Here is a 107,043-nt window from a genome sequence, read left to right as displayed (position 1 = left end):
GGCATCTGGAACGATGGTTTCATCCATGCCGGCAACATCGCCTATCTGACGCTGCTGACGCTGTTTCCCTTTTTCATCATGCTGGCCGCCATCGGCGAGGCGCTGGGCCGCGACGCCGCCACCCGGGCGGCGGTCGTCCAGTTTCTGGGCCAGGTGCCGCCGGCGGTCGCCGCGACGCTGCGCCAGCCGATCGCCGAAGTGCTGGGCGCGCGCAGCGGCGGGCTGCTGTGGATCGGCGCGCTCGCCGGGCTGTGGAGCGTCGGCGGCTTCATCGCGACGCTCAAGGACATTCTCTACCGTGCTTACGGCGTGCGTTCGGCCGCGACCTTCTGGATGGCGCGGCTGCGATATACGGCGATCACGCTCGCCTCGGTGCTGCTGGTTCTGGTCTCGTTCCTGCTGCAGGCGGCGCTGACTGCGGCTGAACAGCTGATCATGCGCTGGCTGCCCTTTGCCGATCAGGGGCTGGTCTGGCTGCTCAGCGCGTCGCGCGCGGTGCCGGGGCTGGTGATCTTTGCCGCTTTCTATCTGCTTTTCTACGTGATGACGCCCGGTGCCTTCCGCACCGGTTCCCCCAAATGGCCGGGACCGGCCTTCATCGCCATCTGGTGGCTGGCGGTCACCGCGCTGCTGCCGCGCGTGCTCGGTCTGCTCGGCGGCTATGACCTGACCTATGGCAGCCTGGCCGGGGTGATCATCGCGCTGATCTATTTCTTCACCCTCGGCCTTGGCGTGGTGTTCGCCGCCCATCTGAACGCCGCACTGGCGGAAGTTCCGCAAGACGCGCTAAGGGGAGCCGCTTTGACGCAGCCAAAGGACGATATGTGACTGGTCTGATGCATGGCAAACGCGGGCTCATCATGGGCCTGGCCAATGACCGTTCGCTGGCATGGGGCATTGCCCGCAAGCTGAGCGAAGCCGGCGCCGAGCTGGCCTTTTCCTATCAGGGCGAGGCGCTGGAGAAGCGCGTCCGCCCGCTGGCCGAGCAGCTGGGCTCCGATTTCCTGATCGACTGCGACGTGTCGGACATGGCCGCGCTCGACCAGGCGTTCGACACGCTGGCCGCGCGCTGGCCGACGATCGATTTCGTCGTCCATGCGATCGGCTTTTCCGACAAGAACGAGCTGCGCGGCAAGTTCGTCGACACCAGCCTCGACAACTTCCTGCTGACGATGAACATCAGCGCCTACAGCTTCGTCGCGGTGGCGCGGCGCGCGCGCGCGATGATGCCCGAAGGCGGGTCGCTGCTGACGCTCAGCTATTATGGCGCGGAAAAGGTCATCCCGCATTACAATGTCATGGGCGTGGCCAAGGCGGCGCTCGAGACCAGCGTCAAATATCTGGCGATGGACCTGGGACCGGAGAATATCCGCGTCAACGCCATCTCGGCCGGGCCGATCAAGACGCTCGCCGCGTCGGGCATCGGCGATTTCCGCTACATCATGAAGTGGAACGAGCTGAACGCGCCGCTGCGCCGCAACGTGACCATCGAGGATGTCGGCGGCGCGGGGCTGTATCTGCTCAGCGACCTGGCCTCGGGCGTCACCGGCGAGACGCATCATGTCGATGCCGGCTATAACGTCATCGGCATGAAGGCCGAGGACGCGCCCGACATCGCGCTGGCCTGAGCGGCGGCGGGCCGGGGGGATGAGCGTCAACAGCTTCGGGCGGATGTTCCGCTTCACCAGCTGGGGTGAATCGCACGGCCCGGCGCTGGGCGCGGTGGTCGATGGCTGCCCGCCGGGGCTGGCGCTGGCCGAGGCCGACATCCAGCCCTGGCTCGACCGGCGGCGGCCCGGCCAGTCGCGCTTCACCACCCAGCGGCAGGAGCCGGATGCGGTGCGCATCCTGTCGGGCGTCTATGAAGGGCGGACGACCGGCACCCCGATCAGCCTGATGATCGACAATGTCGACCAGCGCTCGCGCGATTATGCCGAGGTCGCCCGCGCCTATCGCCCCGGCCATGCCGATTACGCCTATGACGCCAAATATGGCCTGCGCGATCCGCGCGGCGGCGGCCGGTCCTCGGCGCGCGAGACGGCGGCGCGGGTGGCGGCGGGCGCGGTGGCGCGGCTCGTCATTCCCGAAGTCCGCATCCGCGCTTGGGTGAGTGAGCTGGGCGGCGATGCGGCGACGGCGTTCGACGATGCCGAGATCGACGCCAATCCGTTTTTCTGCCCCGACGCCGCGGCGGCGGCGCGCTGGGAAGCGATGGTCGATGCCGCGCGCAAGGCGGGATCGTCGCTGGGCGCGGTCGTGACGTGCGAGGCGGTGGGCGTGCCCGCCGGCTGGGGCGCGCCGCTTTATGCCAAGCTGGATGCCGAGCTCGCCGGGGCGATGATGTCGATCAATGCGGTCAAGGGCGTCGAGATCGGCGACGGCTTTGCCGCCGCGCGGCTGAGCGGCGAGAGCAATGCCGATGCGATGCGCCCCGGGCCGGACGGGCAGCCCGTCTTTGCCAGCAACCATGCCGGCGGGATTGCCGGCGGCATAGCCACCGGCCAGCCGGTCAGGCTGCGCGTCGCGTTCAAGCCCACCAGTTCGATCCTGACGCCGGTCGATACGGTGACCCCGGCGGGCGACGCCACGCAGATCGCGACGCGCGGCCGCCATGATCCGTGCGTCGGCATCCGCGGCGTGCCGGTCGTCGAAGCGATGATGGCACTGGTGCTTGCCGACCAGAAGCTGCTGCACCGCGCCCAGACGGGACGCTGATATCAGGGTTCGCTGATGCGAACCCATGCACCTCCCGCCCGGCTTCACCGGCGATCAGCAGTCGCCGCGCCACCAGTTGCAGACAAACTCCCAGCCTTCCTCGGCGGTTTCCACATAGTGGAACAGCTTCAGGTCCTTGTGGGCAATCACGCCTTCATCGGCGAGCGCTTCGAAGTTAATCACCTTGTCCCAGAATTCGCGGCCATAGAGCAGCACCGGAATCGGCTGCACCTTGCCCGTCTGCATCAGCGTCAGCAGCTCGAAGAATTCGTCGAACGTGCCGAAGCCGCCGGGGAACACCGCGACCGCGCGGGCGCGCAGCAGGAAATGCATCTTGCGCAGCGCGAAATAGTGGAACTGGAAGCTCAGCCCCGGCGTCACATAGGGGTTGGGCGTCTGTTCGTGCGGCAGCACGATGTTGAGGCCGACCGATTCCCGCCCGACATCCTGCGCGCCGCGATTGGCCGCTTCCATGATCGACGGGCCGCCGCCCGAACACACGACGAACTGGTGCCGCCCGGCCGTGTCGGCGGGGGTGCCGCTGGCCAGCTGCGCCAGCTGGCGCGCGACATCGTAATAGCGCGACTTGGCGGCCAGCCGTTCGGCAATGGCGCGGCTGCGCGCATCGGTGGCCTTGTCGACCATGGCCTGGGCCTTGTCCGGCTCGGGGATGCGGGCCGAGCCGTAGAACACGAAGGTCGAGCCGATGCCGGCCTCGTCGAGCAGCAGCTCGGGCTTCAGCAGTTCGAGCTGGAACCGCACCGGACGCAGATCCTCGCGCAGCAGGAACTCATGGTCCTGGAACGCCAGCCGATAGGCCGGGTGCGCGGTCTGCGGGGTCTGGGTGAAGTGGCGGGCGGCTTCTGCCTCTTCGGAGGCCGGCGGGAAGACGCGGGATGGAACGCGAGTGTCTGTCATCCGGGGCATGTAGCGACCCTGGGGGACAAAGGCAAAGGCGGGCATGCGCAGCGCCCGGCGCGGTCAGCGGCAGAACGGACCCCGGCCCATGTCGAGATGCAGATGATCGGCGTGAAGCGCGTTATATTCGGGGCTGAGGACGGTCGCGAAACGCTTGCAGGCCGAGGCATGGATCGCGGCCAGAAAGGCGCGCACCTGCGGGTCGCGCGACCGCCAGTCGGCCTTGATGCTGATCCGGCGGCCATCGGCGAGCACAAAGGCGGCGATGTCGACCGCATTGGCCTGGGCATGTTCGGAGCGCCGCCCGGCCTGTGCGCCGTTGATGTTGCGGCAGGCATAGCTGCCATAGCTTTCGACCCGTGCCAGTTCGGTGCCGAAATAGACGCGCGCCGCCGCGCCGACGCCGTGGCGCAGCCAGCCGGCAAAGGCGCGGGCGAGCGGGCAGCGCATCGGGCCGAGATTGGACACCGGCACGCTCGCTTGGTCGAGCCGGACGCTGCCATAGGCCGAACAGCCCTGGCCATGATCGCGGTCGGGCAGTGGCGTCACCCGCGCGCCGATGGTCGCCAGATCGGCCAGGCATTGGCGGATCTCGGGCGAATCGATGCCCGACGGGCGCGCGGGTGCCGCCGGTTCCCGGCGGGGCGTGCGGTCACCGCCCGCGCAGCCGACGACCGCCGCGCAGAGCAATGCCACGCCCAGCCGTTTCGATACCCCGCGCATTGGCCCGCCCATGGCGCTGATTATCGGCCCGAAAGCCGCCCGCGCCAAGCGCCGTCGCCGCGCCCGGCCGCAGATCTGCGCCGGCACGGCCCGGCCGCGCGCGGGGCATCGCCGGATTGACTTCCCCCGTTTCGTCCCTAAACCCAGCGGCGGGCCACGCCGTCCCAACGCGGCGCGTGCTCTCTGCGAGGAGAGTTTATGACTGTGACCGATACTGCCCCGACACCCGGAATCCGTCCCGCCGCTGCCGACAAGCCCGCGGAACGCCCGGCCCGCCCGTTTTTCTCGTCCGGACCCTGCGCAAAGCCCCCCGGCTGGTCGACTGATCGGCTGGCGACCGAGGTGCTCGGCCGTTCGCACCGCTCGAAGCTGGGCAAGGCGCGGCTGGCGCATGCGATCGACCTGACCCGCCACATCCTGCGCGTTCCCGACACCCACCGCATCGGCATCGTTCCGGCTTCGGATACCGGCGCGGTCGAAATGGCGATGTGGTCGCTGCTCGGCGCGCGGCCGGTGACGCTGCTGGCCTGGGAAAGCTTTGGCGAGGGCTGGGTGACCGATGCGGTCAAGCAGCTGCGCCTCGACCCGACCGTCCACAAGGCACCGTATGGTGCGCTGCCCGATCTGGGCGCGGTCGATTTCAGCCATGACGTCATCTTCACCTGGAACGGCACGACCTCGGGCGTGCGGGTTCCGGACGGCGACTGGATTCCGGCCGACCGCCAGGGCCTGACCATCGCCGATTCGACCAGCGCGGTGTTCGCCATGGACCTGCCCTGGGACAAGATCGACGTCTGCACCTATAGCTGGCAGAAGGTGCTGGGCGGCGAGGGCGGGCACGGCGTGCTGATCCTCGGCCCGCGCGCGGTCGAACGGCTGGAAAGCCATGTCCCGGCCTGGCCGCTGCCCAAGATCTTCCGCATGACCAAGGGCGGCAAGCTGATCGAGGGCATCTTCACCGGCGAGACGATCAACACCCCGTCGATGCTGGCGGTCGAGGATTATATCTTCGCGCTCGAATGGGCCGATGGTCTGGGCGGGCTGGATGCGCTGATCGCGCGCACCAACGCCAATGCCGCCGCGCTCGACGCCATCGTCGCCGCGCGGCCATGGCTCGATCATCTGGCGGTCGATCCGGCCACCCGCTCGACCACCTCGGTGTGCCTGAAGTTCGCCGATTCAGCGGTCGCCGGGTTGGACGAGGCCGGGCAGGCGGCTCTGGTCAAGAAACTGGCCGGGCTGCTCGAGGCCGAAGGTGCGGCCTATGACATTGCCGGCTATCGCGACGCGCCGCCGGGCCTGCGCATCTGGTGCGGGGCGACCGTCGACACCGCCGACATCGTCGCGCTCGGCCCCTGGCTCGACTGGGCCTGGGCGCAGCTTCGCCCCTGACCGGCAGGCGCGGCGACGGGCCGCGCCTCCCCCTCCTGTTCGCCGCGTTTCCCCTTGGCATCCCCTGCAAAGGCCATGACCCATGCCCAAAGTCCTGATTTCCGACAAAATGGATCCCCGCGCCGCCGCGATCTTCCGTGAACGCGGCATCACCGTCGATGAACGCCCCGGCCTCAGCCGCGACGAACTGATCGCGATCATCGGCGATTATGACGGCCTTGCCATCCGCTCGGCCACCAAGGTGACCAAGGACGTGCTCGCCGCCGCCACCCAGATGAAGGTGGTCGGCCGCGCCGGCATCGGCGTCGACAATGTCGACATCCCCGCCGCCTCGGCGCGCGGCGTCGTCGTCATGAACACGCCGTTCGGCAACTCGATCACCACGGCGGAACATGCGATCGCGCTGATGTTCGCGCTCGCCCGCCAGCTGCCCGAGGCCGATGCCTCCACCCAGGCCGGCAAATGGGAAAAGAACCGGTTCATGGGGGTCGAGCTGACCGCCAAGACCCTTGGCCTGATCGGCTGCGGCAATATCGGCTCGATCGTCGCGGATCGCGCCATCGGCCTCAAGATGAAGGTCATCGCCTTCGATCCGTTCCTGTCGGTCGAGCGCGCGCGCGAGCTGGGCGTGGAAAAGGTGACGCTCGACGAGCTGCTGGCGCGCGCCGATTTCATCACCCTGCACACCCCGCTGACCGACCAGACGCGCAACATCCTGTCGCGCGACAATCTGGCGCGCACCAAGAAGGGCGTGCGCATCGTCAACTGCGCGCGGGGCGGGCTGATCGACGAGGCCGCGCTCAAGGACGCGCTCGATTCGGGCCATGTCGCGGGGGCCGCGCTCGACGTGTTCGTCGAGGAACCGGCCACCGCCTCGCCGCTGTTCGGCACGCCGGGCTTTGTCTCGACGCCGCATCTGGGCGCGTCGACCAGCGAGGCGCAGATCAATGTCGCGATCCAGGTCGCCGAGCAGATGGCGGACTATCTGCTGACCGGCGCGGTCACCAACGCGCTCAACATGCCCTCCGTCTCGGCCGAGGATGCGCCCCGGCTGCGGCCCTATATGGCGCTGGCTGAAAAGCTGGGCAGCCTGGTCGGCCAGCTGGCGCATGATGCGCTGTCGGGCATTTCGATCGAGGTCGAGGGCGCGGCTGCCGACCTCAATCAGAAGCCGATCACCGGGGCGGTGCTGGCCGGGCTGATGCGCGTCTATTCGGACACGGTGAACATGGTGAACGCGCCGTTCCTGGCCAAGGAACGCGGCCTCGACGTGCGCGAGATCCGCCATGACCGGGAGGGCGATTATCACACGCTGCTGCGCGTGTCGGTGCGCACCAGCGAGGGAGAAAAATCGGTCGCCGGCACGCTGTTTGGCGACAGCAACCCCCGGCTGGTCGAGCTGTTCGGCATCAAGGTCGAGGCCGATCTGGCCGGCCATATGCTCTATGTCGTCAACGAGGACGCGCCGGGGTTCATCGGCCGCATCGGCACCGCGCTTGGCGATGCCGGGGTCAACATCGGCACCTTCCATCTCGGCCGCCGCGCGGCGGGGGGCGAGGCGGTGCTGCTGCTGTCGCTCGACAGCGGCGTTGACGAGACGCTGCTCGCGGCGCTGCGCGGCCTGCCCGGCGTGCGCAAGGTGATGGCGCTGCATTTCGGCTGATCCCGGCTGACGGGCGGCATGCGGGCGGGGGCGGCGGCTTGTCGAACCCCGCCCGCCACACTAGAGCGGCGGGCATTCCGGCCGCCGGGCCTGACCGCATCCGGCGCGCCCGCCCTGCCGAGACCGACCGACATGACCCACGCTCTTCTTCCCGAAGGTCTGCGCGACCGCCTGCCGCCCGAAGCCGAAGCTGCCGCCGCGATCCTGCGCGCCGCGCTCGATGCAGTGGCCGGCCATGGCTATGAACGGGTCGCGCCGCCGCTGGCCGAGTTCGAGGAATCGCTGGTCGGCCGGCTGAAATCGGCATCTGCCCGCGATCTGCTGCGCGTCGTCGACCCCGTGTCGCAGCGCACGCTGGCGCTGCGCCCCGACATCACCACCCAGGTCGGCCGCATCGCCACCACGCGCATGGCGCACCGCGCCCGGCCGCTGCGGCTGAGCTATGGCGGGCCGGTGATGAAGCTGCGCGCGACCCAGCTGCGCCCCGAACGCGAAATGACCCAGCTGGGTGCCGAGCTGATCGGCCGCGATTCGGCGGCGGCGGCGGCGGAAATCGCGGTGGTCGCCATCGAGGCGCTGGCCGCCGCGGGCGCGCCGCGCATCACCATCGATCTGACCTTGCCCGATCTGGTCGATGTGCTGGCCGCCGGGCCGCTGCCGCTTGCCCCGGTCGATATCGCGCGGGTGCGCTGCCTGCTCGATGCCAAGGATGCCGGCGGGCTGGTGGCGGCCGGTGCCCATGCCTATCTGCCGCTGATCGAGGCGGCCGGGCCTTTTGCCGAGGCGGTGACGCGGCTGCGCGCGATCGATGCCGACGGCGCGCTGGCCACGCGGCTGGCCGCGCTCGAACAGATTGCCGCGCGCATCGGCGATGCCGCGCAGATCACCCTCGACCCGACCGAGCGGCACGGCTTTGAATATCAGAGCTGGCTGGGCTTTTCGCTGTTCGTCGACGGGCTGGCCGGCGAAATCGGGCGCGGCGGCACCTATACGATCCTGAGCGATACCGGGTGCGAGGAGCCGGCGGTCGGCTTTTCCATCTATCCCGATCCGCTGATCGAGCGGGTGGCGCGCACTGCGGCCGATCACCGGCTGTTCCTGCCGCTCGGCCATGATCAGGCGGCGGCGGAGGCGATGCGCGCCCAGGGCTGGTCGACGGTCGCCGCGCTCGATGCACGCTGCGACGCGCGGGCGCTTGGCTGTTCGCACGTGCTGGACGGCGCGGCGGCGGTGCCGCTCGGCTGACCCGCCGGGTCGTTCAGCCGCTGAGCAGCTGATCCAGAAACGCATCGATCTGCGCGGTCGCGGGATCGAGCGGCTTGCCGATGTCGTCGTTCAGCCGGACATGGCTGGTCCCGGCCACCGGCTGGACATAGACCGGGCCTGCCCCGGCGCGCACCAGATCGCGCGCCAGCGCGCGACATTGCCAGCCGCTGCCCGGATTGGCGACATCGTGCAGCATCAGCCACCCCGCCGCATTGGGCGCGCCGGCATGGGCAAGCGGCGACAGCGCCCATTGCCGGGCCGGATCGTCGCCGAATGCCGGGCGGAAAAACGCGTCGATCGCGCCGCCGCGCGCGCCGGTCCCCAGCACTGCGGTGACGTCGAGCGCCGCCGGATCGAGGAGGATGACGCCGCGCACCGCGCCGAGCGGAACGCCCGCCCCTTCGAGCCATGCGGGGTCGGCACCCAGCATCGCCGCCAGATGGCCGCCCGAACTGTGGCCGATCAGCACGATGCGGTTGCCATCGATGCCCGGCATCCGCGCCAGCCGCGCGACCGCGCCCGCAATCTCGGCCAGCTGGTCCTCGACCCGCACCGTGCCGACAAAGCGGTAGCCGATGGTCGCATAGGCATGGCCGGTGCGGGTGAAATGTTCGGCCTGGCTGCCTTCGCCCGCCGCCGGGGTGCCGGCGCTCCACCCGCCGCCATGCAGATAGACGATCAGCGGCCGTTTCGCAGCGCCGCGCCGGAACAGGCCGATGGTCTGGCGCGGATCGGGGCCATAGGAGATGCGCGTGAGCGTCAGCGGGGCTGCGACCAGCCGGGGCGCGCCCGTCCGGTCAGCGATGTTGGGCGTCGCCCCCAGCAGCAGCCCCGCCGCCACGATCAGGCCGATCCAGTCCATCCGCCGTGCCATCGCCCCCGTGCCATCGTCCCCGTGCTACTGGCGGTCGTCATGCGCCCCGGGCCGCCGCGCCGCCATTTGCCCAGGATAGCGCGGGGCGGGGCGCTGTCGCCCATCGTGCTGCCGGGCCCAAAGAGGCTGGACCCGGCGGGCCGGCTTCTCTACGCGACGCCGGGTCTGCTGGAGGATGAGACGTGGCGAATGTGGCGGTGATCGGCGCTCAATGGGGCGACGAGGGCAAGGGCAAGATCGTCGACTGGCTTGCCGAGCGCGCCGATCTGGTCGTGCGGTTCCAGGGCGGCCACAATGCCGGCCACACGCTCGTCATCGGCGAGAATGTCTACAAGCTGTCGCTGCTCCCCTCGGGCATCGTGCGCGGCACGCCGTCGGTGATCGGCAATGGCGTCGTGCTCGATCCCTGGGCGCTGCGGGCCGAGGTCGACAAGCTGCGCGGCCAGGGTGTCGCGGTCACGCCCGACACGCTGATGATCGCCGATAACTGCGCGCTGATCCTGCCCTTTCACCGCGATCTCGATGCGCTGCGCGAGGATGCGAGCGGGGCGGGCAAGATCGGCACGACGCGGCGCGGCATCGGCCCGGCCTATGAGGACAAGGTCGGCCGGCGCGCGATCCGGGTGTGCGATCTGGCGCATCTCGACGATCTCGGCCCGCAGCTCGACCGGCTGACCGCGCATCATGATGCGCTGCGCGCCGGGTTCGGCGAACCGCCGATCGACCGCGCGGCGCTGCTCGATGAGCTGCGCGGCATTGCCGATTTCGTGCTCGCCTTTGCCCGCCCGGTCTGGCTGACGCTCAACGAGGCGCGGCGGCGCGGGCGGCGGATCCTGTTCGAAGGCGCGCAGGGCGTGCTGCTCGACGTCGATCACGGCACCTATCCGTTCGTCACCAGCTCCAACACCATTGCCGGCACCGCTGCCGGCGGATCGGGGCTGGGGCCGTCTGCGGTCGGCTTCGTGCTCGGCATCGCCAAGGCCTATACGACGCGGGTCGGCTCCGGCCCGTTCCCGACCGAGCTGCAGGACGAAATCGGCCAGCGGCTGGGCGAGCGCGGGCATGAGTTCGGCACCGTCACCGGCCGCAAGCGCCGCTGCGGCTGGTTCGACTCGGTGCTCGTCCGCCAGTCGGTCGCGGTGTCGGGCGTCACCGGCATCGCGCTCACCAAGCTTGACGTGCTCGACGGGCTGGAGACGATCCGCATCTGCACCGGCTACCGGCTGGGCGGGCGCGTGCTCGACCATTTCCCCGCCCATGCCGCCGATCAGGCGGCGGTCGAGCCGATCTATGAAGACATTCCCGGCTGGTCCGAATCGACGGCGGGGGCGCGCAGCTGGGCGCAGCTGCCGGCGCAGGCGATCAAATATATCCGCCGGATCGAGGAGCTGATCCAGTGCCCGGTCGCGCTGGTGTCGACCAGCCCGGAGCGCGAGGACACGATCCTCGTCCGCGATCCGTTCGCCGACTGATCGTCACGAGACTGGTCGCCGGCGCCGGGCAAAGAAAAGGGCGGCACCCGGATCAGCCCGGGTGCCGCCCTTTTTCGTGCCATCAGATGGTGGCGGGCTTATTCGCCTGCCGCCGGAGCCTCGGCCGCATTGAGTTCGGCAGGCGCTTCGGCTGCCGCCTCCTCGCTTGCCGCATCGGGCGCGGCTTCCGCCGGGGCGGCGGGCAGCGGCTTGGGTGCATCGCTCTGCGTGTTCAGATAGGCGATCAGATTGGCGCGATCCTGCGCATCGCTCAGCCCGGCAAAGGTCATCTTGGTGCCTTCGGCATATTTGCGCGGGCTCTTCAGCCAGGCGTCAAGGCTCGCCCAGTCCCACGGCCCGGACTTGCCCTTCAGCGCGTCCGAATAGGCAAAGCCCGCGACATGGGCGTGGTTGCTGCCGACCGTACCCCACAGATTGGGGCCGACACCGTTCGCGCCGCCCTTGTTGATCGAATGGCAGGCGGCGCATTTGGCAAAGGTCTTTTCGCCCGCCGCCGGGTCGGCCGCGGCGAGCCGCGCCTCGATCGGCTCCTCGGCAGCCGCCGCGCCGCCGCCCGTCTCGACAACGCCGGCGATCGGATAGCCCATCTTCTCGGGCCGTTCGGCCTTGAACAGCTCGCTCGAGACAATGCCGGCGCCCAGCGCCACGATACCGGCACCCAGCACCCAGCCGGCGATCGTGTTGTTGCGGTCGTCCATGTTGCTCCTGATCCTCTAAAAAGCCGCGGTTCCTTTAAGAATAGACGCGCCGGCCCGCAAGCGGGCGTCTGGGTTCACAAAAGCGGCAAAACTGCCTAACCCCCGGCCCGTGCAGAGCTATCCCGAACCCGCCCGCCGCCTTGTCGCCGAAATGGCCGCCGCCGCCGCTGCCGATCCCGCGCGCGCGGTCGCGTTTCAGGGCGCGCCGGGCGCCAACTCGCACCTGGCCGCGCTCGGCCATTTTCCCGACGGGCTGCCCTTGCCCTGTTTCAGCTTTGAAGACGCGCTGGAGGCGGTGCGCGAGGGGCGGGCCGGCCATGCGATCATCCCGATCGAGAATTCGCTGCACGGCCGGGTGGCGGACATTCATTTCCTGCTGCCCGAATCCGGGCTGGCGATCGTTGACGAGCATTTCCTGCCGATCGAGCCATGTCTGCTCGGCCGTGCCGGGGTGCCGGTGACGCAGGCGATCAGCCATCCCCAGGCGCTGGGGCAGAGCCGGCAATGGCTGCGCGCGCGCGGCATCCGCCCGGTGCCCTATGCCGACACCGCCGCCGCCGCCGCGTTGATCGCGGAGCAGGGCGAGGCGGGAGCCGCCGCCATCGCCCCGCGCTTTGCCGCCGGACTTTACGGGCTCGACGTGCTGGCCGAATCGATCGCCGATGCGCCCCACAACATGACCCGCTTCACCATCTTGGCGCGCGAGGCGCGGGTGCCGGCGGCGGGCGTGCCGGTGATGACCAGCCTGACCTTTGAGGTGAAGAACATCCCCGCCGCGCTCTACAAGGCGCTGGGCGGCTTTGCGACCAACGGCGTCAACATGACGAAGCTGGAAAGCTATCAGCGCGGCGGCAGCTTTGCCGCGACCGAGTTCTACGCCGATATCGAGGGCATGCCCGGCGATCCGGCGGTCGACCGCGCGATCGACGAGCTGCGCTTCCACACCAAATGGGTGCGGCTGCTCGGCAGCTACCCACAGGCGCGCAAGCGCGGGCTCTGATCCGGCCCGGCGCTGGCATTTCGGCCGTGGCGGGCGTAGAGCCCGCGGTTATGGCCAGCCCGTTTGAAACCCTTACCGATCCCTTCGCCCTGTTCGACATCTGGTATCAGGAAGCGCGGGCGAGCGAGATCAACGATTCCAACGCCATGGCGCTTGCCACCGCCGATGCGGCGGGCCGCCCCGCCGTGCGCATGGTGCTCTTGAAAGGGCATGGGCCGGACGGGTTCGTGTTCTACACCAACCGCGAGGGGCGCAAGGCCGGTGATCTGGCCGTCAATGCGCAGGCGGCGTTGCTGTTCCACTGGAAGTCGCTGCGCCGTCAGATCCGCATCGAAGGGCCGGTGTCGATGGTGGATGACGCGCAGTCCGACGCCTATTTCGCCTCGCGCTCGCGCGATTCGCAGCTGGGGGCATGGGCGTCCGACCAGTCGCGCCCGCTGCCCGACCGGGCGACGTTCGAGGCGCGCTATGAAGACGCGCGGGCGCGGTTCGACGGGCAGGATGTTCCCCGGCCGCCGCATTGGGGCGGCTATCTTGTCACCCCGCTCAGGATCGAGTTCTGGCTCGACCGCGCCCACCGGCTGCACGAGCGCCGCCTGTTCGAGCGCGACGGCGATGGCTGGCGGACCTCGCTGCTCTATCCATGACCGAATCCGACCGGCATGCCGCTCCCTATGCGCGGCTGACCCGCCTTGCGGCGCTGGCCAGCGTGTCGGCGGCGCTGCTGCTGCTCGCGCTCAAGGGCTTTGCCGCGTGGCGCACTGGGTCGGTCGCCATGCTTGGGTCGCTCGCCGATACCGGGTTCGATCTTGCGGCCTCGCTGATCACGCTCTGGGCGGTGCAGCTGGCGGCGCTGCCGGCCGATCATGACCACCGGTTCGGCCATGGCAAGGCGGAGGCGCTCGCCGCGCTCGCCCAGGTCGGGCTGATCGCGGTGTCCGCCGCCGGCATCGGCTGGCGCGCGGTCGACCGGCTGGTCGCGGGCGCCGCGCCCGCCAATCCCGAATGGGGCATCGGCGTGTCGCTGGCCGCCATTGCCGTCACGGCGGTGCTGCTGACCGTACAGCGGCGGGTGATCCGGCGCACCGGATCGGTCGCGATCGCCGCCGACAATCTGCATTACCAGTCGGACCTGATGCTCAATCTGGGCGTCATCGCCGCACTCGCGCTTGAGGCATGGGCCGGGCTGGGCGGTGCCGATGCGCTGGGCGGGATCGCGATCGCGCTGTGGCTGCTGCGCGGCGCGTGGCAGGCGGCGCGGGCGGCGGTCGATCAGCTGATGGACCGCGAATGGCCCGAGCCGAAACGGCGCGCCTTCATCGCCATCGCCAACGATCATCCGGCGTTCCGGGGCATTCACGATCTGCGCACCCGCACCAGCGGCATCCATGATTTCGCCCAGTTCCATGTCTGGGTCGATCCGGCCATGACCATTGCCGAGGCGCATGATGTGGTCGAAGAGATGGAGGCGCGGCTCGCCCGGGCCTTTCCCGATACCGAGGTGCTGATCCATCTCGATCCCGAAGGAAAGATCGACCGCGCCGGGCGGGCCGACGAACATTTGCGGGAGATGCCGGAGCGATGACGCGAACGAAGCTGGCTTTCACCCAGGTCGATGCCTTTGCCGACCGGCCCTTTGCCGGCAATCAGGCGGCGGTGATGCCGCTCGACACCTGGCTGCCCGACGCCGTGCTGGCGGCGATCGCCAATGAAAACAATCTGGCCGAAACCGCCTTCACCATCCCCGCCACCGGCGATGCCGATTTTGAGCTGCGCTGGTTCACCCCGGCGGTCGAGGTGGCGATGTGCGGCCATGCGACGCTGGCGGCGGGCCATGTGCTGATGGCCGGGCGCGATGCCGTCCGTTTCCGCACGCGCAAGGCCGGGGTGCTGACCGTGGCGCGCGACGGTGACCGTTACCGGCTCGACCTGCCGGCGGTGCCGGTCGTCGCGCAAGACCGCGCCGATGTCGCCGCGGCACTTGGAGTCCCAGGTGCGGCGACCTTCCAGTCCGCAAGTGCGGCGGCCGAACCGGCGGTGATCGTGCTGCTGCCCGATGAAGCGGCGGTGCGCGCGCTCCGCCCCGATTTCCGCGCGCTTGCCGCGACCGGGGTGATGGCGATCGCGACCGCGCCCGGCGATGCGACCGACATCGTCAGCCGGGTGTTCGTGCCGGTGTGCGGGATCGACGAGGATCCTGTCACCGGGGCCGCCCATGCCGCACTCACCCCCTTCTGGGCCGCACGGCTGGGCCGGGATGCGTTCAGCGCCTTTCAGGCCAGCGCGCGGGGCGGCCATGTCGACTGCCGGCTGGCGGGCGACCGGGTGCTGCTGGGCGGCGGCTGCGTGACGGTGATCGAGGGGCTGTTCGCGCTTTGAGTGCTGCCGGCCCGGCCGCCGACGGCGCGCTGCGGCGCGACATCGGCCTTGTCGGCTCGGCCTTTCTGGCGTTCAACGGGCTGGTCGGGGCGGGGATTTTCGTCCTGCCGGGGACGCTTGCCGAACGGTTCGGCGCGTTCAGCCCGCTTGCCTTTCCGCTGTTCGGGCTGCTCGCGCTGCTGATCGCGCTGCCCTTTGCGCGGATCGCCAGCCATCATCCGCTGTCGGGCGGGCCGGTCGTCTATGCCGCGTCATTCGGGCCGTTTGTCGCCTTTCAGGCCGGCTGGCTCTATTATGTCGCGCGGGCAACCGCGCTCGCCGCCAATCTCAACGTGCTCGTCGCCTATGCTGCCGGGCTGTGGCCGCTGCTCGGCACCGGCCCGGCGCGGGCGGCGCTGATCCTGATGGTCATCGCGCTGGTCTGTGCGGTCAATGTCGCCGGGGTGCGGCGGGCGGTGCGGCTGGTCGATGCGATGACGCTGCTCAAGGCCGCGCCGCTCGTCATGCTCGCGGTCGCCGCATTGGTGATGGCCGCCCCGGCGCTCGGCCCGTCGGGCCTTGCGCTCCCGGCGTTCGCGCTGCCGCCGGTGCCGCCGCTCACTGAGCTGAACGCGGCGGCGCTGCTGACGCTTTATGCCTTTGTCGGGTTCGAAAACAGCGTGGTCGCCGCCGGGGAAACGCGCCGCCCCGCCGATACGCTGCCGCGCGCGCTGATCGGCACGGTGGTGCTGACCGCTTTGGTCTATACGCTCATTCAGGCCGCCTATCTGGCGGTGATGGGCGCGGCTCCCGCCGGCGCGGCCGGGGGCGATGCGCCGATGATCGCGTTTGGCCGCGCGGTATGGGGCGATGCCGGCGCGCTGCTGCTGACCATCGCCGCCATCGCCTCGGTCACCGGCAATGTCGCCGCGGGCGTCACCGGCAGCGCGCGCACCACCTATGCGATGGGCCGGGACGGGCTGCTGCCGCGCTGGTTCGCCGCCACCGATGCGCGCTTCGCCACCCCCGCCCGGTCGATCTGGTTCATGGGCGCGTTCATCGCCGCGCTGGCGCTGACCGGCGGTTTTGCCTGGCTGGCGGTGGCGAGCGTGCTCGCCCGGATGATCATCTATGCGCTGAGCATCGCCGCTCTGCCCCGGGCGGAGCCGGGCCGCGCCGGCATCTGGGCGATGACCCTGGCCGGCCTCGCCACCTGTGTCTGGGTCGCCGCCCAGTCGGGCGCAGGCAGCTGGCAGGTGCTGGCGGTGCTCGGCGGGGCGGGGGTGGTGCTCTATCTCGCCGCGCGCCGCGAACGGCGCTGATGCATTTTCAGGCCGGCGGGGCGCACCCCCTCGAAAATGCGTTCCGCTCGCCGCTCAGGCGGCAGCGGCAAAGGCGCTTTCGGTCTCCGCGATCCAGCCGCCGCCCAGCACGCGCTCGCCGGCGTAAAGCACCGCTGCCTGGCCGGGCGACACGCCATATTCGGGCGCGTCGAACACCAGCCGGTCGCCGTCGAGCCGCGCCGGGGCGGGCTTGGCCATCGAACGGACCTTGGCATGGACCGGCCCCCCATAGCCGCCGCCCAGCCAGTTGATCTCGCTCAGCCGCGCAGCCGCCACCGCCAGCGCGCGGCGCGGCCCGACGATCACCCGCCGCGCGGCGGCATCGAGCCGGACGACGTAGAGCGGCTCCGCCTGCCCGCCAATCTCCAGCCCGCGCCGCTGCCCGACCGTGTAATGGATAAGGCCGGGGTGGCGGCCGAGCACCCGGCCTTCCAGATCGACAATCTCGCCCGCCGTATCGGCATCGGGCCGCAGCTTGCGCACCAGCCCGGCATAATCGCCATCGGGGACGAAGCAGATGTCCTGGCTGTCGGGCTTCATCGCGACGCCAAGGCCAAGTTCGGCGGCGATCGCGCGCACCTCCGGCTTGGGCAGGCCGCCCAGCGGAAAGCGCAGATAATCGAGCTGCTCGGCCGTTGTCGCAAACAGGAAATAGCTCTGGTCGCGCGCCGGATCGAGCGCGCGGTGCAGCTCTGCACCCTCCGGCCCGACGACGCGGCGGACATAATGGCCGGTCGCCAGACAGTCTGCGCCCAGCTGCCGCGCCAGGCCGAACAGATCGGTGAACTTCACCCCCATGTTGCAGCGCACGCACGGAATCGGCGTGCGCCCGGCCAGATATTCGTCGGCGAACTGGTCGATCACGCTGTCGCGGAACCGGCTTTCGTGATCGAACACATAATGGGCGATGCCCAGCCGGTCGCAGACGGCGCGGGCGTCGCGAATGTCCTGCCCGGCGCAGCAGCTGCCGGTGCGGCCGACCGCCGCGCCATGATCGTAAAGCTGCAGTGTGACGCCGATCGTCTCGGCCCCCGACCGCGCGGCCAGCGCGGCCACGACCGAACTGTCGACGCCGCCCGACATGGCGACGACGATGCGCTTGCCGCGCAAATCCGGCCCGAGCTGGAAATCTGCACCCTCAGTCATCGCCGGGGCATATAGGCGCTCAGGGCGCGTTTGAGAATGCGGGGGTGTTGTTTGCTTGGGAAGACCGGCACCGGGTGTTTGTTGATCTGGAAGAACGGCACCGGCCCGCTCCCCCACCCGGCCTCCCATAGCGTAACCTGCCGTTGGGAGGCCGGGTGGGGGAGCGGGCCGGTGCCGCCCCAGCGCCGTGAGGCGCGCAGCAAACACCCGCCGGTGCCGCCCCCGCGCCGCGAGGCGCGCAACAAGCAACCGCCAGCGGGCCGATTCAGCGACAACCCAGCCACTCCCGGCGCCAGGCGGCAAAGCCTTGCCATATTGTGGTTTTACGGACGCACCGGGCTTTACCTCCCTTTAGCCCTGACCGGTTTATGCAGCTGCCTGTCGAACAGAAAAACAGGACGGGCGCAGTGGAAATCGATCTTGGGCTTGCACGGCGGGCACGGCGGGCGACGCAGCCGGACTATGCGACTTTGGTCGCGGTCGCGGTCGCGCGTCAGTCAGCCAGCCGCACGGCCCAGATCGTCGCCGCCGCCCAGGGCGACGGCGATGCCGGCGCGCGTCTTGTTCATCTGTTTGGCACTGGCCGGTCGAATGGCGCAGGCGCGACCGGTTGTTTCAACAGCGATGTGGCTGCTCTGCTCCGCGTGGAGGCCCGATCATGACCAGGCGGTTTACCTTTCGGTTTCAGCGTTCCTGAACCCTGTTGGACCTATGTCCGGCAAGCGTTGCGTATCGAGGCGAGAACCGCCCTGTTTGAGGTAGAAATGATCGAGAACCAGAGAATCCGCCCCGCCCAGGTGATCGGCCCGCTCGGGGAGTCGCTCACCCTCGACAGCCTGCCGCCGCCCAACACCAGCCGTTGGGTGGTGCGTCGCAAGGCCGAGGTCGTGGCTGCCGTCAATGGCGGCCTGCTGACCGTCGACGAGGCCTGCGAGCGCTATGGTCTCACCGTCGAGGAATTCGCTGCCTGGCAGCGTGCCGTCGACCGGTCGGGGATGCCCGGACTGCGCGTCACCCGTATCCAGCATTATAAGTCCCTTTACGAACGGCAGCAGAAATACTGAGATTTTTTTGCCCGTCGGGACAAAAGGCCCCGCCGCCCCAACCGGGCGTGCGGGGCCTTTCGATTCTGCGGCCCCCGCCCGGGTGATGACCGGCCGCGCGCAAATGCTTGTCGAATCGCGATCCGGCTGCTAGGGCGGCGCGAACGGCGCAAACCCGGTTTGCGACGAACCTTCTATTATGCTTTGCGGGTGAGAGGCCGGCTGTCGGCCTTGCATCCGTTTTCGGGAAACGGAGTCTGACGGCGTTATGCAAATCCTCGTCCGCGACAACAATGTTGACCAGGCGCTGCGCGCGCTCAAGAAGAAGCTGCAGCGCGAGGGCGTCTATCGCGAGATGAAGCTGCGCCGCCATTACGAAAAGCCGTCGGAAAAGCGCGCCCGTGAGCGTGCCGCCGCGATTCGTCGCGCCCGCAAGCTCGAGCGCAAGCGCGCCGAGCGCGACGGCGTCAAGTAAGACGCTATCGGGGGCGGTTCGTCCGCCCCCTGCGCCCCCTCGACGGGGGCGTTCCGGCATGGTGGCCGCGCCTTGTGCGGGGCGTCATCATCGCCGGGTGCCTTTCGCCTTTTGCGCCAATACCCTGGCTTTCCGGCTTTCCCCGGACGGCCGGCTGTGGTTTAGCTGCCGGCCGTTATCGCCCGACTGACCGGGCCTGACCACCGGAGTTGACCCATGTCCGTGACCGCCGTTCCGCTTCGTCCCGTTTCCCGGCGGGTGCTGTCGATGTTGTGGGGCGGCCTTGGCGTCGCGGCGGTGGCCGCGTTCGGGCTTGCCTGGGTCGGCACCGGCCCAGTGATCGCGCAGACCGGCTCTGCCGCGCAGTTCCTGTCCTGGAATGCCGGCCAGCCGGGCGTGACCCAGACCGCATCGGGCCTGCAATATCAGATGCTCAAGGCCGGTGAGGGCGACAGCCCCGCCGATACTGACGTCGTGCTCGTCAAGTACAAGGGCATGCTGCGCGACGGCACGGTGTTCGACCAGAATGAACGCGCCCCGATGGAAGTCGCGCAGGTCATTCCCGGCTTTTCGGAAGGCCTGAAGCTGCTGAAGCGCGGCGGCCAGGCGCGGTTCTGGATCAAGCCGGAACTGGGCTATGGCGAGCGCGAAGTCGGCGGCGGCAAGATCCCGGCCAACTCGCTGCTGATCTTCGAGGTCGAGCTGATCGACTTCATCCCGGCGGCCGTGCTGCAGCAGATGCAGCAGCAGCAGCAGGGTGCCGGCGTTCCCGGTGGCATGCCCGGCGGCATTCCCGGCGCGCGCTGAGCGGCGCCGCTTTCCCGACAGAATCAGACAGTCATGATCCGGGCGCTGCGGCAGAGGGCCGCGCGGCCGGACGTGCGTTTGCAGAAGGGGGCGTCCGGCCCCGGATTACCGGCGTAACGGGCTTAAAGGCCGGGCACGATTGGCATGCGCGCGCCAGTGCCATTTAAACCACCATGCCTTTCAACCTGCGCGATAAGGGGACGCCATGGCGCGTTCGCTGCTGACGGACCGGCCCGGCCTTTGCGGGCCGGGCGCATCGTTCAGCGTTCGGCGCGCGCCGGGTGGAGCGAGCTGCCCGCCCGCCCGCCGCGCAGCGCCTGCACCCAGCTGATCGGGTTGTACCATTCCGCCGTGCCGTCGAGCGAGAAGGTGATGAACTCCGCCCGGCCGCCCAGATTTTCCCACGGCACCGGACCGCCCAGCCCGCCCTGGTCAAGCGGAACGCGGCTGTCCGCCGAACGGTCGCGATTGTCGCCGACCAGGAAGACATGCCCCTCGGGCACCGTCAGTGGCGGGAAATCGTCGGTCGAGCTGGCCCCCAGATCGATGGTGTCGAAGCTGCGCCCATTGGGCAGCGTTTCGCGCACAATCGGCAGCGCGCAATAGGGCTTGCCGTCCGGCCCGGTGACGAGCCGGCCCGGAAACTGGTCGTCCCGGCACGGCGCATTGGCATCGACCGGGATCAGCCGCGGTGCCGGCAGCGACCGGCTGACCGGCACGCCGTTCAGCACCAGCGTGCCGCCGCGCATCTCGATCCGGTCGCCGGGCAGGCCGATCACCCGCTTGATATAGTCCTGCCGCACCCCCGGCGGCGATGCGATCACCACATCGCCGCGCTCGGGCAGCCGCCCGAACAGCCGGCCCGGCATGAACGGCAGGATGTGGAAGGTCGGCGAGACATAGGACCAGCCATAGGGATATTTGGACACCACCAGCCGGTCGCCGACCAGCAGGCCCGGCATCATCGATTCGGACGGGATATAGAATGGCTTGGCGATGAAGCTGTGAAAGCCGAGCACGGCGAGCAGCAGCCAGAAAATGCCGCGCGCTTCGGCCAGCCAGTCGGTCTTGTCTTTCGGCCCTGCCATCGTCGCGCCCTGCTCCATTCCGCTCGTCCCGTTCACCCGATCATGCTCCCGGCCTTCTGCCGATCATCTATCCGTGCTGCGCCTGTGCCTGTGCTGAACGGCCCAGGGCGATGACATCGCGGCCGTGCCGTCATTCCGGCACCGCCTCGATGATGACGAAGGCCTGCGCCCAGGGATGGTCGTCGGTCAACGTCAAATGTATCCGCGCGACATGGCCGGCGGGAATGAGCGCGTCGAGCGCCGCACGCGCACCGCCGTCCAGCGCCAGCGTCGGCGCGCCCGAGGGCAGGTTGACGACACCGATGTCCCGCATGAACACGCCGCGGCGAAAGCCGGTGCCGACCGCCTTGGAAAACGCCTCTTTGGCGGCGAAGCGCTTGGCGAGCGTGCCCGCCTTGGTCAGCGGCCGCCGCGCGGCGCGGGCGCGCTCGGCATCGGTGAACACGCGCTGTTCGAACCGGTCGCCGAACCGGGCGAGCGAGGCCGCGATCCGCTCGATGTTGCACAGATCGGAGCCGAGGCCGACGATCATGGCGTGCGGCGCGCACCCGTGACGCCGCGCGCCTCGTCCATCAGCGCGCGCATCTGCCTGATGCTTTGGTCGAGGCCGATGAAGATCGCCTCGCCGATCAGATAATGGCCGATGTTCAGCTCCGCGATCTGCGGGATGGCGGCGATCGGCACGACATTGGCAAAGGTCAGGCCGTGGCCGGCATGCGATTCGATGCCGTTCTTGGCCGCGAGCGCGGCAGCGTCGGCGATCCGGGCCAGCTCCGCGGTTGCCGCCGGCTGATCGCCCGCCAGCAGCAGATGCGCATAGCGCCCGGTGTGAAACTCGACCACCGGCGCGCCCAGCCGCATCGCCGCCTCGATCTGGCGGGGATCGGGCTCGATGAACAGGCTGACACGGATGCCCGCATCGCCCAGCCGGGCAACCAGAGGGGCCAGCTGGTTGTGCAGCCCGGCGGCGTCGAGCCCGCCCTCGGTCGTCCGCTCCTCACGCTTTTCGGGGACGATGCAGGCGGCATGCGGCCGGTGGCGCAGCGCGATCGCCAGCATTTCCTCGGTCGCCGCCATCTCCAGATTGAGCGGCAGATCGGTCGCCGCCATGATCCGTTCCAGATCGGCGTCGCGGATATGCCGCCGGTCCTCGCGCAGATGGGCGGTAATGCCGTCCGCGCCGCACGCCGCGACGATTTCCGCCGCGCGCACCGGATCGGGATGATCGCCGCCGCGCGCGTTGCGGATCGTGGCGACATGATCGATATTGACCCCCAGGCGCAGGGTCATGCCGCGCGGCTTCCGGGCTTGATCGCCGGGATCGCCGCCAGTTCGGGCGGCAGCGCATCGGGCGCATAGCTCGGCACGTCGAGCCGGATCAGCGGGAAGAACGGCACCCCCAGATCGACACTGCCGTTCGACCGGTCGACGAGCGCGGCGGCGGCGATAACCTCTCCGCCCGCCGCGCGGATCGCGGCGATCGCCTCGCGCGAGGACAGGCCGGTCGTCACCACATCCTCCATCATCAGCACCTTCTGTCCCGGCGCGAGCGCAAAGCCGCGGCGCAGATGGAACACCCCGTCGGGCCGCTCGAGGAACATCGCATCGACGCCGAGCGCGCGGCCCATTTCATGACCCGCGATCACGCCGCCCATGGCCGGGGACACGACCGCGCTGATCGCCGCGCGCACATCATCGGGCAGCCGCGCGGCCAGCGTCGTGGCGAGTCGGGCCCCGCGTGCCGGGTTCATCAGCACGCGCGCGCATTGCAGATAGCGCGGGCTGCGCAGCCCCGATGACAGGATGAAATGCCCGTCGAGCAGCGCGCCGGCGGACCGGAATTCGTCCAGAATCTGGGCATCGGACAGGGTGGGGGAAGCAGCGCCGGTCATGGCCGGTGCGATACGCGCTTGCCACCGGGCGTGCAATGCCGCGCCCGTCTTCTATAATATATGTTAGCGGACATAACCGATCTTGAGGCAGCCCCGAACCATGCCTATAAGCCGCCCGATTTCGTTGTCAGGACCGCCTGTTGCCGGCGTCCGCCAGCAACAACAGATGGAAGAAAACGGGACGCCTATGAAGCTCGCCAAAACCCTCTTGCTCGCAATCGGCCTTGCATGTGCGCCGGCCATTGCCCAGGCGCAGGACGCGCCCCAACAAGCAGCGACGGTTGCGGCTGAGGCTAAACCCGTGGCCGCGGCTCCGGCCGCGGCCGACGAGGTGCTTGCCCCCAAGGCCGGCATCGGCATGCCCACCGACCGGGTGATCGGCCTGCAGGCGCAGTTCTCGCCCAATGGCCGCCGCGCGCTGTGGATGCATGACGCCGTGCTGATGCCGATCATGGTCGCGATCTGCGTGCTCGTGCTCGGCCTGCTGCTGTGGTGCATCGTGCGCTTCCGCCGCTCGGCCAATCCGGTGCCGTCCAAGACGTCGCACAACACCGCGATCGAGGTGATCTGGACGCTGGTGCCGGTGCTGATCCTTGTCGGCATCGCCATCCCCTCGATCAGCCTGCTCGCCGCCCAGTTCAAGCCGGCCGGCAAGGACGCGGTCACCGTCAAGGCGATCGGCAACCAGTGGTACTGGACCTATCAATATCCGGACCATGGCGGGTTCGAGGTCGTGTCGAACATGCTTGAGGACCAGCCCAAGGCGGGTGCCAAGCAGCGTACCGACGCCGATGGCCCGCGCCTGCTCGCCGTTGACAACCGCATGGTCATTCCGGTTGGCCAGGAAATCCGGCTGCTCACCACGTCCAATGACGTGATCCACAGCTTCGCGATGCCGTCCTTCTGGGTGAAGCTCGACGCCATTCCCGGCCGCGTGAACGAGCTTGCGTTCAAGGCGGAAAAGGAAGGCGTCTATTTCGGCCAGTGTTCCGAACTGTGCGGCGCGCGCCACGCCTATATGCCGATCGCGATCGAAGTCGTGTCGGCTGAAAAGTTCAAGGCCTGGGTCGCGGCCAAGGGCGGCAAGATGCCGGGGCGGCAGACGCCGCACCGGCCGCGGCCGCCGCTCCCGCTCCCGCCGCCGAGACTGCCAGCGTTTCTGCCGCCGCCGGCGGCGAACCCAGCCAGGGTACCAACTGATGACTGAGATTGCTGCAACCCCGTCCGCCTTTGTTGCGGACCATGGGCACCACGCGCACGACGCCGACCACAAGCCCGGCTTTTTCGCGCGCTGGTTCCTGTCGACCAACCACAAGGATATCGGCACGCTCTATCTGATCTTCGCGATCATCGCGGGGATCGTCGGCGGCGCCATTTCCGGCCTGATGCGCATGGAACTGGCCGCCCCCGGCGTCCAGTATCTGCAGGGCTGGGCCAGCATCGTCGAAGGCTCGGCCGCGTCGATGGACCAGGCCTATCACCTGTGGAACGCGCTCATCACCGCGCACGGCCTGATCATGGTGTTCTTCATGGTCATGCCGGCGATGATCGGCGGCTTTGGCAACTGGTTCGTGCCGATCATGATCGGCGCGCCCGACATGGCCTTTCCGCGCATGAACAACATCAGCTTCTGGCTGACGGTTCCCGCCTTCCTGCTGCTGCTCGGCTCGGCCTTTGTGCCCGGCGGCACCGGCAATGGCGCGGGCACGGGCTGGACCGTCTATCCGCCGCTGTCGACCAGCGGCTCGGCGGGGCCGGCGGTCGACATGGCGATCCTGTCGCTGCATCTTGCCGGCGCGGCGTCGATCCTGGGCGCGATCAACTTCATCACCACCATCTTCAACATGCGCGCGCCGGGCATGACCCTGCACAAGATGCCGCTGTTCGTGTGGTCGGTGCTGGTCACCGCCTTCCTGCTGCTGCTTGCGCTGCCGGTGCTCGCGGCGGCGATCACGATGCTGCTCACCGACCGCAACTTCGGCACCGCATTCTATGATGCGGCCGGCGGCGGCGATCCGGTGCTCTACCAGCATCTGTTCTGGTTCTTCGGCCACCCCGAAGTGTACATCATGATCCTGCCGGGCTTCGGCATCGTCAGCCAGATCATCGCGACGTTCAGCCGCAAGCCGGTGTTCGGCTATCTCGGCATGGCCTATGCGATGGTGGCGATCGGCGTGATCGGTTTCGTCGTGTGGGCGCACCACATGTTCACGACCGGCATGAGCGTCAATGTGAAGATGTACTTCACCGCGGCGACGATGGTGATCGCGGTGCCGACCGGCATCAAGATCTTCTCGTGGATCGCGACCATGTGGGGCGGCTCGATCACCTTCAAGACGCCGATGCTGTGGGCGCTCGGGTTCATCTTCATGTTCACCGTCGGTGGCGTGACCGGCGTCGTGCTCGCCAATGGCGGCGTCGACGACAATCTGCACGACACCTATTATGTCGTCGCCCACTTCCACTATGTGCTGTCGCTGGGTGCGGTGTTCGCGCTGTTCGCCGGCTTCTATTACTGGTTCGCGAAGATGAGCGGCCGCCAGTATAACGAGCTGCTCGGCCAGCTGCATTTCTGGGTGTTCTTCGTCGGCGTGAACGTGCTGTTCTTCCCGATGCACTTCCTGGGCACCCAGGGCATGCCGCGCCGCTATCCGGATTATCCGGACGCCTATGCCGCCTATAACCACCTGGCGAGCGTCGGTTATGGCATCATGGCGCTCGGCATGGCGATCTTCTTCGTCAACGTGATCGTCTCGCTGCTCGCCGGCCGCAAGGCTGCCGACAATCCCTGGGGCGAAGGTGCGACGACGCTGGAATGGACCCTGTCCAGCCCGCCGCCGTTCCACCAGTTCGAAACCCTGCCGAAGATCGACTGATCCCGGCATCTGGCCCGCTGCCGGTTCCGGCGGCGGGCCAACGGCCCCGCCCTGTCGGCGGGACGTGCGGCACCAGGCGCGGGGGCACGGCCTTCCGCGCCGGCTGCACAACAAGAGTGCCACGCGATGAACAGCACCACGCTCGACGCGTCCGTCCCGATGCCCGCCGACTGGCGGGATTTCCTCGCGCTGACCAAGCCGCGGGTGATGACGCTTGTCGTGTTCACCGCCCTGTGCGGGCTGCTGGCGGCACCGGGCGGGATCGATCCGGTGATCGGCTTTACCGCCATTCTGTGCATCGCGGTCGCCGCCGGGGCCGCCGGGGCGCTCAACCAATGGTATGAAGCCGATATCGACGCCAAGATGAAGCGCACCGCGCGCCGGCCGCTGCCGGCCGGGCGGATGGCGCCCGAATCGGCGCTGCATTTCGGCATGGCGCTGTCGGGTTTTTCGGTGGTGATCATGGGGCTGGCGACCAACTGGCTCGCCGCCGCGATCCTGGCCTTCTCGATCTTTTTCTATGCCGTCATCTACACGATGTGGCTGAAGCCGCGCACGCCGCAGAACATCGTCATCGGCGGTGCCGCCGGCGCGTTCCCCCCGCTGATCGGCTGGGCCGCCGTCACCGGCGACGTCACGCTGATGCCGGTGCTGCTGTTCATGATCATCTTCCTGTGGACGCCGCCGCATTTCTGGGCGCTCGCGCTGTTCGTGCGCATGGATTACGCCAATGCCGGCGTGCCGATGCTGCCGGTGGTCGCCGGGGAACAGGCGACGCGGCGGCAGATCTTCCTCTACACGTTGCCGATGGTGGCGGCGGCGGTGGCGCCCTGGCCGCTGGGGCTTGCCGGCCCGGTCTATGGCGTGGCGGCGGCGGTGCTCAGCGCCGTGTTCCTTGTGCTGGCCGTCCGTGTCGGCTTCCCCCCGCCCAGCCGGCTGAAGGGATGAAGGCGGAGAAAAAGCTGTTCGCATTCTCGATCCTTTATCTGTTCATCCTGTTCGGTGCGCTGGTTGCCGACATTGTCGCGATGAGGCTGGCATGACCGATCCGACCGAACAGATCCGCGCCCGTCAGCGCGCCCGGTCGCGCGTGATGGCGCTGGTGCTGGCCGGCATGGCGATCCTGTTCTTCTTCCTGACCTTTGCGAAGATCGGGCAGCCGGGCGTATGACCGACCTCGCGCTCCGCAACCGCCGCAGCGCCGCGCTCGCCGCGCTGATGGCGCTCGCGATGGTCGGCCTGGGCTTTGCCGCCGTGCCGCTTTACCGGCTGTTCTGCCAGGTCACCGGCTTTGGCGGCACGACGATGCGCGCCACCGAGGCCGATCTGCCGACCCGCGCCAGCAGCGTGCAGGTGGCGGTGCGCTTCGACGCCAACACCGCATCGGGGCTGCCCTGGCGCTTCGGGCCCGAGCGGCCGGTGCAGCGCGTCGCGGTGGGCGCGCGCGACATGGCGTTTTATTACGCCCAGAACCTGACCGACCGGTCGGTGACCGGCCGTGCGGTGTTCAATGTCTCGCCCGATCAGGCGGGCAAATATTTCAACAAGATCGAGTGTTTCTGCTTCACCGAGCAGACCCTCAAGCCCGGCGAGCGCGTGCGCATGCCGGTCACCTTCTTCGTCGATCCGGCGATCCTTGATGATCCCGACACGAAGGATATCCAGCAAATCACCCTCAGCTACACCTTCTACCCGGTGGATTCCGCCGGGCAGGGCAGCTAGGGCTTTTCGACCAACGGAGCAGGGACGCATCATGGCCGGCGCCAAGAACCACGATTATCATATTCTGCCCCCAGCCCCTGGCCTCTCCTGGGCTCGTTCTCGGCGCTGACCATGGCGGTCGGCGGCGTGATGTGGATGCACCAGGCGGCCTATGGCGGCTATGTGTTCCTGCTCGGCCTCGCCGGCGTGCTCTACACCATGTATGGCTGGTGGTCGGACGTGGTCCGCGAAGCGAATGGCGGCGATCACACCCCGGTGGTGCAGCTGCACCTGCGCTACGGCATGATCCTGTTCATCGCCTCCGAAGTGATGTTCTTCGTCGGCTGGTTCTGGGCGTGGTTCGACTTCTCGCTCTTCCCGGTGCCGCTCGAAATCACCGACGGTTCGGTGCAGATCGCCGAAATCGCCGCCCAGTGGCCGCCCAAGGGGCTGGAAGTGATCGATCCGTTCGCCTTCCCGCTGCTCAACACGCTGATCCTGCTCTGCTCGGGCACCACCGTCACCTGGGCGCATCATTCGCTGATCAACGGCGATCGTGAGGGGTTCAAGAAGGGCCTGTGGCTGACGATCGGCCTTGGCCTGCTGTTCTCGGCCATCCAGGCTTATGAATATCTGCACTCGCCGATCCCGTTCAAAGGCCTGAACTACGGCGCCGCCTTCTACATGGCGACCGGCTTTCACGGCTTCCACGTGCTCGTCGGCACGATCTTCCTGATCGTCTGCCTGGTGCGCGGCTATCGCGGTGATTTCACCCCGCGCCAGCATTTCGGCTTCGAAGCGGCGGCCTGGTACTGGCATTTCGTCGACGTCGTGTGGCTGTTCCTGTTCGTCGCCATCTATGTGTGGGGCAGCTGGGGCGCGCCGGTGCACGGCTGATCGCCGGATGGGCCGCGCCCATCATCGCACAGCGGCGCCGGGGCGGATCGTCCCGGCGCCGTTTTGCTGTCCGGCACCATGCCGCCGCAACCCGGGAGGGCCGGTCGCATGACGCCGCCCGATCTCGTCGCGGCCAGCCTGCGCGGCCTGTGCCCGGCCTGCGGCGCGCGGACGCTGTTCGACGGCCCGGTCCGCTTCGCGCCGCAATGCCGGGCCTGCGGGCTTGATTTCGGGCGGTTCAATGTCGGCGACGGTCCCGCCGCCTTTCTGACGCTCGGCATCGGCGCGGTGGTGACCATTGCCGCCGTGCTGGTCGAGCTGCGCTTTTCTCCGCCGGCCCTGGTCCATCTGCTGCTGTGGGTGCCGTTGACGCTGGGGCTGACGCTCATCAGCCTGCGCGCGGCCAAGGCGGCGCTGATCTTCCTCGAACATCGCAACCAGGCCCGCGAAGGCCGGATCGAGCCCTGATGACAACGTCCCGCACCCCGCTGCGCCTGCCGCTTTTTCCCACCATCATCGTTGCCGGTGCGGTCATGGTGATGATCGCGCTCGGCGTCTGGCAGCTGGCGCGCTCGGCCGAGAAAAAGGCGCTGATCGCCCGCTATGCCGCCGCGCGCGGTCTGCCCGAAATCGCGCTGCCGGCGGTGCCCGATCCGCGCGATCCGCCGCTGTTCCGCCGCGCCGCCGCCTATTGCCTGAGCGTCACCGGATGGAGCGCCCAGGCCGGGCGCAACCTGAAGGGCGATACCGGCTGGGTGCATGTCGCCGCCTGCGCGCGCGGGGCCGAGGGTCCGGGCTTTCAGGCGGTGCTGGGCTGGTCGCCGACGCCCGCGCCGCCGCGCTGGGCGGGCGGGCAGGTCAGCGGCGTCATCGCGCCCGACAAGGCGCATGTGTGGCGGCTGGTCGCGACCAGCCCGGCGCCCGGCCTGCTGCCCGCCCGGCCGCCCAGCCTTGCCGATGTGCCCGACAATCACATCGCCTATGCGCTGCAATGGTTCTTCTTCGCCGGGGCAGCGGCGGTGATCTACCTGCTCGCGCTGCGCCGCCGCGCGCGCGGCTGATCGCTTTCTTGCCCCGGCCCGCCCTGACGGTTAAGCCGGCCCGTCATGGACTATATCAGCACGCGCGGCGCGTCGCCGACGCTCGATTTCGAGGCCGTGACACTGGCCGGCCTCGCCGGTGACGGGGGGCTTTATGTGCCCAGCGTCTGGCCGCGGCTCGACCGGGCGGAGATCGCCGCGCTTGCCGGGCTCGATTATGTCGATACCGCCGTCGCGGTCATGCGCCCCTTTGTCGGCGGCGCGATCGGCGATGACGAGCTGAAGGCGCTGTGCGCCCAGGCCTATGGCCGCTTTGCCCATGCCGGCGTCACGCCGCTCGTCCAGCTCGACCGCCGGCATTGGCTGCTCGAGTTGTTCCACGGCCCGACGCTTGCCTTCAAGGATGTGGCGCTGCAGCTGCTCGGCCTGCTGTTCGAACGCTTCCTGTCGCGCCGCGACACGCATCTGACGGTGATCGGCGCGACCTCGGGCGACACCGGTTCGGCGGCGATCGACGCGCTGGCCGGGCGGGCCAAGGTCGACATCTTCATGCTGCATCCGCATGGCCGCGTGTCCGATGTCCAGCGGCGGCAGATGACGACCGTGCTCGCGCCCAATGTCCACAACATCGCCATCGAGGGCAGTTTCGACGACGCCCAGGCGATGGTGAAGGCGATGTTCGCCCGCCCCGATTTCGCCGGGCGCTTCGCCCTGTCGGCGGTGAACTCGATCAACTGGGCGCGGCTGATGGCCCAGATCGTCTATTATTTCTATGCCGCCGTCAGGCTGGGCGCGCCCGACCGGCCGGTCGCCTTTGCCGTGCCGACGGGCAATTTCGGTGACGTGTTCGCCGGCTATGTCGCCGCGCGCATGGGGCTGCCGGTCGCGCGGCTGATCGTCGCCACCAATGTGAACGACATTCTGCACCGTGCGCTGTCGACCGGCGATTATGCGGCGGGGCCGGTCACGCCCACCGCCACGCCGTCGATGGACATCCAGGTCAGCTCGAACTTTGAACGGCTGCTCCATGATCTCGATGCCGCGGCCGTGCCCGGCCAGATGGCGGCCTTTGCCGCCAACCGGGCGATGCGGCTGACCGATGCGCAGCTGACGGGCGCGCGGCCGCTGTTTTCGAGCGCGCGGATCGATGCCGATGAAATGTCGCTGGCCATGCGCTGGGCGTCCGAGCGGGCGGGGCAGGTGATCGATCCGCACAGCGCGATCGCGCTGGCCGCCGCGCGCGCGGCGGACCTGCCGGGCGATGTGCCGGTGGTGACGCTGGCGACCGCGCATCCGGCCAAGTTCCGCGACGCCGTCGAACGCGCCACCGGCATCCGCCCGTCGCTTCCCGCGCGGGTCGGCAAGCTGTTCGAGCGCGAGGAACGGTTCAGCCTGCTGCCCAATGATCTGGATGCGGTCATCGCCCATATCGCCGCGCGCGCGACGCCCGCTCACGGGACCAGCGCCTGAATGGACGCGCCCCGGCTGCTCATCGGTGATGGCTGGGCCGATTACGGCCTGATCGACAGCGGCCATGGCCGCAAGCTCGAACGCTATGGCCGTTACCGGTTCATCCGCCCGGAACCTCAGGCGATGTGGGCACCCGCCAGCGCCGACTGGCAGGCGGATGGCGAGTTCGTGCCCGGATCGGACGAGGATGGCGGCGGGCGCTGGCGGTTCGACCGGCCAGTCCCCCGCGAAGGCTGGCCGCTCGCCTGGAACGAGGCGCGCTTCACCGCCGCCTGCACGCCGTTCCGGCATCTGGGCTTTTTCCCCGACATGGCACCGGTGTGGGACTGGATGCGGGGGCTGAAGCCCAGCACCGCGCTCAACCTGTTCGGCTATACCGGCGTCGGCACGCTGGCGCTCGCGGCGACAGGGGCTGAGATGGTGCATGTCGACGCCTCCAAGAAATCGGTCGAGGCGGCGCGCGCCAATGCCCGGCTGTCGGGAATGGACGACCGGCCGGTGCGCTGGATTGTCGACGATGCCGCCAAGTTCGTCGCGCGCGAGGTGCGGCGCGGCCGGCGCTATGACGGGATCATCCTCGATCCGCCCAAATATGGCCGCGGCCCCGATGGTGAGGTGTGGAAGCTCGAAGAGCATCTGGCCCCGCTGGTCGCCGATTGCCGCCGGCTGCTCGATGCCGAGTCGCGGTTCCTGTTCCTGACCGTCTATGCGGTGCGGCTGTCGGCACTGGCGATCGGCGAGTTGGTTGCCCAGGCCTTTGCCGAGCTGCCCGGCCGCGTCGAATGCGGCGAGCTGGGCGTGCGCGAGGAAGCGCGCGGCCTGATCCTGCCGACCGCGATCTGGGCGCGCTGGCAGCGGGATTGAGTTTGTCGCTCAGGTTATTCCCGCGCCGCGCGCAGCGCCGCGCCGGCGGCAAAGGGCGCGCCTGCCGTCAGCAGCAGTGACACCGCGCCGAGCAGCCTGAGCGCCGAGCCAGAGCCGTCGGCCACCGCTCCGGCGCCGAAGATCAGCACCGGCACGGCCAGCGGCAGCATCAGCAGCCCGCCCAGCGCCCCGGTGCCGCGCAGCCCGGCGGTCAGCGCCGCGACCGTCAGGCCGAGTGCCGCCAGCGCAGGCGTGCCGAGCGCCAGTGCCAGTTCGAGCCGCAGCAGCGCCGCTGCGTCGATCGACAGCAACGCCGCCGCCGGCAGCAGGGCGAGCATCAGCGGCGGGCCGAAGCTCAGCCAATGGGCAATCAGCTTGGCCGCCGCCACCGCTTCGTCGGCATGGCCGCGCAGCGCCAGCTGGTCGAGCACGCCGCCCAGCCGGTCGGGCTCGATCAGCCGGTCGAGCGGCAGCAGCGCGGCAAGCAATGCCGCCAGCCAGGCCAGCCCCGGACCGGTACGCGCCAGCAGCGCCGCATCGGGCCCGATGGCAAAGGCGAACAGCGTCGCGCTCAGCAGAAAAAATGCCAGGGGCAGCCCGGCCCCGCCGCTGCGCCATGCCAGGCCGAGATCGCGGCGGATGATCTCAATCATCGTCATCCTCCGCCATCGTCCGCGCGCGCGCCGCATCGGCGAACGGGGTGAGGTCGAGCGTCGCCGCCCCCGGCAGCGCCAGCGGCTGGTGCGTGGCGGCGACGATCAGCCCGCCCGCCTCCAGATGCGACGCACACGCCCGTTCGAGCAGCGCGATCGCGTCCGCGTCCAGCCCGTTGGTCGGCTCGTCGAGCAGCCAGATGGGCGCGGCGCTCAGCACCGCACGCGCGAGCACGGCGCGCTTGCGCTGCCCGGTCGACAGCATCCGGACCGGGACCGGGGCCAGCGCCTCCAGCCCCAGCGCCGCGAGCGCAGGGGCAAGCCGCGACGCCCGCCCGTCGAGCCGCGCCCAGAAGCCGAGCGCGTCGGCCAGCGGCAGATCGCGGTCGAGCGCCAGCCCTTCATCGGCAAGCGCCGTGCGGCCTTCGCGCACCACCGTCCCGCCAAAGGGCGCGAGCAGGCCGGCGGCCACCCGCAACAGGCTGGATTTGCCGGTGCCGTTCGCGCCGGTGATGCGGATCGCCTGCCCCGCGCGCAGATCGAGCGACAGGCCGGTGAACAGCAGCCGTCCGCCCCGGCGGCAGGCCAGCCGGTCAAGGGTGAGCGCGGTCAGGCTCCATCCTCCGGTTCGGCGTCTTCGAGCGCGGCCATGTCGGCATCCGACAGGCCGAAATGATGGCCGATCTCGTGGATCGTCACATGGGCGACGAGATGTTCGAGCGCGACGCCAGTTTCCGCCCATTCGAACAGGATCGGCATCCGGAACAGCTGGATCATGTCGGGCAGGGCGGCAATCGCGCCATTATGCTTGTCGCCGACCGGCTGGCCCAGATAGACGCCGGTCAGGTCGAGCGGATCGTCAATCTCCATCTCGGCAAGCAGCGCCTCGTCTGCCCAGTCATGCACCTGCACGACCACCGCGCCCAGATGCGCGCGGAAGGTGGCGGGCAGATCGGCCAACGTTGCGCGCGCCAGCGCCTCGATCGTCGCAGCGTCGGGCGCATGTGTTTGTGGCCGTTGACGTGGCGATCCCATGAAGGCGACATAGGGGAAACAGGCATGAAGGGACAAGCAATGGTCGAACAGCTCGATGAAGCGCAGCGCGCCGCCGCGCTCGACCGGCTGGGCGAGTGGGATTATGACGAAGCCCGCGATGCGCTGACGCGGCGGTTCCTGTTCGCCGATTTCTCCGAAGCCTTTGCCTTCATGACCCGCGTGGCGCTGGCCGCAGAAAAGGCCGACCATCATCCCGAATGGTCGAATGTGTGGAACCGGGTCGATATCCTGCTGACCACCCATGATGCCGGCGGCCTGTCGCAGCGCGATGTGGATCTGGCGCGGACGATCGACGCACTGGCTTGATCGCAGGCAGGCCCAACATCCGGCGGGAAATCCTGCCGATTTGGCGGTTTTTGCGAGATGATTGACGCAGGCTGAAGAAAAAAGCGCTGTTTGCCGGGCTTTTTTCGACTTGGCACGGCCCATGCATACTCTCTGGTGTCGCCGGCGGGATGGTCCCGCCGGCATCGCCAGGGAGAATGATCATGTCGGGTTTTTCGTCTGTCCGTGAATCGCTGCTGTCGGTCGTCGGTGCGCTGGCGGTTGCCGCTTTCTTCGTCGTCGCCGCGGTCGGCCCGGCCAATGTCGCGTTCGTCGCCTGATCGCCGGCCCGTCAGTCTTAAGGAACCGACCATGTCCGCTTTCCGTCTCGACCGCGTCAATGCCAAGATGATGGGCGTGTGCGGCGGCCTGGCCCGCGCGACCGGCATCGATCCGGTCTTCGTGCGCATCGCCGCGGTGATCATGCTGCTGACGCTGGGTGTCGAAATCGCCGTGCTTTACCTCATCATCGGCTGGGTGGCGCGCTGATGCTGGCGTCGGGCTGACGGGGCGCTTAAGGAAAGGGCGCCCCGCAATCCCGAGGAGACGCCCGATGTTCCGTCCCAGTGCCGTCAAACTGCGCGCTGCCCGCCTGCTGACCGGCCGTTTCGCCGCTCCGTTGCTTGGCGCCGCCCTGATCCTGTCTGCCGCCCCCGCGAGTGCGGCACTTGCCCCGGGCGCCCGCGCGCCGGATTTCTCCGCCCAGGGCGCGCTTGCCGGCAAGGCCTTTTCGTTCGCGCTCGGCAATGCGCTGAAGAAGGGCCCGGTGGTGCTTTATTTCTATCCCAAGGCGTTCACCTCGGGCTGCACGATCGAGGCGCATGAGTTTGCCGAGGCGACGCCCGAGTTTGCCAAGCTCGGCGCGACGGTGATCGGCATGTCGGCCGATGATATCGACACGCTCAAGCGCTTCTCGGTCGAGGAATGCCGCAACAAATTCGCCGTCGCCAGCGCGAGCCCGGCGGTCATCAAAAGCTATGACGTGGCGCTCGCGCCCGGCGTGGCGATGAGCAACCGCACCTCCTATGTGATCGCGCCCGATGGCCGCATCCTGTTCGCCTATACGGCGGCGGAACCGCTCGGCCATATCAAGGGTGCGCTGCAGGCCGTGCGCGCGTGGAAGGCCGGCCGGAAATAAGCCTGCCTATCGGCGGCGAGACGGCGCGCCGCGCCTGAAGTCGCGGCGGTCCTCCCGCCTGTCCTGCCGATATTCGGCGCGGTCGCGCCAGCGTTCCGCGCGGTATTCGCGCCGGTCCTGCCGGCGGTCGGCGCGATAGTCCGCGCGTGGAACCGTGCCGTCGCGATAGGCGCGGCGGTCGGCGCGCCGCTCCGCGCGATAATCGCGCCGGTCATTGTTGCGGTCGGCGCGGAACTCCCGCCGGTCGAGCCGCCGCTCCTGCAGATAGGCGCGCTCGCGCGGCGTCCGGTAACGGCGGCGGATATCATTGTCGAACAGCCAGGGGGCTGCACCGGGAGCGCCCCAGCCGCCCCATCCGCCACTGTTCCAGCCCGGCCCGCCACCCCAGGCCCCATTTCCCCAGGCGCCGTTCCTCCAGGCCCCGCCCCATCGACCATCCCAGCCGCCGCCCCAGTTGCCGCCGGGTGCGCCGAACCATGGCGCCCCCCAGGCGACCGGGCCGGGGGCATAGCCGGCCGGGCCCCATTCGGTGCCGATATAGCCGCCCCCGCCCAGCGTGGTGCAGCCGCCCAGCCCGATCAGCGCGGCGAGGGCAAGGCTCAGTCCGGAAAAACGCATCATGCTGTGGCTCCTGCCGGTTCAGATGCCCGTTGTGCGGCCGAATCGATGATCCCCGGCTGAACGGCGTTGAGCGCCGGTCGGTGCCCCGCCAAAGTGGCGGCCGTGACCGACCGGCGCACAGCACAGGACGGGCAGCTGCCCGGCGTCGCGGATCCCGTCCGGGTCCGCGCGCTGCTGGTCGCGGCGGCGCGGGCACGGTCTGCGGTCAGCTATGCGGGGCTGCTCGGCCAGCTCGGCCACCGCTTCACCCGCCCGCTGATGCGCAGCCTCTGCCGCACGCTCGACGCGATCGATGCCGAGGCGGCGGGGCGCGGCGAGCCCGAACTGGCCGTGCTCGTGGTGCGCGAATCGGATGGCCTGCCCGGCCAGGGCTGGTGGGCAGGGGGACGCGCGCTGATGATGGGGCATGACGGGCCATGGACAGGACCGGCGGCGCGGGCGCTGGTCGCCCGGCTGCAGGCCGAGGCCTTTGATTATTGGGCGGCGCACCTCGAGAGCTGACGCGCCAGGCGGGGGTGGAATTTATCTGCTAATGCGACTTGATCGCAATAAAACGGCATGACATGTTCCCGCCATGCTCGACCAACGCCTCCAGCTCGCCCTTCCCCGCCTCGATCAGCTGACGCCCGCCCAGGCCGCAATTGCCGGCGCGGTGCGCCGCTGGGTGCTGGCGCGCCATATGCGGCGATGTCCGCTGCAGGTCGCGCATGAACGGCTTGGCTGCGTCCAGGCCGCGCGGGCGCTGCACCTGTTGCTGGAAACGGTGCGCGGCTGCTGGCCGGAGCCGTTCGCGATCTCGCCGCCCTGCTGTTCGGTGCTGTCGCATGACGAGGCGACGCTGCTGGTGATGATCGACACGGCGGGCGAGCGGCGGCGGCTCGCCTTTGACGGGCTGCTCTGCGAAATGCTCGGGCCGGATGTGCGCGACCGGCTGTTCGCGGCCTGCGCGACGCTGGCGCGGACGCTGGAGGGCTGATGATCGCCCCGGTCGATGACTGTGACGCGCGATCCTGATTGGAGATTATTGCGAATCGATCTTAACTGGACGTCCTGGACAAGGACCGCTGCCATGTCGCTCGATCTGATCAAGACCCTGACCTATCTCGCGCTCCATCTCTCGATCGGCTTTACGGTCGCCTATCTGCTGACCGGGTCGGTCGAGATCGCCGGCGGCATCGCGCTGATCGAACCATGCGTGAACGCGGTCGCCTTCTTCTTCCACGAACAGATGTGGAAGGCGCGCACCCGGCAGGGCGAGCCCCGGCTGATCGTCGCCGGGTGATCCCGCCCGGCTCGAAAACGCTCTAATCCTCGGCAAGAAAGTCGAGCAGCGCCTGTTCGAGCGGGTCGAGGCGGCCGTCCGCCTCCATGCGCGTGCGCAGCCACTGCGCCTCGGCCGCGGTCACGACAGCGGCGGCAGCAGCCTCGACGGCGCGATCATCGGCTGACATCGCGGCGGGTGCCGCTCCAGGGCGTTCGACCAGCGCGCGGGCCATGCGGCCCAGAAAGCCGCCAATGCCCGGCCGGTTGTCGGCCATGAAGGCGTCGAGCCGCGCGGCATCGGCGCGGGTGACGTTGCCGCGCCCGCCATGGCCGGTCAGGTGACGCGCCACCGCCTGCACGAACAGCGTCCGCCAGCCCGGCGCATTGGCCGCGTCCAGCGTCGCGTCCTTGAGCGCCCACAGCATCTCGGCCTCGTCGCGGCTGATCATCGTGGCTTCGGCGCTGCCCCCGGCATAGAGCAGACGGCGCAGCAGCGCGACCTCGGTGTCGGTGATCAGGCCCGGCCTGAGGGTGCCGCCGCGCCGGGTCGGGCCTTCGCCGGTCAGCACTTCGCGCTCGATCTGGGCGAGGGCGAATGTCCTGAGCGCATCGGGCGCGGTTTCGGCCTTTTCGAGCACGCGGACCAGCAGTTCCATCTCGGCATGGCTCTCGACCCGGCCGTCGCGGCTGACATGGTCGATCAGCCAGCGGGCGTTTTCGTCGCTGACATGGCCGCGCGGCGCGACGCCATTGACCAGATATTCGGTCAGCGCCTCGACGAAGAAATCGGTCCAGTCTGCGGTCGGCCGCGCGACCAGATGGTTGAGCTCGAAAATCGTGTCCGCTTCGTCGGGGGTGATCACCCCGTCAGCCCAGGCCCAGCGGCGTGCCGCCAGCACCTGTTCGACGCTGACTTCGCCCTCCGCCCTGACGGCACTGGCGAAATCGGAAAAGCTGAACGTCATGCGGCGCCCCTTGGCCGATGAAGGGAACGCCAGCCTAGCGCGAAAGGCTTAAGCGGACATTGCCGCAGGGCCAGGGCGCAACCGGAGGGCAGGCGGCGGGGGGGGGCAGGCGGCTGTCCGGGCCGCCCGCCCCCTCAGGCCGTCATTCCGCAGGAACGTAAAGGTCGCCGCCCTCGCGGTAGCGGGCGCTCATTTCCTGCATGCCCGCCTCGGCTGCCGCCGGGTCGGCGGCGGCTTCGGTCGCGGCCAGAAAGGCATCGGCCTGCTGGTTCTGCCGCCCGGCAAACTCGCGCACTTCCTGGGTGATCTTCATCGAACAGAATTTGGGCCCGCACATCGAACAGAAATGCGCGGTCTTGGCCCCTTCGGCGGGCAGGGTCTGGTCGTGATATTGTTCGGCCGTGTCGGGATCGAGCGACAGGTTGAACTGGTCGCGCCAGCGGAACTCGAACCGCGCCCGGCTGAGCGCATCGTCACGCAGCTTGGCGGCGGGATGGCCCTTGGCCAGATCGGCGGCATGGGCGGCGAGCTTGTAGGTCACCACGCCCACCTTCACATCGTCGCGGTCGGGCAGGCCCAGATGCTCCTTGGGCGTGACGTAGCAGAGCATTGCCGTGCCGAACCAGCCGATCATCGCCGCGCCGATCGCGCTGGTGATATGGTCATAGCCGGGCGCAATGTCGGTGGTGAGCGGCCCGAGCGTGTAGAAGGGGGCTTCGCCGCACGCTTCGAGCTGCTTGTCCATGTTCGCCTTGACCTTGTGCATCGGCACATGGCCCGGCCCCTCGATCATCACCTGGCAGTCATGCGCCCAGGCGCGCTTGGTCAGCTCGCCCAGCGTATAGAGTTCGGCGAACTGCGCCTCGTCATTGGCATCGGCGATCGACCCCGGCCGCAGCCCGTCGCCCAGCGAGAAGCTGACGTCATAGGCCTTCATGATCTCGCAAATCTCGTCGAACCGTTCGTAGAGGAAGGATTCGCGGTGATGGGCGAGGCACCATTTGGCCATGATCGAGCCGCCGCGCGACACGATGCCGGTCACGCGCTTCGCGGTCATCGGGATATAGGGCAGGCGCACCCCGGCATGGATGGTGAAATAGTCGACGCCCTGTTCGGCCTGTTCGATCAGCGTGTCGCGGAAAATCTCCCAGGTCAGGTCCTCGGCGATGCCGCCCACTTTTTCCAGCGCCTGATAGATGGGCACGGTGCCGATCGGCACCGGCGCGTTGCGCAGGATCCATTCGCGCGTGTCGTGGATGTTGCGCCCGGTCGACAGGTCCATCACCGTGTCCGCGCCCCAGCGGATCGCCCACACCATCTTGTCGACCTCGCTCGCCACGTCCGACGCGACGGCGGAGTTGCCGATATTGGCGTTGATCTTGACCAGGAAATTGCGGCCGATCGCCATCGGCTCGATTTCGGGATGGTTGATGTTGGCCGGGATGATCGCCCGCCCGCGTGCCACTTCGTCGCGGACGAACTCGGGCGTCACGAAATCGGGAATGGCGGCACCGAAATCCTCGCCGTCGCGCGCCAGCTGCTCCTTCAGCCGCGCGCGGCCGAGATTTTCGCGCTCGGCGACATATTCCATTTCGGGCGTGATGATGCCCTTTCGGGCATAATGCATCTGGGTGACATTGTGGCCGGGCCGCGCGCGCAGCACGTGCTTGCGGACATGGGGGAAGGGGGCGACGCCGCCCGACCGGTCGGGGCCGAGCTGGCCATTGTCTTCCGGCCGCACCTCGCGCTGCGGCACCTCCTCGACGTCGCCGCGCCCGCGGATCCAGTCGCGCCGCAGTTCGGGCAGGCCGGCCATGATGTCGATGCGCGCATCGGGATCGGTGTATGGGCCCGACGTGTCATAGACGCGCAGCGGCGGCTCGCCCGACGACGGTTCGAGCGTGATTTCGCGCATCGCGACCTTGAGCGGGCCGACATGGATCTTGCGGCTGCCCCGGATGGGGCCGGTCGTGACCTTCAGTTCGGTGCGGGCGGGAATGTCAGCCATGATGCGCTCTTTCGTCCTCGAAAAACGGGGAAGGCGGAGCGGCTGGCGCCCGTGCCGGCGCCCGGTCACTCCCTCCCTCCGCCGGTGTCAGCCGGATCAGGTTCAGCGGGTCGCGGGCTCGTGCCCGCCTCTCAAACGCCGGTGCAGCGTTCCCCCGGGGATGCCCCAAGCTTAGGGGCTTTGCCGGCAATATGCCAGTGGGGTCCGGCCCCGCGCAGCGCGGGGCCGAAACCGGTCAGAAGCTGTAGGCGACGCCAAGTGCCGCCGCAAAGGTGTTGGGATTGCCCGCCACCCGGACGACCGGGCTGTCGGCGAAATCGCCGAGCACGCGGGCATAGCTTGCCTGGCCGAACACCGACCAGCCCTTGAGCAGCGTGCCGGTCAGCGCATGGCTGATCCCGACGCCGATGTTGACATCCTTGAGCCCGCCATCGAGCCGGTAGGCGGCAAGGCCGCTCGCCGCCGCGCCGGCTGCGTCGATGCCGAAATAGGTGCGCGCATAGCCGCTGCCGACAATCTCGCCGCCCGCGGTCACGCGCAGCGCGGTCTTGAGGTTGAGCGGCCGGATATAGGCGATCTGCGGCCGGATCACATGGCTGTCATGGGTGTCGGAAATGTCCTTCTGATAGGACAGTGTCAGGCTGAGCGAATCAAACGGCGTCGCCAACCCCGTCTTGGTCACGCCGATATAGCCGCCGGCCTCGATCGCGAGATCGAGTTCGCCCAGCGCCTCGACCCGGCGGTCGCCGATCTGGCCGGTGCGGTTGGGATTGACGCCGATCACCGGCCCGATCTGGAAATCGACCTTGCCCTGCCCGTCGCGCCAGGCATCGACATAAAGATGCGTGCGCACGGTGTTGAAGCCGAAGCCGGCCACGCGGCCGCGCAGCACCGGGGCCGGAATCAGCCGGTAATCATTCGACCCTTCATAAGACGGGATCGCGCCCGCGCCGATGCCGATCGTCAGCGCATTGCGGTCATTGCCGAGCTGTGCGGCAGCCGGGCTGGCCGCCGCAAATATTACACAAGTAAATAGCGACCATTTATACATCATGTGCTCCGCGCATGTCTTGACGCGCGGATGTAGAGCGTTCGTTTCGCCGCAACAAGCATCGTCCTGCCGGAAAGCGCAGGATCAGAAACTATAGGCAAGGCCCATGGCGCTGAAGAACTGGTTGGGACTGCCGGCGTCGCGCACGACCGGCGAGCGCGCGAAATCGCCGAGGATGCGGGAAAAGCCGGCAATTCCGAACAGCGCCCAGCCCCGCCGCACGTCGCGCCCCAGGCTGCGCACGCCGATCAGGTTGAGCCCGACATCCTGCACGCCGCCGCCCAAATCATAGGCGGCAAGGCCGCTTGCCGCCGCACCCTGCGGCGTGACGCCGAAATAGGTGCGGGCAAAGCCGTTGCCCACGATCGCCGCATCGACCGACAGCGCCACCAGCGTGCGCCGGTCGAGCGGGGTGGCATAGGTGATCCGGGGTTCGATGACATGACTGTCATGCGTGCCGGTCACGTCGCGCCGCATGGCGACCGTCATCGTCAGGCTGTCATAGGCGCTGGTGATGATGCCGGTCTTGGACAGGCCCAGAAAGCCGCCGACCTCGACCGCCAGATCCAGTTCGCCAAGGGCGGCCACGCGGCGGTCCTGGATGCGGTTCACGCGGTTGGGGTTGAGCGCCACCACCGGCCCCGCCTGCACGTCGAGCGTGCCCGATCCGTCGCGGATCAGGTCGACCAGCAGGCCCAGCCCCTGGGTCTGGAACGCAAAGCCCGCGACGCGGCCGCGGATGATGCCGCCGGGATTGACCTGATAATTGTTCGATCCGGCATAGCTTGGGTTGACCGCCGCGCCGAGGCCGAAGGTCAGCGCATAATCGTCGCGCGGCGGGGCGGCGCTGGCGGGCGGTCCGCTGTCCTGCGCGGCAACAGCGGGGGAGGTGGCGGCGAGCACGGCCGCGAGCAGCGCGGATCCGGCGCGCATGGCGATGCGGGGCGAGGCAGGGTTCGGTTTAGCCGGGAAGGGGGCTGGCATGGATCATCCCTGAACATTGGTCTGCCGGCAACGCCGCGCCCCCATCGCGGGTTGCCAGGGCTGGCGGGATCGTATCCCGCTGTCCGTCATTTTGGCGCTGCGGCCCCGCGATACAAGGTTCGGCATGCGGGCCCGGTATGCAGGCCCGCCTCCTGCCCCTTATCGGCCGCCTTCGATCCGCTGCGTCAGAGCAGATAGCGCATCCGGAGCGTCTGTTGGGCCTCCCCGCTCACCGGAAAGCGCGCGGCGTCGAAGCGCGGCGCGCCGAAGCCGAGCGGCGGGTTGCGCGAAAAGGCAAAGCCCTCGCGCGGGATCCCGGCAAAGGTGTCGAGCTTGCGATTGTCGTTTTCGTCATGGATCAGCGCGACCGCCCAGTCCCCGGTCGCCATCCCGGTCAGCGTCAGGTGCGGCGCATTTGCCGGCACGTTGCGGGTGATCGCGCGCTGATCGTCGACGCAGCGCGGAAAGTTCGCCGGATCGCGGGTGATGCACAGGCGCAGCGTTCCCTTGGCCGAACGCACGCCGCTGACCGTCAGGTCAAGCGTGCCCGGGCTTGCCGCCCCGACCAGCAGCCCGGCGCTCAGCCCGAGCGCGAGCCGACGCGTCCAGATCCCCAAGCCCCTGGTCGGTTCCGCACAGCCGGTCCCAGACGCGAAAATAAAGCCCATAATTGCACCTGTACTGCTCGTGATGCCGCTGATGATGGCTGGCCGTGATCAGCCAGCGCCCGGCCGGCCCATGCACAAGGGCGCGGGGAAAAATCTCCCACCCCATGTGATTGGTCACGCCCATCAGCGTCATGATGCCGAGCACCACGCCCAGCATCGACACATGGATGGGGATAATGAACACCAGTGAAGGAATGACGACCGCGCCGGTCAGCGCCTCCACGGGGTGAAAGCTCATCGCCGCCCAGGCGGTGGGCGGGCGGCTGTCATGATGCACGGCATGGGCGATGCGGAACCAGCGCGGCCGGTGCATCAGCCGGTGGGTCCAGTAGAACCAGCTGTCATGGGCGAACAGATAGGCGAGCACCGACAGCGGCAGCCACCACAGCGGATAGGCGTCGATGTCGGTATAGATGCGCGTCCAGCCAAGCGTCTGCCACGACCAGGCCATCAGCCCGGCGGGCACGCCATAGATTGCCGCCGACAGCAGCGACCAGGTGATTTCGCGGCGGATCTGCGGATCGAGCCCGGCATAAAGGCCGGGGCGGACGCGGCGGGTGATGAGCGCGAACGCCCCGCTCACGGCCAGATAGCGCAGGCCGACGATCAGCGTCATCATCAGGGCGGCAAGCAGAAGGGCGGTCATCGCGGGCGGCCTATAGCGCAGCCTGTGCCGGCGGTCATGCAGATTGATGCAGGTTGGATTAGTGCGTGCCCGGCCATTTCATTCGTCCCCCGATCCGCGCTAAGGGGGGCTGTGCCGCATGCCCAGCCCATGATCAAAGCGTCCCGCGCAGGGGGTGGCCGTGCCTGCCGGGTCAGGTCGCACCATGACGCAGCCGATCACCATTCTGGGCGGCGGGCTGGCCGGCGGGCTGATCGCCTATGCGCTCAGCCAGAAGCGGCCCGAGGTGCCGTTCCTGCTGCACGAACGCGCCGAGGTGCTGGGCGGCAACCATGTCTGGTCGTTTTTCGACGGCGATGTCGCGGCCGAGGATCGCTGGCTGGTCGAACCTTTCATTTCGCACAGCTGGCAGGGCTATGACGTCCGCTTCCCCGAGCTCAGCCGGACGCTCGCCAGCCGCTACAACTCGATCGAATCCGAACAATTCGACGCCGTGCTGCGCCGCGCGCTGCCGGCGGAGCGGCTGCGCCTCGGCTCGGCGGTGGCGGCGGCCGCGGAGGCAAGCGGGGGCGGGGCGGTCATCGACACGCGCGGCCCCGGCGATCTCGCCACGCTCGATGCCGGGTGGCAGAAATTCGTCGGCCTCGAACTCCACACGGCCGAGCCGCACGGGCTGACGCGGCCGATCGTCATGGATGCGACGGTCGAGCAGATCGACGGCTACCGCTTCGTCTATGTGCTGCCCTTCGGCCCGCAGACGCTGTTCATCGAGGACACTTATTATTCCGACGGTCCCGAACTGGACGTCGAGGCGGTGAAGGCGCGGATCCTTGATTATGCGCGGGCCAAGGGCTGGGCGGTCACCCCCGCCAACCGGCAGGAGGCCGGCGTGCTGCCGGTCGTGGTGCGCGGCGATTTCGACGCCTATTGGGCGTCGACCGGCACCGGCATCGCCAAGGCCGGGATGCGCGCCGGGCTATTCCATGCAACGACCGGCTATTCGCTGCCCGATGCGGTGCGGCTGGCGGCGCGGATTGCGCGCGCGCCCGATCTGTCGGCGGCGGCGCTTGAACGGCTGACGCACGGCCATGCCGCGCGGGCATGGCGGCGGCGCGGCTTTTACCGGCTGCTCGACACGATGCTGTTCCGCGCCGCGCGCCCCGACGAGCGCTACCGGGTGATGCAGCGTTTCTACGGCCTGCCCGAACCGCTGATCCAGCGATTCTACGCTGCCGAGACATCCGTTTTCGACAAGCTGCGTATCTTGACGGGGAATCCCCCCATTCCCATTCCCCGCGCGATCGGGGCCATCATAAGGAACAGGGCGTGAAAAAGGCGGTGGTGATCGGATCGGGCTTTGGCGGTCTTGCGCTGGCCATCCGGCTGCAATCGGCGGGCATCGATACGGTGATCGTCGAGGCGCGCGACAAGCCGGGCGGGCGCGGCTATTTCTGGGACCGGCAGGGCTTCATCTTCGATGGCGGGCCGACCGTCATCACCGATCCCGACTCGCTTGCCGAGCTGTGGCAGCTGAGCGGCAATGAAATGGCCCAGGACGTGACGCTGGTGCCAGTGTTTCCATTCTACCGGCTCAACTGGCCCGACGGGACCAACTTTGATTATTCGAACGACGAGCCGAAGCTGAGCGCGGAGATCGCCAAGCTCGATCCCGCCGATGTCGCCGGCTATCAGCGGTTCCTCGACTATTCGGCCGGCGTCTACCGCGAGGGCTATCTGAAGCTGGGCGCGGTGCCGTTCCTCGACTTCCGCTCGATGCTCAAGGCCGCGCCGGCGCTCGCCCGCTATCAGGCGTGGCGCTCGGTCTATTCGATCGTGTCGAGCTATGTCCGCAATGAAAAGCTGCGCGAGGCGCTGTCGTTCCACACCCTGCTGGTCGGCGGCAATCCGATGGCGACGAGCGGCGTCTATGCGCTGATCCACAAGCTGGAAAAGGATGGCGGCGTCTGGTTCGCGATGGGCGGCACCAACCGGCTGGTCGCGGGCATGGTGCGGCTGTTCGAACGGCTGGGCGGCGAGGTGCGGCTGGGCGATCCTGTGGTCGAGATCGAAACCAAGGGCAGCCGCGCGACCGGCGTGCGCACCAGGAGCGGCTGGCGCACCGATGCCGATGCGGTCGCGTCCAACGCCGATCTCGTCCACAGCTATGGCGACCTGCTCAAGAACAGCCCGCGCGGCCCGCAGGCGGCGCGGCGGCTGCGCCGCAAGCGTTTCTCGCCCTCGCTGTTCGTCGTCCATTTCGGGCTGCGCGGCCGCTTTCCGCAGGTGCCGCACCATTCGATCCTGTTCGGGCCGCGCTACAAGGGGCTGCTCGACGACATTTATTCGAACGGCCGGCTGGCGCCTGATTTCTCGCTCTATCTGCACCATCCGACCGCGACCGATCCGTCGATGGCCCCGGATGGCTGCTCGACCTTCTATGTGCTGGCGCCCGTGCCGCACATGGGCAAGCTCGACATTGACTGGGACGTCGAAGGCCCGCGTTTTGCCGACCGCATCCTCGACGAGGTCGCGCGCCGGCTCGACATTCCCGATCTGAAGGACCGGATCGTCGAGCGCTTCCATTATGCGCCGACCGATTTCCAGGCCGATCTCGCCGCCCATCTGGGCAGCGCCTTCAGCCTGGAGCCGATCCTGATGCAGTCGGCCTATTTCCGCGCCCACAACCGCGACGATCAGATCCCCAACCTGTATTTCGTCGGCGCGGGCACCCATCCGGGTGCGGGCATTCCGGGCGTCGTTGGCAGCGCCAAGGCGACCGCCGGGCTGATGCTCGACGATCTGGGCGCGTAACCACCCGCTGGTGAAAGGACCCGTGTTGAAGCGTCTTGCCGTTTATTGCGGGTCGGCTACCCCGGCCGACCCATTCTATCTCGAACTTGCCCGCCAGGTCGGCCGGGCGCTTGCCGCGCGGGGCATCGGCCTTGTCTATGGCGGCGGGCGGCTGGGGCTGATGGGGCGGTCGCCGATGCGGCGCTGGGCGAGGGCGGCGAGGTGATCGGCGTGATCCCCGAGGCGCTGACCCGCGCCGAAGTCGCGCATCGCAGCCTGACCGAGCTGCATGTCGTGAAGACGATGCACGAGCGCAAGGCGCTGTTCACCGATCTGGCCGACGGGTTCGTGACGCTGCCCGGCGGCGTCGGCACGCAGGACGAGCTGTGGGAAGCGGTCAGCTGGGCGCAGCTCGGCTATCATGAAAAGCCGGTCGGGCTGCTCAACGCGCGCGGCTTTTACGATCATCTGATCGCGTTCAACGCCCATATGGCGGAGGTCGGCTTTGTCCGTCCGCAGCATCGCGGCATCCTGATCGTCGAGGCCGAACTCGATTCGCTGCTCGACCGGATGGCGGCCTATCAGCCGCACCAGACCATTTTCCGCATGACCCGGGATGAGCTCTGAAGCGCCCGCCCGCGATGCACTGGTCGCGCTCGCGGGCGCGAGCATCGCGCGCGGCTCGCGCTCCTTCGCGCTCGCCAGCCGGCTGTTCGACCGGCCGACGCGCGACCGGGCCTGGCTGCTCTATGCCTGGTGCCGGGCGTGCGACGATCTGGCCGATGGTCAGGACCACGGCTTTGAACTGCGCGCGGTCGATGATCCCGCCGCGCGGCTGGCGCGGCTGACGGCGCTGACCGAGGATGCGCTTGCCGGCCGCACGACCGGCGAGCCGGCCTTTGACGGGCTGGCCGCGCTGATGGCCGAAGTCGCGATTCCGCGCGCCTATATCGACGAACATGTCGCCGGCTTTGCCCTCGATGCCGAGGGATGGCGTCCGCGCACCGAGGCCGATCTCATCCGTTATTGCGATCATGTCGCGGGTGCTGTCGGCTGCATGATGGCGGTGGTGATGGGCGTCCACCCCGACGACGCGCCGACGCTGGCGCGCGCCCGCGACCTTGGCCGCGCCTTCCAGCTTGCCAACATCGCCCGCGACGTGCGCGAGGACATGGCGGGCGGGCGCTGCTATCTGCCGCAGGACTGGCTGGACGAGGTGGGGCTGGCCGCCGACCAGCTGCTCGACCGCCCCGACGAGACCGCGCGGCTGACGCTGCGGCTGACCGCGCTCGCCGAACGCTATGAGGCGAGCGCCCGGGTCGGCGCGCGGCGGCTGGCGTTTCGCAGCCGCTGGGCGGTGCTGGCGGCGGCGGGCATTTACGGCGACATTGCCCGCAAGGTGCGCGCGCGCGGGGCCGATGCGCTCGACCGCCGGGTCGTGACGCGCAAGCGCGCCAAGCTTGCCTGGGTGGCGCGGGCGCTGTGGCAGGCGCGCGAGGCCGAACGGTGAACGACCGGCGGCTGCGCGCCTGGCTGCGCTGGAGCCATTTGACGCTGGGGCTGTCGCTGCTCGTCTATCTGTTCACCGATCTGCGGCTCGACGAGACGGTGACCAACCTGTTCCGGCTGCTGGTGGTGCCGGTGCTCGGTGTGACCGGGCTGTGGATGTGGTCGCAGCTGTCAACCGCCCGGTTCAGCGACCGCGACGATTAGCTTTTCGGGGGCGTCAGCCTCTCGGCAGGGCGTCGCGCCCGGATAGTGGTCAGCCGCGCGCTTCGCCCAGTGCCGGGGCGCGCACGCCGGCGCGGCCGCGCCGGGCCAGTTCGGCCTTCAGATCCTCAGGCTTGGGCGCGACCAGAAAGCCGAAGCTGACCGTGCCCTCCTTGGTCTCGACCGCATGGTGCAGCCGGTGGGCCTGGATGATCCGCTTCATGTAATCGGATTTGGGGATGTAGCGGTGATTGAGCCGGCGATGCACGATGATGTCGTGAAAGCCGAGATAGATGGCACCATAGCCGGCGATCCCCGCGCCGACCCACCCGGCCCATGCGCCCCAGCCGATCGACGCGCCGACCAGCAGGGTGATCGACGGCGCGGCGAAGATCACGAAATACAGATCGTTCAGTTCCCAGAAGCCGGTGCGCGGCCGGTGATGGCTTTTGTGCAGGAACCAGCCGGGGCCATGCATGATCCAGCGATGGGCGACATAGGCGACGCCCTCCATCGCGGCGACGGTCAGGATGAACAGCAAAGGGCCGACCAGGAACGACATAGCGCCCATATAGGCGCGGGGACGGGCGATGCCAATCTATGTGAGTTTCCGGGTTGCGGGCGCTGCGTCGCGCCGGATGCGGGCCGGTGACGGCGGCCCCGCTGCCGCGCTATAATCACGGTCATGATCGTGTCTGCTGTCTGTCCCCGGCTGTCCGCCCCGCTGCGGCGCGCGGCCACAATGCTCGCGCTTGGCGCGGCGTTGCTCGCCTCCGGCTGTGCCGGCCCCGAATCGCAGCTGTCATCGGCGCTCGCCTCGGCGGGGCTGCCGCCCTCGGTTTCGACCTGCATGGCCAGGCGGATGGTCGATCAGCTGTCGATCGGCCAGCTGCTCAAGCTCAGGTCGCTTGGCGGGCTGGCGGACCGGCCGGTCGCCGATCTTTCCGCTAGGGAATTCCTGCGCCGGGTGCGCGCGCTCAAGGACCCCGAAATCCTTGCCGTGACCGGATCGGCGCTCGCCCGCTGCGGCCTTGGTGTCTGACGGGGTTGGCAAAGCCCCTTCGGTCATGCTTTAGCGCCGGGCGAACCAAGAGGGTGCGCAGATGAACATCCACGAATACCAAGCCAAGGAACTGCTCGCAAAGTTCGGTGTGCCGGTGCCCGCCGGTCACGCGGCCATGTCGGTCGACGAGGCGGTGGCCGCCGCCGGTCGCCTTCCCGGCCCGCTTTACGTCGTCAAGGCGCAGATCCATGCCGGCGGCCGCGGCAAGGGCAAGTTCAAGGAACTCGGCCCGGACGCCAAGGGCGGCGTGCGGCTGGCAAAGACGCTCGATGAAGTGCGCGCCCATGCGGCCGAGATGCTCGGCAACACGCTCGTCACCGTGCAGACCGGCGAAGCCGGCAAGCAGGTCAACCGCCTGTACGTGACCGACGGCGTTGATATCGCGAAGGAATTCTATCTCGCGCTGCTCGTCGACCGGGGCACTGGCCGGGTGGCCATCGTCGCGTCGACCGAAGGCGGGATGGACATCGAAACCGTCGCCCATGACACGCCGGAAAAGATCACCACCATCGCGATCGACCCCGCGACCGGGCTGATGCCGCACCATGGCCGTGCGGTCGCCAAGGCGCTGGGCCTGACCGGCGATCTCGCCAAGCAGGCGCAGAACGTCACCGCGCGGATCTATGACGCGTTCCTCGGCACCGATGCCTCGCAGATCGAGATCAACCCGCTTGCGGTGACCGAACAGGGCCAGCTGATGGTCCTCGATGCCAAGGTCGGCTTCGATTCGAACGCCATGTTCCGCCACAAGGACCTGGCCGAGCTGCGCGACCTGACCGAGGAAGATCCGATGGAGATCGAGGCGTCGAAATACGACCTCGCCTACATCAAGCTCGACGGCAATATCGGCTGCATGGTCAATGGCGCGGGCCTCGCCATGGCGACGATGGACATCATCAAGCTGAACGGTGCCTTCCCGGCCAACTTCCTCGACGTCGGCGGCGGTGCCAGCAAGGAAAAGGTCACCGCGGCGTTCAAGATCATCCTGAGCGACCCGGCGGTGAAGGGCATCCTCGTCAACATCTTCGGCGGGATCATGCGCTGCGACATCATCGCCGAGGGCATCATCGCCGCGGCGAAGGAAGTCGATCTGAAGGTGCCGCTGGTCGTGCGCCTCGAAGGCACCAATGTTGCCGAGGGCAAGCGCATCCTGGCCGAAAGCGGCCTGGCCATCGTCCCGGCCAATGATCTGGGCGATGCGGCGCGCAAGATCGTCGCCGAGGTCGAAAAGGCGGCCTGACCGGAATGAGGCCGCCCCGGCCCGGCGGGCACGGGGCGGCCAATGGAGAGAGGGTAGAACCATGAAGATCCTCGTCCCCGTCAAGCGGGTGATCGATTACAATGTGAAGCCGCGGGTGAAGCCCGACGGCTCGGGCGTCGACCTTGCCAATGTGAAGATGTCGATGAACCCGTTCGACGAAATCGCCGTCGAGGAAGCGATCCGCCTGAAGGAAAAGGGCGCCGCGACCGAGATCGTCGTGGTGTCGATCGGCCCGGCCAAGGCGCAGGAAACGCTGCGCACCGCGCTTGCCATGGGTGCCGACCGCGCGATCCTGATCCAGACCGATGACGAGGTCGAGCCGCTGGCCGTCGCCAAGCTGCTCGCCAAGGTCGCCGCCGAAGAGACGCCGGGCCTGATCATCCTCGGCAAGCAGGCGATCGACGACGATTCCAACCAGACCGGCCAGATGCTGGCCGCGCTGCTCGGCCGGCCGCAGGGCACGTTCGCCTCGAAGGTCGAGATTGCCGGCGACCGCGTGCATGTCACCCGCGAAGTCGATGGCGGTCTGGAAACGGTGTCGCTCGCGACCCCGGCGATCATCACCACCGACCTGCGGCTGAACGAGCCGCGCTATGCCTCGCTGCCCAACATCATGAAGGCCAAGGCCAAGCCGCTCGCCACCAAGGCGCCCGGCGATTACGGCATCGACGTCGCCCAGCGTCTCAAGACGCTGAGCGTCGCTGAACCGGCGAAGCGCCAGGCGGGTGCCAAGGTCGCCGATGTCGATGAACTGGTCGGCAAGCTGAAGAACCTGGGAGTTGTCGCATGAAGACGCTTGTTCTTGCAGATCACGACAATCAGTCGCTGAAGGACGCGACCCTCGCCGTCGTCACCGCCGCCGCCAAGCTTGGCGAGGTGCATGTGCTCGTCGCCGGTCAGGGTTGCGAAGCGGTCGCCAACCAGGCCGCGCAGGTGGCCGGCGTCGCCCAGGTGCTGCTGGCCGATGATGCCGCCTATGCGCATCAGCTGGCCGAAAACATCGCGCCGCTGGTCGTCGAGCTGATGGCCGATCGTGACGCGTTTCTCGCCCCCGCCACGTCGGTGGGCAAGAACATCGCGCCGCGCGTTGCTGCCCTGCTCGACGTGATGCAGATCTCCGACATCCTGTCGGTCGAAAGCGCCGACACCTTCACCCGGCCGATCTATGCCGGCAACGCCATCGCGACCGTCCAGTCGGCGGATGCCAAGAAGGTGATCACCGTGCGCGGCACCGCCTTTGCCAAGGCGGAGCGCAGCGGCGGCAGCGCGTCGGTCGAACGCGTCGGCGGCCCCGGCGATGCCGGCCTGTCGCAGTTCGTCTCGGCCGAGCTGTCCAAGTCGGAGCGGCCGGAGCTGACCAGCGCCAAGATCATCGTGTCGGGCGGCCGCGCGCTGCAGAATGGCGAGAACTTCAAGACCGTGATCGAGCCGCTGGCCGACAAGCTCGGCGCCGCCGTCGGTGCGAGCCGCGCCGCCGTCGATGCCGGCTATGTCCCCAACGACTATCAGGTCGGCCAGACCGGCAAGATCGTCGCCCCTGAGGTCTATATCGCGGTCGGCATTTCGGGCGCGATCCAGCATCTGGCGGGGATGAAGGATTCCAAGACCATCATCGCCATCAACAAGGACGAGGACGCGCCGATCTTCCAAGTCGCGGACATCGGCCTGGTCGGCGATCTGTTCAAGGTCGTGCCGGAACTGACCGAAAAGCTGCCGGGCTGAACCCGGGCTTTCCGGCAATCCGAAAGGGGGCGGTCCGGCCGGGCCGCCCCTTTTTTCATGGCTGGCCGCTGTCGGCGATGCGGTTCGTGGCCGCCGTGCAGCTGGCGAGGATCTGCGGAAAGTCGATGTCGCTGTGCGCGATCAGCTGCGCCTCGGCGGCCGCATGGCACGCCGCCATCGACACATAGCGGGCCTCGACCAGCCGGACCTGGCGGCAATCCAGCCCGTCATCGGTGCAGCCGATGATCGCCATCACATAGAGGAACGGACCCATCGTCGCTCTCCTTCATGTGTCAAACGAAGTCCGCCGCGGCGCAGTTGCATTGGTTTCAGCGCGGCCTCGCCCTACATGGGCGGGATGACGCCGAACCCTGCCGGTCGCACTCCGGATTCTCCCTTAGGCTGGGGCGCCTTCCGCCGTTTCCTGCCCTATCTGTGGCCCGCCGATCAGCCGGCGCTGCGCCGCCGTGTCGTCATCGCGCTCGTGCTCGTCCTGGTGTCCAAGGGCGTGCAGATCTCGATGGGCTTTCTCTATGGCGGGGCGATCGACCGGATGCAGCCCGGTGCGGGCACGGACGCAGCCGGGGCCGCCGCGACGCTCGCGATGGCACTGGTCATCGCCTATGCGGGCGCGCGGCTGGGCGGCGTGGTGTTCGACAATGTCCGCAACACGGTGTTCGAGCGGGTCGGCCAGGATGCGACCCGGCATCTGGCCGAACATGTGTTTTCCCATCTCCACCGCCTGTCGCTGCGCTTCCATCTGAGCCGGCGGACAGGGGCGGTCACCAAGGTCATCGAGCGCGGGACCAAGAGCATCGACACGATGCTCTATTTCCTGCTGTTCAACATCGCGCCGACGATCGTCGAGCTGCTGGCGGTCACGATCATCTTCTGGACGCGCTTCGGCCCCGGGCTGGTGGCGGCGACGCTGACGATGGTCGTCGCCTATATCCTGTTCACCCGCAAGGTGACCGACTGGCGCAACAAGCTGCGCGAGGAGATGAACGAGCTCGATACCGCGACGGTCGCCCGTTCGGTCGATTCGCTCCTCAACTATGAAACGGTCAAATATTTCGGGGCCGAGGGGCGCGAGGCGGCTTATTATGCGCGGGTCGCGCGCCGCTATGCCGATGCCGCGGTCAAGAGCGAGAATTCGCTGGCGCTGCTCAACATCGGCCAGTCGCTGATCACCAATGCGATGCTGGGCGGGGCGATGGCCTGGTCGGTCTATGGCTGGTCGCGCGGCTGGTTCTCGGTCGGCGATGTGGTGCTGGTCAACACGCTGCTCGCCCAGCTGTTCCGCCCGCTCGACCTGCTCGGCATGGTCTATCGCACGATCCGCCAGGGGCTGATCGACATGGAAGCGATGTTCGCGCTGATCGACACCCCGCCCGAGGTTGTCGATGCGCCCCAGGCCCCGCCGCTCGCCATTGCCGAGGCGCGGGTGAAGTTCGATTCGGTGCGCTTTGCCTATGATCCCGACCGCCCGATCCTGAAGGGCGTCAGCTTCCTGATCCCGCCGGGCAAGACGCTGGCCATTGTCGGGCCGTCCGGGGCCGGCAAGTCGACGATCGCGCGGCTGCTGTTCCGCTTCTACGATGTGAGCGGCGGCAGCATCCAGATTGATGGGCAGGACATTGCCCGCGTCACCCAGGCGTCGCTGCGCGCCGCGATCGGCATCGTCCCGCAGGATACGGTGCTGTTCAACGACACGATCGGCTACAATATCGGCTATGGCCGCGAGGGCGCGACCCAGGCCGAGATCGAGGCGGCGGCGCGCGCGGCGCGCATCCATGATTTCATCATGGCGCTGCCCGATGGCTATCAGTCTATGGTCGGCGAGCGCGGGCTGAAGCTGTCGGGCGGCGAAAAGCAGCGCGTGGCCATCGCGCGCACGCTGCTCAAGGACCCGCCGATCCTGATCCTCGACGAAGCGACGAGCGCGCTCGACAGCCGCACCGAGGCCGAGATCCAGCGCACGCTGCGCGAGGTATCGGCGCGGCGCACCACCGTCATCATCGCCCACCGTCTGTCGACCATCGTCGATGCCGACGAGATCATCGTGCTCGATCAGGGCCGGGTGGCGGAACGCGGCACCCATGGCCAGCTGCTGGCGATGGGCGGCCTTTATGCCGAAATGTGGGCGCGCCAGGCGAGCGAGCGGGAGATGGAGGAGGCCTGAGGGGGCGGCTCCCGGCAAGGCCTCAGGGCTGGTCGAACAGCCCGGCAAGCTGTTCGACCATCGTGCCGCCCAGCTGTTCGGCATCCATGATCGTCACCGCCCGGCTGTAATAGCGGGTGACGTCATGGCCGATGCCGATCGCCACCAGCTCGACCGGCGAGCGGCCCTCGATCCAGCCGATCACCTGACGCAGATGGCGCTCCAGATAGGCGCCATTGTTGACCGACAGCGTGGAGTCGTCGACCGGCGCGCCGTCGGAAATCACCATCAGGATCTTGCGTTCCTCGGGCCGGGCGATGATCCGGCTGTGCGCCCACATCAGCGCCTCGCCGTCGATATTCTCCTTGAGCAGCCCCTCGCGCATCATCAGGCCAAGGTTCCGCCGCGCCCGCCGCCACGGCATGTCGGCGGGCTTGTAGACGATGTGGCGCAGATCGTTGAGCCGGCCGGGCAAGGCCGGGCGGCCCGCGGCCAGCCAGTCCTCGCGCGACTGGCCGCCCTTCCAGGCGCGGGTGGTGAAGCCCAGAATCTCGGTCTTCACGCCCACACGTTCGAGCGTGCGGGCCAGAATGTCGGCGCTGATCGCGGCGATCGAGATCGGCCGGCCGCGCATCGAGCCCGAATTGTCGATCAGCAGCGTGACGACGGTGTCGCGGAAATCGGTGTCGCGCTCGATCTTGTAGCTGAGGCTGTGGGCGGGATTGACCACGACCCGCGCCAGCCGCGCGGCATCGAGCATCCCCTCTTCCTGGTCGAAATCCCAGCTGCGGTTCTGCTGCGCCATCAGCCGCCGCTGCAGCCGGTTGGCAAGCTTTGCCACCGCGCCCTGCAGATGGACGAGCTGCTGATCGAGATAGGCGCGCAGCCGCCCCAGCTCATCCTCGTCGCACAGCTCGCCGGCCTCGATCACCTCGTCGAACCGGCTGGTCCACACCTTGTAATCGAACTGGGGCGGCAGATCGGCGGGCGGCCGGTTGGGGCGCACGGGCATCATCCCGTCCTCGCCATCCTCGGCGGTCTCGGCCTCGCCATCGGCGTCATAGTCGGGCTCGCCCTCATCGGGTTCGCTCTCGCCGTCATCGCCCTCGGCGGGTTCGGTGCGCGCCTCCATCTGGCCTTCATTGCCGGCCTCGCCCTCATCGGCCTCGTCGGTGGTCTCGGCCTCGTCGGGTTCGTCGCGTCCTTCGCTGTCGCTGTCGTCGGCGCTTTCGTTCGCCTCCGCCTCGGCGTCGACCAGCTCGAGATCGCGCAGCAGCTTGGTGGTCAGCTTCTGGAACTGCGCCTGATCGTCGAGCGCGAGCGCCAGCGCGTCGAGATCGTCCCCGGCGCGGTTTTCGATCCAGTCGCGCACCAGCGCCAGCCCCGGTTCCGCCGCCGCCGGGCTGGGGCGGCCGGTCAGCCGTTCGCGCACCATCAGCTGCACGGCGCTCGACAGCGGCACCTCGTCGCGCGTCCGCGCGCGGCTGATCGGATCGGAGCGCAGCCGCATGGTGAGCGCCGCATCGAGATTGTCGGCGACCCCCGCCAGCCCGCGCGCGCCCAGCGCCTCGACCCGCGCGGTTTCCGCCGCGTCGAACACCGCGCGCGCGACCGCATCCACCGGCGCGCCGCGCGCATGCAGCGCAGTGTCGTGATGGCGCAGCCTGAGCGCGAACGAATCGGCAAAGCCGCGCGCCTCGGCCACCTGTTCGGGCGGCAGGCTGCGCGACGGCATCGGCACGCGCAGGTTGCGCCCGGCCTGGCCGGGGGCATCGGCGGTGAACGCCAGCTCCACGTCCGGTTCGCGCGCAAGCGCCCGCGCGGTGCCGGTCAGCACCTGGCGGAACAGATCAAGGGGGGTCTGACTGGCCACGGATCGGATCTAGAGCGCATGCTGGCTGTTCACAACCATCGTCCGGCACCGTGGAGCACCGCCCGGCCAACCCGGCCGGAACGATCGGCGCGGTGTGCGCCGACCGGACCCGGTTATTTCGCTCAGGCCTTGCGCGCCACGCTTTCGGGCAGGTCCTTGCCGAACACGCGCTGATAATATTCGGCAACCAGCGCGCGTTCCGCCTCGTCGCACTTGTTGAGGAACGACAGGCGGAAGGCGAAGCCGACATCCTTGAAGATCAGCGTGTTCTGCGCCCAGCTGATCACCGTGCGGGGGCTCATCACCGTCGAGATGTCGCCGGCGATGAAGCCCTGGCGGGTGAGTTCGGCCACCCGCACCATCTGTTCGACCTGTTTCTTGCCGTCCGCGCTGTCATATTCGCCGGACTTGGCCATCACGATCTGCGCCTCGACGGCGGCGGGCAGATAATTGAGCGTGACGACCAGATTCCACCGGTCCATCTGGCCCTGGTTGATCTGCTGCGTGCCGTGATACAGCCCGGTCGTGTCGCCCAGCCCGACGGTGTTCGCGGTTGCAAACAGGCGGAACCAGGGGTTGGGGCGGATCACCCGGTTCTGGTCGAGCAGCGTCAGCTTGCCCTCGGTCTCCAGCACGCGCTGGATCACGAACATCACGTCCGGGCGGCCGGCATCATATTCGTCGAACACCAGGGCGGTCGGCGTCTGCAGCGCCCAGGGCAGCAGCCCTTCGCGAAACTCGGTCACCTGCCGTCCGTCGCGCAGCACGATCGCGTCGCGGCCGATCAGATCGATGCGGCTGATATGCGCATCAAGGTTGATGCGGATGCACGGCCAGTTCAGCCGCGCCGCGACCTGTTCGATATGGGTCGATTTGCCGGTGCCGTGATAGCCCTGGACCATCACGCGCCGGTTGTGGGCAAAGCCGGCCAGGATCGCGAGCGTCGTGTCGGGATCGAACACATAGGCCGGATCAAGATCGGGCACCCGCTCATCGGCCGCGCTGAAGGCCGGGCATTCCATGTCGATGTCGATGCCGAACAGCTCGCGCACGCTCACCTTTTTGTCGGGCGCGGCGAGCAGCGTGGTCGAACGGGAATCGGGCACGGTGTTGGGCAGGTCGGTCATCGCAGATCCTGAAAAGGGCAAAGGCGTGCGGCACAGGCGGTAATCGCGATGGCCGGGCTTGCCAAGCGGGGAACGGTCCGCGCCCCGCCGCCGCCATGGTTGCACGTCTGCTGCGGAGCGGCAATGAACGCGCGATGCAGACACCGGTGTTCATCAACTTTCCCGTCGCCGATCTGGGTCGCGCGACGCATTTTTATGCGGCAATCGGCTTTGGCGCGGTGCCGGCGCTCACCACGCGCAGCATGGCGTGCCTGATCGGGCCGGCGGGGCTGGGGCTGATGCTGCTGACGCCCAAGGCCTGGGCGCGCTTCACCCCGCGACCGCCAAGCCCCGCCGGCACGTCGGAGACGATGATCGCCCTGCCCTGTGCCAGCCGGGCCGAGGTCGACCGGCTGACCGGACTGGCGGTGGCGGCGGGCGGTGTCGCCGATCCCAACCCGGTCCAGGATCTGCCGGTCATGTATTCGCGCAGCTTTGCCGATCCCGACGGGCATATCTGGGAGACGATGTGGCTCGATCCGGCGGTGCTTGCCGGCTGAGGCCGTCCGATCGGGCTGGCGGTCAGGCGAAGGCGGGGGCGGATTTCAGCCTGGTATAGGCCCCGATCACGCCCTGCAGCTTCGCCTCATGGCTGCGGTCGCCGCCATTGCGGTCGGGGTGATAGAGCCTGACCAGTTCCGAATAACGCTGGCGCAGCGCCTTGCGGTCGGCGTCGATGTCGAGGCCGAGCGTGGCAAGGTCGCGGCGATTCTCGCCCGACAGGGGCCGCCCGTCCTGCCGCCCGCGCGCGGTCGCCATGCCCTGCCGGAACCGCGCGCCGATCGCGTCCAGCGGGTCGCCGAAATCGGCCCAGCGCGGCGGCCGGTCGGCCCCTGTATGGGCAAAGGCGCGGGTTTCGCGTTCCCAGCCGGCATATGGGCGCTGCGCCGCCTCGATCTCGTCCGCGCTCATGCCGGAGAAATAGTTGTAACCGGCGTTGAACGCGCGGACATGGTCCAGGCACAGCCAGCGCCATTCGGGCGGCTGGTCGGCCCGCTGCCCGCCGGGGTGGCGCGGGGCGCGGAACTCGCCCGCTTCCGTGCAGCCGGGATGTTCGCATGCGCGGTCGCCATCGCCGACCCGGCCGTGAAACCGGCTGCGGGGGCTGGTCCGCTGCGGGCCGTCTTCCGGCCGGGGGCTGTCGTTCCGCGTCGCCATTCTGTCCGTCACAAAAACGCGTATATAGGGGCGATGGATCATCCTGCCACGCCCAACACCACCGCCGCCCCCATCCCGGCGCCCGGTCCGGTCGCCGCCGAAATCATCCGCCGGCTGACCGATGCGCTCGCCCCGGTCGCGCTCGAGGTCGTCGACGACAGCGACCGGCACCGCGGCCATGCCGGGCATGACGGGCGCGGCGAAAGCCATTTTTCGGTCCGCATCGTCAGCGCCGCATTCACGGGGCAGAACCGGGTCGCGCGCCAGCGCATGGTCAACCATGCGCTCGCCGAATTGCTCGTCGAGCGGGTCCATGCGCTCGCGATCCGCGCCGAGGCGCCGTCGGAGGCGGCGTGACCGTCCGGCTCAAGCGCCCGGCGGCGCGCATCCTGCTGCTCGATTCCGCCGGGCGCGTGCTGCTGTTCCGCTTCGTCGCTGACGACCGGCCGCCTTTCTGGGCGACGCCGGGCGGCGCGCTGGAGCCGGGCGAGGCCTATGCCGCCGCCGCGCGGCGCGAGCTGTTCGAGGAAACGGGCATCGTCGCCGATCCCGGCCCGGAGCGGTTCCGGCGCGAGGTGGTGTTCCGGACGCTGGAGGGGGCCGATGTCGCCGCCGACGAACGGTTTTTCGTCATCCGCTGTGCAAACCCCGAAATCCGCGCCGACGGCCATACCGATCTGGAACGGCGGGTGATGCAGGACTGGCGCTGGTTCACGCGCGGTGAACTGGCCGGCTGGCCCGAGACGATCTGGCCGGCGGACCTGGCCGAGATGCTCGACGAGATTGCGGAGGCCGCCTGATGTCCGATCCGTTCATGCTGACGATCACGCCCAGCACCCATGATCTGGGCGGTTTTTCGGTGCGCCGCACCTTGCCGTCGCGGCCGCGCACGATGGTCGGCCCGTTCATCTTCGTCGACCAGTTCGGCCCGGCCCAGCTCGCCCCCGGCGCGGGGATGGATGTGCGCCCGCATCCGCACATCAACCTGTCGACCGTCACCTATCTGTTCGGCGGGGCGATCGACCACCGCGATTCGCTCGGCACCTTTGCCCGGATCGAGCCGGGGGCGGTCAATCTGATGACGGCGGGGTCGGGCATCGTCCATTCCGAACGCTCCCCGGCCGATGAGCGCGCGGCCGGGGCGTTGATGTCGGGGATGCAGACCTGGCTCGCTTTGCCCGAGGCGCTTGAGGAAATGGACCCGGCGTTCGAGCATGTGGCGGCGGCCGATCTGCCGCTGATCGACGGCGAGGGCGTGACCGCGCGGATCATCATGGGCGCGCTGTGGGGCAGGCGCGCGCCCACCACCTGCCATGCCGACACCATCTATGCCGACATCCAGCTCGCGCCCGGCGCGGCGGTGCCGATCGATGCGGCAGCCGATGAGCGCGCGGTGGTGGTGGCGCTTGGCGATGCCAGCCTCGATGGTCAGCCGCTTGAGCCGCACAGCCTTTACCTGCTCAAGCCGGGCGTGCCGATGACGCTGCGCAGCACCGGCGGCGGGCGGATCATGCTGCTGGGCGGGGAGGCCTTTGCCAGCCCCCGCCATGTCTGGTGGAACTTCGTCTCGTCGCGGCGCGACCGGATCAACCAGGCCAAGCATGACTGGAAAGAGGGGCGGTTCCCGATCGTCCCGGCCGATGCCGATGAACATATTCCGCTGCCCGAAGTGCCACTGACCGTCTCTCACCCTTAGAGCGGTTTCCGATCTGGCTGCGCCAGATCAACCGCTCTAATGTGTTGGTTTGCCGCGTTTTCCGAACCGTCAGGTGAGTCCACCTGACTGGAAACCGCTCTGAGGGCTCGATGCTCGACACCGGCGCGGCGCGGCGGATAGGCTCGCCCCGAACCCGCAGACGGGAACAGGGGATGACGGCATGACGATCGAACAGCAGCGTTTCCATCTGCCGACCGGGGTCGATCTCGACGTGACCCTGGCCGGCCCGCGCGACGCGCCGGCGATCATCTTCCTGCACGGCTTTCCCGAATCGCACCGCACCTGGCGGCACCAGATCGCCGCCCTGTCCGACCGTTATTTCGTCATCGCCCCCGATCAGCGCGGCTATGCCGGATCGTCCAAGCCCGACCGGGTCGAGGATTATGCCCCCGACCGCCCGGTCGCCGATCTGATCGCGCTGGCCGATGCGCTCGGCCTGCCCGGCTTCACGCTGGTCGGGCATGACTGGGGCGGGGCGATCGCCTGGACGGCGGCGCTCAATCATCCGGACCGCATCACCCGGCTGGTGATCTGCAACGCGCCGCATCCCTTCATCTTCCAGAAAAGCCTGTTCGACGATCCCGCACAGCGCGCCGCCAGCCAGTATATCCGCGACTTCCGCGATCCGGGCTTCGAGGCGCGGCTGGGCGCGCTGGGGCTGGAGCGGTTTTTCGACACCAGCTTCCTGAAGGAAGCCGATCCGGTGCGGCTGGGGGCAGAGGAACGCGCCATCTATCTCGAGCAGTGGCGGACGCCCGGCGCGTTCACCGCGATGCTCAACTGGTACCGGGCGACGACGCTGATCGTGCCGGCGGTGGACGAAGCGCCGCAGCGCCCGGCGTTTCTGGACGGGCCGTTCCCGGCGATCCCGATGCCGACTTTGGTCATCTGGGGGATGAAGGATACGGCGTTGCTGCCCGTCCAGCTCGACGGGCTGGCGGCCTATGTCGATCATCTGCGCGTCGTCGAGGTGCCGGACGCCGGCCATTTCATCCCCTGGGAAGCGCCAGAGGCGGTGACGGCGGCGATTGCGGGGTTTGTCGGCGCGGGGTGAGTGTCGTTGTCGCGGCACCGGGAGTTGTTTGTGGTGCGGCTCTCGCCGCACGGGCGGCACCGGCCCGCTCCCCCACCCGGCCTCCCAAATGATGCTGGCGCTGGGCGACCGGGTGGGGGAGCGGGCCGATGCCGCGACAGGCAACAGTCAACCACAGCCCGCACCGCCCCCCATGTTGCCCTTGCCCCCGCCTGCGCGTAAAGCCGCGCGGCCATGGCCGATCCCATCATCATCGCCGTGCCCAAGGGCCGGATTCTGGACGAGGCGCTGCCGCTGCTCGCGCGCGCCGGCATCGTTCCCGAACCGGCATTTGGCGACAAGAACAGCCGCGCGCTGCGCTTTGCGACCAACCTGCCCGACGTCTCGCTGATCCGCGTGCGCGCGTTCGACGTCGCGACCTTTGTCGCGCATGGCGCGGCGCAGCTGGGGATTGTCGGGTCCGACGTGCTGATGGAGTTCGACTATTCCGAACTCTACGCGCCCGTCGATCTGGGCATCGGCCATTGCCGGGTGTCGGTCGCCGAACCCGCCGAAATGGCCGCGGGCGATGATCCGCGCGCCTGGAGCCATGTCCGCGTCGCGACCAAATATCCGGCACTGACCCGCCGCCATTTCGAGGCGCGCGGCGTGCAGGCCGAATGCGTGAAGCTCAGCGGCGCGATGGAGCTGGCCCCGCTGCTCGGCCTGTCGAGCCGCATCGTCGACCTCGTGTCCTCCGGGCGCACGCTCAAGGAAAACGGGCTGGTCGAGGTTGAGGTGATTGCCGAGGTCAGCGCCCGCCTGATCGTTAACCGGGCGGCGTTCAAGATGCGTGCCGCCGCGATCGCCCCGATCGTGGATGCGGTGCGCCGCGCCGCCAGCCTGTCGGAAGCCGCTGCATGATCCGCCTGTCCCTTGCCGACCCCGCTTTCGCCGCCCGTTTCGACGCGCTGGTCGGCGCGCGCCGCGAAAGCGCCGACGATGTGTCGCGCGACGTGGCGGCGATCCTTGCCCGTGTGCGCGACGAGGGCGATGCCGCGCTCATCGACCTGACCGGCCGGTTCGACCGGCATGATCTGGACGCCGGCGGCTGGCGGATCGATCCCGCCGATTGCCGGGCGGCGCTTGACGGGCTGGACCGCGAGCTGCGCCGCGCGCTCGAACTCGCGCATGCCCGCATCACCGCCTATCATGAAAAACAGCGCCCCGCCGACCGGGACGAGGTCGATGCGATGGGCGTGCGCATCGGCGCGCGCTGGCGGCCGGTCGATGCCGCCGGGCTTTACGTGCCGGGCGGGCGCGCCGCCTATCCCAGTTCGCTGCTGATGAACGCGGTGCCGGCGCGCGTCGCCGGCGTCGGCCGGCTGGCGATGGTGACCCCGACGCCGGACGGCGTCGTCAACCCGCTGGTGCTCGCCGCCGCCGCGCTGGTCGGCATCGAGGAGATCTGGCGCGTCGGCGGCGCGCAGGGCGTGGCCGCCCTTGCCTATGGCACCGGCCGGATCGCGCCCGTCGATGTCATCGTCGGCCCCGGCAATGCCTGGGTCGCCGAGGCCAAGCGCCAGCTTTACGGCGTCGTCGGCATCGACATGGTCGCCGGTCCGTCCGAAATCCTGGTCGTCGCCGACAGCGGCAACGACCCTGACTGGATCGCCGCCGACCTGCTCAGCCAGGCCGAACATGATCCGACCAGCCAGTCGATCCTGATCACCGACGATGCCGGCTTTGCCGACCGGGTGGCGGCTGCGGTCGACGCGCAGATCCCCCTGCTCGCCACCGCCGCCACCGCGCGCGAAAGCTGGGACCGCAACGGTGCGATCATTGTCGTCCCCGATCTGATGGCGGCGGTGCCGCTGATCGACCGGCTGGCAGCCGAGCATCTCGAACTTGCCGTCGCGGATCCCGAGCCGCTGTTCGCGGCCGTGCGCCATGCCGGCTCGATCTTTCTTGGCCGCCACACGCCCGAGGCGATCGGCGATTATCTGGGCGGCCCCAACCATGTGCTGCCGACCGGCCGCCGGGCGCGTTTCGCCTCGGGCCTGTCGGTGCTCGATTTCATGAAGCGGACGAGCTTTCTCGGCTGCTCCCCCGGCGCGCTGGCGGCGCTCGGCCCCGCGGCCGTGGCGCTTGCCGATGCCGAGGGGCTGCCCGCCCATGGCCGCTCGGTCGCGTTGAGACTGGACAGATGACCAAGAACGAAAGAGCCCGTTCCCGTTCCGCCGCCCGGCTTGCCGCCGTGCAGGCGCTTTACCAGCTGGAGATGGAGCAGACCCCGCTGCCGCAGCTGATCGCCGAGTTTCACCAGCACCGGCTGGGCGCGACGATCGAGGGCGACGAATATGCCGATGCCGAAACCGGCTTTTTCGACGATGTCGTCAAGGGCGTCGCGGCGCGGCGGGCCGAAATCGACACGCTGATCGCCGCCCGGTTGGCCCAGGGCTGGAACCTCGACCGGCTCGACCGGCCCATGCGCCAGATCCTGCGCGCCGGCACCTATGAGCTGATCGCGCGCGCCGATGTGCCGGTCGGCTCGGTGATCAGCGAATATGTCGACGTCGCCCATGCCTTTTACGACCGCAAGGAAACCGCGTTCGTGAACGGCCTGCTCGATGCGGTCGCCAAGGATGTGCGCCGCTGAGCGGGGCAGGGCCGGTTCTGGACGAAGCCGGCTTCATCGCCGCGCTGCGCGGCCTCGCGACCGATCCCGCCGCGCGCGGCCTTGCCGATGATGCGGCCGTGCTCGGCGATCTGGTGTTCACCCATGACATGATCGTCGAGGGCGTGCATTTCCTGCCCGGCGATCCGCCCGGCGATGTCGCGTGGAAGCTGCTGGCGGTCAATCTGTCGGATCTTGCCGCCAAGGGCGCGACGCCGATCGGCTGCCTGATCGGCTATCCGCTCGGCGACGGCGCGTGGGACCATGGCTTTGTCGCCGGGCTGGGGGAGGCGCTGGCCGCGTTCGGCGTGGCGCTGCTGGGCGGCGACACGGTCCGCCATCAAGGGCCGCGCAGCCTGGGGCTGACGGCGATCGGTCGCGCGCCCATCGCCCCGTCGCGCAGCGGCGCGCAGCCGGGGGACCGGCTGTGGGTGACCGGGCGGATCGGTGCCGCCGGGATCGGGCTGGAGCTTGCGCGCACGGGCCGGGACGGGCCGGAACTTGCCGCCTATCGCCGGCCGCAGCCGCGGCTGGCCGAGGGGCGGCTGCTCGCGCCCATTGTCCATGCGATGATGGACGTGTCGGACGGGCTGCTGATCGATGCCGCGCGCATGGCGGCTGCAAGCGGGCTGGGCGTGGCCATCGCGCTCGACCTCGTGCCGGTGTGCGGCGATCCGCTCGGCGCGGTGACGGCGGGCGATGATTATGAACTGCTGTTCGCGCTGCCCGACGGCATCGACCCGCCGGTCGCGGCGACGGCGATCGGCCGGTTCGCGGCGGGCGCGGGGCTGACGCTCAGCGATCATGGCCGCGCCGTGCCGCTGCCCGACCGGCTCGGCTGGAGCCACTGAACGGGCTGTTGGCTGGGAAGAACGGCACTGGGTGTTTTCGTTTGAGAAGAACGGCACCGGCCCGCTCCCCCACCCGGCCTCCCATAGCGTAATCTGCCGTTGGGAGGCCGGGTGGGGGAGCGGGCCGGTGCCGCCCACGCGCCGTAAGGCGCGCAACAAACAACAAGGAGCGGGCCGGTGCCGCCCGTGCGGCGTGAGCCGCACCACAAACAACTTCCGGTGCCGCCCCCGCGGCGTCAGCCGCACCATAAACAACCCCGCTCCCCACCCCCCGCCATTCGCGGCTTGCCGCCTGCGGTTTCGCCTCTCATACCTTTGTCCAGAACAAGCGGCCGCCAAAGAGCCGCCAACAGGGAAGGGATGGCATGAACGTGATTTTGATCGCGATAGGCTGCGGCGTCCTTGCAGTCTTGTATGGCTTGATCACCAGTCGCCAGATTCTGGCACAGCCTGCGGGCAATGCCCGGATGCAGGAGATTGCGGGCGCGATCCAGGAAGGCGCAAAGGCCTATCTGGGGCGGCAATACCGGACCATTGCCATTGTCGGTATTGTCGTGGCGGTGCTCGTGGCGGTGTTTCTGGGGCGGATCTCGGCGCTCGGCTTCGTCGTCGGGGCGCTGCTGTCGGGGGTGGCCGGCTATATCGGCATGAACATTTCGGTGCGCGCCAATGTCCGCACGGCCGAAGCGGCGCGGACCAGTCTGCAGGCTGGGCTGACCGTCGCCTTTCGTTCGGGCGCGGTCACCGGCATGCTGGTCGCCGGGCTGGGGCTGCTGGCGATTGCCGGGTTTTTCTATGGGCTGACCGACATTCAGGGGCTGGCCCCCGGTGACCGGCAGGTCATCGACGCGCTGGTCGCGCTGTCGTTCGGCGCGTCGCTGATCTCGATCTTCGCGCGTCTGGGCGGCGGCATCTTCACCAAAGCGGCCGATGTCGGCGCCGATCTGGTCGGCAAGGTCGAGGCGGGCATTCCCGAGGACGATCCCCGCAACCCGGCGGTGATCGCCGACAATGTCGGCGACAATGTCGGCGACTGTGCCGGCATGGCTGCCGACCTGTTTGAAACCTATGTCGTGACGCTGGGCGTGACGATGGTGTCGGTCGCGCTGCTGGTGCGGGCCGAGGCGCCCGATCTGATGAAGCTGATGGCGCTGCCGCTGGTTGCCGGCGGCGTGTGCATCATCGCGTCGATCATCGGCACCTATCTGGTCCGCCTGGGCGGCAGCCAGTCGATCATGGGGGCGCTCTACAAGGGCTTCTGGGGCACCGCCCTGCTGTCGATCCCGCTGCTCTATGGCGCGACCCAGCTAACGCTTGGCGATATGAACACGGTGATCGGCGGCGCGGGCTTTGCCGGTGACGAGCCGTTCATCGCCGGGGCCGACGCCGCCGGGCCGAGCTTTACCGGCTGGCAGCTGTTCTGGTGCATGCTGATCGGGCTGGCCGTGACCGGGCTGATCGTGTGGATCACCGAGTATTACACCGGCACCGGCTATCGCCCGGTCAAGTCGATCGCCAAGGCGTCGGAAACCGGCCATGGCACCAATGTGATCCAGGGGCTGGCGATCAGCCTTGAATCGACCGCGCTGCCGACCCTGGTCATCGTCGTCGCGGTCGTCGCCACCTATCAGATCGCGGGCATCATCGGCATCGCCTTTGCCGCGACCGCGATGCTGGCGCTCGCGGGCATGGTCGTGGCACTCGACGCCTATGGGCCGGTGACCGACAATGCCGGCGGCATCGCCGAAATGGCGGGGCTGGAGGGCGAGGTGCGCAACCGCACCGATGCGCTCGACGCGGTCGGTAACACGACCAAGGCGGTCACCAAGGGCTATGCGATCGGCTCGGCCGGGCTGGCGGCCCTGGTGCTGTTCGGCGCCTACACGACCGATCTCAGCGCGTTCTTTCCCGGGCTGACCGTCGATTTCTCGCTCAGCAACCCCTATGTCATCGTCGGGCTGCTGCTCGGCGCGCTGCTGCCCTATCTGTTCGGGGCGATGGGGATGACCGCTGTCGGCCGCGCCGCCGGGGCGGTGGTCGAGGAGGTCCGCGCCCAGTTCCGCGACAACAAGGGGATCATGGCGGGCACGTCCAAGCCCGATTATGCGCGCACCGTCGATCTGGTGACCAAGGCGGCGATCAAGGAAATGATCGTGCCCAGCCTGTTGCCGGTGCTCGCCCCGATCGCCGTCTATTTCATCATCACTCAGGTGGCGGGCCAGGCCAATGGCTTTGCCGCTCTGGGTGCGCTGCTGCTGGGCGTGATCGTGTCCGGCCTGTTCGTCGCGATCTCGATGACATCGGGCGGCGGCGCGTGGGACAATGCCAAGAAATATATCGAGGACGGCCATCATGGCGGCAAGGGATCCGAGGCGCACAAGGCCGCGGTGACCGGCGACACGGTCGGCGATCCCTACAAGGACACCGCCGGCCCGGCGGTCAATCCGATGATCAAGATCACCAACATCGTCGCGCTGCTGCTGCTGGCGGCGCTGGCGGGCGGGGTCCATTGATCCGGCGCGCAGCCTGACGGGCTGAACCTTCGCCCGCCCGGTCCTGCCGCCCCGTGCGGCCGGACCGGGCGGGTTTTTCATGCCCCAAAAATGTCACACCGGCGCGGCATCTGCGCCGGATGACCGACCCGTTTTCGTCTCGTGCTCTCGCCCGCCGGTTCCGCCGGCTGGCGGCCCTGTTCGCGCTGCCGCTCTCGCTTGCCTGCGCCCAGCCGGCTTTTGCCTGGGGGCAGACCGGCCACCGCGTCACCGGCGCGATCGCCGAACGTCATCTGGGCGGGCTGGCGCGGGCGCAGATCCGGCTGATCCTGGGCGATGAAAGCCTGGCCGAAGCCGCGACCTGGGCCGATGAGATGCGGTCGGACCCGTCGGAGTTCTGGCAGAAGACCGCCAATCCCTGGCATTATGTGACGGTGCCGCCCGGCAAGGCGCACGGCCCCGACACCACCCCGCCCGAAGGCGATGCGGCAAGCGCGCTGGCGCGTTTTTCAGCGACGCTGCGCAACCCCGCCGCCAGCCGCGCCGACCGGCAGCTGGCGCTGCGCTTCATCGTCCATATCGTCGGCGATCTTCACCAGCCCTTTCATGTCGGCAATGGCCGCGACAAGGGCGGCAATGATGTCGCGATCAGCTTTTTCGGCGAGCCGACCAACCTGCATGCGCTGTGGGACAGCGGCCTGATCGCGCGCAACGGCCTGAGTTTTTCCGAATATGCCGACTGGCTCGACCGCCGCATCGCCCCGGCCGATATGGTCGCGTGGTGGTCAGCCGATCCGGCGGTGTGGATCGCCGAGAGCGCCGCGCTGCGCGACGGCCTGTATCCGGCCCGGCCCGATCTGTCCTTTGCCTATGCCTTTGCCCAGCAGCCGGTCGTCGACCGGCGTCTGCAACAGGCCGGCATCCGCATCGCCGCCTATCTCGACCGGCTGTTCGCCAGATAGCGGTGTTCGCTGTTTAGCGAAGACCGGCACCGGGAGTCTTTGCTGTCGCGGCACCGGCCCGCTCCGCCACCCGGCCTCCCACATGATACTGCCGTTGGGAGGCCGGGTGGGGGAGCGGGCCGGTGCCGCGACCGCGCCGTGAGGCGCGCAACAATCATCACCCCGTTCAGGTGAACAGCGCGACCATCTGCCGGGCAACGGCAAGCGGGCGGCGGTCCGCGTCCCACAGCGTCATCGCCTGCGCCGAATAGCCATGGCCTGCCTGTTCGCTCACCGAATGCAGCAGCCGCCACACCCCCGGATCATCGCCCGGATCGCCGAGCAGATCGAGCGTCCAGGTCATGGTGCTGATCGGCGCGGGGGCGGGAAAGCCGACCATGGCGGCGGGCGGCGGCGAATCGGCGAGCGCGACAAGGGCGGTCAGCGGATCGGCCCCGTCCGGCGCGCGGTGGCGCACCCACAGCCAGAAGGCGGGATCGCCGCCCGCCAGCGGCCGGTTGCCGGCGGCAAGGCGCATCTCCATGTTCGCGGCAAAGCGCGGGCCGCCGCCTGAGGGGAAAAAGGCCGGGCAGTCATCCGGCCCGGCCACGTCCGGTGCGGCCAGGCTGTCATGACCGACCCGGCTGTCGCGCGCGGCGCCATAGGTCAGCAGCGCGCGCACCGCCGGTCCCTGATCGCCGTCGAGCGCCACGGCCATGGTGGCGGCCGAGCGGCCGCGCCGCACCAGCTCCGGCCGGATGTCCAGCCGCCCGGCGGCTGGCCCTGCAAAGGCGAACTGGCCGGAGCGCAGCGGCGGCAGATCCGCGGCCATGCGCCGCGCGGCTTCCACGCACAAGGCGGCCGACAGCCCGCCATAAGCGGTGCGCCCCTGCGTCCAGTTTTCGGGCAATTCGGTCGTCAGTCCGGCTGTGCTGCCGTCGGCCCGGTCAAGCGGGGTCAGCGCCGCGATCAGCGCGCCGAATCCGGTCGGCTGGCTGGTCCCGTCCGCGCCCTGCGCTGCGCCGATGGCCGGTGCGGTGCTCATTTGAACGCCTCGGCCAGAAATGCCTGCGCGCGCGCCCAGCTGTCGGTGCGGGCGGCATGATTGCCCTCGGCGGTGCCGCCAAGGCTGGCAAGCTGGCCAAAGCCTGGCGATTTGGGATCGATCGGCAGGCCGAACGCCAGATGCCCGGCATCGGCATAGGCGCGGACTTCGGCCCGCTTGCCCGCCCGCGCCGCCGCTTCCCGCGCCATCGGGCAGCCGGGCCACAGGCTGTCGGCCTCGCCGCACACCAGCAGGATGCGGGCGCGCGCGCGCTCCAGCGGGATGACCGCCCCGGATGGTCAGCCAGCGCTTTCAGCCCATTTTCATAGACCGACCGGATGCCGCCCGCCCCGTCAAACGCGCCATAGGGCACGACCGGCACCGGCTGTCCGCCTACCGACCAGGATGGCTTGGGCGGTGTGCCCCATGCGCCGTCCCAGACCACGCCCGGCCAGGCGACATGGGACGGCACCGCCGCGATGACCGCGCGCAGCCTTGTGTTGCGGCTGGCGATGAGCAGCGCCGCTTCGCCGCCCTTGGAGATACCGATCACGCCCAGGCGGCGGCGGTCGATGCCGGGCTGCTGACCGATCCAGCCAAGCGCGCGGTCGAACATCTCAAGCGGCACCAGCTCCAGCGAGGCCGACTGGCCGGGCGCGCGGAAATAGGACAGCTGCAGCACGCCGTAACCGAGCGCACTTAGCGCCCGCGCCATGCGCACGCCCGATGCCGAAAGCGCGCCTTCCGACCCGCCGAGCAGCAGGATCGCCGGCCGGCGCGCGGCGGGCGTTGCGACTGCCGGCCCGGCGGGCGGAAACCAGTTGCCGATCAGCCCGTCGGCTTCGATTCGCCGGCCGGCATCGCCGGGCTCGGCCATCTGCACGGGCGGCACGGCAAAACCCTGCGCCGTCGCCGCACCCGGCAGGGCCGCACCGCCCGCCATGATCAGCGCCAGCGCGCCTGCAGCAAAGCTGCGCATCCACCCCTTCCTTTCCCGGCTTGTGTCGCCGCGCATCATCCCCGCGCCGGGCGCGGCGTCAACCGGCTTGGGGACGGACGGATCGGGGAACGGATGCCTTCCCCCCGGCGGCCTTTGCCTTTTCGGCCCCGCTCCGCTATGGCGGCGCGATTTTCAAACACCCTCAAAACCCAGGAAAGCTGCTCATTGGCTAAGGAAGAACTTCTCGAGATGCGCGGGCAGGTTGTCGAACTGCTGCCCAATGCGATGTTCCGCGTGCGCCTGGAAAATGATCATGAGATCCTCGGCCATACCGCCGGCAAGATGCGCAAGAACCGCATCCGCGTGCTGGTCGGCGACGAGGTGCTCGTCGAACTGACGCCTTATGATCTGACCAAGGGCCGGATCACCTACCGGTTCAAGTGAGCGCCGCGCCCGCTGCGCGCGCGCCGCTGATCCTCGCTTCGGCCAGCCCGCGCCGTCTCGACCTGCTGGCGCGCATCGGGGTCGTTCCCGATGCGGTCGATCCCGCCGATCTCGACGAAACGCCGCTCGCTGGCGAGCTGCCGGCGCGCTATGCCGCGCGCCTTGCGGCGGCCAAGGCGGCGCTGGTCGCCGCCCGTCATCCAGGCGCGCTCGTGCTCGGGGCCGATACGGTGGTGGCGGTCGGCCGGCGCATCCTGCCCAAGGCCGAGACCGAGGCCGAGGCGCGCCACTGTCTCGAACTGCTGTCCGGCCGCCGCCACCGCGTGCTGAGCGCGGTGACGCTGATCGACGGGGCCGGCACCGCCCGGCACCGGCTGTCGACCAGCATCCTCAGTTTCAAGCGGCTGACCGGCAGCGAGATCGCCGCCTATCTCGCCGGCGGCGAGTGGCGGGGCAAGGCCGGCGGCTATGCGGTGCAGGGCGCCGCCGAAGCCTTTGTCCGCCATCTGGCCGGCAGCCATTCGGGCGTCGTCGGCCTGCCGCTGTTTGAAACCCGCGCGCTGCTGGTCGCGGCCGGGCGGCTGGATGGGTGAATGGGTCTTTGAACAGGGGATTGGCGAGGCGCGCGCCGCGCTGATCCAGGGCGACGCGATCGTCGAGGCGCGGATCGAGCGGCCGGGCCTGAGGCTGGGCACCATCGCGCCTGCACGGCTGATCGAACGGCGCGGCACCCGCGCGCTGGTGCGGCTGACCGGTGCCGCTGACGGCGGCGAGGCGCTGCTCCAGCCGGTGCCCGCCGGGCTGAGCGAGGGGGCGGCCCTGGTCGTCGAGATCGTGCGCGAGGCGATCCCCGAGCGCGGCAATCCCAAGCTGCCGCTGGCGGTTGCATGTGCGGCCGATCCTGCGCCCGATCCCGCCCCGGCCCGTCGCTCTGCGCGGCGATCGGCCCGGCGCATCTGCTGCGCGCGCATGAACCCGATCGGCTCGAACAGGCCGGCTGGTCCGAACTGGTCGAACAGGCGGCGACCGGGCTGGTGCCCTTTGTCGGCGGCCTGCTGCGCATCTCGGTCACCCCGGCGATGACGCTGATCGACATTGACGGCGATCTGCCGCCCGCCGACCTCGCCCGGCGCGGGGCGGCGGCGGCGGGGGCGGCGATCCGCCGCTTCGACATTGGCGGATCGATCGGCCTTGATCTGCCGACCCTGCCCGACAAGGCGGCGCGCCAGGCGGCTGCGCAGGCGCTTGATTCGGCACTGCCCGCGCCGTTTGAACGCACCGCGGTCAACGGGTTCGGCTTTCTGCAGATCATCCGCCGCCGCCTGCGCCCGTCGCTCCCCGAACTGGTGCAGGCCGATCCGGTGCGGACGGCGTCGCTCGCCCTGCTGCGCCGCGTCGAACATGGCCGTCCGCCGCCCGGGCCGCTCACGCTCGTCGCCGCGCCGCCGGTGATCGACCTGATCGGCGCCGAGCCGGGCTGGACCGACGAACTCAGCCGGCGGCTGGGCGCGCGCATCGGCTTGCGCGCCGATGCGTCGCAGACCATCTGGGGCGGACATGCCGAACCCGACCGCTGACCGCTGCCCGCTTTGCGCCCGTCCGACCGCGCCGGACCATGCCCCGTTCTGCTCGCGCGGGTGCCGCGACCGCGACCTGCTCAACTGGCTGGGCGACGGCTATCGCCTGCCCGGCCCGCCGGCTGAAAATCCTCTGGACAGAGGCGAGGAGCCGCCGCTATAGCGCCGCCTCCACAGCGTTCGCCGCTGTGCGCCCAGGTAGCTCAGTTGGTAGAGCATGCGACTGAAAATCGCAGTGTCGGCGGTTCGATCCCGTCCCTGGGCACCATAATCCCCCGCTGAACAGCTTCGTTTCAAGGCGTCTTGCGCGGCGCATCTTGGCCGGCGTCGGGAGACGCATTTTCCTCCGCTTTGGCCGTGAAAGGCGGCAATCCTCTGTCAGAGCGGACCGGGATCGGCTGGCCGCATGGGCGCGCTTCGCCCAGTCTGCTCCCGCTTGCCCGGCCGGCCCGCCCCGCGTTCCCCGCGTCGCCGGCCGGGCGGCGCGACCAGAGCCTGACAGGGGGGAGAATGACCGCACCGCCCATCGCCGCTGTCCGCGCGGCCAGTCCCGCTGGCCCTGCTCGCGCTCCGGACCCCGCCCGCCCGGACCCTGCCCGCGACGCGGTGTTCGACATGGTGGCGATTCCGGGCGGCGATGCGCCGATCGGATCGACCATGGCGGAAATGGCCGCCTGCATCGCCGACTGGCGCGACCGGCTGGTCGATCCGCGCTACCGCGCCGCCTTTGGCGACTGGATTGCCAAGGAATATCCGCGCCACAGCGTGCGTATCGCGCCCTTTGCCATCGGCCGTTTCCCGGTCACCAACGACCAGTATCTGCCCTTCCTTGCCGCGACCGGCCGGCCGGCCCCCGAATCGATCCGCATCGGCGCGCCGGGCGATCACCCGGTCTGGGGGGTCGAGGCGATAGATGCCGATGATTTCGCAGCCTGGGCATCGGCCATGACCGGCCGGCGCTTTGCCGTGCCGAGCGAGGCGCAATGGGAATGGGCGGCGCGCGGGCCGGACGCGCTGATCTATCCCTATGGCGACCGGTTCGATGCCACGCGCTGCAACACGCGCGAGGCGGGGATCGGCACCACCACCCCGGTCACTGCCTATCCGGGCGGTGTCTCGCCGTTCGGCGTGTGGGACATGGCGGGCAATGTCGAGGAATGGGTTGCCGATCTTTATGCCCCTATCCCGGCGGGCGCTGGATCGACGATGATCTGACCGCCCTGTCGGGCGGGCATTACCGGGTGCTGCGCGGCGGCTGTTTCGCGCTGGGCGGCGATCTGGCGCGCGGCGCGCGCCGCCACGGGCCGCATCCGGCGGCGCCCTTTCGCCATCGCGGGTTCCGGCTGGCATGCCTGTGATTGATCTCGCCCAGCCGGTCAGCGCGGCCGCTGCCATCGCCCACCGGTCGCCGATCAGCGGCATCGACTGGGACGGCGGCGGCCATGTCGCGACCGCCGGCTATGACAGCCGGCTGATCCTGTGGGATGCTGAACGCCGCGCCCCGCTGCACGTTGCCCGGCACGACCATCTGGTCAACCAGTGCCGGTTCAGCCCCGACCAAAGGCTGATCGTGAGCGCGAGCAGCGACCATCTGGCGCGCATCTGGTCGGCGGGCGACCTTGCCCCGGTCGCGGTGCTCGCCGGCCACCGCGACGATGTCGAAATGGCCAGCTGGAGCCGGTGCGGGCGGTTTGTCGCCACCGCTTCGCGCGACCGGATGATCCGGCTGTTCGACCGCACGGGCGCGCTGCTCCGCACGCTTCAGGGGCATGAGGTCGATGTGCTGTCGGTCGAATGGCTGGCCGGCGGCACCGAGCTGGCCTCGTCGAGCGACGATGGCACGATCCGCCGCTGGCGGGCGGACAGCGGCGCGGAAATCGCCTGCCACCGGCCGGGGGTCGAGACCGACACCATCGCCATCGCCCCCGATGGCCGGATCTTTGCCGGCAATGACGCGGGCGAGATCCTGGTGATCGGCCCCGGCGGCGCGGAGCGGGTGCCCGCCCATGCGGCGGGGATCAAGCGGCTGGCGCTCGACCCGACCGGCCGGCGGCTGGCGAGCGCCAGCTATGACCGCACGGTCAGGCTGTGGACGGTCGGCGGCGATGGCCGGCTCTGTCCTGAACAGACGACGGAGGCACCGCCGGTCGTCTGGCTGCGCGCGGCCTGTTTCGCCGGGCCCGACCGGCTGGTGTTCGGATCGTTCGGCAGCGCCTATGCCGAATATGACGCGGCGGCGCGGCGCTGGCGCACCGATCATATCGGCGACACGCCGGGCCTCAATGCCTGTTGCCTGATGGACGGCGCGGTGTTCGCGATCGGCGATGCCGGCGTCGTGCGCCGCGACGGCGTGCCGGTGCGCGCGCTCGGCAGCCTGTGCAACTTCCTGCACCCCTGGGGCGCGATGCTGGTGACCGGCGGCCAGCTGGGGCTGGTGTTCGACGCGCTGACCGGCCGGATTCTCCACCGCCATCACGCGCCTCTCAACTGCGCGGCCAGCTGGGGAACGGGTGAAGATGCGCGGCTGGTGATCGGCACCTATACGGGCGAGGGGCTGGTCTTCGCCCCCGGGCCGGACGGGCCGGTTCTGCTGGGCACGGCCCGGCTGCACGACAATGCGGTCAAGGGGCTTGCAGCCGGGGGCGGGCAGCTGTTCAGCGTCTGCGCGACCGGCGCGGCCGCGGTGCATGCGACCGCCGATCTCGCCCCGCTGGCCCTGATCGCCGGCGCGCATGACAAAATCGCCAATGGCGTCGCCGCGCTGCCCGACGGGCGCTTCGCCAGCGTCAGCCGCGACCTGACCCTCAGGCTGTGGCGGGACGGCGTGGCCGAGATCGTCGCGACCCCGCACGATCATTCGATCAAGTGCCTGGCGGTGCTGCCGGGCGCGCGCGCCATCGCCACGGGATCCTATGACGGCCGCATCGCCATTTATGACTGGGGGAGCGGGCGCTGGCCGGTCATCCGCCAGATCAGCCGCTTCGGCGTGTCGTCGCTGGTCGCCGATCACGACGCCGGGGTGTTCATCGCCAGCTGCTATGGCGGGCGCACCTATCGCGTTCCGCCGAGGATATGATCGGGCCGCCAAGGATATGACCGGGCCGCCGCAGGCGCTGCCCGGCTACATGCCGTAAGGCAGGATGTCGAACCGCCTGACCCCGCTCGCCCGGACGGCGCGCAGTGCCAGCGCATATTCGCCGAGCACCGCCAGCGCGTAATCGATGCGGAAGCGGATATAGGCATCGTCCTCCGACGCCGGCTCCGCGCCGTTCAGCACCTCGGTCACGCGGCGGACGATCACCTGTTCGGGGGTGTAGCAGATCTGGGTGTCGCGCGTGCTGCTCATCCGCAGCTCGGCCGCAGGCGCGGAGCCGCCATTGCCCGACGACACGGCAACGATCATCGCCGGCCGGTCGGCCAGTTCATGGCCGGTGCAATAGAGGAAAAAGTTCTTGAGCGCGGGCGGCACCATGCCGTTCCATTCGGGCGTCACCAGCACCAGCGCATCGGCGGCCTCGATCGTCGCGCGCAGCGGTGCCCAGGCCGCATCCTGCGCGGGCAGGGCGACGGGATCGTCGGTCCACAGCGGCAGCGGCTGGTGTTCAAGGCTGATCGTCTCGGCCGCCATGCCGCGCGCGGCGGCTGCCTGCGCGATGAACGCCGCGACCTTGCCCGACTGGGCGTTGGGCCGCTGGCTGCCGGCGATGATGGCGGTGCGGATCATGGCATGTCCCTCAGCAATGCGGGCGCGACCGGGCCAAGCGCCAGCAGCCGTTCATTGTGGATGCGGAAACGGTGGGCGGTGCCGCTGCGCCCATAGGTGATGAACTCGAGCGGATAGGCGGCGGGATCGCCGGGCCGGTCGAGCCAGGCCAGCCCCTTCGAAAAATCCGCCTGATCGGGGACGACCGACAGCTTGGCCCCGGTTGCAAAATCGCACAGCACCAGCTCGGTCCGGTAATTGACCAGCACCAGATAGCGCTGGGCGGCGTCCCAGATGAAATCCTCGATCGTATTGCCGCATTCGCCGACATAGGGATCGGACCGGCCGGTGCGCGGATCGAACCGCAACAGCTCGCCGGTCTGGACATGGATCAGCCGGTCGCCGCACCATTTCATCCGTTTCGGGCGCGACGTCCGGCCCCAGCGCATCACCGGGCTGAGCGTGTCGGCCTCGGCGATCACCAGCTCGCCGCGCCGCTCGGCAAAGGCGACCAGGCCCAGCCCCGGATGATGCGCGAGCGACCAGATCGGCTCGCGCAGCGCATTGGCATAGGCGGCCTCGATCGTCCCCTGATGCGTGTCGATCCGGTAGACCCGGCCCGCCTCGGTGCAGACCAGCGCCTGATCGCCGCCGGGCATCACCGCCAGGTCGCGCAGCTCCTCGTCCAGCGTCATCACCGTCCGCGCCCGCGCATTCGGCGTCCCCGGGGCCGGCAGGGCGAGCAGCGCGCCGTTTTTCTGGGCGAGCAGCAGCTCGGGCTGCCCGTCCGGGCCGGTGGCCATGGCGATGCGCTTGGCAAAGCTCGCCCCGTGCCCGGGCGGCTTGGCGCATAGCCGGTCGGGGACGAGCGGCACCGCGCCGGTCACCGGATCCGCCGGGCCGAGCGTCATCCGCCGCACGCCCGACCCTTCGCCGGCGAACCACAACGAATCGCCGTGCCGCACGCTCGACCACACCGTGTCGGGCGTGTCCTTCAGCACCGCAGCCGTTGCGCCGGTCGCAAGATCGACCTTGTAGAGCCCGCCGTTGAAACAGTGCGCGATCAGCGTGTCGGGCGCGCGTTCGAGCGTCCTGATCCAGCGCATCTTGTAGGGCGCGCGCCATGCATGGCCGCGCCAGTCGCCGGTCGCCGGATCGATTTCATAGACCTGCCCGTCAAAGCCCGCGGCAAAGGCGCGCCCGGACACCGGGTTGAACGTCACATGTTCCAGATCGTCGCGCGTCAGCCGGTGGCCGCGCAGCGGCGGCCGCCGCCCTTTCAGATCGAGACGGATCACATACAGCTCGTCGCAGGCGACCAGATATTCCTCGTCGCCCAGCGGCTCGAACCAGTGCAGGTTGAAATCGCCGAGCGTCCAGGATTTGAGCTCGACCCCGTCGCGCGACAGCACCGCATGGCCGCCCGCCGCGCTCAGCAGCGCCGCCCCGTCCTCGACATAGCGCAGCGTGACCAGATCGATATCGCCGTGAAAGCGGGTGCAGTGGCGCACGCCCAGCCGGCCGGCGGCGAAATCCATCTCCAGCACGCCCGACGCGCCCGAGCGGACGGCGAGCCTTGGTTCATAAGGGTGGAAGGTGAGCGCCTGGCTGAGCGACTGGGTGGGCGGCACCGGCACCGGATCGTTGCGGCACGGCGTGTCGCGGAACGAGAAACGGTCGACCAGCCGCAACCGCCCGTCGGTGCCGCGTTCGATCAGGCTGACCTGGCGGTCCATGCCCATCGCGGCCCAGAAGGGCAGCCGGGGATGGGCCGCGACCGCCTCGATCGCGCCCAGATGCGGGCGCAGCCGGTCCGATATGGTGAAATCGTCGATCGCGACCGACAGGATTTCCCCGCCCATCGTCCCCGCCAGCAGATGAACCTCGCCGGGGGCGACGGCGAAACAGCCGATCTTTGCGGACGTCTGCATCAGGAAGGATCCGTGTCCAGAAAGGGGCTGTTTCGCCGCCGCTGCGGCTGGCCGTCAGATGACCTGGCGGATGGTGAAGCCATGGCCGAGCAGAGTGGGCGGGGGGCCTTGCGCGCTTCCTCGGCGGGGACGGTGACGACCTGTTCGTTGAACAGCGTCTGCATCACATAGCGGAACTCGGCATCGTTGAGTTCGGTGCCCAGCCCGGCCCGGAATGTCTTGAGCGCCGCGTGCAGGCCGTCAAGATTCTTTTCGCCGGCACTGGTTTTCAGGCTGTTGAGCGCCTTGGATGATTTGTCGAGATCGAGAATCATGTCCGTTCTCCTCCCTTGAAGCGGCGGGTTTCGTCACTGTGCCGCGCCGTGATTGCTAGTTTTCCGGTGTCCGGCCGGTCAACGGGATGGCCGCCAAAACGGAGTCAGTTGCCGTTCAACCGGTTGGCCGGAGCGCGATAGGATTGGCGCATGGCCCGAACCGCCGGATATTTACTTGCGCAGCAGCCCGAACGTCTGCCGGCCATGCCGGATGGCCCGGCGGCGGCAGCCGCGCCGGCGGGGGTGGCGGCGCGGGCTGTTGCGGGGTCTGTTCCGGGGGCGGTGCTTGCCGATCTGGCCGGGCGGCACGCTTTATCGGGGCTGGTGTTCGCGATGGTCGATGCCGGGCTGGATGCGGCGCTGGCCGCTGGGCCGCGGTCGCTCGCGGTGCTCGTCCACGCGACCGGGATCGGGCCGGAGGCGCTGCGCCTGTTGCTGCGGGCGCTGGCGGGGCAGGGGCTGGTCGAGCCGGTGGACGGCCGGTGGCGGCTGGCCCGTCACCTGGCCGGGGCCGTGCCGGCCGCGCATTGGGCCGAACTGGCTGCCCACCGCGCGGAGAACCGGGTCTGGCTCGATATCGCGGCAATCCTGACCGCGCGGATACCGGCCCCCGACAGCTATCGCCGCGAATTGCTCGACGGCCGCATTGCCGGCCGTCCGGGGCTGCGGGCGATGAACCGTGCGTTTGCCGGCCAGCTGGTCGACCGGCTCTGCGGCTGCGCCGCGCCGGCGCGGGTCCTCGATCTGGGCGGCGGCGATGGTGACATGGCCGCCGCGCTGCTCGCCCGCGATCCGGGGCTGCGCGTCGATATTCTCGATCTTGCATCGGGCTTTGCGCCCTCGGCCGCGCTCGCCCGGCGGGTCGGGGCGCGGCTTGGCCGCATCACCGGCGATGCGCGCACCACCCGCCTGCCCGCACGCTATGACCTGGTGATCGTCAATGAGCTGCTGGAGCTGTTCGGGGCCGCCGACAAGCGGGCGATCCTGGGCTGTGGGGTGGCGGCGCTGGCCCCAGGTGGGCGGATCGCGGTCGTCAAATTCACGCTTGATCGCATGCGCACCGATCCGCCGTCGGGGGCGCTGTTTTCCCTGCGCATGCGGCTGAAGACCGGCGATGGCTATCTGGAGAGCGACGATGAGGTTGAAGACATGCTGCGCGCGCTGGGCTGCGCGCGGATCGGCCGGATCGATCTTGACGGGATCAAGACGGTGATCGTCGCCGATGCCCCGGCGCCCGCCGCGTCCCCCGCGCCGCGCGCCGCATCCGGCCCATCGCCCGCGCCCGCAGCTGTAACGGCTGTATCGGGCGATCCGGCGGCGCTGCCATGGGGCGAGCTGGTCTCGCTTGCCACCGCGTTTCGCCTGTCATGCGTGATGCAGGCCGCGCTCGATCTCGACCTGTTCGCCCTGATCGGCCCCGCCGGCGCGCGGGCCGATACGGTCGCAGCGGCGGCGGGGATGGACCCGGTGGCTGCGCGCGTGCTGCTCGACGGGTTGGTCGCGATCGGCCTGCTGGCGCGCGACGGCGCGGATTATCTCGTTCCCGCCGGGCTGGAGCGGCTGGCCGGCGACTCGCCCGGATCGATCCGTGGTGCGCTGCGCGCGTTCCGCACCGAAAACCGCGTCTGGCTGGAGCTGGCCGACATGCTGCGCGCGCCGGGCGAACGGCCGCGCGCCGCCCGGATCATGGAGGCGGCGGGCCTGCCCGATTATCTGGCGGCGGTCGGCCAGGCCAATCAGGCCGAGGCGGCGGCGCTGGTCGCGGCGCTGGCCGACGCTCTGCCTCCGGGCGTGCCAGGGCCGCGCCGCGCGCTCGATCTGGGCGGCGGCACGGGCCTGTTCGCCGAGGCGCTGTGCGCCCGCTGGCCCGATCTGCGCGTCACGCTGCTCGACCGGGACGAGGTGATCGCGCGCCACCGTGCCGCGCCGCCGCCCGGGCCGCTCTGGACGCGGATCGATCCGGTCGTCGGCGATGCCCGCGATCCCGCCGCCGCGCCGGGGCTGGTGCCGGGGTTCGACCTCGTGCTGCTGAGCGACCTGCTCCACTATTTCGCGCGCGACGAAAAGGCGCAGATCCTGGCGCGTGCAGCCGCGCTGCTGGCCCCTGGCGGGCGCATCGCGATCGGCAAATTCGCGCTTGATGCGGATGGCGTGACGCCCGGCTCTGCGGCCTTGCTGTCGTTGCGCCTGCATGTGCAGCGGCCAGGGGCCTATCTGGAAACCGATGCCGAGGCCGAGGCGCTGCTCACCGCGGCCGGATTGGCGGGCGCGCGGACGATCAGGCTCGGCGCGCACAAAAGCCTTGTGACCGGACAGCGGCCATGACCGCCTATCTGGAACATGTGCAATATGTCGCGCCCGATCTGGATGCGCTGATCGGCTTCTACACGCGGCTGTTCGACTGGCGGCTGCGCGGGCGCGGGCATGAACGCGCCGCCGACCGCAGCTATGACTGGGTCCATATCGGCGACGATCAGAGCTATCTCGCCTTTCGTTCGCCCTATGACGGGGCCGACTATGGCCCGGACCTGGCGCTGCGCCAGACGCATATCGGCGTCGTCGTCCTCGATCTGGCGGCGGTGATCGACCGGGCGCGGGCCGAGGGGGCGCAGGTGACGCTGAAGCCGCCGCATCCGTCGCGGCTGCGCGCCTATCTGCGCGATCCGGCGGGCCATGAGATCGAACTGGTCCAGTATCTGACCGCCGATCCGCGCGCGCGCCACGCCTATGACGACTGAGGCGGCACCGGCCCCGCCGGACGATCCCGACGATCTGGGGGCGGCGCTCGACCGGCTGCTCGCCGATGCCGATATCTGGCGGTCGCGCGCGCTGATCAGCGCGGCGGAGCTTGACCTGTTCACCGCGCTCGGCCGCCACGGCCCGGCACCGGCGGCAACGCTTGCCCAGGCAATCGGCTGCGATGCCCCGGCGCTTGCCCGGCTGCTCGCCGCGCTTGACGAGATGGGCTATGTCGCCCGGCACGGTGACGCCTATGTCAACCGGCCGGTCGCTGCCGCCTTTCTCGACCGCGCCGGGCCTTATCATATCGGCTCATGGCTGCGCCTGCACGGAGCGGACTGGGCAGCCTGGGGCGAGCTGACGACGATCCTGCGCACCGGCCAGCCGCCCCGCACCGGCAGCCTGTTCGACGATCCCGGCCGGCTGGCGGTGCTGCTCCACGCCGCGCATGAACGGGCGATGCTGTTCCACGTCCCCGGCGCGGTGGCGGCGATCGATCCGGCGCGGTCGCGGCGGCTGATCGATGTCGGCGGCGGTGCGGGCAGCTATGCGCTGGGCCTGTGCGCGGCCAATCCGGCGCTTGATGCCGTGCTGTTCGATCTGCCCGCCGCCATCGCCGTCGCGCGCGACACGCTTGCCGGCGATCCCGCCGCCGCGCGCATCGCCTTTCTGCCTGGCGATTTCCACCACGACCCGCTGGGCGGGCCTTATGATCTGGCGCTCATCAGCAACGTCCTGCACGGCGAGCCGCCCGAGGCGGCGGCGGCGCTGATCGGCCGGGTGGCGGCTGCGCTGGAGCCGGGCGGGCGGATCGCGATCCGCGACAATTTCCTCGACGATGACGGGACGAGTTCTGCCGGCGGGGCGCTGTTCGCGCTGGTGCTGATGGTCGAAACCCGTGCCGGGCGCCCTTACCGCGCGGGCGAGGTGGCGGCGATGCTCTGCGCCGCCGGGTGCGCGACCATCGACCGTCCCGCGCCTGCCGTCATGATCGGCACGCTGCCCGCCTGACCGGGGGCGGGCCGGGCCGGGTCAGACCCCGCCCCCGCCCGACAGCGCCGCCCAGTGCGGATCGACATGGCCGGTATCGACGCCGATATGCGAATAGACCTCGATGATATGGCCGGTCGGATCGGCGAAATAGAGCACGGTGCGGAGGCCGTCGGGCGTCACATAGGTTTCGGGCAGGCCCGTGGGCTGCGGCCCCACCACCTGGGGAATGCCGGCGCTGGCGAGCCGCGCTTCCCAGTCGCGCACCCCGTCCGTCGTTGTTTCAATCCCGAAATGGAAGCGCGGATGCGCCGCCATGTCGGGCGCCGCTTCGATGAAAAAGGCAAAGCCCGCCCAGTCGAGGATCACCTTGCCCGGCCGCAGATGGCGGACATAGCCAAGCCCCAGCCGCCGGACATAGAAATCGAGCGATTCGTCGAAATCGCGCACCGGCAGGTTGAGATGGCTGATCCGCCCCATGGCGAGCATCGCATGTCCTCCCCGGCAACCGGCTGTCGTCGTGGGGGCAAGATTAGGGGGCAGCTAGCCCGATGCGAAGCCGGGCTTGCGCCGATTCGGTGCGATCTCCGGTGGCAGTGCAGCTTTACCGGGCGGGCGTCAGCCCTCGCGGACGCGCCCGCTCAGCCGGGCGACCAGCCCCTGCCACTTCACGCGGCGCGAGCGGCGCTGGCGGACGGCGATGCCGATCGCCCCGAAGCCGGCGATCAGCTGCGCCCACATCGCCAGTTCGGGCACGGCGGCGAGGTTGGTGACGCTCAGATTGCCCATCTCGATCTCGCTGGTGATCGCGGTTGCCGGATCGAACGTCCCGCGAAAGCCGGGGCCTTCGTAAAGATCATAGCCGAAATGGCTGATGGTGAAGCTGTTGCGCCGGATGCGCAGGTCGCCCCCGGCATTTTCCATCGTCGAGAAATAGTCGCTGAGCGGATCCGCGCCGGTCGTCAGCCGGGGCGGGGCGAGCGCGCCCAGCTGATCGGCGTCCGAGGTCCAGCTGATGCCGGCGAGCCGGAAGGTCGCCTGATTGCCATTGAACATGGCAACCGTCTGCCCCGCGCTCGAACCCGTCGGCAGCGTGTAGCGGAACGTCGCCACGATCTCGTCGCCGACGCGGATCGGGCTGGTCGCGCCCGGCCGGGTCAGCGGCGTGACGAACTCTTCCGTCACGATGCCGCGCACGGTGGTGATGAACGTCGCGGCCTGTGCGGCCGCACCGATCAGCATCGCGGCCGCGAGGCCCAACCCCTTTGCTGCGATCCCCGTCACGATCCGCATCTTCGCACCCCTGTTCAACATTGCCCGGCGGCCGGACACGTCGGTCCGGCCCGGGCCTGAAGGCCTGTCTGCCGTGCAAACTAGCGCGTTCCAAGCAAATGCGGGGTTAACACGGGCGTGCCGCCGCTTTGCGCCGAAACGAGACAGGGTTGCGGGGAACCGGGCAGCGGGGACGGGTGTTGCGGGCAGAACCGGTCATCCCTGTCAGGTCCGTTGCCGCGCGTTCAGCCATGGGCTGCGATGATCGCCCCATGCCCGGTTACAGGGCGATATGATCTTTGAGTGCAACATCAGGAGTTGAACATGCGTGTCCTGACCCTTTCCCTCGGTGCCGCGATGCTGGCCGTGCCGGCGGCGGTCCTGCCCCTCGACAGCGCCGAGGCGCAGGCTCGCGAATGGCGGGGCCGCGACGGGCGGATTTATTGCCGCCGCCCCAACGGCACCACCGGGCTGATCATCGGCGGCGCGGCGGGCGCGCTTATCGGCCGTGCGGTCGATGGCGGGCGCGACCGGACGCTGGGCACCGTGGTGGGTGCGGCGGGCGGTGCGCTGCTCGGGCGCGAGATCGACCGCGGCGGCAAGCGCCGCTGCGCGCCGCTCAGGCGCTGATCCGTCTGTCAGGTCAGGGGCGCGGCCGCGTCCCCGGTCAGGCGGGATGGAACAGCCGGCCGCGCTCGACCATGGCGATGATGGCGAGCGCGGCCACACCCGCGATCACCGCGCCAGCAAAAAGCGGCCGGGTCGTGCCGTCAAATGCCTGGCCGATCATGATGCCGATGCCCGCCCCGGCGAGGATCTGGATCAGCCCCTGAACGCTGGAGGCCATGCCGGCGATCCGCCCCATCGGCTCCATCGCGATCGCGGTCATGTTGGCCGTGGCCAGCCCGAAACAGGCAAGCGCCGCCGCCTGCAGCACGGCAAAGCTCAGCAGCGTTTCCCAGCCCGCCAGGCTGATCCCAAGGTGGACGAGCGCGAGCACGACATAGGCGGCAAGCGCCCGGTGCGACACATGGCGCGGGCCAAGCCGGGTCACGATCCGCGAATTCAGATAGGCGGCGACCCCCATTGCCGCGGCGCTCGCGGCAAACACCGCCGGGAACAGCGCGGGGGCGTGGAAAATCGTCTCGAAAATCTGCTGGACCGACAGGATATAGCCGTAAAGCGCACCGAGCAGCAGCGTGCCGGCGAGTGTGTAGCCGATGGCGATCCGGTTGCCGATCACCGCCGCAAATCCCCGGCCGAGCGCGGCGAGGCTGAACGGCACCCGGCGGTCGCGCGGCAGGGTTTCGGGCAGGCGGATCGCCGCCCACACCATCACCGCCAGCCCGGCGGCCGCCAGCACGGCGAAGATCGCGCGCCAGGGGGCGACCAGCAGGATCAGCTGGCCGATGCTGGGCGCGAGGATCGGCGCGGCGAGGAAGACGATCGTCGCCAGGCTCATCACCCGCGCCATTTCCGCCCCCGCAAACCGGTCGCGCACGATCGACACCGCAAGCACGCGCGACGAGGCGGTCACCAGCCCGCTGGCCGCGCGCGCGGCGACGAGCAGCGCAAAGCCGCCCGCGCTCGCCGCCACCAGATTGCAGATCAGGCCGAGCGCAAGGCTGCCCAGCAGCACCGGCCGGCGGCCGAACCGGTCGGACAGCGGGCCATGGACGATCTGGCCCAGCCCCATGCCGAGCACGAAGGCCGAGACCACCCATTGCCGGTCATTGGCCGCACCGACGCCCAGATCGGTGCCGATCGCGGGCAGGGCCGGCAGCATCGAATCGATCGCCAGCGCCGTCATCGCCATCAGCGCGGCGATCAGCGTGACGAACTCGCCAAAGCCCGGCTGGCGCAGGCGGGATGGAGATTGCGGCCGGGCAGGCGGAGCGGGGGGATTCGGGCGGGGCACGGCGTCCGCCATGGCCCGGCAGGGGCGGGCGCGAAAGGGGGCGCGCTGAAAAAGCCGGGGCGGCAAAAACGCGGGTCGGGGCAAAAACGGATATTCAAAGCCCGGCTTTGCCGCTTAGGAAGGTCGCATGATCGATACAGACACAAGCACGATCCCGCCGCTGTCGCTGGCCGAACAGGACCAGGACCCGGCGGGCTTTGCCGCCCGGCTGGGCGGTTCCTTCGAACGTTTCGGCTTCGCGGTCGTGTGCGACCATGGCATCGACGCGGCGCTGATCGACCGGGCCTGGGCGCTGACCCGGGAGTTTTTCGCGCTGCCGGCGGCGGTCAAGGACCGCTACCACATTGCCGGCATGGCCGGTCAGCGCGGCTACACGCCGTTCGGCATCGAAACCGCCAAGGGCGCGACCGAAACCGACCTGAAGGAGTTCTGGCATGTCGGGCGCGACCTGCCGGCCGGTCACCGCTTTGCCGCCGATATGCCCGCCAACCTCTGGCCCGAAGAGCTGCCCGCGTTCCGGGATGTGTTCCAGGCGCTGTTCGCCCAGTTCGACCGGGCGGGGGCGCGGCTGCTGGCGGCGATCGCCCGCCATCTGGGGCTTGCCGATGACTGGTTCGTGCCCGCGGTCGCCGACGGCAACAGCGTGATGAGGCTGCTGCATTACCCGCCGGTGTCGCCCGAGGCGCCGGGCGTCCGCGCCGGCGCGCATGAGGATATCAACCTGATCACGCTGCTGCTTGGCGCCGAGGAAGCCGGGCTGCAGCTGCTCGACCGCGACGGCCAGTGGCTGGCCATCGACCCGCCCGAAGGGGCGCTGGTCGTCAATGTCGGCGACATGCTGCAGCGGCTGACCAACCATGTGCTGCCCTCGACCACCCACCGGGTCGTCAATCCGCCGCCCGAACGGCGGGGCGTGCCGCGTTATTCGATGCCCTTCTTCCTGCACCCGGCCCCGGATTTCGTCATCGAGACGCTGCCCGGCTGCATCACGCCGGACCGGCCGAATCGCTATCCCGAGCCGATTTCGGCGCAGGGCTATCTCAATCAGCGGCTGCGCACGCTCGGCTTGCTGAAGGATGACGGGGTCGCGGGCTGAGGCCCGGCCCCGAACCCCACCCCGGGCAAATGCGGAGGTGGCGCGCCGGGCGTTGACAGACCGGCGCGGCCCTCCTATTTCGCCGCCTCGCCATTGCCCCGTCGTCTAATGGTAAGACTACGGACTCTGACTCCGTCTATCGAGGTTCGAATCCTCGCGGGGCATCCAGGCATTCTGATCGGGCGCGCGTCGCCCCGACCGCCGGGGCAGGAGCCAGCCGGTCATGCATAAGAAACCCCATCTGCCCGAAAAAATGTGCCCGGTGTGCCAGCGCCCGTTCGCGTGGCGCAAGAAATGGGCGCGCGACTGGGATCAGGTCAAATATTGTTCGGAGCGCTGCCGGCGCACTGGGAGTGGTTAGCTGGGAAGAACGGCACCGGGCGCTTGTTGAGTGGGAAGAACGGCACCGGCCCTCACCCCCACCCGGCCTCCCATAGCATATCCTGTCGATGGGAGGCCGGGTGGGGTGAGGGCCGGTGCCGCCCGTGCGGCGTAAGCCGCACCGCAAACAACTCCGCCCCCCGCGCCGTGAGGCGCGCGACAAAAAACCGGAAGCCCCCGGCCGCTCAGCCGGAAAAACGCCCGGCGACGATCAGATGGCCGGGGCCGAGCCGCGCCATCACTTCCGCCAGATCGGCGCTGCTGAACGCGAGACACCCCTCGCTGCGGCCAAGCTTGCCATGCTGGGCGACCATGTCCGGCCCGACATACCAGGCCGAATGGATGACGATCGCCCGCGCCTCGGCCATGTCGTTGGTGGGGTCGAGCCCGGTCAGCCGGCGGGAGCGGCCATGCTGGCCCTGATATTCGGCACCGGTCAGATAGACGCCCTCAGATGTCGCGGCGGAGCCGGGGCGGTTGGAAAACACCTCCAGCCAGCCGCGATGCGCGGGGTCCGATCCCCGGCCATGGGCGACCAGATGGCTGGACGCGCGCCCGGCGGCGAAATCGATCAGGAAGAAGCGCGGCGTGCGCGACGGCAGCGCGAAATCGACGACGCCGATCCGGTTGCGGTCAGCAGCCAGATGGCCGTGCCGGGCGAGCGCCGCCCGCGCGGCGGCGAGCAGCGGATCGCTGCCCCCGCGCAGCACGCCGCTGCCGGGGGGAGCCAACGCTGAGGTGGCCAGCGCGGAGGTGGCAAGCGCAGGGGTGGCCAGCGTGCCGCCGCCGATCAGGGCAGCCTTGAGCAGGTCGCGGCGGGCAATCGTCATGCCCGCCTAGCTAGGAACGCGCCGCCCCCGGCGCAATGACCTGGGTCAATCTGCCCACCCCCGCCCCCGCCCCCGCTCTCCCTGGCGATTGCGCAGGCCGCTCCGCCGTTCTAGCCGGGGGAAAAAGGGAGGGACGCGGAATGGATTATGACGCAGTGGTGCTCGGCCGGCGCAGCATCCGGGGCTATCGCCCCGATCCGGTGCCGCGCGCGCTGATCGAGGAAATCCTGACGCTGGCGATGCGCGCGCCCTCGTCGATGAACAGCCAGCCCTGGAACTTCCACGTGATCGGCGGCGAGGTGCTCGACCGCATCCGCGCCGGCAACACCGAACGCATGCTGGCGGGCGTGCCCGAAAGCCGCGAGTTTCGCACCGGTCGGCCCTTTGCCGGCAAGCACCGCGACCGGCAGGTCGGCGTCGCCAAGCAATTGTTCGCCGCCATGGGCATTGCCCGCGAGGATCAGGCGCGGCGGCAGGACTGGGTGCTGCGCGGCTTTCGCCAGTTCGATGCGCCGGTGTGCATCATCATCACCTATGATCGCGACCTTGACGGCAGCGACGACACGCCGTTCGATTGCGGGGCGGTGGCGAACGGCATCGTCAACGCCGCCTGGTCGCGCGGGCTGGGCGCGGTCATCAACAGCCAGGGCATCATGCAGTCGCCTGTGGTGCGCGCCCATGCCGGCATCCCCGAGGATCAGGTGATCATGAAGAGCATCGCGCTCGGCTGGCCCGACCATGATTTTCCGGCCAACGCCGTGGTGTCGGAGCGCAAGTCGGTCGCCGAGGCGGCGGTGTTTGTCGGCTTTCCCGAGTCGTGAGCAGGGGACTGGCGGGGTTCCCGCCAGTCATTCTTTGCCGGTCAAGCGCCGCCGGTCACGCGCTGCCGGTCAGTCAGCGGTCGGGTCGCCGCGATATTTGAGTTCCAGATATTTTCCCTGGGTGGCGAGCTTGTCCAGATCGCCGCTCGCCAGCTGTTCGGTCATCCGGCCGATCTCGGTCTCGACAAGGCGCAGCCCCTCGACCAGCTGGGCGTCCGGTCCCTGGCGGCGCAGCGGGGCGGGGACGCGCTGATAGCCCTTGACCAGTTCGGGCAGCTCCTCGCCGATCAGGCGGCGGACCTCGGCGGCGGCAGGCTCGCGCTCGTCCAGCCCGGCAAGGCTGGGGGCCAGCCCTTCGAGGCGCACGCCGATCTGGTCGATCAGCCGGTGGGCGGGCGCGGGCAGCGCCGGGCGCTGCGCGTCCAGCCAGGCTTCGGTGCGCTGGGGCAGCGCGGCGAGCGCGACCTGGGGCAGTTCCTCGGCCCGGGCGGCGGGTTCGGCGGAAAACAGGATCACCCCGACCCAGGCGAGGATCAGGCCGAGCGCGACCGCCATCACCCCGCCAAAGCCGAGCGGTGCGATCAGGCTGCCCCAGGCGATCGCGCCGATCAGGATCGCGAGCGTCGCCAGGAACATGCGCCGCGCCATCGCCACGAAGCGCTGCTTGCGCCGTTCCCAGCGCCGGCGCGCGCGCGCGCGGCCTTCGGGCGAGGTGCGGGCAAGCAGCGCCTGGGCGGCGGACAGGATCTCGTCGCTGCCCGCCATCAGCCCTCCAGCGCCTGGAACGGCGAGGCCTGGGCCTGTTCGGCCCCCTCGGCGCGGGCGATATAGCCGCGCGACTTCTCGACCTCGTTCGACAGCGCATTGACCGTCGTCTTCATCGAATCGAGCGCCTTCAGCTTGAAGGTGTCGATCGAATCCATCGTGTCATAGATGTTCTGGAACGCGCGGCTGAGCACTTCGAGCGGGATGGTCGACGATGCCGCCTGTTCATGGATCTGCGCGGTCTGCGTCTTCAGGAGCTTGCCCGTCGAATCGATGATGTTGGCGGTCGTCGTGTTGAGCGCGGTGATCTGTTCAAGGACCAGCTTCTGGTTGGTCAGCGCCTGCGCGACCGTGACCGCCGTGCGCAGCGCCGACACCGTCGTCGTCGATGCGCGGTCGACGCCCTTGATCAGCTCGACATTGTTCTTCTTGACCAGATCGAGCGCCAGATAGCCCTGCACGGTCACCGCCATCTGGGTCAGCAGGTCCTGCGTGCGCTGGCGGACATAGAACAGCGCGGTCTCGCGGATCGCCTTGGCCTTGGTCGGATCGGTCGCGTCCAGCTCGGCGGCCTTGTCCTCCAGCTTCTGGTCGAGCGTCTTCGACATGTGGATCATCTGCTCGAGCCGGCCCATCGCCGCCCACAGCTTCTGCCGCTCGACCGCGATGGCGGCATTGTCCATCAGCAGCTCGTCCTTGCCCTTGGCCAGCCGGGCGAGGATCGCGGCGATATGGCTCTGCGCCGAGGTGTAGCTGTCGAAATAGTCGCGCAGCTTGTTGCCGAACGGGATGATGCCGAACAGCTTCTTCTTCGTGAACAGATCGCCGCGCGTTGACGGATCGAGATCCTCGATCGTGCGCCGCAGCTGGGCCAGATCCGCGCCCACGCCCGATTCCTGGTCCATCGCGCGCACCGGCCGGTCGAGGAAGCGGTTGCTCTCCCCGGCGGCGGCGCGGATTTCCTTCTGGCCGAGCGCGGTGATCGAATCGACGCGCTTGCCGAATTCGGGCGAATTGACGTCCTGCGCGATCAGCTCGGCAACGAACTGGTCGACCCGGGCATCAAGCTCGGTCTTCTGCTTGTCCTCGATCGGCACCAGCCCGGCGGCCTTTTCCGGCGCGACGACGGGCACCGGGTCCGGCGGGGTCAGGACAAGGCCCGTATCCTCGATCGTGGTGGTGCTCGTTGCCATAACCTGTCGTCTCCCGCCCTTGAGGCCGGGAAAGATTAGGCCCTGCCGGTCGCCGTTCAAGCGACTTTCGCCGAACGCCGTCGTGCGTTGATCGGTGCCGGGGCTGTCCCGGCCCGGTTCAGGGGGTGGCGAGAGCGGTGAGCATCCAGCCCGCAATCAGCCCGGCGAGCGCGGCCGAAAAGCCGAACAGCGCCCAGCCGGTCATCACCGCGACCGCGCCGGAGGGGCGCGCCGCCCGCCGGTCGCGGCCGAGACGCGACAGGACGATGCTGGCGACAAGACCGTAAGTGAAGGCGGCGAATTCGACCATCGGAGTCCCCCAGGCAATCGGTCTGCCCGTGGCTCCGCTCTGGCCCCCGGCGGCTTTCCGGTGCATCTCCGCGCGCATCCGGGCTGTTGCGTAAGGGAGGGCGGGGATGAAGGCGGAGGTGCTGGCGGTCGTGCTCGGCCTCGTCTCCGCGGTCACCCTCGCACTCGTCAACACGGCGGTGAAGATCGCCGGCGACATTCTGGTCGCCCGGTCGGTGCTGTCGGTGACGGCGGCACTGGTCACGCTGCCGGGGCTGCTGCTGGTCGGCGCGCCCGATCCCGGCACCGTCGCCGCTCTGGTCTGGGCGATCCCGGCGCATCTTTTCTATCAGTTCTGCCTCGTGCGCGCGATGACGCACGGCGATCTGTCGCTGGTGTTTCCGGTGATGCGCGGCCTTGCCCCGCTGTTGACCGCGATCAGCGCCTGGGGGCTGCTCGGCGAACGGCTGAACCCGGCGGGCTGGGCGGCGCTGCTGGTCGCGACCGCCGCGATCATCGTCTTTGCGCTGCCGCCGCGCGGGGTTTCGCTGCGCCGTCACCCGGATGCGCGGGCGCTGCTCTGGGCCGGGGGGACGGCCATCGGCGTCGCGCTCTACAGCGCCACCGACGCACGCGGCGTCCGCGCCGGGTCCGATCCGCTCGATTACATCGTCTGGCTGTTCCTGCTCGACTGGGTGGGCATCACGCTGGTGGCGCTGACGCTCAGGCGGCGCGCCTATCTGGCGGCGGCGGTCATGCAGTGGCGGACGGCGGTGACCGCCGGGCTGTTGTCGGTCGCCTCGTTCGGGGCCGCGCTCTTTGCGATGACGCTGGTTGAGGTGGCGAAAGTCTCGGCGCTGCGCGAAACGGCGGTGGTGTTTGCCGCGCTGATGGGGGCGCTGTTGCTGAAGGAAGGCTTTGGCGGGCGGCGCATCGCGGCAGCGGCGGTGCTCGCAGCAGCCCTTATCGCGCTGCAATTCGCGGGCTAAGGATCAGCCATGCGCCCCGTCCGCCTGATCGGCCTGCCGACCGACATCAACTCCAGCTTCCTGCGCGGCGCGGCTGCTGCGCCGCCGCTGATCCGCGCCGCGCTCCTGTCCGACATGGGCAATCCGGCTGCCGAATGCGGGCTGGAACTGGGCCGCGACATCCCGTTTGAGGATCTGGGCGACCTGCCGCTGACCGAGGATTGCGCGGCCGATGACGCGCGGATCGTGGCGGCGGTGCGCGACGCCTGTGCAGGCGGCGGCGTGCCGATCTGCCTGGGCGGCGACCATGCCGTCACCTATCCGGTGCTGCGCGGGATCGCCGCCGTGCACGGGCTGGTCGCGATCCTGCATATCGACGCGCATTCGGACTGTTATGACGAACTGGGCGGCAATCGCCGCTCGCACGCCTCGCCGTTCGCGCGGATCATGGAGGACGGGCTGGCGACCCGGCTGGTCCAGGTCGGCATCCGCACGCTCAATGCCCATCAGGCGGCGCAGGTCGCGCGGTTCGGGATCGAGGTGGTGCCGATGCGCGATTTCACGCCCGCCGGCGTGCCGGTGCCCGCCGGGCCGCTTTACCTGTCGGTCGATCTGGACGGGCTGGACCCCGCCTTTGCCCCCGGGGTCGCGCATCATGAACCGGGCGGCCTGTCGACGCGCCAGCTGCTCGACCTCATCGCCCGCATCCCCGGACCGCTGGTCGGCGCGGACATTGTCGAGCTCAATCCGGCGCGCGACCTCAATGGCATGACCGCGACGGTTGCGGCCAAGCTGGTCAAGGAAATCGCCGCGCTGGCGCAGCGGACGGGCTGAAGCCGGGGTGCGCTGCGCGGCCGGGCTTTGCGCGCCGCAGCATTTGCGCTAAGGGCGCGGCCAATCTCCGCTCGAACCAGGATTTCCCATGAGCCTCCGCAACGTGGCCATCATCGCGCATGTCGATCATGGCAAGACCACGCTCGTCGACCAGTTGTTCCGCCAGTCGGGGACGTTCCGCGACAATCAGCGCGTCGAGGAACGCGCGATGGATTCGAACGATCTGGAAAAGGAACGCGGGATCACCATCCTGGCCAAGTGCACCTCGGTGGACTGGAAGGGCACGCGCATCAACATCGTCGACACGCCCGGCCACGCCGATTTCGGCGGCGAGGTGGAGCGCATCCTGTCGATGGTCGACGGCGTCATCCTGCTCGTCGATTCGTCCGAAGGCGCGATGCCGCAGACCAAGTTCGTGACCGGCAAGGCGCTGGCGCTCGGCCTCCGGCCGATCGTGGTCGTCAACAAGATCGACCGGCCGGATTCGCGCGTCGAGGAGGTGCTGAACGAGGTGTTCGACCTGTTCGTGACGCTTGAGGCGACCGACGAACAGCTTGATTTCCCGGTGCTCTATGCCTCGGGCCGCAACGGCTATGCGTCCGAGGATGCCGAGGCGCGCGAAGGCACGCTCGCCCCGCTGTTCGACAAGATCATCGATCATGTGCCTGAGCCGCAGGTCGATGCCGAGGCGCCGTTCAGCTTCCTCGTCACGCTGCTCGACCGCGATAACTTCCTTGGCCGCATCCTGACCGGCCGGGTCGAAACCGGCACCGTGCGGCTCAACCAGCCGATCCATGCGCTCGATTCCGACGGGCAGGTGATCGAAACCGGCCGTGCGACCAAGATCATGGCGTTTCGCGGGCTGGAGCGCGTGCCGGTCGAGGAGGCGCGCGCCGGGGACATCATCAGCCTGGCCGGGCTGACGGTCGCGACCGTCGCCAACACCATCGCCGACACCTCGGTCAGCGTGCCGCTCAAGGCGCAGCCGATCGATCCGCCGACGCTGTCGATGCGCTTTGCCGTCAACGACTCGCCGATGGCGGGCCGTGAGGGCAGCAAGGTCACCAGCCGCATGATCCGCGACCGGCTGATGCGCGAGGCCGAATCGAACGTCGCCATCCGCGTGACCGAGAGCGAGGACAAGGACAGTTTCGAAGTCGCCGGGCGCGGCGAACTCCAGCTCGGCGTGCTGATCGAGACGATGCGCCGCGAAGGCTTTGAACTGGGGATCAGCCGCCCGCGCGTGCTGTTCCGCGACGGGCCGGGTGGGCGCGAAGAGCCTTATGAAACCGTCGTCATCGACGTGGACGAGGAATATTCGGGCACGGTCGTCGACAAGATGAACCAGCGCAAGGCCGAGATGACCGACATGCGCCCCTCGGGCGGCGGCAAGACGCGCATCACCTTCTCCGCGCCGTCGCGCGGCCTGATCGGCTATCATGGCGAGTTCCTGTCCGACACGCGCGGCACCGGGATCATGAACCGCATCTTCGAACGCTATGGCCCGCACAAGGGCGCGATCGAGGGCCGCAAGAACGGCGTGCTGATCTCCAACGGATCGGGCGAGGCCAATGCCTATGCGCTCAACGCGCTCGAGGACCGCGGCGTGCTGATGGTCGGCCCGGGCGAGCCGCTTTATGAAGGCATGATCATCGGCGAAAACGCCAAGCCGGATGACCTTGAAGTCAACCCGATGAAGGCGAAGCAGCTGACCAACTTCCGTGCGTCGGGCGGCAAGGACGACGCCATCCGGCTGACCCCGCCCCGGCGGCTGACGCTCGAACAGGCGATCGCCTATATCGACGATGACGAGATGGTCGAGGTGACGCCCAAGAGCATCCGGCTGCGCAAGCGCCATCTCGACCCGCATGAGCGCAAGCGCGCGTCGCGCGCCAAGGCGGCCTGATCGGGGAACGCCCGCGCGTTTTTTAATTGGTCGCGGCACCGGCCCGCTCCCCCACCCGGCCACCCATATGATACTGCCGTTGGGTGGCCGGGTGGGGGAGCGGGCCGGTGCCGCCCCCGCGCCGCGAGGCGCGCAACAAAAACCCCGGTGCCGCCCCTGCGACGCACGCCGCACCGCAGACAACGGCCCCCTGTTTCCGCCTTACCCCCGCAGCTTTTCGGCCGCGATCCAGGCGTCGATCTGCGTCTCCAGCAGGTCGAGCGGCACCGGCCCTTCGACCAGCACGGCATCGTGGAACCGCTTGACGTCGAAGCGCGGGCCGAGCGCGGCTTCGGCGCGGGCGCGTAGTTCCCGGATGCGGATCTCGCCCATCTTGTAGCCGAGCGCCTGGCCCGGCCAGCTGATATAGCGGTTGACCTCGGCATCGATATTGGCGTCGGTTAGCGCGCTGTTGTCCTTCATGAACGCGACGGCCTGCGCCTTGGTCCAGCCTTTGGCATGGATGCCGGTGTCGACGACCAGCCGGCACGCCCGCCACATTTCATAGGACAGGCGCCCCATCTGCTTTTCGGGCGTGTCATACAGCCCCATCTCGATGCCCAGCCGCTCGGTATAGAGCGCCCAGCCCTCGACAAAGGCGGTGAAGCCGGCCTGGTGGCGGCGAAACTCGGGCAGCTCCAGTTCCTGTTGCAGCGCGACCTGGAAGTGATGGCCCGGCACCGACTCATGCGCGGTCAGCGCTGGCAGTTCCCAGAGCGGCCGCTGCGCCAGCTTGGATGTGTTGACGAAATAGGTGCCGGAAATCCCCGCCGCCGGGGATCCCGGATTGTAATAGGCGGTGGTCGTCCCCTCGGCGATTTCGGCCGGGATCGGCTTGATGCCATAGCTGAGGCGCGGCAGCCGGCCGAAATAGCGCGGCAGCAGCCCGTCGATGCGCTTGGCCTCGACCGCGGCGGCGGCGAGCAGCGCCTCGGGCGTCGTCGCATAATGGCGCGGATTGGTGCGCAGATCGGCGATGAACGCCTCGCGGCTGGCAAAGCCGGCGGCGCGGGCGACGGTTTCCATCTCCGCGCGGATGCGCGCGACCTCGGCCAGGCCGATCCGGTGGATCTCATCGGGGGTCTTGTCGGTCGTCGTCGATTGCCGGGCGCGGAACGCATACCAGTCCGCCCCGCCGGGCATCGCCGACGCGCCCACGGTCGCGCGGCAGCGCGGCAGATAGTCGCGGACGAAATAATCGTGGAAGCGGCGATATTCCGGCTCGACCACGGTGGTGATCAGCCGCTTCGCCTCGTCCTGCATCTTCGCCCATTCGGCCTCCGACAGGTCGCGCGGCCGGGCGCGGGTGAAGGGCTGGTAGAAGCGCGACTGGTCGGGCGAGGGGGCGATGACCCCGATGATCGTCTTTTCATAGCCGCGCAGCGCGTCGCAGGGCTGAACGAACCCCTGCGCGACCGCCGCCCGGGTGACCGCCAGCGCATCGCTGTTCAGCTTCGGATATTGGCCGAGCCGCGTCAGATAGCTGCGGTAATCGGCGGCGGCGGCAAAGGGCAGATTGTCGGCCATGCCGGCAAAGCCCTGATGCCAGCCATAATAGCTGGTGAACAGCATCTGCCGCTGGCCGTAGCGATTGCCCTCGACCTGTTCGGCGAGCAGCCGGGCCAGGATGCGCTTGTTCACCCGCTCGGCCGGCGACAGGCCGGTGTCGGGAATGGCCGCCAGCTGCGCGCCGAAACGCTGCGCGGTCGCCGCATCGGCATCGGCGGCGGCCAGGCTGACGTCCGACAGCCGGTCGTCATGATCGCGCACGCCAAGCGCGGTCGCCTGTTCGGGGTTGCGGGACAGATACCAGGCCCAGTGCGCGTCGATCACCGCCTTCAGCCGGGCAGAGGGCGTGGCCCCGTCCTGCGTCTGTGCGGATGCCGTCACGGGGGCCAGAGCTGGCGCGGCGAGAATCAGGGCGGCGGCAGCGCGCAGGGCGCGGCGGGCGGGCGGCGGTGACGGACGGCGCATGGTCAGGCTATTCTCCCCTTGTCCCGGCGCGGGGCCGGGCGCACAGGTCTAGAGCATTTTCCAGCCGCGCCCAATCATCCGGCGATCCGGAAAATGCGGGAAAACAGCAGCCTGGAGTGGCCGATCCGATATAATGGGATCGCAAACCGCTCCGGGCACCGGCCAGCCCGGAGCAAGGGGCTGGGCGCAGCGGGCGAGGAGAGCGGAGTGATGCGGGTTCACGAACGGGCGCGGATGCTGGTCATTCTGATGCTGCCCGCGATGCTGGGCGGGTGTCTCGCCCGGGCGGCGATCGATGCGGCGACCCTGCCGGTCAAGGCGGTGAGCAAGACCGTCGATGTGCTGACCACCAGCCAGGACGAGGCCGACCGCAATCGCGGCCGGGCGATTCGCAAGGAGGAGGAGCAGATCGCCAAGGAGCGCCGCCGTGCCGAGCGCGAACGCGCCCGTGAGGAGGCGGAAGAGGCGGCGGAGGAGGCCCGGCGCGCCCCGCCGCGCGACGATTGACGTTTCCGTAAGCTTCCTCTTGACGAAAACGTCAACTTTGGCCGAGCCTTGCGGCCATGAACGGAGAGGATAACCAGCCGCAAAGCGGCGATCGCCCCGGCACCCCCGAACGGGCCGCCGGTTCCCCACAGCAGAATGCCGGACGCTCCGGCCCGCTCAGCGGCGTCCGCATCGTCGAGTTCGAGGGCATCGGGCCGGTGCCGCTCGCCGCGATGATCCTTGCCGACATGGGCGCGGACATCGTCCAGCTTGGCCGGCCGGGCAGCCAGGATCCGGGCGCGCCGGTGCTCGATCGCGGGCGGACGATCGTGGGCGTCGACCTGAAATCCGATGCCGGGCGGGGCGCGGCGCTTGATCTGCTCGCCCGCGCCGATGCGCTGCTCGAGGGGTTTCGTCCGGGCGTGATGGAGCGGCTGGGCCTGGGTCCGGAGGCGGTGCACGCGGTCAATCCGCGCCTCGTCTATGGCCGCATGACCGGCTGGGGGCAGCATGGGCCGATGGCCCCGCGCGCTGGCCATGATCTCAATTATATCTCGCTCACCGGGGCGCTGCACGCGATCGGCCGCGCCGGCGAGGTGCCGCCGCCGCCCCTCAACCTGATCGGCGATTATGGCGGCGGGGCGATGTTCCTGGTCGCGGGCGTGCTCGCCGGGCTGGTGCGCGCGCGCACCACGGGGGCCGGGGACGTCGTCGATGCGGCGATGACCGACGGGACGATCAACCTGCTGGCGATGTTCCACGCCTTTCTGGCGAGCGGCCGCTGGCAGGATCGCCGCCAGGCCAATCTGCTCGACGGGGCGACGCCGTTTTACCGCTGCTATGAATGTGCCGATGGCCGCTATGTCGCGGTCGGCTGTCTGGAGCCGCAATTCTATGCCGCCCTGCTCGCCGGGCTGGCGCTTGATCCCGCCGCCTGGCCGCAGTTCGACCTCAAGAGCTGGCCGGCGATGACCGAGACCTTCGCCGCCTGTTTCAAGGCCAGGGACCGCGACCATTGGGCGGCGCATTTCGCCGATACCGACGCCTGTGTGACGCCGGTGCTGAGCTTTGCCGAAGCCCCCGACCATCCGCACAACCGCGCCCGGCAAAGCTATGTCGAGCTGGGTGGCGTCACCCAGCCGGCCCCCGCGCCGCGCTTCCGCGACGCGCCATCGGCTGCGCGCCCGGCCGAACGGATCGCATTGGAGGAGGCGCTTGCCCGCTGGGGGTGAGGGGGTGTTTGCGGTGGTCGCGGTGCCGGGCGTTGTTTGTTCGGAAGAACGGCACCGGGAGTTTGTTGATTGGGAAGAACGGCACCGGCCCGCTCCCCACCCGGCCTCCCATAGCGTATCCTGCCGTTGGGAGGCCGGGTGGGGGAGCGGGCCGGTGCCGCCCCCGCGCCGCAAGGCGCGCAGCAAACAACTCGCCGCGTACCACGCCCCCGCCCCGCTCAGGCGGTGCGGATGATCCCGTCCGCCACCGTGACCAGCCAGGGCGTCAGGCCCTGGCCCGCGCACGGCCCGGCGACGCACGCGCCGTCATCGGGGCGGAACAGCGCCCCGTGCCAGCTGCACGCGACCAGGTCGCCCGCCGGGGTCAGATACTGATCGAGCTGCTGGGCGAGCGGCAGCCCCATATGCGGGCAGCGGTCGACAAAGCCGCTCACCGCCCCGCCGCGGCGGACCAGAAAACCGTGAAAGCGCCGCGCGCCGATTTCGATGACGATCGCGCGCGCGCCCGGATCGGCCAGATCACCCAGCGCGGCGACCGCGATGCCGGGCGGCGTCGCGGTCAGCCGCTCCGGTCGGGCGGGCTGGTCGCCGGGCGGCGTCCCGTCCGTCACACCGCCACCACGGTCTGTTCGATCGCGCCGAAGATGCTGTGGTGGCGCGCGTCATGGCAGTCGATGCGCACGACATCGCCGGCCTTGAGGAACGGGGTGCGCGGCGCGCCGGAGGCGATCGTCTCGATCATGCGGATCTCGGCGATGCAGCTATAGCCCAGCCCGCCTTCGGCGACCGGCCGTCCCGGCCCGCCCGCCGCGTCGCGGTTGGACACGGTGCCCGACCCGATGATCGTGCCGGCCGACAGCGCGCGGGTGCGCGCGGCATGGGCGATCAGCGTGCCGAAATCGAATGTCATGTCGACACCGGCATCGGCGCGGCCAAAGGGCGCGCCATTGAGGTCGACGAGCAGCGGCCGGTGCAGCCGGCCATCAGCCCAGGCATCGCCCAGCGCATCGGGCGTCACCAGCACCGGCGACAGCGCCGATGCCGGCTTGGACTGGAAGAAGCCGAACCCCTTGGCCAGTTCGCCGGGAATAAGGTTGCGCAGCGACACGTCATTGACCAGCCCGACCAGCCGGATCGCGGCGAGCGCGGTCGCCCGGTCCGCGCCCATCGGCACATCGCCGGTCACGACGCAGATCTCGCCTTCCATGTCGCAGCCCCAGGCCTCGTCGGCCAGCGGGATCGGGTCGCGCGGGGCAAGGAAGCCGTCCGATCCACCCTGATACATCAGCGGGTCGGTCCAGAAGCTCTCCGGCATTTCGGCGCCGCGCGCCTTCCGCACCAGTTCGACATGGTTCACATAGGCCGAGCCGTCCGCCCATTGATAGGCGCGGGGCAGGGGCGCCGCGGCGTCGCGTTCGTGAAACCGCTCGCGCGGGATCGCCTCATGGGCCAGATCCTGCGCCAGCAGCATGAGGCGCGGCGCGACCTCGTCCCACTGGTCGAGCGCGGCCTGCATGGTCGGCGCGATCTGGTCGGCCGGCGCATACCAGGCGAGATCGTCCGACACGACGACGAGGCGGCCGTCGCGACCCCCTTTGAGCGATGCAAGCTTCATTGTTTCTGGTTCCTAGCCCTGAATGTGTCCGGCGTGCCGGTCAGCCGAGTCGTGCCTTGGGAAAGCCCGTCCAGCAGCCGTCATAGTCGGTCTGGAGCAGGGCCGAGTCCATCGCCCAGCGCGTCGGCCGGATGACGCCCCGGCTTTCGAACATGAAGGCAAGGGTGTTGTCGATCCGCGCCGGCGCAAGCTCGGCATGGGTCGCCTTGTCCCATGACGCGGCATCGGGGCCGTGCGCCGACATGCAGTTGTGCAGGCTCGCCCCGCCGGGCGCGAAGCCGCCTTCCTTGGCGTCATAGCTGCCGGTGACCAGCCCCATGAACTCGCTCATCACATTGCGGTGGAACCAGGGCGGGCGGAACGTGTCCTCGGCCACCATCCAGCGCGGCGGGAAGATGACGAAATCGCAATTGGCGGTGCCGGCGGTGTCGCTGGGCGCGGTCAGCACGGTGAAGATCGACGGATCGGGATGGTCGAAACTGACCGTGTTGATCGTGTTGAACCGCGCCAGATCGTAGCGATAGGGCGCAAGATTGCCGTGCCATGCGACAACGTCGAGCGGGCTGTGATCGAGCCGCGCCGACCAGAGCCCGCCCATGAATTTCTGGATCACCTCGGTGGGCTGGTCGACATCCTCGAACCAGGCCGGCGGCGTCTCGAAGTCGCGCGGATTGGCAAGCCCGTTGGCGCCGATCGGGCCGAGATCGGGCAGGCGGAACAGCGCGCCGTAATTCTCGCAGACATAGCCGCGCGCCGTGCCGTCGGGCAGCGCGGCGCGGAACCGCACGCCGCGCGGCACCACGCCGATCATGCCCGGAGCCAGATCGAGCACGCCCATTTCGGTCATGAGCGTCAGCCGCCCGGCCTGCGGCACGATCAGCAGCTCGCCGTCCGCCGAATAGAATACCCGGCCCGTCATCGGCGCATTGGCGGCATAGAGATGGATGCCGATCCCCGTGCCCGCCGCCGGATCGCCATTGCCGGCATAGCTGACCAGCCCGTCGACGAAATCGGTCGGCACCTCGGGCAGGGGCAGCGGGTCCCAGCGCAGCCGGTTGGGGCTGGGCGGCACCTCGTCGAACGGCCCGGTGCGCAGCAGCCTTGCCCCCGGATAGGGGGTAAAGGCCGGGTGCATCGCGCTCGGCCGCAGCCGGTAGAGCCAGCTGCGCCGGTTTTCGCTGCGCGGCGCGGTGAATGCCGTGCCCGACAGCTGTTCGGCATAAAGGCCGAAGGCCGGGCGCTGCGGCGAATTGCGGCCGACCGGCAGCGCGCCGGCGACCGCTTCGGTCGAGACATGATTGCCAAAGCCCGGAATCATGCCGGATGCGGGATGCTCGCCCATGATCGCCTGTCCTTGCCGGAATGGAGGGGAAGGGGCCGGGCGGCTCAGTTCGCCGCCTCGACCTTGATCACGCCGCGCCGGATCTGGTCCAGCTCGATCGATTCGAACAGCGCCTGGAAATTGCCGTTGCCGAAGCCCTCATTGCCCTTGCGCTGGATGATCTCGAAAAAGATCGGGCCGAACATGTTCTCGGTGAAGATCTGCAGCAAAATGCCTTCGTCGCCGCCGCCGTCGATCAGGATGCGGTTGCGGCGCAGCCGCTCCAGATCCTCGCCATGATCGGGGACGCGCTTGTCGACCAGCTCGTAATAGGTCTCGATCGTGTCCTGCAGCCGCACGCCGCGCGCGCGCAGCTTTTCGACGGTTTCGTAGATGTTGGCGGTAGTGAGCGCGAGATGCTGGATGCCCTCGCCATTATACTGGCGGATGAACTCCTCGATCTGGCTGTGCTCGTCCTGGCTTTCGTTGAGCGGGATGCGGATCTGCTGGTCGGGCGCGATCATCGCCTGGCTGAACAGCCCGGTCGCCTGGCCCTTGATGTCGAAATATTTCTGCTCTTCGAACCCGAACACCTGGGCGTAGAAGCTGGACCAGGTCCGCATTTCGCCGCGGCGGACATTGTGGGTCAGATGGTCGAGCAGGTCGAGCCCGACCGCGTTCTGCGCTTCGGCCTCGGCCGCGCCGGGGATCGCGTCCCAGCTGTCATAGGGGGCCGAATCGACCAGATAGAGCAGCGAACCGCCAATGCCCTGGAGCACGAACGCGCCCTCGCCCAGCGCGCTGGTCGCGGCGTCGGCCGCGCGCGCACCGCGCGCGATCGCATCGGCATAGGCCTTTGCGGCATCGGCGACGCGGAACGCCATGCCATTGGCCGACGGGCCGTGCGCGGCGCGGAAATCGGCGGCCTGGCCGGTCGCCTCGCGGTTGATCAGCAGGTTGATCCGCCCCTGTTTGAACCGGGTGATGTCGCGGGTCGGATGGCGGTGCGCGGCGACGAAGCCGAACCGTTCGAGCAGTGCCGCCATCGCATCGGGATCGGGCCCGGTGAACTCGACAAACTCAAAGCCGTTAAGGCCCAGCGGATTTTCTGCCGACATGACTCGCCTTCTCCAGAAGCGGGAAAGCAAAATCGTAACATCTGTTACCAGTCAGCGCAATGCCTCGGCCGCCTGTTTGAGCCGGGCGAGCGCCGCGCGCAGCGCCGCGATCTCGCCTGCGCCAAAGCCCGTCATCAGCTCCGCCTCAAGCGCCAGCGCCCGCGGCGCGATCTCGCCGTAAAGCGTCCGCCCGGCGGGGCTGAGCGTGAGCATCCGGCTGCGCCGGTCGCGCCCGTCCGGCGCCCGTTCCACCAGCCCACGCCCGGCCAGCGCCTGGGCGGCGCGGCTGACCGTCATCTTGTCCATCTCGGTGCGCTGGACGATCTGCTGCTGGGTCAGGCCGTCGGTTTCCGCGAGCACGGCGATCAGCCGCCATTCGGGCACTTTCAGCCCGAACAGGCTTTCATAGCTGCGCGCGATCGCGCCCGAGACGGCGTTGGATGCGATCGACAGCTGATAGGGCAGGAACGCATCGAGCCGCAGCAGCGGTTCGCCGTCCGCCGCCCGGCCCTCAGGCGGCATCCGGACGCCCGCGCTCGCGGACATGGATTTCCCAGACCGACAGGAACAGCGCCGCCGCTGCCGGGCCGAGGATGAAGCCGTTGAAGCCGAACAGCTGCAGCCCGCCCAGCGTCGACAGGAACACCAGATAATCGGGCATCCGCGCCTCGCGCCCCACCAGCACCGGGCGCAGCAGATTGTCGACCATCCCGATCACGAACAGCCCGCAGAACACGACGAACGCGCCCTGCCACATCGCCCCGGTCGCCAGCAGATAGATGGCGACCGGCACCCAGACGATGCCGGTGCCGACCGCGGGTAGCAGCGACATGAAGCCCATCGCCACGCCCCACAGCAGCGAGGGTTCGACGCCCACGAACCAGAACACCGCGCCCCCCATCGTCCCCTGCACGATGGCGACGATCAGGCTGCCCTTGATGGTCGCGCGCACGACCGACAGGAAGCGGGCGAACACCTCGCGCCCCTGATCGAGCCGCAGTGGCATGGCGGTTTCGACCATCGCCATGATCCGCCGCCCGTCGGACAGCATGAAGAAGCACAGATAGAGCATGACGCCGAGGCTGACGACATAGCCAAAGGCGCTGGTGCCGAAATCGAGCACCCGCGTCGCGATCGCCTGGGCGCTGCTGGCAAAGTTCGATGCCAGCCACTGTTGAGCGGCGCGCGCATTGGTGAGCGAATCGATGTCCACCGCGCGGCGCACCCAGGAGGGCTGGGCGGCGTAGAAGCGCTGGAACGCCCCGATCGGATCGAAGCCGCCGCTGCGCACCTCCTCAACCAGCGCGATCAGCTCGTTGGTGATCGCAAAGCCGAGCAGCGCTGCCGGCACGATCACCGTCGCGACGATCGCGAGCAGCGTGATCCCCGCAGCCGCGCCCGCCCGCCCGCCCAGCGCGCGGGTCAGCGCGTCCTGCAGCGGCTGAAACATCATCGTGGCGACCAGTGCCCAGAGAATCGCCCCTGAAAATGGCAGGACGATTGCAAGAAACAGCAGCGAGGCGATGATCAGCAGCCCGAAAAAACCTTTTTCCTCAAGGGCTGGCATAGCATCCTCTCCATCTGCCGGCGGCAATGCCTGTTACCGCGGCTATCGGCTGCCGGCCATAGCGCGCCCCTGGTGCGGCGCGAAGCCCGGCTGCGCGCCGGGCCCGACCGCAGCCTCGCCCCATGGTCAGGCCGCGCTGTCGGCGAGCGCGTCGACCAGCAGCTGGCGGATGCGCTTCAGCTCGGCCAGCGGCAATGCGATCGGAGGCGCAGGGGGCGGCGACGCGGCGGGCTTTGCGTCCCCTTCGGCGAGCAGTTTCTGCACGCCCTTGATCGTATAGCCTTCCTCGTTCAGCAGCCGGTGGATCCGGCGGGCGAGGGCGACATCGGCGGGCCGGTAATAGCGGCGATTGCCCGCCCGCTGCAGCGGGCGCAGCTGCGGGAAGCGCGTTTCCCAATAGCGCAGGATATGCTGGGGCAGGCCGAGTTCCTCGGCCAGCTCCCCGATCGTGCGGAAGGCGTCGTCGGACTTCATTGCGCGCGCGCGGATCAGCCCGCGCGGACGATCCGGTCGCGCAGCATCTGGCTGGCGCGGAAGGTCAGCACGCGGCGGGGCGCGATCGGCACCTCGACCCCGGTCTTGGGATTGCGGCCGATCCGCTCGCCCTTGTCGCGCAGTACGAAGCTGCCGAAGCCCGAGATCTTGACGTTCTGGCCGTTCGCCAGCGCCTCGCACATATGGCCGAGAATGCCCTCGACGATGTTGGCGGATTCGGCGCGGGACAGGCCGATCTCGCGGTGCAGCGATTCGGCCAGATCGGCGCGGGTCAGCGTGCCGGCCTGGACCCCGTTGCTACGTTGGTCGTTGCGTTCCATGTCCGCCATCGACTCCCCCCTTATCTAAGCCGGTCATAGTAACGGGCGGAATCGTAACGTCAAACCGGGGTGGCGCGCGTCAGAAACGCAGCACCGCAGCGCCCCAGGTAAAGCCGCCGCCCATCGCCTCCAGCACCACCAGATCGCCGCGCTTGATCCGCCCGTCGCGCACGGCCGTGTCGAGCGCCAGCGGCACCGAGGCGGCCGAGGTGTTGGCATGCTGGTCGACCGTCACCACCACCTTGCCGGGCGCAAGGCCGAGCTTCTTGGCGGTCGCATCGAGGATGCGGGCATTGGCCTGGTGCGGCACCACCCAGTCGACATCGGCCGGGGTCAGGCCGGCGGCGCCGAGCGCTTCGTCCATCACCGTGGCAAGGTTGACCACTGCATGGCGGAACACCTCACGGCCCTTCATCCGGACCTTGCCGACCGTGCCGGTGGTGGACGGGCCGCCATCGACATAGAGCAGGTCATTGTGCCGGCCATCGGCGTGGAGCCGGGTGGCGAGAATGCCGCGCGGCGCGGCGTCGTCCTCGTCTTGCCCTGTCGTCGCGCCGAGCACGATCGCCCCTGCGCCGTCGCCGAACAGCACGCAGGTCGTGCGGTCTTCCCAGTCGAGAATGCGGCTGAAGGTTTCGGCCCCGATCACCAGCGCATGGCGGGCAGAGCCGGCGCGGATCATCGCATCGGCAACCGACACGGCATAAAGAAAGCCGGAACAGACGGCGGCAACGTCGAAGGCGACGCAGTCATTGATGCCGAGCGCCGCCTGCACGCGCGTGGCGCTGGCCGGAAAGGTCTGGTCGGGGGTCGCCGTCGCCAGCACGATCAGGTCGATCTGATCAGCCGCGATCCCCGCCGCATCCAGCGCTGCGCGTGCCGCGTCGGTGGCGAGCGTCGATGTCGTCTCGCCCTCACCGGCGATATGGCGGAACCGGATGCCGGTGCGCTCGACGATCCATTCGTCCGACGTGTCGACGCGCGCGGCAAGATCGGCATTGGCGACACGCTGGCGCGGCAGCGCCGAGCCGGTGCCGAGAATCGCGGCCCTGACCGTCATTTCGCCGCCACCGCCGTGCGCGGACCGGCACGGAAATGCGCGAGATCATCGGCGATGCGGCGCGCAATGTCGGCGCGGACAAGCTTGGCGGCAACGCCGATGGCATTGGCCACGCCCCCGGCATCAGCCCCGCCATGGCTTTTCACGACGACACCGTTGAGGCCGAGGAACACCGCGCCATTGTGATTGTTGGGATCCAGATGGGTCTTGAGCATGTGAAACGCCGGGCGCGACAGCACGAAGCCCGCCTTGGAGCGCAGCGAGGAGGTGAAGGCGCGGCGCAGCAGATCGGTAATGAAGCGGGCCGTGCCCTCGACCGATTTGAGCGCGATGTTGCCGGTGAACCCGTCGGAGACGATCACATCGGCCTCGCCCCGGCCCAGCCGGTCGGCCTCGATAAAGCCGTCGAAGCGCAGCGGCAGATCGGTCGCGCCGCGCAGCAGGGCGGCGGCGTCGCGCACCTCGTCGGTGCCCTTCAGCTCTTCGACGCCGATGTTGAGCAGGCGCACGCGCGGCGCGGCCAACCCCATCACGGCGCGGGCATAGGCGGCACCCATCACCGCGAACTCGACCAGATTGTTGGCATCGCACTCGGTATTCGCGCCGAGGTCGAGCATCACCAGATCATTGTCGCCAAGCGTGGGCAGCAGCGCGGCAAGCGCCGGGCGGTCGATGCCCGACATCGTCCTGAGCGCGAGCTTGGCCATCGCCATCAGCGCGCCGGTGTTTCCGCCCGAGACGGCGGCATCGGCGGCACCGCCTTTGACCGCGTCGATCGCGAGGCCCATCGAGCTGGTGCGGGCGCGGCGGATGGCCTGGCTGGGCTTGTCGCTGCCCGCGATGACATCGGCGGCCGCGCGGATTTCCGTCGCGGCGGCGAGCGCGGGGCGCGCGGAAAGAGCCGCGGCCAGCGCGGCTTCATCCCCAACGAGCAGGAAGCGGAGGGCGGGGTCCTCGCCGAGCGCGCGGGCCGCCCCCTCGATCATGACCGGGAGCCCGTCATCGCCGCCCATCGCGTCGATTGCGATCCGCGGCGCGACGGTCACAGGCTAAACCCCTCCCCCGGACGGCAAATGGGCGCGATCAGGCGTCGACCGTGATGATCTGGCGACCATTATAATGGCCGCACGCGCCGCACACATTGTGCGGCAGCTTCAGTTCGCCGCAGTTCGGGCATTCCTGGAACGCAGTCGCACGCAGCGCATCATGGCTGCGGCGCATGTTGCGCTTGGAAGGCGAGGTTTTTCTCTTCGGCACTGCCATGACGGCACCTGTTCCAATCCAATGTGACCAAGATGCGACCCGGGTCCCGACAATGCCGGATACGGCACGGGGGCCGCCATCCAGAGCGGCCGGACTGGTCGCAAGCGAGGGTGGGCCTATAGCGATTTCGCGCGCCGTTGCAAGCGCTGCCGGGCCGTGCGAGCGTCACCGGGCAATAAGAGTGCCGTTTGCAAAGGGGTATGGGAATGATTTTGCCGATCACGCTGACCATGGCGGGGGCCGCCGCGCTGATCGCGGTGTGGCTGAGCGCGCGGGTGATCGCCAAGCGCGTGGCCGGCAAGGTGTCGATCGGCGATGGCGGCGATCCTGCCCTGCTCGCGCGCATGCGCGCGCACGCAAACTATACGGAGACCACGCCCTTCGTGCTGATCCTGATCGGGGTGGTCGAACTCGCCACCGGCACCCAGCTCTGGCTGTGGGCGGTGGGCGGCGTGTTTCTGCTGGCGCGCATCGCCCATGCGCTCGGGATGGATCGCCCGGCCCCCAACCCGTTTCGGATGATCGGCATGCTCGTCACGCTGACGGTGATGATCGGACTGGGCGGCTATGCGGCGGCGATTCCCTATCTCGCGCCGGCGGCGCTCGATTCGGGTGCCCAGGTGATCGATGTTGGGTGATCAGGCTGGGCCGGATCGCCCGGCCGCTTGAGCCAATGCTGCCCGCGCGCGACCGGCGAATCGCCTCCGGCCTCAGTCCGGCCAGGCGATCGGGCGCGGCCGCTGGTCTGCGTCCAGCGCGACAAAGGTGAACAGGCCCTCGGTTACCTTCACCTGTTCAGCCCCGCGCGCGCGGTCGGCAATCACCTCGATGCGGATGCCCATCGACGTGCGCCCGCGCCGTTCGACATGGGCATAGACCGAGATGATGTCCTGAAGCAGCACCGGG

General features: G+C 69.1%; 117 protein-coding genes, 2 tRNA genes, 5 pseudogenes and 1 riboswitch (2 of these 125 cut by a window edge). Of the genes and pseudogenes, 74 read left to right on the top strand and 50 right to left on the bottom strand.

The features are described from left to right. The 3 genes in view from GVO57_RS02800 to aroC are tightly spaced (at most 19 nt apart) and all read left to right on the top strand, a layout consistent with a single transcriptional unit that may run on beyond the window. A protein-coding gene (locus GVO57_RS02800) for a YihY/virulence factor BrkB family protein (protein ID WP_160591660.1) crosses the window boundary here: on the top strand, window positions 1-828 show its 3' portion. The gene continues 162 nt to the left of window position 1, outside the view; the window shows 828 of its 990 coding nt (coding positions 163-990); the start codon falls outside the window, past its left edge; its stop codon occupies window positions 826-828. Next, a complete protein-coding gene (gene fabI / locus GVO57_RS02795) occupies window positions 825-1,628 on the top strand; it encodes an enoyl-ACP reductase FabI (RefSeq protein WP_160591658.1) in 804 nt (267 codons plus the stop codon). Before GVO57_RS02800 ends, fabI begins: the two co-directional genes overlap by 4 nt. 19 nt (window positions 1,629-1,647) lie before the next feature. Continuing rightward, window positions 1,648-2,715: a chorismate synthase gene (gene aroC / locus GVO57_RS02790; RefSeq protein ID WP_160591656.1), complete on the top strand. Its 1,068-nt coding sequence runs from the start codon at window positions 1,648-1,650 to the stop codon at window positions 2,713-2,715. A gap of 54 nt (window positions 2,716-2,769) precedes the next feature. On the opposite strand, the gene GVO57_RS02785 is transcribed toward aroC, so the two are convergent. Then, window positions 2,770-3,633, bottom strand: coding sequence for an LOG family protein (locus tag GVO57_RS02785; protein ID WP_160591654.1), 864 nt, complete (start codon window positions 3,631-3,633; stop codon window positions 2,770-2,772). A gap of 63 nt (window positions 3,634-3,696) precedes the next feature. Further along, the gene (locus GVO57_RS02780) at window positions 3,697-4,368 is read right to left on the bottom strand and encodes an extensin family protein (protein ID WP_233281443.1); all 672 of its coding nucleotides are present in this window, start codon (window positions 4,366-4,368) and stop codon (window positions 3,697-3,699) included. A 186-nt stretch (window positions 4,369-4,554) separates the two neighbouring features. Here GVO57_RS02780 and GVO57_RS02775 point away from each other — a divergent pair, with 186 nt between their 5' ends. From GVO57_RS02775 to GVO57_RS02765, 3 genes are all read left to right on the top strand, one after another. Continuing rightward, on the top strand, window positions 4,555-5,748 hold the full coding sequence (locus GVO57_RS02775; protein WP_160591652.1) for a phosphoserine transaminase: 1,194 nt from the start codon (window positions 4,555-4,557) through the stop codon (window positions 5,746-5,748). A gap of 82 nt (window positions 5,749-5,830) precedes the next feature. Continuing rightward, the gene (serA, locus tag GVO57_RS02770; RefSeq protein ID WP_160591650.1) at window positions 5,831-7,411 is read left to right on the top strand and encodes a phosphoglycerate dehydrogenase; all 1,581 of its coding nucleotides are present in this window, start codon (window positions 5,831-5,833) and stop codon (window positions 7,409-7,411) included. 132 nt (window positions 7,412-7,543) lie between these two features. Further along, on the top strand, window positions 7,544-8,656 hold the full coding sequence (locus GVO57_RS02765) for an ATP phosphoribosyltransferase regulatory subunit (protein WP_160591648.1): 1,113 nt from the start codon (window positions 7,544-7,546) through the stop codon (window positions 8,654-8,656). Window positions 8,657-8,669: 13 nt separating this feature from the next. On the opposite strand, the gene GVO57_RS02760 is transcribed toward GVO57_RS02765, so the two are convergent. Beyond that, window positions 8,670-9,551, bottom strand: a complete 882-nt coding sequence (locus GVO57_RS02760) for an alpha/beta hydrolase (RefSeq protein WP_160591646.1) — start codon at window positions 9,549-9,551, stop codon at window positions 8,670-8,672. Window positions 9,552-9,733: 182 nt separating this feature from the next. Here GVO57_RS02760 and GVO57_RS02755 point away from each other — a divergent pair, with 182 nt between their 5' ends. Further along, the gene (locus GVO57_RS02755) at window positions 9,734-11,023 is read left to right on the top strand and encodes an adenylosuccinate synthase (protein ID WP_160591644.1); all 1,290 of its coding nucleotides are present in this window, start codon (window positions 9,734-9,736) and stop codon (window positions 11,021-11,023) included. Between the two features lie 98 nt (window positions 11,024-11,121). Here GVO57_RS02755 and GVO57_RS02750 read toward each other — a convergent pair whose 3' ends face one another. After that, on the bottom strand, window positions 11,122-11,742 hold the full coding sequence (locus GVO57_RS02750; protein WP_160591641.1) for a c-type cytochrome: 621 nt from the start codon (window positions 11,740-11,742) through the stop codon (window positions 11,122-11,124). A gap of 109 nt (window positions 11,743-11,851) precedes the next feature. Here GVO57_RS02750 and GVO57_RS02745 point away from each other — a divergent pair, with 109 nt between their 5' ends. Genes GVO57_RS02745 through GVO57_RS02725 form a run of 5 tightly spaced genes read left to right on the top strand, consistent with a single transcriptional unit; the run spans window position 11,852 to window position 16,422 of the window. Then, a complete protein-coding gene (locus tag GVO57_RS02745; protein WP_160591639.1) occupies window positions 11,852-12,742 on the top strand; it encodes a prephenate dehydratase in 891 nt (296 codons plus the stop codon). A 50-nt stretch (window positions 12,743-12,792) separates the two neighbouring features. After that, a complete protein-coding gene (gene pdxH, locus GVO57_RS02740) occupies window positions 12,793-13,389 on the top strand; it encodes a pyridoxamine 5'-phosphate oxidase (protein ID WP_160591637.1) in 597 nt (198 codons plus the stop codon). Then, on the top strand, window positions 13,386-14,327 hold the full coding sequence (locus GVO57_RS02735) for a cation diffusion facilitator family transporter (protein WP_160591635.1): 942 nt from the start codon (window positions 13,386-13,388) through the stop codon (window positions 14,325-14,327). Before pdxH ends, GVO57_RS02735 begins: the two co-directional genes overlap by 4 nt. Then, window positions 14,324-15,121 (top strand): PhzF family phenazine biosynthesis protein, encoded by a 798-nt coding sequence (locus GVO57_RS02730; protein WP_160591633.1) that lies wholly within the window; start codon window positions 14,324-14,326, stop codon window positions 15,119-15,121. The genes GVO57_RS02735 and GVO57_RS02730 overlap by 4 nt, the downstream gene beginning before the upstream one ends. Continuing rightward, window positions 15,118-16,422 (top strand): APC family permease, encoded by a 1,305-nt coding sequence (locus GVO57_RS02725; RefSeq protein ID WP_160591631.1) that lies wholly within the window; start codon window positions 15,118-15,120, stop codon window positions 16,420-16,422. Before GVO57_RS02730 ends, GVO57_RS02725 begins: the two co-directional genes overlap by 4 nt. Window positions 16,423-16,476: 54 nt before the next feature. Here the strand turns inward: GVO57_RS02725 and mnmA are convergent, their stop codons facing one another. After that, window positions 16,477-17,589: a tRNA 2-thiouridine(34) synthase MnmA gene (gene mnmA / locus GVO57_RS02720; RefSeq protein WP_160591629.1), complete on the bottom strand. Its 1,113-nt coding sequence runs from the start codon at window positions 17,587-17,589 to the stop codon at window positions 16,477-16,479. Window positions 17,590-17,996: 407 nt separating this feature from the next. Between mnmA and GVO57_RS02715 the strand changes: the two genes are divergently transcribed. The 4 genes from GVO57_RS02715 to GVO57_RS02700 all read left to right on the top strand — a co-directional run bounded on the left by GVO57_RS02715 (window position 17,997) and on the right by GVO57_RS02700 (window position 19,914). Then, window positions 17,997-18,251, top strand: a complete 255-nt coding sequence (locus tag GVO57_RS02715; protein WP_160591627.1) for a hypothetical protein — start codon at window positions 17,997-17,999, stop codon at window positions 18,249-18,251. A gap of 102 nt (window positions 18,252-18,353) precedes the next feature. Further along, a complete protein-coding gene (gene sciP / locus GVO57_RS02710) occupies window positions 18,354-18,653 on the top strand; it encodes a CtrA inhibitor SciP (protein WP_160591625.1) in 300 nt (99 codons plus the stop codon). Between the two features lie 247 nt (window positions 18,654-18,900). Beyond that, window positions 18,901-19,107, top strand: coding sequence for a 30S ribosomal protein S21 (gene rpsU / locus GVO57_RS02705; protein WP_046348761.1), 207 nt, complete (start codon window positions 18,901-18,903; stop codon window positions 19,105-19,107). 267 nt (window positions 19,108-19,374) lie between these two features. Next, window positions 19,375-19,914, top strand: a complete 540-nt coding sequence (locus GVO57_RS02700) for an FKBP-type peptidyl-prolyl cis-trans isomerase (RefSeq protein ID WP_327785552.1) — start codon at window positions 19,375-19,377, stop codon at window positions 19,912-19,914. A gap of 260 nt (window positions 19,915-20,174) precedes the next feature. Here GVO57_RS02700 and lepB read toward each other — a convergent pair whose 3' ends face one another. The 4 genes from lepB to pyrE all read right to left on the bottom strand — a co-directional run bounded on the left by lepB (window position 20,175) and on the right by pyrE (window position 22,894). Continuing rightward, on the bottom strand, window positions 20,175-21,002 hold the full coding sequence (gene lepB, locus GVO57_RS02695; RefSeq protein ID WP_233281442.1) for a signal peptidase I: 828 nt from the start codon (window positions 21,000-21,002) through the stop codon (window positions 20,175-20,177). Between the two features lie 130 nt (window positions 21,003-21,132). After that, on the bottom strand, window positions 21,133-21,534 hold the full coding sequence (gene acpS / locus GVO57_RS02690) for a holo-ACP synthase (RefSeq protein ID WP_160591621.1): 402 nt from the start codon (window positions 21,532-21,534) through the stop codon (window positions 21,133-21,135). Further along, window positions 21,531-22,292: a pyridoxine 5'-phosphate synthase gene (locus GVO57_RS02685; protein ID WP_160591619.1), complete on the bottom strand. Its 762-nt coding sequence runs from the start codon at window positions 22,290-22,292 to the stop codon at window positions 21,531-21,533. The genes acpS and GVO57_RS02685 overlap by 4 nt, the downstream gene beginning before the upstream one ends. Beyond that, the gene (gene pyrE / locus GVO57_RS02680) at window positions 22,289-22,894 is read right to left on the bottom strand and encodes an orotate phosphoribosyltransferase (protein WP_407695702.1); all 606 of its coding nucleotides are present in this window, start codon (window positions 22,892-22,894) and stop codon (window positions 22,289-22,291) included. Before pyrE ends, GVO57_RS02685 begins: the two co-directional genes overlap by 4 nt. A gap of 301 nt (window positions 22,895-23,195) precedes the next feature. Between pyrE and coxB the strand changes: the two genes are divergently transcribed. From coxB to GVO57_RS02635, 10 genes and pseudogenes are all read left to right on the top strand, one after another. Next, window positions 23,196-24,101: a cytochrome c oxidase subunit II gene (coxB, locus tag GVO57_RS02675; RefSeq protein WP_327785535.1), complete on the top strand. Its 906-nt coding sequence runs from the start codon at window positions 23,196-23,198 to the stop codon at window positions 24,099-24,101. Further along, window positions 24,094-25,770, top strand: coding sequence for a cytochrome c oxidase subunit I (gene ctaD, locus GVO57_RS02670; RefSeq protein WP_160591616.1), 1,677 nt, complete (start codon window positions 24,094-24,096; stop codon window positions 25,768-25,770). The genes coxB and ctaD overlap by 8 nt, the downstream gene beginning before the upstream one ends. A 126-nt stretch (window positions 25,771-25,896) precedes the next feature. Further along, window positions 25,897-26,813: pseudogene (locus GVO57_RS02665) on the top strand (heme o synthase). Continuing rightward, entirely contained in the window at window positions 26,810-26,941 is a 132-nt protein-coding gene (locus tag GVO57_RS15230) for a hypothetical protein (RefSeq protein WP_268830444.1), read from the top strand. Before GVO57_RS02665 ends, GVO57_RS15230 begins: the two are co-directional and overlap by 4 nt. After that, a complete protein-coding gene (locus GVO57_RS02660) occupies window positions 26,938-27,492 on the top strand; it encodes a cytochrome c oxidase assembly protein (protein WP_160591614.1) in 555 nt (184 codons plus the stop codon). The genes GVO57_RS15230 and GVO57_RS02660 overlap by 4 nt, the downstream gene beginning before the upstream one ends. Before the next feature lie 31 nt (window positions 27,493-27,523). Then, window positions 27,524-28,368, top strand: a pseudogene (locus tag GVO57_RS02655) (cytochrome c oxidase subunit 3). 108 nt (window positions 28,369-28,476) lie between these two features. Continuing rightward, a complete protein-coding gene (locus GVO57_RS02650; RefSeq protein WP_160591612.1) occupies window positions 28,477-28,836 on the top strand; it encodes a DUF983 domain-containing protein in 360 nt (119 codons plus the stop codon). Further along, window positions 28,836-29,429 (top strand): SURF1 family cytochrome oxidase biogenesis protein, encoded by a 594-nt coding sequence (locus tag GVO57_RS02645; RefSeq protein WP_160591610.1) that lies wholly within the window; start codon window positions 28,836-28,838, stop codon window positions 29,427-29,429. Before GVO57_RS02650 ends, GVO57_RS02645 begins: the two co-directional genes overlap by 1 nt. A gap of 45 nt (window positions 29,430-29,474) precedes the next feature. Next, a complete protein-coding gene (thrC, locus tag GVO57_RS02640; protein WP_160591608.1) occupies window positions 29,475-30,878 on the top strand; it encodes a threonine synthase in 1,404 nt (467 codons plus the stop codon). Next, window positions 30,879-31,742, top strand: a complete 864-nt coding sequence (locus GVO57_RS02635; RefSeq protein ID WP_160591606.1) for a class I SAM-dependent methyltransferase — start codon at window positions 30,879-30,881, stop codon at window positions 31,740-31,742. Between the two features lie 14 nt (window positions 31,743-31,756). Here the strand turns inward: GVO57_RS02635 and GVO57_RS02630 are convergent, their stop codons facing one another. Genes GVO57_RS02630 through GVO57_RS02620 form a run of 3 tightly spaced genes read right to left on the bottom strand, consistent with a single transcriptional unit; the run spans window position 31,757 to window position 33,430 of the window. Further along, window positions 31,757-32,401 (bottom strand): heme exporter protein CcmB, encoded by a 645-nt coding sequence (locus GVO57_RS02630; protein WP_160591604.1) that lies wholly within the window; start codon window positions 32,399-32,401, stop codon window positions 31,757-31,759. After that, window positions 32,388-33,008 carry a heme ABC exporter ATP-binding protein CcmA gene (gene ccmA, locus GVO57_RS14555; protein WP_233281524.1) on the bottom strand — a complete coding sequence of 207 codons (621 nt, stop codon included), beginning with the start codon at window positions 33,006-33,008 and terminating at the stop codon, window positions 32,388-32,390. Before ccmA ends, GVO57_RS02630 begins: the two co-directional genes overlap by 14 nt. Next, a complete protein-coding gene (locus GVO57_RS02620) occupies window positions 33,005-33,430 on the bottom strand; it encodes a metallopeptidase family protein (protein WP_160591600.1) in 426 nt (141 codons plus the stop codon). The genes ccmA and GVO57_RS02620 overlap by 4 nt, the downstream gene beginning before the upstream one ends. A 39-nt stretch (window positions 33,431-33,469) precedes the next feature. Between GVO57_RS02620 and GVO57_RS02615 the strand changes: the two genes are divergently transcribed. From GVO57_RS02615 to GVO57_RS02605, 3 genes are all read left to right on the top strand, one after another. Next, on the top strand, window positions 33,470-33,757 hold the full coding sequence (locus GVO57_RS02615) for a 4a-hydroxytetrahydrobiopterin dehydratase (RefSeq protein WP_160593781.1): 288 nt from the start codon (window positions 33,470-33,472) through the stop codon (window positions 33,755-33,757). A gap of 330 nt (window positions 33,758-34,087) precedes the next feature. Next, entirely contained in the window at window positions 34,088-34,264 is a 177-nt protein-coding gene (locus GVO57_RS02610) for a PspC domain-containing protein (protein WP_160591598.1), read from the top strand. Window positions 34,265-34,328: 64 nt separating this feature from the next. Further along, entirely contained in the window at window positions 34,329-34,913 is a 585-nt protein-coding gene (locus GVO57_RS02605) for a peroxiredoxin (RefSeq protein WP_160591596.1), read from the top strand. 6 nt (window positions 34,914-34,919) lie between these two features. Here the strand turns inward: GVO57_RS02605 and GVO57_RS02600 are convergent, their stop codons facing one another. Beyond that, a complete protein-coding gene (locus GVO57_RS02600; RefSeq protein ID WP_160591594.1) occupies window positions 34,920-35,534 on the bottom strand; it encodes a hypothetical protein in 615 nt (204 codons plus the stop codon). Between the two features lie 102 nt (window positions 35,535-35,636). Here GVO57_RS02600 and GVO57_RS02595 point away from each other — a divergent pair, with 102 nt between their 5' ends. The 3 genes from GVO57_RS02595 (at window position 35,637) to GVO57_RS02585 (ending at window position 36,816) form a co-directional block, all read left to right on the top strand. Continuing rightward, entirely contained in the window at window positions 35,637-36,035 is a 399-nt protein-coding gene (locus tag GVO57_RS02595; protein ID WP_233281441.1) for a ribose-phosphate pyrophosphokinase, read from the top strand. A 73-nt stretch (window positions 36,036-36,108) separates the two neighbouring features. Beyond that, window positions 36,109-36,510, top strand: a complete 402-nt coding sequence (locus GVO57_RS02590; RefSeq protein WP_160591593.1) for a hypothetical protein — start codon at window positions 36,109-36,111, stop codon at window positions 36,508-36,510. A 93-nt stretch (window positions 36,511-36,603) separates the two neighbouring features. Beyond that, complete coding sequence (locus GVO57_RS02585) at window positions 36,604-36,816, top strand: DUF2061 domain-containing protein (protein WP_160591592.1); 213 nt, start codon at window positions 36,604-36,606, stop codon at window positions 36,814-36,816. Between the two features lie 22 nt (window positions 36,817-36,838). Here the strand turns inward: GVO57_RS02585 and GVO57_RS02580 are convergent, their stop codons facing one another. From GVO57_RS02580 to GVO57_RS02555, 6 genes are all read right to left on the bottom strand, one after another. Beyond that, window positions 36,839-37,762, bottom strand: a complete 924-nt coding sequence (locus tag GVO57_RS02580; RefSeq protein WP_160591590.1) for a hypothetical protein — start codon at window positions 37,760-37,762, stop codon at window positions 36,839-36,841. A 142-nt stretch (window positions 37,763-37,904) separates the two neighbouring features. After that, window positions 37,905-39,770, bottom strand: coding sequence for a phosphomethylpyrimidine synthase ThiC (gene thiC / locus GVO57_RS02575; RefSeq protein WP_160591588.1), 1,866 nt, complete (start codon window positions 39,768-39,770; stop codon window positions 37,905-37,907). Between the two features lie 69 nt (window positions 39,771-39,839). Continuing rightward, window positions 39,840-39,931, bottom strand: a riboswitch (TPP riboswitch). 74 nt (window positions 39,932-40,005) lie between these two features. Further along, entirely contained in the window at window positions 40,006-40,824 is an 819-nt protein-coding gene (locus GVO57_RS02570; protein ID WP_160591587.1) for a MipA/OmpV family protein, read from the bottom strand. An 81-nt stretch (window positions 40,825-40,905) separates the two neighbouring features. Beyond that, window positions 40,906-41,754 carry a MipA/OmpV family protein gene (locus GVO57_RS02565; RefSeq protein WP_160591585.1) on the bottom strand — a complete coding sequence of 283 codons (849 nt, stop codon included), beginning with the start codon at window positions 41,752-41,754 and terminating at the stop codon, window positions 40,906-40,908. A gap of 236 nt (window positions 41,755-41,990) precedes the next feature. Continuing rightward, window positions 41,991-42,326 (bottom strand): DUF2141 domain-containing protein, encoded by a 336-nt coding sequence (locus tag GVO57_RS02560; protein WP_233281440.1) that lies wholly within the window; start codon window positions 42,324-42,326, stop codon window positions 41,991-41,993. 16 nt (window positions 42,327-42,342) lie between these two features. Beyond that, complete coding sequence (locus tag GVO57_RS02555) at window positions 42,343-43,119, bottom strand: sterol desaturase family protein (RefSeq protein ID WP_160591583.1); 777 nt, start codon at window positions 43,117-43,119, stop codon at window positions 42,343-42,345. A 184-nt stretch (window positions 43,120-43,303) separates the two neighbouring features. On the opposite strand from GVO57_RS02555, the gene crtY reads away from it, so the two are divergent. From crtY to GVO57_RS02530, 5 genes and pseudogenes are all read left to right on the top strand, one after another. Further along, entirely contained in the window at window positions 43,304-44,428 is a 1,125-nt protein-coding gene (gene crtY, locus GVO57_RS02550; RefSeq protein WP_160591581.1) for a lycopene beta-cyclase CrtY, read from the top strand. Continuing rightward, window positions 44,425-45,909: a phytoene desaturase gene (locus GVO57_RS02545; protein ID WP_160591579.1), complete on the top strand. Its 1,485-nt coding sequence runs from the start codon at window positions 44,425-44,427 to the stop codon at window positions 45,907-45,909. The genes crtY and GVO57_RS02545 overlap by 4 nt, the downstream gene beginning before the upstream one ends. A 25-nt stretch (window positions 45,910-45,934) precedes the next feature. Continuing rightward, window positions 45,935-46,515 (top strand): annotated as a pseudogene (locus GVO57_RS02540) (LOG family protein). Next, entirely contained in the window at window positions 46,505-47,398 is an 894-nt protein-coding gene (locus GVO57_RS02535) for a phytoene/squalene synthase family protein (RefSeq protein ID WP_160591577.1), read from the top strand. The pseudogene GVO57_RS02540 and the gene GVO57_RS02535 overlap by 11 nt, the downstream one beginning before the upstream one ends. After that, window positions 47,395-47,601, top strand: coding sequence for a hypothetical protein (locus GVO57_RS02530; RefSeq protein ID WP_160591575.1), 207 nt, complete (start codon window positions 47,395-47,397; stop codon window positions 47,599-47,601). The genes GVO57_RS02535 and GVO57_RS02530 overlap by 4 nt, the downstream gene beginning before the upstream one ends. 49 nt (window positions 47,602-47,650) lie before the next feature. Here GVO57_RS02530 and GVO57_RS02525 read toward each other — a convergent pair whose 3' ends face one another. Next, entirely contained in the window at window positions 47,651-48,160 is a 510-nt protein-coding gene (locus GVO57_RS02525) for a sterol desaturase family protein (RefSeq protein WP_201752676.1), read from the bottom strand. A 123-nt stretch (window positions 48,161-48,283) separates the two neighbouring features. Here GVO57_RS02525 and GVO57_RS02520 point away from each other — a divergent pair, with 123 nt between their 5' ends. The 4 genes from GVO57_RS02520 to GVO57_RS02505 all read left to right on the top strand — a co-directional run bounded on the left by GVO57_RS02520 (window position 48,284) and on the right by GVO57_RS02505 (window position 51,644). Then, window positions 48,284-48,640, top strand: coding sequence for a hypothetical protein (locus GVO57_RS02520; protein ID WP_233281439.1), 357 nt, complete (start codon window positions 48,284-48,286; stop codon window positions 48,638-48,640). 61 nt (window positions 48,641-48,701) lie between these two features. Further along, window positions 48,702-49,901 carry an ADP-forming succinate--CoA ligase subunit beta gene (gene sucC / locus GVO57_RS02515; protein WP_160591571.1) on the top strand — a complete coding sequence of 400 codons (1,200 nt, stop codon included), beginning with the start codon at window positions 48,702-48,704 and terminating at the stop codon, window positions 49,899-49,901. Window positions 49,902-49,962: 61 nt separating this feature from the next. Next, window positions 49,963-50,712, top strand: a complete 750-nt coding sequence (locus tag GVO57_RS02510) for an electron transfer flavoprotein subunit beta/FixA family protein (protein WP_160591569.1) — start codon at window positions 49,963-49,965, stop codon at window positions 50,710-50,712. Next, window positions 50,709-51,644: an electron transfer flavoprotein subunit alpha/FixB family protein gene (locus GVO57_RS02505; protein WP_160591567.1), complete on the top strand. Its 936-nt coding sequence runs from the start codon at window positions 50,709-50,711 to the stop codon at window positions 51,642-51,644. Before GVO57_RS02510 ends, GVO57_RS02505 begins: the two co-directional genes overlap by 4 nt. A 55-nt stretch (window positions 51,645-51,699) precedes the next feature. Here GVO57_RS02505 and GVO57_RS02500 read toward each other — a convergent pair whose 3' ends face one another. Then, entirely contained in the window at window positions 51,700-51,918 is a 219-nt protein-coding gene (locus GVO57_RS02500) for a hypothetical protein (protein WP_160591565.1), read from the bottom strand. A gap of 84 nt (window positions 51,919-52,002) precedes the next feature. On the opposite strand from GVO57_RS02500, the gene GVO57_RS02495 reads away from it, so the two are divergent. Then, window positions 52,003-53,826, top strand: coding sequence for an ABCB family ABC transporter ATP-binding protein/permease (locus GVO57_RS02495; protein ID WP_160591563.1), 1,824 nt, complete (start codon window positions 52,003-52,005; stop codon window positions 53,824-53,826). Between the two features lie 22 nt (window positions 53,827-53,848). Here GVO57_RS02495 and cobT read toward each other — a convergent pair whose 3' ends face one another. Both cobT and cobS read right to left on the bottom strand, forming a co-directional pair. Beyond that, on the bottom strand, window positions 53,849-55,678 hold the full coding sequence (gene cobT, locus GVO57_RS02490) for a cobaltochelatase subunit CobT (protein ID WP_160591561.1): 1,830 nt from the start codon (window positions 55,676-55,678) through the stop codon (window positions 53,849-53,851). 122 nt (window positions 55,679-55,800) lie between these two features. Next, entirely contained in the window at window positions 55,801-56,805 is a 1,005-nt protein-coding gene (cobS, locus tag GVO57_RS02485; RefSeq protein WP_160591559.1) for a cobaltochelatase subunit CobS, read from the bottom strand. 95 nt (window positions 56,806-56,900) lie between these two features. On the opposite strand from cobS, the gene GVO57_RS02480 reads away from it, so the two are divergent. Further along, window positions 56,901-57,344, top strand: a complete 444-nt coding sequence (locus GVO57_RS02480) for a VOC family protein (protein WP_201752675.1) — start codon at window positions 56,901-56,903, stop codon at window positions 57,342-57,344. A gap of 22 nt (window positions 57,345-57,366) precedes the next feature. Here the strand turns inward: GVO57_RS02480 and GVO57_RS02475 are convergent, their stop codons facing one another. Continuing rightward, window positions 57,367-58,002, bottom strand: a complete 636-nt coding sequence (locus tag GVO57_RS02475; RefSeq protein ID WP_160591557.1) for a J domain-containing protein — start codon at window positions 58,000-58,002, stop codon at window positions 57,367-57,369. A gap of 33 nt (window positions 58,003-58,035) precedes the next feature. Between GVO57_RS02475 and GVO57_RS02470 the strand changes: the two genes are divergently transcribed. The 10 genes from GVO57_RS02470 (at window position 58,036) to GVO57_RS02425 (ending at window position 67,713) form a co-directional block, all read left to right on the top strand. After that, window positions 58,036-58,359 carry a BolA family protein gene (locus tag GVO57_RS02470; RefSeq protein WP_160591554.1) on the top strand — a complete coding sequence of 108 codons (324 nt, stop codon included), beginning with the start codon at window positions 58,036-58,038 and terminating at the stop codon, window positions 58,357-58,359. Beyond that, entirely contained in the window at window positions 58,356-58,802 is a 447-nt protein-coding gene (locus GVO57_RS02465; RefSeq protein ID WP_160591552.1) for an NUDIX hydrolase, read from the top strand. Before GVO57_RS02470 ends, GVO57_RS02465 begins: the two co-directional genes overlap by 4 nt. Next, on the top strand, window positions 58,802-59,698 hold the full coding sequence (locus GVO57_RS02460; RefSeq protein WP_160591550.1) for a pirin family protein: 897 nt from the start codon (window positions 58,802-58,804) through the stop codon (window positions 59,696-59,698). Before GVO57_RS02465 ends, GVO57_RS02460 begins: the two co-directional genes overlap by 1 nt. Before the next feature lie 181 nt (window positions 59,699-59,879). Continuing rightward, window positions 59,880-60,773 carry an alpha/beta fold hydrolase gene (locus tag GVO57_RS02455; protein WP_160591548.1) on the top strand — a complete coding sequence of 298 codons (894 nt, stop codon included), beginning with the start codon at window positions 59,880-59,882 and terminating at the stop codon, window positions 60,771-60,773. Window positions 60,774-60,986: 213 nt separating this feature from the next. After that, complete coding sequence (gene hisG, locus GVO57_RS02450; RefSeq protein ID WP_160591546.1) at window positions 60,987-61,655, top strand: ATP phosphoribosyltransferase; 669 nt, start codon at window positions 60,987-60,989, stop codon at window positions 61,653-61,655. Further along, window positions 61,652-62,941, top strand: a complete 1,290-nt coding sequence (hisD, locus tag GVO57_RS02445; protein ID WP_160591544.1) for a histidinol dehydrogenase — start codon at window positions 61,652-61,654, stop codon at window positions 62,939-62,941. The genes hisG and hisD overlap by 4 nt, the downstream gene beginning before the upstream one ends. After that, on the top strand, window positions 62,938-63,390 hold the full coding sequence (gene nusB, locus GVO57_RS02440; RefSeq protein WP_160591542.1) for a transcription antitermination factor NusB: 453 nt from the start codon (window positions 62,938-62,940) through the stop codon (window positions 63,388-63,390). Before hisD ends, nusB begins: the two co-directional genes overlap by 4 nt. A gap of 17 nt (window positions 63,391-63,407) precedes the next feature. Beyond that, window positions 63,408-64,259 (top strand): thiamine-phosphate kinase, encoded by an 852-nt coding sequence (thiL, locus tag GVO57_RS02435; protein ID WP_160593776.1) that lies wholly within the window; start codon window positions 63,408-63,410, stop codon window positions 64,257-64,259. A gap of 365 nt (window positions 64,260-64,624) precedes the next feature. Continuing rightward, window positions 64,625-66,772, top strand: coding sequence for a sodium-translocating pyrophosphatase (locus GVO57_RS02430; RefSeq protein ID WP_160591540.1), 2,148 nt, complete (start codon window positions 64,625-64,627; stop codon window positions 66,770-66,772). A gap of 119 nt (window positions 66,773-66,891) precedes the next feature. Then, a complete protein-coding gene (locus GVO57_RS02425) occupies window positions 66,892-67,713 on the top strand; it encodes a S1/P1 nuclease (protein ID WP_160591538.1) in 822 nt (273 codons plus the stop codon). Between the two features lie 166 nt (window positions 67,714-67,879). On the opposite strand, the gene GVO57_RS02420 is transcribed toward GVO57_RS02425, so the two are convergent. The 3 genes and pseudogenes from GVO57_RS02420 to GVO57_RS15555 all read right to left on the bottom strand — a co-directional run. Continuing rightward, window positions 67,880-68,737: a thioesterase family protein gene (locus GVO57_RS02420; protein ID WP_160591536.1), complete on the bottom strand. Its 858-nt coding sequence runs from the start codon at window positions 68,735-68,737 to the stop codon at window positions 67,880-67,882. Beyond that, on the bottom strand, window positions 68,734-68,985 hold the full coding sequence (locus GVO57_RS15560; protein ID WP_407695719.1) for an alpha/beta hydrolase family protein: 252 nt from the start codon (window positions 68,983-68,985) through the stop codon (window positions 68,734-68,736). The genes GVO57_RS02420 and GVO57_RS15560 overlap by 4 nt, the downstream gene beginning before the upstream one ends. 266 nt (window positions 68,986-69,251) lie before the next feature. Continuing rightward, a pseudogene (locus GVO57_RS15555) lies at window positions 69,252-69,353 on the bottom strand (acyl-CoA thioester hydrolase/BAAT C-terminal domain-containing protein); the annotation flags it as partial. Between the two features lie 549 nt (window positions 69,354-69,902). On the opposite strand from GVO57_RS15555, the gene infA reads away from it, so the two are divergent. The 7 genes and pseudogenes from infA (at window position 69,903) to GVO57_RS02380 (ending at window position 74,774) form a co-directional block, all read left to right on the top strand. Further along, the gene (gene infA / locus GVO57_RS02410) at window positions 69,903-70,121 is read left to right on the top strand and encodes a translation initiation factor IF-1 (protein WP_003049127.1); all 219 of its coding nucleotides are present in this window, start codon (window positions 69,903-69,905) and stop codon (window positions 70,119-70,121) included. Further along, complete coding sequence (locus GVO57_RS02405) at window positions 70,118-70,714, top strand: Maf family protein (RefSeq protein ID WP_201752674.1); 597 nt, start codon at window positions 70,118-70,120, stop codon at window positions 70,712-70,714. The genes infA and GVO57_RS02405 overlap by 4 nt, the downstream gene beginning before the upstream one ends. After that, window positions 70,707-71,698, top strand: a pseudogene (locus GVO57_RS02400) (ribonuclease). Before GVO57_RS02405 ends, GVO57_RS02400 begins: the two are co-directional and overlap by 8 nt. Continuing rightward, window positions 71,652-71,861, top strand: a complete 210-nt coding sequence (gene yacG / locus GVO57_RS02395; protein ID WP_407695701.1) for a DNA gyrase inhibitor YacG — start codon at window positions 71,652-71,654, stop codon at window positions 71,859-71,861. Before GVO57_RS02400 ends, yacG begins: the two are co-directional and overlap by 47 nt. Window positions 71,862-71,890: 29 nt before the next feature. Then, window positions 71,891-71,966, top strand: a tRNA-Phe gene (locus GVO57_RS02390). Between the two features lie 242 nt (window positions 71,967-72,208). After that, window positions 72,209-72,913 carry a formylglycine-generating enzyme family protein gene (locus tag GVO57_RS02385; RefSeq protein WP_160591530.1) on the top strand — a complete coding sequence of 235 codons (705 nt, stop codon included), beginning with the start codon at window positions 72,209-72,211 and terminating at the stop codon, window positions 72,911-72,913. Between the two features lie 133 nt (window positions 72,914-73,046). Next, window positions 73,047-74,774, top strand: a complete 1,728-nt coding sequence (locus GVO57_RS02380) for a WD40 repeat domain-containing protein (protein ID WP_160591528.1) — start codon at window positions 73,047-73,049, stop codon at window positions 74,772-74,774. A 45-nt stretch (window positions 74,775-74,819) separates the two neighbouring features. Here the strand turns inward: GVO57_RS02380 and GVO57_RS02375 are convergent, their stop codons facing one another. Genes GVO57_RS02375 through GVO57_RS02365 form a run of 3 tightly spaced genes read right to left on the bottom strand, consistent with a single transcriptional unit; the run spans window position 74,820 to window position 77,646 of the window. Next, window positions 74,820-75,422, bottom strand: coding sequence for an NADPH-dependent FMN reductase (locus GVO57_RS02375; RefSeq protein WP_160591526.1), 603 nt, complete (start codon window positions 75,420-75,422; stop codon window positions 74,820-74,822). Further along, a complete protein-coding gene (locus GVO57_RS02370; RefSeq protein WP_160591524.1) occupies window positions 75,419-77,332 on the bottom strand; it encodes a WD40 repeat domain-containing protein in 1,914 nt (637 codons plus the stop codon). Before GVO57_RS02370 ends, GVO57_RS02375 begins: the two co-directional genes overlap by 4 nt. Next, on the bottom strand, window positions 77,332-77,646 hold the full coding sequence (locus GVO57_RS02365; RefSeq protein ID WP_160591522.1) for a hypothetical protein: 315 nt from the start codon (window positions 77,644-77,646) through the stop codon (window positions 77,332-77,334). The genes GVO57_RS02370 and GVO57_RS02365 overlap by 1 nt, the downstream gene beginning before the upstream one ends. Window positions 77,647-77,796: 150 nt before the next feature. Here GVO57_RS02365 and GVO57_RS02360 point away from each other — a divergent pair, with 150 nt between their 5' ends. Genes GVO57_RS02360 through GVO57_RS02350 form a run of 3 tightly spaced genes read left to right on the top strand, consistent with a single transcriptional unit; the run spans window position 77,797 to window position 81,396 of the window. Next, window positions 77,797-79,971 carry a class I SAM-dependent methyltransferase gene (locus GVO57_RS02360; protein WP_160591520.1) on the top strand — a complete coding sequence of 725 codons (2,175 nt, stop codon included), beginning with the start codon at window positions 77,797-77,799 and terminating at the stop codon, window positions 79,969-79,971. Continuing rightward, window positions 79,968-80,384, top strand: coding sequence for a VOC family protein (locus GVO57_RS02355; RefSeq protein ID WP_160591518.1), 417 nt, complete (start codon window positions 79,968-79,970; stop codon window positions 80,382-80,384). Before GVO57_RS02360 ends, GVO57_RS02355 begins: the two co-directional genes overlap by 4 nt. Next, window positions 80,374-81,396 carry a methyltransferase gene (locus tag GVO57_RS02350; protein WP_160591516.1) on the top strand — a complete coding sequence of 341 codons (1,023 nt, stop codon included), beginning with the start codon at window positions 80,374-80,376 and terminating at the stop codon, window positions 81,394-81,396. The genes GVO57_RS02355 and GVO57_RS02350 overlap by 11 nt, the downstream gene beginning before the upstream one ends. 21 nt (window positions 81,397-81,417) lie before the next feature. Here GVO57_RS02350 and GVO57_RS02345 read toward each other — a convergent pair whose 3' ends face one another. Together GVO57_RS02345 and GVO57_RS02340 are read right to left on the bottom strand one after the other, a co-directional pair. Then, window positions 81,418-81,864, bottom strand: coding sequence for a VOC family protein (locus GVO57_RS02345; protein WP_160591514.1), 447 nt, complete (start codon window positions 81,862-81,864; stop codon window positions 81,418-81,420). A gap of 129 nt (window positions 81,865-81,993) precedes the next feature. Continuing rightward, window positions 81,994-82,668, bottom strand: coding sequence for a hypothetical protein (locus GVO57_RS02340; RefSeq protein ID WP_160591512.1), 675 nt, complete (start codon window positions 82,666-82,668; stop codon window positions 81,994-81,996). A gap of 303 nt (window positions 82,669-82,971) precedes the next feature. Here GVO57_RS02340 and GVO57_RS02335 point away from each other — a divergent pair, with 303 nt between their 5' ends. Next, on the top strand, window positions 82,972-83,277 hold the full coding sequence (locus GVO57_RS02335; protein ID WP_160591510.1) for a glycine zipper 2TM domain-containing protein: 306 nt from the start codon (window positions 82,972-82,974) through the stop codon (window positions 83,275-83,277). A gap of 37 nt (window positions 83,278-83,314) precedes the next feature. On the opposite strand, the gene GVO57_RS02330 is transcribed toward GVO57_RS02335, so the two are convergent. Then, window positions 83,315-84,565: an MFS transporter gene (locus GVO57_RS02330; protein ID WP_233281438.1), complete on the bottom strand. Its 1,251-nt coding sequence runs from the start codon at window positions 84,563-84,565 to the stop codon at window positions 83,315-83,317. Window positions 84,566-84,692: 127 nt separating this feature from the next. Between GVO57_RS02330 and GVO57_RS02325 the strand changes: the two genes are divergently transcribed. The 3 genes from GVO57_RS02325 (at window position 84,693) to GVO57_RS02315 (ending at window position 86,022) form a co-directional block, all read left to right on the top strand. Further along, a complete protein-coding gene (locus GVO57_RS02325; protein ID WP_160591506.1) occupies window positions 84,693-85,661 on the top strand; it encodes an isopenicillin N synthase family dioxygenase in 969 nt (322 codons plus the stop codon). A 94-nt stretch (window positions 85,662-85,755) separates the two neighbouring features. Next, window positions 85,756-85,829: transfer RNA gene (locus tag GVO57_RS02320), tRNA-Gln, on the top strand. A 55-nt stretch (window positions 85,830-85,884) separates the two neighbouring features. Then, window positions 85,885-86,022 (top strand): DUF2256 domain-containing protein, encoded by a 138-nt coding sequence (locus GVO57_RS02315; protein WP_160591504.1) that lies wholly within the window; start codon window positions 85,885-85,887, stop codon window positions 86,020-86,022. Between the two features lie 205 nt (window positions 86,023-86,227). Here GVO57_RS02315 and GVO57_RS02310 read toward each other — a convergent pair whose 3' ends face one another. Continuing rightward, window positions 86,228-86,872 carry a murein L,D-transpeptidase catalytic domain family protein gene (locus tag GVO57_RS02310; RefSeq protein ID WP_160591502.1) on the bottom strand — a complete coding sequence of 215 codons (645 nt, stop codon included), beginning with the start codon at window positions 86,870-86,872 and terminating at the stop codon, window positions 86,228-86,230. Between the two features lie 140 nt (window positions 86,873-87,012). Between GVO57_RS02310 and GVO57_RS02305 the strand changes: the two genes are divergently transcribed. Then, window positions 87,013-87,693, top strand: a complete 681-nt coding sequence (locus GVO57_RS02305; RefSeq protein ID WP_160591500.1) for a nitroreductase — start codon at window positions 87,013-87,015, stop codon at window positions 87,691-87,693. A gap of 69 nt (window positions 87,694-87,762) precedes the next feature. Here the strand turns inward: GVO57_RS02305 and GVO57_RS02300 are convergent, their stop codons facing one another. The 3 genes from GVO57_RS02300 to GVO57_RS02290 form a co-directional block, all read right to left on the bottom strand. Next, window positions 87,763-88,458, bottom strand: coding sequence for a hypothetical protein (locus tag GVO57_RS02300; RefSeq protein ID WP_160591498.1), 696 nt, complete (start codon window positions 88,456-88,458; stop codon window positions 87,763-87,765). Further along, complete coding sequence (locus GVO57_RS02295) at window positions 88,458-89,651, bottom strand: toxic anion resistance protein (RefSeq protein ID WP_160591496.1); 1,194 nt, start codon at window positions 89,649-89,651, stop codon at window positions 88,458-88,460. The genes GVO57_RS02300 and GVO57_RS02295 overlap by 1 nt, the downstream gene beginning before the upstream one ends. A gap of 118 nt (window positions 89,652-89,769) precedes the next feature. After that, the gene (locus tag GVO57_RS02290) at window positions 89,770-89,961 is read right to left on the bottom strand and encodes a hypothetical protein (protein WP_160591494.1); all 192 of its coding nucleotides are present in this window, start codon (window positions 89,959-89,961) and stop codon (window positions 89,770-89,772) included. Between the two features lie 106 nt (window positions 89,962-90,067). Between GVO57_RS02290 and GVO57_RS02285 the strand changes: the two genes are divergently transcribed. The 3 genes from GVO57_RS02285 to typA all read left to right on the top strand — a co-directional run bounded on the left by GVO57_RS02285 (window position 90,068) and on the right by typA (window position 93,647). Beyond that, on the top strand, window positions 90,068-90,928 hold the full coding sequence (locus GVO57_RS02285) for a DMT family transporter (protein WP_160591492.1): 861 nt from the start codon (window positions 90,068-90,070) through the stop codon (window positions 90,926-90,928). A gap of 9 nt (window positions 90,929-90,937) precedes the next feature. Then, window positions 90,938-91,741, top strand: coding sequence for an agmatinase family protein (locus GVO57_RS02280; RefSeq protein ID WP_160591490.1), 804 nt, complete (start codon window positions 90,938-90,940; stop codon window positions 91,739-91,741). Window positions 91,742-91,829: 88 nt separating this feature from the next. Beyond that, a complete protein-coding gene (gene typA, locus GVO57_RS02275; protein WP_160591488.1) occupies window positions 91,830-93,647 on the top strand; it encodes a translational GTPase TypA in 1,818 nt (605 codons plus the stop codon). A gap of 201 nt (window positions 93,648-93,848) precedes the next feature. Here typA and GVO57_RS02270 read toward each other — a convergent pair whose 3' ends face one another. Then, window positions 93,849-95,624, bottom strand: a complete 1,776-nt coding sequence (locus GVO57_RS02270) for a DUF885 domain-containing protein (RefSeq protein ID WP_407695718.1) — start codon at window positions 95,622-95,624, stop codon at window positions 93,849-93,851. Between the two features lie 246 nt (window positions 95,625-95,870). Here GVO57_RS02270 and GVO57_RS02265 point away from each other — a divergent pair, with 246 nt between their 5' ends. Further along, on the top strand, window positions 95,871-96,167 hold the full coding sequence (locus GVO57_RS02265) for a hypothetical protein (RefSeq protein ID WP_233281523.1): 297 nt from the start codon (window positions 95,871-95,873) through the stop codon (window positions 96,165-96,167). 56 nt (window positions 96,168-96,223) lie between these two features. Then, complete coding sequence (locus tag GVO57_RS02260) at window positions 96,224-97,378, top strand: CaiB/BaiF CoA transferase family protein (RefSeq protein ID WP_160591484.1); 1,155 nt, start codon at window positions 96,224-96,226, stop codon at window positions 97,376-97,378. A gap of 218 nt (window positions 97,379-97,596) precedes the next feature. Here GVO57_RS02260 and GVO57_RS02255 read toward each other — a convergent pair whose 3' ends face one another. From GVO57_RS02255 to rpmF, 11 genes are all read right to left on the bottom strand, one after another. Continuing rightward, complete coding sequence (locus tag GVO57_RS02255; protein WP_160591482.1) at window positions 97,597-97,989, bottom strand: Rieske (2Fe-2S) protein; 393 nt, start codon at window positions 97,987-97,989, stop codon at window positions 97,597-97,599. Next, the gene (locus GVO57_RS02250) at window positions 97,986-98,993 is read right to left on the bottom strand and encodes a fumarylacetoacetate hydrolase family protein (protein WP_160591480.1); all 1,008 of its coding nucleotides are present in this window, start codon (window positions 98,991-98,993) and stop codon (window positions 97,986-97,988) included. The genes GVO57_RS02255 and GVO57_RS02250 overlap by 4 nt, the downstream gene beginning before the upstream one ends. Before the next feature lie 40 nt (window positions 98,994-99,033). Continuing rightward, window positions 99,034-100,335 (bottom strand): homogentisate 1,2-dioxygenase, encoded by a 1,302-nt coding sequence (gene hmgA / locus GVO57_RS02245; RefSeq protein WP_233281437.1) that lies wholly within the window; start codon window positions 100,333-100,335, stop codon window positions 99,034-99,036. Between the two features lie 44 nt (window positions 100,336-100,379). Beyond that, entirely contained in the window at window positions 100,380-101,432 is a 1,053-nt protein-coding gene (gene hppD, locus GVO57_RS02240; RefSeq protein WP_160591478.1) for a 4-hydroxyphenylpyruvate dioxygenase, read from the bottom strand. Window positions 101,433-101,483: 51 nt separating this feature from the next. Further along, the gene (locus tag GVO57_RS02235) at window positions 101,484-101,954 is read right to left on the bottom strand and encodes a MarR family winged helix-turn-helix transcriptional regulator (protein ID WP_160591476.1); all 471 of its coding nucleotides are present in this window, start codon (window positions 101,952-101,954) and stop codon (window positions 101,484-101,486) included. Then, window positions 101,944-102,999 (bottom strand): AI-2E family transporter, encoded by a 1,056-nt coding sequence (locus GVO57_RS02230; protein ID WP_160591473.1) that lies wholly within the window; start codon window positions 102,997-102,999, stop codon window positions 101,944-101,946. The genes GVO57_RS02235 and GVO57_RS02230 overlap by 11 nt, the downstream gene beginning before the upstream one ends. Window positions 103,000-103,125: 126 nt before the next feature. Next, window positions 103,126-103,473: a MerR family transcriptional regulator gene (locus tag GVO57_RS02225; RefSeq protein ID WP_160591471.1), complete on the bottom strand. Its 348-nt coding sequence runs from the start codon at window positions 103,471-103,473 to the stop codon at window positions 103,126-103,128. A 14-nt stretch (window positions 103,474-103,487) separates the two neighbouring features. Next, window positions 103,488-103,823: an integration host factor subunit alpha gene (locus tag GVO57_RS02220; RefSeq protein WP_327785534.1), complete on the bottom strand. Its 336-nt coding sequence runs from the start codon at window positions 103,821-103,823 to the stop codon at window positions 103,488-103,490. A gap of 70 nt (window positions 103,824-103,893) precedes the next feature. After that, window positions 103,894-104,874: a beta-ketoacyl-ACP synthase III gene (locus tag GVO57_RS02215; RefSeq protein WP_160591469.1), complete on the bottom strand. Its 981-nt coding sequence runs from the start codon at window positions 104,872-104,874 to the stop codon at window positions 103,894-103,896. After that, the gene (gene plsX, locus GVO57_RS02210) at window positions 104,871-105,920 is read right to left on the bottom strand and encodes a phosphate acyltransferase PlsX (RefSeq protein WP_160591467.1); all 1,050 of its coding nucleotides are present in this window, start codon (window positions 105,918-105,920) and stop codon (window positions 104,871-104,873) included. The genes GVO57_RS02215 and plsX overlap by 4 nt, the downstream gene beginning before the upstream one ends. Before the next feature lie 37 nt (window positions 105,921-105,957). Continuing rightward, complete coding sequence (rpmF, locus tag GVO57_RS02205) at window positions 105,958-106,137, bottom strand: 50S ribosomal protein L32 (RefSeq protein ID WP_160591465.1); 180 nt, start codon at window positions 106,135-106,137, stop codon at window positions 105,958-105,960. Between the two features lie 206 nt (window positions 106,138-106,343). On the opposite strand from rpmF, the gene GVO57_RS02200 reads away from it, so the two are divergent. Further along, the gene (locus GVO57_RS02200) at window positions 106,344-106,775 is read left to right on the top strand and encodes an MAPEG family protein (RefSeq protein WP_160591463.1); all 432 of its coding nucleotides are present in this window, start codon (window positions 106,344-106,346) and stop codon (window positions 106,773-106,775) included. A gap of 72 nt (window positions 106,776-106,847) precedes the next feature. Here GVO57_RS02200 and GVO57_RS02195 read toward each other — a convergent pair whose 3' ends face one another. Further along, a protein-coding gene (locus GVO57_RS02195; protein WP_160591461.1) for an acyl-CoA thioesterase crosses the window boundary here: on the bottom strand, window positions 106,848-107,043 show its 3' portion. It continues 185 nt past the right edge of the window; 196 of the gene's 381 nt are visible here — the last part of the coding sequence; the start codon falls outside the window, past its right edge; its stop codon occupies window positions 106,848-106,850.

This window comes from Sphingomonas changnyeongensis (assembly GCF_009913435.1).
In the GTDB taxonomy this organism is placed as follows: Bacteria; Pseudomonadota; Alphaproteobacteria; order Sphingomonadales; family Sphingomonadaceae; genus Sphingomonas_B; species Sphingomonas_B changnyeongensis.
The sequence above is the reverse complement of the archived record's forward strand: the minus strand, read 5'-3'. Positions and strand labels throughout refer to the sequence as shown.

Excerpts from the sequence above, each read along its gene's own strand:
- aroC (WP_160591656.1), top strand. The coding sequence starts at position 1,648 with ATGAGCGTCAACAGCTTCGGGCGGATGTTCCGCTTCACCAGCTGGGGT.
- GVO57_RS02785 (WP_160591654.1), bottom strand. The coding sequence starts at position 3,633 with ATGACAGACACTCGCGTTCCATCCCGCGTCTTCCCGCCGGCCTCCGAA.
- GVO57_RS02780 (WP_233281443.1), bottom strand. The coding sequence starts at position 4,368 with ATGGGCGGGCCAATGCGCGGGGTATCGAAACGGCTGGGCGTGGCATTG.
- GVO57_RS02775 (WP_160591652.1), top strand. The coding sequence starts at position 4,555 with ATGACTGTGACCGATACTGCCCCGACACCCGGAATCCGTCCCGCCGCT.
- serA (WP_160591650.1), top strand. The coding sequence starts at position 5,831 with ATGCCCAAAGTCCTGATTTCCGACAAAATGGATCCCCGCGCCGCCGCG.
- GVO57_RS02765 (WP_160591648.1), top strand. The coding sequence starts at position 7,544 with ATGACCCACGCTCTTCTTCCCGAAGGTCTGCGCGACCGCCTGCCGCCC.
- GVO57_RS02760 (WP_160591646.1), bottom strand. The coding sequence starts at position 9,551 with ATGGCACGGCGGATGGACTGGATCGGCCTGATCGTGGCGGCGGGGCTG.
- GVO57_RS02750 (WP_160591641.1), bottom strand. The coding sequence starts at position 11,742 with ATGGACGACCGCAACAACACGATCGCCGGCTGGGTGCTGGGTGCCGGT.
- pdxH (WP_160591637.1), top strand. The coding sequence starts at position 12,793 with ATGGCCAGCCCGTTTGAAACCCTTACCGATCCCTTCGCCCTGTTCGAC.
- GVO57_RS02735 (WP_160591635.1), top strand. The coding sequence starts at position 13,386 with ATGACCGAATCCGACCGGCATGCCGCTCCCTATGCGCGGCTGACCCGC.
- GVO57_RS02730 (WP_160591633.1), top strand. The coding sequence starts at position 14,324 with ATGACGCGAACGAAGCTGGCTTTCACCCAGGTCGATGCCTTTGCCGAC.
- mnmA (WP_160591629.1), bottom strand. The coding sequence starts at position 17,589 with ATGACTGAGGGTGCAGATTTCCAGCTCGGGCCGGATTTGCGCGGCAAG.
- sciP (WP_160591625.1), top strand. The coding sequence starts at position 18,354 with ATGATCGAGAACCAGAGAATCCGCCCCGCCCAGGTGATCGGCCCGCTC.
- rpsU (WP_046348761.1), top strand. The coding sequence starts at position 18,901 with ATGCAAATCCTCGTCCGCGACAACAATGTTGACCAGGCGCTGCGCGCG.
- GVO57_RS02700 (WP_327785552.1), top strand. The coding sequence starts at position 19,375 with ATGTTGTGGGGCGGCCTTGGCGTCGCGGCGGTGGCCGCGTTCGGGCTT.
- lepB (WP_233281442.1), bottom strand. The coding sequence starts at position 21,002 with ATGGCAGGGCCGAAAGACAAGACCGACTGGCTGGCCGAAGCGCGCGGC.
- acpS (WP_160591621.1), bottom strand. The coding sequence starts at position 21,534 with ATGATCGTCGGCCTCGGCTCCGATCTGTGCAACATCGAGCGGATCGCG.
- GVO57_RS02685 (WP_160591619.1), bottom strand. The coding sequence starts at position 22,292 with ATGACCCTGCGCCTGGGGGTCAATATCGATCATGTCGCCACGATCCGC.
- pyrE (WP_407695702.1), bottom strand. The coding sequence starts at position 22,894 with ATGACCGGCGCTGCTTCCCCCACCCTGTCCGATGCCCAGATTCTGGAC.
- ctaD (WP_160591616.1), top strand. The coding sequence starts at position 24,094 with ATGACTGAGATTGCTGCAACCCCGTCCGCCTTTGTTGCGGACCATGGG.
- GVO57_RS15230 (WP_268830444.1), top strand. The coding sequence starts at position 26,810 with ATGACCGATCCGACCGAACAGATCCGCGCCCGTCAGCGCGCCCGGTCG.
- GVO57_RS02660 (WP_160591614.1), top strand. The coding sequence starts at position 26,938 with ATGACCGACCTCGCGCTCCGCAACCGCCGCAGCGCCGCGCTCGCCGCG.
- GVO57_RS02650 (WP_160591612.1), top strand. The coding sequence starts at position 28,477 with ATGACGCCGCCCGATCTCGTCGCGGCCAGCCTGCGCGGCCTGTGCCCG.
- GVO57_RS02645 (WP_160591610.1), top strand. The coding sequence starts at position 28,836 with ATGACAACGTCCCGCACCCCGCTGCGCCTGCCGCTTTTTCCCACCATC.
- thrC (WP_160591608.1), top strand. The coding sequence starts at position 29,475 with ATGGACTATATCAGCACGCGCGGCGCGTCGCCGACGCTCGATTTCGAG.
- GVO57_RS02635 (WP_160591606.1), top strand. The coding sequence starts at position 30,879 with ATGGACGCGCCCCGGCTGCTCATCGGTGATGGCTGGGCCGATTACGGC.
- GVO57_RS02630 (WP_160591604.1), bottom strand. The coding sequence starts at position 32,401 with ATGACGATGATTGAGATCATCCGCCGCGATCTCGGCCTGGCATGGCGC.
- GVO57_RS02620 (WP_160591600.1), bottom strand. The coding sequence starts at position 33,430 with ATGGGATCGCCACGTCAACGGCCACAAACACATGCGCCCGACGCTGCG.
- GVO57_RS02615 (WP_160593781.1), top strand. The coding sequence starts at position 33,470 with ATGGTCGAACAGCTCGATGAAGCGCAGCGCGCCGCCGCGCTCGACCGG.
- GVO57_RS02610 (WP_160591598.1), top strand. The coding sequence starts at position 34,088 with ATGTCCGCTTTCCGTCTCGACCGCGTCAATGCCAAGATGATGGGCGTG.
- GVO57_RS02605 (WP_160591596.1), top strand. The coding sequence starts at position 34,329 with ATGTTCCGTCCCAGTGCCGTCAAACTGCGCGCTGCCCGCCTGCTGACC.
- GVO57_RS02600 (WP_160591594.1), bottom strand. The coding sequence starts at position 35,534 with ATGATGCGTTTTTCCGGACTGAGCCTTGCCCTCGCCGCGCTGATCGGG.
- GVO57_RS02590 (WP_160591593.1), top strand. The coding sequence starts at position 36,109 with ATGCTCGACCAACGCCTCCAGCTCGCCCTTCCCCGCCTCGATCAGCTG.
- GVO57_RS02585 (WP_160591592.1), top strand. The coding sequence starts at position 36,604 with ATGTCGCTCGATCTGATCAAGACCCTGACCTATCTCGCGCTCCATCTC.
- GVO57_RS02580 (WP_160591590.1), bottom strand. The coding sequence starts at position 37,762 with ATGACGTTCAGCTTTTCCGATTTCGCCAGTGCCGTCAGGGCGGAGGGC.
- thiC (WP_160591588.1), bottom strand. The coding sequence starts at position 39,770 with ATGGCTGACATTCCCGCCCGCACCGAACTGAAGGTCACGACCGGCCCC.
- GVO57_RS02570 (WP_160591587.1), bottom strand. The coding sequence starts at position 40,824 with ATGATGTATAAATGGTCGCTATTTACTTGTGTAATATTTGCGGCGGCC.
- GVO57_RS02565 (WP_160591585.1), bottom strand. The coding sequence starts at position 41,754 with ATGCGCGCCGGATCCGCGCTGCTCGCGGCCGTGCTCGCCGCCACCTCC.
- GVO57_RS02555 (WP_160591583.1), bottom strand. The coding sequence starts at position 43,119 with ATGACCGCCCTTCTGCTTGCCGCCCTGATGATGACGCTGATCGTCGGC.
- crtY (WP_160591581.1), top strand. The coding sequence starts at position 43,304 with ATGACGCAGCCGATCACCATTCTGGGCGGCGGGCTGGCCGGCGGGCTG.
- GVO57_RS02535 (WP_160591577.1), top strand. The coding sequence starts at position 46,505 with ATGAGCTCTGAAGCGCCCGCCCGCGATGCACTGGTCGCGCTCGCGGGC.
- GVO57_RS02525 (WP_201752676.1), bottom strand. The coding sequence starts at position 48,160 with ATGTCGTTCCTGGTCGGCCCTTTGCTGTTCATCCTGACCGTCGCCGCG.
- GVO57_RS02520 (WP_233281439.1), top strand. The coding sequence starts at position 48,284 with ATGATCGTGTCTGCTGTCTGTCCCCGGCTGTCCGCCCCGCTGCGGCGC.
- sucC (WP_160591571.1), top strand. The coding sequence starts at position 48,702 with ATGAACATCCACGAATACCAAGCCAAGGAACTGCTCGCAAAGTTCGGT.
- GVO57_RS02510 (WP_160591569.1), top strand. The coding sequence starts at position 49,963 with ATGAAGATCCTCGTCCCCGTCAAGCGGGTGATCGATTACAATGTGAAG.
- GVO57_RS02505 (WP_160591567.1), top strand. The coding sequence starts at position 50,709 with ATGAAGACGCTTGTTCTTGCAGATCACGACAATCAGTCGCTGAAGGAC.
- GVO57_RS02500 (WP_160591565.1), bottom strand. The coding sequence starts at position 51,918 with ATGGGTCCGTTCCTCTATGTGATGGCGATCATCGGCTGCACCGATGAC.
- GVO57_RS02495 (WP_160591563.1), top strand. The coding sequence starts at position 52,003 with ATGACGCCGAACCCTGCCGGTCGCACTCCGGATTCTCCCTTAGGCTGG.
- cobS (WP_160591559.1), bottom strand. The coding sequence starts at position 56,805 with ATGACCGACCTGCCCAACACCGTGCCCGATTCCCGTTCGACCACGCTG.
- GVO57_RS02480 (WP_201752675.1), top strand. The coding sequence starts at position 56,901 with ATGGTTGCACGTCTGCTGCGGAGCGGCAATGAACGCGCGATGCAGACA.
- GVO57_RS02475 (WP_160591557.1), bottom strand. The coding sequence starts at position 58,002 with ATGGCGACGCGGAACGACAGCCCCCGGCCGGAAGACGGCCCGCAGCGG.
- GVO57_RS02470 (WP_160591554.1), top strand. The coding sequence starts at position 58,036 with ATGGATCATCCTGCCACGCCCAACACCACCGCCGCCCCCATCCCGGCG.
- GVO57_RS02460 (WP_160591550.1), top strand. The coding sequence starts at position 58,802 with ATGTCCGATCCGTTCATGCTGACGATCACGCCCAGCACCCATGATCTG.
- GVO57_RS02455 (WP_160591548.1), top strand. The coding sequence starts at position 59,880 with ATGACGATCGAACAGCAGCGTTTCCATCTGCCGACCGGGGTCGATCTC.
- hisG (WP_160591546.1), top strand. The coding sequence starts at position 60,987 with ATGGCCGATCCCATCATCATCGCCGTGCCCAAGGGCCGGATTCTGGAC.
- hisD (WP_160591544.1), top strand. The coding sequence starts at position 61,652 with ATGATCCGCCTGTCCCTTGCCGACCCCGCTTTCGCCGCCCGTTTCGAC.
- nusB (WP_160591542.1), top strand. The coding sequence starts at position 62,938 with ATGACCAAGAACGAAAGAGCCCGTTCCCGTTCCGCCGCCCGGCTTGCC.
- GVO57_RS02430 (WP_160591540.1), top strand. The coding sequence starts at position 64,625 with ATGAACGTGATTTTGATCGCGATAGGCTGCGGCGTCCTTGCAGTCTTG.
- GVO57_RS02425 (WP_160591538.1), top strand. The coding sequence starts at position 66,892 with ATGACCGACCCGTTTTCGTCTCGTGCTCTCGCCCGCCGGTTCCGCCGG.
- GVO57_RS02420 (WP_160591536.1), bottom strand. The coding sequence starts at position 68,737 with ATGAGCACCGCACCGGCCATCGGCGCAGCGCAGGGCGCGGACGGGACC.
- yacG (WP_407695701.1), top strand. The coding sequence starts at position 71,652 with ATGCGTCGCAGACCATCTGGGGCGGACATGCCGAACCCGACCGCTGAC.
- GVO57_RS02385 (WP_160591530.1), top strand. The coding sequence starts at position 72,209 with ATGACCGCACCGCCCATCGCCGCTGTCCGCGCGGCCAGTCCCGCTGGC.
- GVO57_RS02380 (WP_160591528.1), top strand. The coding sequence starts at position 73,047 with ATGCCTGTGATTGATCTCGCCCAGCCGGTCAGCGCGGCCGCTGCCATC.
- GVO57_RS02375 (WP_160591526.1), bottom strand. The coding sequence starts at position 75,422 with ATGATCCGCACCGCCATCATCGCCGGCAGCCAGCGGCCCAACGCCCAG.
- GVO57_RS02370 (WP_160591524.1), bottom strand. The coding sequence starts at position 77,332 with ATGCAGACGTCCGCAAAGATCGGCTGTTTCGCCGTCGCCCCCGGCGAG.
- GVO57_RS02365 (WP_160591522.1), bottom strand. The coding sequence starts at position 77,646 with ATGATTCTCGATCTCGACAAATCATCCAAGGCGCTCAACAGCCTGAAA.
- GVO57_RS02360 (WP_160591520.1), top strand. The coding sequence starts at position 77,797 with ATGGCCCGAACCGCCGGATATTTACTTGCGCAGCAGCCCGAACGTCTG.
- GVO57_RS02355 (WP_160591518.1), top strand. The coding sequence starts at position 79,968 with ATGACCGCCTATCTGGAACATGTGCAATATGTCGCGCCCGATCTGGAT.
- GVO57_RS02350 (WP_160591516.1), top strand. The coding sequence starts at position 80,374 with ATGACGACTGAGGCGGCACCGGCCCCGCCGGACGATCCCGACGATCTG.
- GVO57_RS02345 (WP_160591514.1), bottom strand. The coding sequence starts at position 81,864 with ATGCTCGCCATGGGGCGGATCAGCCATCTCAACCTGCCGGTGCGCGAT.
- GVO57_RS02340 (WP_160591512.1), bottom strand. The coding sequence starts at position 82,668 with ATGCGGATCGTGACGGGGATCGCAGCAAAGGGGTTGGGCCTCGCGGCC.
- GVO57_RS02335 (WP_160591510.1), top strand. The coding sequence starts at position 82,972 with ATGCGTGTCCTGACCCTTTCCCTCGGTGCCGCGATGCTGGCCGTGCCG.
- GVO57_RS02325 (WP_160591506.1), top strand. The coding sequence starts at position 84,693 with ATGATCGATACAGACACAAGCACGATCCCGCCGCTGTCGCTGGCCGAA.
- GVO57_RS02315 (WP_160591504.1), top strand. The coding sequence starts at position 85,885 with ATGCATAAGAAACCCCATCTGCCCGAAAAAATGTGCCCGGTGTGCCAG.
- GVO57_RS02310 (WP_160591502.1), bottom strand. The coding sequence starts at position 86,872 with ATGACGATTGCCCGCCGCGACCTGCTCAAGGCTGCCCTGATCGGCGGC.
- GVO57_RS02305 (WP_160591500.1), top strand. The coding sequence starts at position 87,013 with ATGGATTATGACGCAGTGGTGCTCGGCCGGCGCAGCATCCGGGGCTAT.
- GVO57_RS02300 (WP_160591498.1), bottom strand. The coding sequence starts at position 88,458 with ATGGCGGGCAGCGACGAGATCCTGTCCGCCGCCCAGGCGCTGCTTGCC.
- GVO57_RS02295 (WP_160591496.1), bottom strand. The coding sequence starts at position 89,651 with ATGGCAACGAGCACCACCACGATCGAGGATACGGGCCTTGTCCTGACC.
- GVO57_RS02290 (WP_160591494.1), bottom strand. The coding sequence starts at position 89,961 with ATGGTCGAATTCGCCGCCTTCACTTACGGTCTTGTCGCCAGCATCGTC.
- GVO57_RS02285 (WP_160591492.1), top strand. The coding sequence starts at position 90,068 with ATGAAGGCGGAGGTGCTGGCGGTCGTGCTCGGCCTCGTCTCCGCGGTC.
- GVO57_RS02280 (WP_160591490.1), top strand. The coding sequence starts at position 90,938 with ATGCGCCCCGTCCGCCTGATCGGCCTGCCGACCGACATCAACTCCAGC.
- typA (WP_160591488.1), top strand. The coding sequence starts at position 91,830 with ATGAGCCTCCGCAACGTGGCCATCATCGCGCATGTCGATCATGGCAAG.
- GVO57_RS02265 (WP_233281523.1), top strand. The coding sequence starts at position 95,871 with ATGCGGGTTCACGAACGGGCGCGGATGCTGGTCATTCTGATGCTGCCC.
- GVO57_RS02260 (WP_160591484.1), top strand. The coding sequence starts at position 96,224 with ATGAACGGAGAGGATAACCAGCCGCAAAGCGGCGATCGCCCCGGCACC.
- GVO57_RS02250 (WP_160591480.1), bottom strand. The coding sequence starts at position 98,993 with ATGAAGCTTGCATCGCTCAAAGGGGGTCGCGACGGCCGCCTCGTCGTC.
- hmgA (WP_233281437.1), bottom strand. The coding sequence starts at position 100,335 with ATGGGCGAGCATCCCGCATCCGGCATGATTCCGGGCTTTGGCAATCAT.
- hppD (WP_160591478.1), bottom strand. The coding sequence starts at position 101,432 with ATGTCGGCAGAAAATCCGCTGGGCCTTAACGGCTTTGAGTTTGTCGAG.
- GVO57_RS02235 (WP_160591476.1), bottom strand. The coding sequence starts at position 101,954 with ATGCCGCCTGAGGGCCGGGCGGCGGACGGCGAACCGCTGCTGCGGCTC.
- GVO57_RS02230 (WP_160591473.1), bottom strand. The coding sequence starts at position 102,999 with ATGCCAGCCCTTGAGGAAAAAGGTTTTTTCGGGCTGCTGATCATCGCC.
- GVO57_RS02225 (WP_160591471.1), bottom strand. The coding sequence starts at position 103,473 with ATGAAGTCCGACGACGCCTTCCGCACGATCGGGGAGCTGGCCGAGGAA.
- GVO57_RS02220 (WP_327785534.1), bottom strand. The coding sequence starts at position 103,823 with ATGGCGGACATGGAACGCAACGACCAACGTAGCAACGGGGTCCAGGCC.
- GVO57_RS02215 (WP_160591469.1), bottom strand. The coding sequence starts at position 104,874 with ATGACGGTCAGGGCCGCGATTCTCGGCACCGGCTCGGCGCTGCCGCGC.
- rpmF (WP_160591465.1), bottom strand. The coding sequence starts at position 106,137 with ATGGCAGTGCCGAAGAGAAAAACCTCGCCTTCCAAGCGCAACATGCGC.
- GVO57_RS02200 (WP_160591463.1), top strand. The coding sequence starts at position 106,344 with ATGATTTTGCCGATCACGCTGACCATGGCGGGGGCCGCCGCGCTGATC.